General features: G+C 66.4%; 115 protein-coding genes, 1 other RNA gene and 3 pseudogenes (2 of these 119 cut by a window edge). 54 read left to right on the top strand and 65 right to left on the bottom strand.

Annotation, left to right across the window (positions count from 1 at the left end; all coding sequences use genetic code 11):
- On the top strand, positions 1 to 478 hold the 3' portion of the coding sequence (locus tag A5747_RS04150; protein WP_076122379.1) for a TIGR03619 family F420-dependent LLM class oxidoreductase. Its footprint begins 446 nt before the window's first position; the window shows 478 of its 924 coding nt (coding positions 447-924); its start codon lies beyond the left edge, outside the window; the stop codon is at positions 476 to 478.
- A 6-nt stretch (positions 479 to 484) separates the two neighbouring features.
- Here A5747_RS04150 and A5747_RS04145 read toward each other — a convergent pair whose 3' ends face one another.
- The 4 genes from A5747_RS04145 to A5747_RS04130 form a co-directional block, all read right to left on the bottom strand.
- Entirely contained in the window at positions 485 to 967 is a 483-nt protein-coding gene (locus tag A5747_RS04145; protein WP_076122443.1) for a hypothetical protein, read from the bottom strand.
- An 82-nt stretch (positions 968 to 1,049) separates the two neighbouring features.
- On the bottom strand, positions 1,050 to 2,975 hold the full coding sequence (locus A5747_RS04140) for an alpha/beta hydrolase (protein WP_076122378.1): 1,926 nt from the start codon (positions 2,973 to 2,975) through the stop codon (positions 1,050 to 1,052).
- Positions 2,957 to 3,082: a DUF2563 family protein gene (locus A5747_RS25730; RefSeq protein WP_369804994.1), complete on the bottom strand. Its 126-nt coding sequence runs from the start codon at positions 3,080 to 3,082 to the stop codon at positions 2,957 to 2,959. The genes A5747_RS04140 and A5747_RS25730 overlap by 19 nt, the downstream gene beginning before the upstream one ends.
- A 146-nt stretch (positions 3,083 to 3,228) precedes the next feature.
- Positions 3,229 to 3,810, bottom strand: a complete 582-nt coding sequence (locus A5747_RS04130) for a chitin-binding protein (RefSeq protein ID WP_076122377.1) — start codon at positions 3,808 to 3,810, stop codon at positions 3,229 to 3,231.
- A 271-nt stretch (positions 3,811 to 4,081) separates the two neighbouring features.
- On the opposite strand from A5747_RS04130, the gene htpG reads away from it, so the two are divergent.
- Together htpG and A5747_RS04120 are read left to right on the top strand one after the other, a co-directional pair.
- Positions 4,082 to 6,016 (top strand): molecular chaperone HtpG, encoded by a 1,935-nt coding sequence (gene htpG, locus A5747_RS04125; protein WP_076122441.1) that lies wholly within the window; start codon positions 4,082 to 4,084, stop codon positions 6,014 to 6,016.
- An 82-nt stretch (positions 6,017 to 6,098) separates the two neighbouring features.
- Positions 6,099 to 6,317, top strand: a complete 219-nt coding sequence (locus A5747_RS04120; RefSeq protein WP_076122376.1) for a hypothetical protein — start codon at positions 6,099 to 6,101, stop codon at positions 6,315 to 6,317.
- Positions 6,318 to 6,341: 24 nt separating this feature from the next.
- Here A5747_RS04120 and A5747_RS25355 read toward each other — a convergent pair whose 3' ends face one another.
- Positions 6,342 to 6,653, bottom strand: coding sequence for a hypothetical protein (locus A5747_RS25355; protein ID WP_233147944.1), 312 nt, complete (start codon positions 6,651 to 6,653; stop codon positions 6,342 to 6,344).
- A gap of 40 nt (positions 6,654 to 6,693) precedes the next feature.
- On the opposite strand from A5747_RS25355, the gene A5747_RS25350 reads away from it, so the two are divergent.
- Positions 6,694 to 6,864 (top strand): hypothetical protein, encoded by a 171-nt coding sequence (locus tag A5747_RS25350; RefSeq protein ID WP_233147943.1) that lies wholly within the window; start codon positions 6,694 to 6,696, stop codon positions 6,862 to 6,864.
- 3 nt (positions 6,865 to 6,867) lie between these two features.
- On the opposite strand, the gene A5747_RS04110 is transcribed toward A5747_RS25350, so the two are convergent.
- On the bottom strand, positions 6,868 to 8,466 hold the full coding sequence (locus A5747_RS04110) for an Nramp family divalent metal transporter (RefSeq protein WP_142245448.1): 1,599 nt from the start codon (positions 8,464 to 8,466) through the stop codon (positions 6,868 to 6,870).
- Between the two features lie 74 nt (positions 8,467 to 8,540).
- Complete coding sequence (locus tag A5747_RS04105; RefSeq protein ID WP_076122373.1) at positions 8,541 to 9,866, bottom strand: magnesium transporter MgtE N-terminal domain-containing protein; 1,326 nt, start codon at positions 9,864 to 9,866, stop codon at positions 8,541 to 8,543.
- A 192-nt stretch (positions 9,867 to 10,058) separates the two neighbouring features.
- Here A5747_RS04105 and A5747_RS04100 point away from each other — a divergent pair, with 192 nt between their 5' ends.
- The 3 genes from A5747_RS04100 (at position 10,059) to A5747_RS04090 (ending at position 12,852) form a co-directional block, all read left to right on the top strand.
- Positions 10,059 to 10,418: a VOC family protein gene (locus tag A5747_RS04100; RefSeq protein WP_076122440.1), complete on the top strand. Its 360-nt coding sequence runs from the start codon at positions 10,059 to 10,061 to the stop codon at positions 10,416 to 10,418.
- 116 nt (positions 10,419 to 10,534) lie between these two features.
- A complete protein-coding gene (locus tag A5747_RS04095) occupies positions 10,535 to 11,323 on the top strand; it encodes an acyl-CoA thioesterase domain-containing protein (protein WP_076122439.1) in 789 nt (262 codons plus the stop codon).
- Positions 11,320 to 12,852, top strand: coding sequence for a class I adenylate-forming enzyme family protein (locus A5747_RS04090; RefSeq protein WP_076122372.1), 1,533 nt, complete (start codon positions 11,320 to 11,322; stop codon positions 12,850 to 12,852). The genes A5747_RS04095 and A5747_RS04090 overlap by 4 nt, the downstream gene beginning before the upstream one ends.
- A gap of 5 nt (positions 12,853 to 12,857) precedes the next feature.
- On the opposite strand, the gene A5747_RS04085 is transcribed toward A5747_RS04090, so the two are convergent.
- Positions 12,858 to 13,718, bottom strand: coding sequence for a DMT family transporter (locus A5747_RS04085; RefSeq protein ID WP_076122438.1), 861 nt, complete (start codon positions 13,716 to 13,718; stop codon positions 12,858 to 12,860).
- A 205-nt stretch (positions 13,719 to 13,923) separates the two neighbouring features.
- Positions 13,924 to 14,316: a hypothetical protein gene (locus A5747_RS04080; RefSeq protein ID WP_076122371.1), complete on the bottom strand. Its 393-nt coding sequence runs from the start codon at positions 14,314 to 14,316 to the stop codon at positions 13,924 to 13,926.
- 100 nt (positions 14,317 to 14,416) lie between these two features.
- Here A5747_RS04080 and A5747_RS04075 point away from each other — a divergent pair, with 100 nt between their 5' ends.
- Positions 14,417 to 15,592 (top strand): thiolase family protein, encoded by a 1,176-nt coding sequence (locus A5747_RS04075; protein ID WP_076122370.1) that lies wholly within the window; start codon positions 14,417 to 14,419, stop codon positions 15,590 to 15,592.
- A 24-nt stretch (positions 15,593 to 15,616) separates the two neighbouring features.
- On the opposite strand, the gene A5747_RS04070 is transcribed toward A5747_RS04075, so the two are convergent.
- Positions 15,617 to 16,171: a hypothetical protein gene (locus A5747_RS04070; protein WP_076122437.1), complete on the bottom strand. Its 555-nt coding sequence runs from the start codon at positions 16,169 to 16,171 to the stop codon at positions 15,617 to 15,619.
- A gap of 182 nt (positions 16,172 to 16,353) precedes the next feature.
- On the opposite strand from A5747_RS04070, the gene A5747_RS04065 reads away from it, so the two are divergent.
- Together A5747_RS04065 and A5747_RS04060 are read left to right on the top strand one after the other, a co-directional pair.
- On the top strand, positions 16,354 to 17,082 hold the full coding sequence (locus tag A5747_RS04065) for a 3'(2'),5'-bisphosphate nucleotidase CysQ (RefSeq protein WP_076122369.1): 729 nt from the start codon (positions 16,354 to 16,356) through the stop codon (positions 17,080 to 17,082).
- A gap of 113 nt (positions 17,083 to 17,195) precedes the next feature.
- The gene (locus A5747_RS04060) at positions 17,196 to 18,227 is read left to right on the top strand and encodes an amidohydrolase family protein (protein WP_076122368.1); all 1,032 of its coding nucleotides are present in this window, start codon (positions 17,196 to 17,198) and stop codon (positions 18,225 to 18,227) included.
- A 4-nt stretch (positions 18,228 to 18,231) separates the two neighbouring features.
- Here A5747_RS04060 and A5747_RS04055 read toward each other — a convergent pair whose 3' ends face one another.
- Complete coding sequence (locus tag A5747_RS04055) at positions 18,232 to 19,137, bottom strand: haloalkane dehalogenase (RefSeq protein ID WP_076122367.1); 906 nt, start codon at positions 19,135 to 19,137, stop codon at positions 18,232 to 18,234.
- 114 nt (positions 19,138 to 19,251) lie between these two features.
- Here A5747_RS04055 and A5747_RS04050 point away from each other — a divergent pair, with 114 nt between their 5' ends.
- Complete coding sequence (locus tag A5747_RS04050; RefSeq protein WP_076122366.1) at positions 19,252 to 19,980, top strand: DUF2652 domain-containing protein; 729 nt, start codon at positions 19,252 to 19,254, stop codon at positions 19,978 to 19,980.
- 33 nt (positions 19,981 to 20,013) lie between these two features.
- On the opposite strand, the gene A5747_RS04045 is transcribed toward A5747_RS04050, so the two are convergent.
- Complete coding sequence (locus A5747_RS04045; RefSeq protein ID WP_076122365.1) at positions 20,014 to 21,210, bottom strand: MalY/PatB family protein; 1,197 nt, start codon at positions 21,208 to 21,210, stop codon at positions 20,014 to 20,016.
- A 9-nt stretch (positions 21,211 to 21,219) separates the two neighbouring features.
- Positions 21,220 to 22,314 carry a dihydrodipicolinate reductase gene (locus A5747_RS04040; RefSeq protein ID WP_076122364.1) on the bottom strand — a complete coding sequence of 365 codons (1,095 nt, stop codon included), beginning with the start codon at positions 22,312 to 22,314 and terminating at the stop codon, positions 21,220 to 21,222.
- Between the two features lie 228 nt (positions 22,315 to 22,542).
- Here A5747_RS04040 and A5747_RS04035 point away from each other — a divergent pair, with 228 nt between their 5' ends.
- The 3 genes from A5747_RS04035 (at position 22,543) to A5747_RS04025 (ending at position 25,858) form a co-directional block, all read left to right on the top strand.
- Complete coding sequence (locus A5747_RS04035) at positions 22,543 to 23,604, top strand: dihydrodipicolinate reductase (protein WP_076122436.1); 1,062 nt, start codon at positions 22,543 to 22,545, stop codon at positions 23,602 to 23,604.
- 68 nt (positions 23,605 to 23,672) lie between these two features.
- Positions 23,673 to 24,662, top strand: coding sequence for an LLM class flavin-dependent oxidoreductase (locus A5747_RS04030; protein WP_076122363.1), 990 nt, complete (start codon positions 23,673 to 23,675; stop codon positions 24,660 to 24,662).
- On the top strand, positions 24,662 to 25,858 hold the full coding sequence (locus tag A5747_RS04025) for a cytochrome P450 (RefSeq protein ID WP_076122435.1): 1,197 nt from the start codon (positions 24,662 to 24,664) through the stop codon (positions 25,856 to 25,858). Before A5747_RS04030 ends, A5747_RS04025 begins: the two co-directional genes overlap by 1 nt.
- A gap of 4 nt (positions 25,859 to 25,862) precedes the next feature.
- On the opposite strand, the gene A5747_RS04020 is transcribed toward A5747_RS04025, so the two are convergent.
- Positions 25,863 to 26,648, bottom strand: coding sequence for a spirocyclase AveC family protein (locus A5747_RS04020; RefSeq protein ID WP_076122362.1), 786 nt, complete (start codon positions 26,646 to 26,648; stop codon positions 25,863 to 25,865).
- 166 nt (positions 26,649 to 26,814) lie between these two features.
- On the opposite strand from A5747_RS04020, the gene A5747_RS04015 reads away from it, so the two are divergent.
- Together A5747_RS04015 and A5747_RS04010 are read left to right on the top strand one after the other, a co-directional pair.
- A complete protein-coding gene (locus A5747_RS04015; RefSeq protein ID WP_076122361.1) occupies positions 26,815 to 27,471 on the top strand; it encodes a TetR/AcrR family transcriptional regulator in 657 nt (218 codons plus the stop codon).
- Between the two features lie 81 nt (positions 27,472 to 27,552).
- On the top strand, positions 27,553 to 28,371 hold the full coding sequence (locus A5747_RS04010; RefSeq protein WP_076122360.1) for a hypothetical protein: 819 nt from the start codon (positions 27,553 to 27,555) through the stop codon (positions 28,369 to 28,371).
- Here the strand turns inward: A5747_RS04010 and A5747_RS04005 are convergent.
- From A5747_RS04005 to A5747_RS03975, 7 genes are read right to left on the bottom strand one after another with little or no spacing between them, the layout of a single operon-like run.
- Positions 28,368 to 29,615 carry an MFS transporter gene (locus tag A5747_RS04005; RefSeq protein ID WP_233147942.1) on the bottom strand — a complete coding sequence of 416 codons (1,248 nt, stop codon included), beginning with the start codon at positions 29,613 to 29,615 and terminating at the stop codon, positions 28,368 to 28,370. The genes A5747_RS04010 and A5747_RS04005 overlap by 4 nt on opposite strands.
- Positions 29,612 to 30,598, bottom strand: a complete 987-nt coding sequence (locus A5747_RS04000) for an alpha/beta fold hydrolase (RefSeq protein ID WP_076122359.1) — start codon at positions 30,596 to 30,598, stop codon at positions 29,612 to 29,614. The genes A5747_RS04005 and A5747_RS04000 overlap by 4 nt, the downstream gene beginning before the upstream one ends.
- Positions 30,599 to 30,657: 59 nt before the next feature.
- Positions 30,658 to 31,152 (bottom strand): lipoprotein LpqH, encoded by a 495-nt coding sequence (locus A5747_RS03995; RefSeq protein ID WP_076122358.1) that lies wholly within the window; start codon positions 31,150 to 31,152, stop codon positions 30,658 to 30,660.
- Positions 31,134 to 31,862, bottom strand: coding sequence for a hypothetical protein (locus A5747_RS03990; protein ID WP_076122357.1), 729 nt, complete (start codon positions 31,860 to 31,862; stop codon positions 31,134 to 31,136). Before A5747_RS03990 ends, A5747_RS03995 begins: the two co-directional genes overlap by 19 nt.
- Entirely contained in the window at positions 31,859 to 32,731 is an 873-nt protein-coding gene (locus A5747_RS03985) for an LLM class F420-dependent oxidoreductase (protein WP_076122356.1), read from the bottom strand. The genes A5747_RS03990 and A5747_RS03985 overlap by 4 nt, the downstream gene beginning before the upstream one ends.
- Complete coding sequence (locus A5747_RS03980; RefSeq protein ID WP_076122355.1) at positions 32,728 to 33,510, bottom strand: SDR family NAD(P)-dependent oxidoreductase; 783 nt, start codon at positions 33,508 to 33,510, stop codon at positions 32,728 to 32,730. The genes A5747_RS03985 and A5747_RS03980 overlap by 4 nt, the downstream gene beginning before the upstream one ends.
- Complete coding sequence (locus tag A5747_RS03975; RefSeq protein WP_076122354.1) at positions 33,507 to 34,289, bottom strand: alpha/beta hydrolase; 783 nt, start codon at positions 34,287 to 34,289, stop codon at positions 33,507 to 33,509. The genes A5747_RS03980 and A5747_RS03975 overlap by 4 nt, the downstream gene beginning before the upstream one ends.
- 83 nt (positions 34,290 to 34,372) lie before the next feature.
- On the opposite strand from A5747_RS03975, the gene A5747_RS03970 reads away from it, so the two are divergent.
- Entirely contained in the window at positions 34,373 to 35,221 is an 849-nt protein-coding gene (locus A5747_RS03970) for a hypothetical protein (RefSeq protein ID WP_076122353.1), read from the top strand.
- Between the two features lie 6 nt (positions 35,222 to 35,227).
- On the opposite strand, the gene A5747_RS03965 is transcribed toward A5747_RS03970, so the two are convergent.
- From A5747_RS03965 to A5747_RS03950, 4 genes are all read right to left on the bottom strand, one after another.
- On the bottom strand, positions 35,228 to 36,406 hold the full coding sequence (locus A5747_RS03965) for an FAD-binding domain (RefSeq protein WP_076122352.1): 1,179 nt from the start codon (positions 36,404 to 36,406) through the stop codon (positions 35,228 to 35,230).
- Between the two features lie 75 nt (positions 36,407 to 36,481).
- Positions 36,482 to 37,330: a sulfurtransferase gene (locus A5747_RS03960; protein ID WP_076122351.1), complete on the bottom strand. Its 849-nt coding sequence runs from the start codon at positions 37,328 to 37,330 to the stop codon at positions 36,482 to 36,484.
- Positions 37,331 to 37,343: 13 nt separating this feature from the next.
- Positions 37,344 to 38,450, bottom strand: a complete 1,107-nt coding sequence (locus tag A5747_RS03955; protein WP_076122350.1) for a glycosyltransferase — start codon at positions 38,448 to 38,450, stop codon at positions 37,344 to 37,346.
- A 96-nt stretch (positions 38,451 to 38,546) separates the two neighbouring features.
- Entirely contained in the window at positions 38,547 to 39,329 is a 783-nt protein-coding gene (locus A5747_RS03950) for a helix-turn-helix domain-containing protein (RefSeq protein ID WP_076122349.1), read from the bottom strand.
- Between the two features lie 84 nt (positions 39,330 to 39,413).
- Here A5747_RS03950 and A5747_RS03945 point away from each other — a divergent pair, with 84 nt between their 5' ends.
- Positions 39,414 to 40,364, top strand: coding sequence for an LLM class flavin-dependent oxidoreductase (locus A5747_RS03945; protein ID WP_076122348.1), 951 nt, complete (start codon positions 39,414 to 39,416; stop codon positions 40,362 to 40,364).
- Between the two features lie 35 nt (positions 40,365 to 40,399).
- Positions 40,400 to 41,020, top strand: coding sequence for a maleylpyruvate isomerase family mycothiol-dependent enzyme (locus A5747_RS03940; RefSeq protein WP_233147941.1), 621 nt, complete (start codon positions 40,400 to 40,402; stop codon positions 41,018 to 41,020).
- Positions 41,021 to 41,027: 7 nt separating this feature from the next.
- Here the strand turns inward: A5747_RS03940 and A5747_RS25345 are convergent.
- The 4 genes and pseudogenes from A5747_RS25345 to A5747_RS03920 all read right to left on the bottom strand — a co-directional run bounded on the left by A5747_RS25345 (position 41,028) and on the right by A5747_RS03920 (position 45,073).
- Positions 41,028 to 41,367, bottom strand: a pseudogene (locus tag A5747_RS25345) (hypothetical protein).
- Between the two features lie 114 nt (positions 41,368 to 41,481).
- Positions 41,482 to 43,074, bottom strand: coding sequence for a Na+/H+ antiporter (locus A5747_RS03930; protein WP_076122346.1), 1,593 nt, complete (start codon positions 43,072 to 43,074; stop codon positions 41,482 to 41,484).
- Positions 43,075 to 43,232: 158 nt separating this feature from the next.
- On the bottom strand, positions 43,233 to 44,015 hold the full coding sequence (locus tag A5747_RS03925) for an enoyl-CoA hydratase/isomerase family protein (RefSeq protein WP_076122345.1): 783 nt from the start codon (positions 44,013 to 44,015) through the stop codon (positions 43,233 to 43,235).
- 8 nt (positions 44,016 to 44,023) lie between these two features.
- Complete coding sequence (locus tag A5747_RS03920; protein ID WP_076122344.1) at positions 44,024 to 45,073, bottom strand: DUF5685 family protein; 1,050 nt, start codon at positions 45,071 to 45,073, stop codon at positions 44,024 to 44,026.
- Positions 45,074 to 45,122: 49 nt separating this feature from the next.
- Between A5747_RS03920 and A5747_RS03915 the strand changes: the two genes are divergently transcribed.
- The 5 genes from A5747_RS03915 to A5747_RS03895 are packed head-to-tail and all read left to right on the top strand — an operon-like array spanning position 45,123 to position 48,193.
- Positions 45,123 to 46,031: an RNA polymerase sigma-70 factor gene (locus tag A5747_RS03915; RefSeq protein ID WP_076122432.1), complete on the top strand. Its 909-nt coding sequence runs from the start codon at positions 45,123 to 45,125 to the stop codon at positions 46,029 to 46,031.
- A gap of 4 nt (positions 46,032 to 46,035) precedes the next feature.
- Complete coding sequence (locus A5747_RS03910; RefSeq protein ID WP_076122343.1) at positions 46,036 to 46,845, top strand: SDR family oxidoreductase; 810 nt, start codon at positions 46,036 to 46,038, stop codon at positions 46,843 to 46,845.
- Positions 46,842 to 47,372: a hypothetical protein gene (locus tag A5747_RS03905; RefSeq protein ID WP_233147939.1), complete on the top strand. Its 531-nt coding sequence runs from the start codon at positions 46,842 to 46,844 to the stop codon at positions 47,370 to 47,372. Before A5747_RS03910 ends, A5747_RS03905 begins: the two co-directional genes overlap by 4 nt.
- Positions 47,272 to 47,706 (top strand): protease inhibitor I42 family protein, encoded by a 435-nt coding sequence (locus A5747_RS03900; RefSeq protein WP_076061065.1) that lies wholly within the window; start codon positions 47,272 to 47,274, stop codon positions 47,704 to 47,706. Before A5747_RS03905 ends, A5747_RS03900 begins: the two co-directional genes overlap by 101 nt.
- A 10-nt stretch (positions 47,707 to 47,716) precedes the next feature.
- Positions 47,717 to 48,193 (top strand): hypothetical protein, encoded by a 477-nt coding sequence (locus A5747_RS03895; RefSeq protein ID WP_083700084.1) that lies wholly within the window; start codon positions 47,717 to 47,719, stop codon positions 48,191 to 48,193.
- Between the two features lie 20 nt (positions 48,194 to 48,213).
- Here A5747_RS03895 and A5747_RS03890 read toward each other — a convergent pair whose 3' ends face one another.
- Both A5747_RS03890 and A5747_RS03885 read right to left on the bottom strand, forming a co-directional pair.
- The gene (locus tag A5747_RS03890; protein WP_076122341.1) at positions 48,214 to 48,975 is read right to left on the bottom strand and encodes an SDR family oxidoreductase; all 762 of its coding nucleotides are present in this window, start codon (positions 48,973 to 48,975) and stop codon (positions 48,214 to 48,216) included.
- 2 nt (positions 48,976 to 48,977) lie between these two features.
- The gene (locus A5747_RS03885; protein ID WP_076122340.1) at positions 48,978 to 49,412 is read right to left on the bottom strand and encodes a DUF1707 domain-containing protein; all 435 of its coding nucleotides are present in this window, start codon (positions 49,410 to 49,412) and stop codon (positions 48,978 to 48,980) included.
- A gap of 62 nt (positions 49,413 to 49,474) precedes the next feature.
- On the opposite strand from A5747_RS03885, the gene A5747_RS03880 reads away from it, so the two are divergent.
- Both A5747_RS03880 and A5747_RS03875 read left to right on the top strand, forming a co-directional pair.
- Positions 49,475 to 50,071: a TetR/AcrR family transcriptional regulator gene (locus A5747_RS03880; RefSeq protein WP_076122339.1), complete on the top strand. Its 597-nt coding sequence runs from the start codon at positions 49,475 to 49,477 to the stop codon at positions 50,069 to 50,071.
- 21 nt (positions 50,072 to 50,092) lie between these two features.
- The gene (locus A5747_RS03875) at positions 50,093 to 50,503 is read left to right on the top strand and encodes a hypothetical protein (protein WP_076122338.1); all 411 of its coding nucleotides are present in this window, start codon (positions 50,093 to 50,095) and stop codon (positions 50,501 to 50,503) included.
- 12 nt (positions 50,504 to 50,515) lie between these two features.
- Here A5747_RS03875 and A5747_RS03870 read toward each other — a convergent pair whose 3' ends face one another.
- Positions 50,516 to 51,895 (bottom strand): FAD-binding oxidoreductase, encoded by a 1,380-nt coding sequence (locus A5747_RS03870; RefSeq protein ID WP_076122337.1) that lies wholly within the window; start codon positions 51,893 to 51,895, stop codon positions 50,516 to 50,518.
- A 44-nt stretch (positions 51,896 to 51,939) separates the two neighbouring features.
- Here A5747_RS03870 and A5747_RS03865 point away from each other — a divergent pair, with 44 nt between their 5' ends.
- On the top strand, positions 51,940 to 52,296 hold the full coding sequence (locus A5747_RS03865) for a hypothetical protein (protein ID WP_076122336.1): 357 nt from the start codon (positions 51,940 to 51,942) through the stop codon (positions 52,294 to 52,296).
- A gap of 78 nt (positions 52,297 to 52,374) precedes the next feature.
- Positions 52,375 to 53,817 carry a serine/threonine-protein kinase gene (locus tag A5747_RS03860; RefSeq protein ID WP_076122335.1) on the top strand — a complete coding sequence of 481 codons (1,443 nt, stop codon included), beginning with the start codon at positions 52,375 to 52,377 and terminating at the stop codon, positions 53,815 to 53,817.
- Positions 53,818 to 53,830: 13 nt separating this feature from the next.
- Here the strand turns inward: A5747_RS03860 and A5747_RS03855 are convergent, their stop codons facing one another.
- The gene (locus A5747_RS03855) at positions 53,831 to 54,949 is read right to left on the bottom strand and encodes an NmrA family NAD(P)-binding protein (protein ID WP_076122334.1); all 1,119 of its coding nucleotides are present in this window, start codon (positions 54,947 to 54,949) and stop codon (positions 53,831 to 53,833) included.
- Between the two features lie 123 nt (positions 54,950 to 55,072).
- On the opposite strand from A5747_RS03855, the gene A5747_RS03850 reads away from it, so the two are divergent.
- Complete coding sequence (locus tag A5747_RS03850) at positions 55,073 to 55,723, top strand: TetR/AcrR family transcriptional regulator (protein ID WP_076122333.1); 651 nt, start codon at positions 55,073 to 55,075, stop codon at positions 55,721 to 55,723.
- 14 nt (positions 55,724 to 55,737) lie between these two features.
- Here the strand turns inward: A5747_RS03850 and A5747_RS03845 are convergent, their stop codons facing one another.
- Entirely contained in the window at positions 55,738 to 57,006 is a 1,269-nt protein-coding gene (locus tag A5747_RS03845) for a cytochrome P450 (RefSeq protein ID WP_076122332.1), read from the bottom strand.
- Between the two features lie 87 nt (positions 57,007 to 57,093).
- On the opposite strand from A5747_RS03845, the gene A5747_RS03840 reads away from it, so the two are divergent.
- Positions 57,094 to 57,558, top strand: a complete 465-nt coding sequence (locus A5747_RS03840) for a VOC family protein (RefSeq protein ID WP_076122331.1) — start codon at positions 57,094 to 57,096, stop codon at positions 57,556 to 57,558.
- Positions 57,559 to 57,700: 142 nt separating this feature from the next.
- Here A5747_RS03840 and A5747_RS03835 read toward each other — a convergent pair whose 3' ends face one another.
- Positions 57,701 to 58,396: an HNH endonuclease gene (locus tag A5747_RS03835; RefSeq protein WP_233147937.1), complete on the bottom strand. Its 696-nt coding sequence runs from the start codon at positions 58,394 to 58,396 to the stop codon at positions 57,701 to 57,703.
- Positions 58,397 to 58,725: 329 nt separating this feature from the next.
- On the opposite strand from A5747_RS03835, the gene A5747_RS03830 reads away from it, so the two are divergent.
- Positions 58,726 to 58,789, top strand: an RNA gene (locus A5747_RS03830) — hammerhead ribozyme type II.
- A gap of 681 nt (positions 58,790 to 59,470) precedes the next feature.
- Here A5747_RS03830 and A5747_RS03820 read toward each other — a convergent pair.
- The 6 genes and pseudogenes from A5747_RS03820 to A5747_RS03795 form a co-directional block, all read right to left on the bottom strand.
- Complete coding sequence (locus A5747_RS03820) at positions 59,471 to 60,316, bottom strand: hypothetical protein (RefSeq protein WP_076122328.1); 846 nt, start codon at positions 60,314 to 60,316, stop codon at positions 59,471 to 59,473.
- A 34-nt stretch (positions 60,317 to 60,350) separates the two neighbouring features.
- Positions 60,351 to 61,505, bottom strand: a complete 1,155-nt coding sequence (locus A5747_RS25340) for a hypothetical protein (protein WP_233147936.1) — start codon at positions 61,503 to 61,505, stop codon at positions 60,351 to 60,353.
- A 174-nt stretch (positions 61,506 to 61,679) separates the two neighbouring features.
- Positions 61,680 to 62,843 carry an FIST N-terminal domain-containing protein gene (locus A5747_RS03810; protein ID WP_076122326.1) on the bottom strand — a complete coding sequence of 388 codons (1,164 nt, stop codon included), beginning with the start codon at positions 62,841 to 62,843 and terminating at the stop codon, positions 61,680 to 61,682.
- A gap of 29 nt (positions 62,844 to 62,872) precedes the next feature.
- A complete protein-coding gene (murQ, locus tag A5747_RS25725; RefSeq protein ID WP_369804993.1) occupies positions 62,873 to 63,748 on the bottom strand; it encodes an N-acetylmuramic acid 6-phosphate etherase in 876 nt (291 codons plus the stop codon).
- A 114-nt stretch (positions 63,749 to 63,862) separates the two neighbouring features.
- Positions 63,863 to 64,582 (bottom strand): annotated as a pseudogene (locus tag A5747_RS25720) (BadF/BadG/BcrA/BcrD ATPase family protein); the annotation flags it as partial.
- 50 nt (positions 64,583 to 64,632) lie between these two features.
- Positions 64,633 to 66,192, bottom strand: coding sequence for a serine/threonine-protein kinase (locus A5747_RS03795; RefSeq protein ID WP_076122325.1), 1,560 nt, complete (start codon positions 66,190 to 66,192; stop codon positions 64,633 to 64,635).
- Between the two features lie 290 nt (positions 66,193 to 66,482).
- On the opposite strand from A5747_RS03795, the gene A5747_RS03790 reads away from it, so the two are divergent.
- The 4 genes from A5747_RS03790 (at position 66,483) to A5747_RS03775 (ending at position 70,027) form a co-directional block, all read left to right on the top strand.
- On the top strand, positions 66,483 to 67,259 hold the full coding sequence (locus tag A5747_RS03790; RefSeq protein ID WP_158070248.1) for a DUF3060 domain-containing protein: 777 nt from the start codon (positions 66,483 to 66,485) through the stop codon (positions 67,257 to 67,259).
- 66 nt (positions 67,260 to 67,325) lie between these two features.
- Entirely contained in the window at positions 67,326 to 68,801 is a 1,476-nt protein-coding gene (locus tag A5747_RS03785) for an MFS transporter (protein ID WP_076122323.1), read from the top strand.
- 9 nt (positions 68,802 to 68,810) lie between these two features.
- The gene (locus A5747_RS03780; protein WP_076122322.1) at positions 68,811 to 69,395 is read left to right on the top strand and encodes a TetR/AcrR family transcriptional regulator; all 585 of its coding nucleotides are present in this window, start codon (positions 68,811 to 68,813) and stop codon (positions 69,393 to 69,395) included.
- A gap of 173 nt (positions 69,396 to 69,568) precedes the next feature.
- On the top strand, positions 69,569 to 70,027 hold the full coding sequence (locus tag A5747_RS03775) for a DUF5994 family protein (protein ID WP_076122321.1): 459 nt from the start codon (positions 69,569 to 69,571) through the stop codon (positions 70,025 to 70,027).
- 4 nt (positions 70,028 to 70,031) lie between these two features.
- On the opposite strand, the gene A5747_RS03770 is transcribed toward A5747_RS03775, so the two are convergent.
- Together A5747_RS03770 and A5747_RS03765 are read right to left on the bottom strand one after the other, a co-directional pair.
- A complete protein-coding gene (locus A5747_RS03770) occupies positions 70,032 to 71,201 on the bottom strand; it encodes an acyl-CoA dehydrogenase (protein WP_076122320.1) in 1,170 nt (389 codons plus the stop codon).
- 39 nt (positions 71,202 to 71,240) lie between these two features.
- Positions 71,241 to 71,996, bottom strand: coding sequence for a cutinase family protein (locus tag A5747_RS03765; protein WP_076122319.1), 756 nt, complete (start codon positions 71,994 to 71,996; stop codon positions 71,241 to 71,243).
- Positions 71,997 to 72,307: 311 nt separating this feature from the next.
- Between A5747_RS03765 and A5747_RS03760 the strand changes: the two genes are divergently transcribed.
- A complete protein-coding gene (locus A5747_RS03760; protein ID WP_076122318.1) occupies positions 72,308 to 73,042 on the top strand; it encodes an Rv3717 family N-acetylmuramoyl-L-alanine amidase in 735 nt (244 codons plus the stop codon).
- Here A5747_RS03760 and A5747_RS03755 read toward each other — a convergent pair.
- Complete coding sequence (locus tag A5747_RS03755) at positions 73,039 to 73,350, bottom strand: DUF202 domain-containing protein (RefSeq protein WP_076122317.1); 312 nt, start codon at positions 73,348 to 73,350, stop codon at positions 73,039 to 73,041. The genes A5747_RS03760 and A5747_RS03755 overlap by 4 nt on opposite strands.
- A complete protein-coding gene (locus A5747_RS03750) occupies positions 73,347 to 73,715 on the bottom strand; it encodes a YidH family protein (RefSeq protein WP_076122316.1) in 369 nt (122 codons plus the stop codon). Before A5747_RS03750 ends, A5747_RS03755 begins: the two co-directional genes overlap by 4 nt.
- A 6-nt stretch (positions 73,716 to 73,721) precedes the next feature.
- On the opposite strand from A5747_RS03750, the gene A5747_RS03745 reads away from it, so the two are divergent.
- The gene (locus A5747_RS03745; protein WP_083700078.1) at positions 73,722 to 74,429 is read left to right on the top strand and encodes a haloacid dehalogenase type II; all 708 of its coding nucleotides are present in this window, start codon (positions 73,722 to 73,724) and stop codon (positions 74,427 to 74,429) included.
- On the opposite strand, the gene A5747_RS03740 is transcribed toward A5747_RS03745, so the two are convergent.
- The 4 genes from A5747_RS03740 to A5747_RS03725 are packed head-to-tail and all read right to left on the bottom strand — an operon-like array spanning position 74,426 to position 77,188.
- Positions 74,426 to 74,920, bottom strand: a complete 495-nt coding sequence (locus A5747_RS03740) for a hypothetical protein (RefSeq protein WP_076122315.1) — start codon at positions 74,918 to 74,920, stop codon at positions 74,426 to 74,428. The two genes, A5747_RS03745 and A5747_RS03740, sit on opposite strands and share 4 nt — an antisense overlap.
- A gap of 10 nt (positions 74,921 to 74,930) precedes the next feature.
- The gene (locus A5747_RS03735; protein ID WP_076122314.1) at positions 74,931 to 75,470 is read right to left on the bottom strand and encodes an ester cyclase; all 540 of its coding nucleotides are present in this window, start codon (positions 75,468 to 75,470) and stop codon (positions 74,931 to 74,933) included.
- 7 nt (positions 75,471 to 75,477) lie between these two features.
- The gene (locus tag A5747_RS03730) at positions 75,478 to 76,788 is read right to left on the bottom strand and encodes a cytochrome P450 (RefSeq protein ID WP_076122313.1); all 1,311 of its coding nucleotides are present in this window, start codon (positions 76,786 to 76,788) and stop codon (positions 75,478 to 75,480) included.
- A 52-nt stretch (positions 76,789 to 76,840) separates the two neighbouring features.
- Positions 76,841 to 77,188 (bottom strand): MmpS family transport accessory protein, encoded by a 348-nt coding sequence (locus A5747_RS03725; protein WP_198938123.1) that lies wholly within the window; start codon positions 77,186 to 77,188, stop codon positions 76,841 to 76,843.
- Between the two features lie 73 nt (positions 77,189 to 77,261).
- On the opposite strand from A5747_RS03725, the gene A5747_RS03720 reads away from it, so the two are divergent.
- Positions 77,262 to 78,341, top strand: coding sequence for a dihydrodipicolinate reductase (locus A5747_RS03720; protein WP_076122311.1), 1,080 nt, complete (start codon positions 77,262 to 77,264; stop codon positions 78,339 to 78,341).
- Positions 78,338 to 79,357: pseudogene (locus tag A5747_RS03715) on the top strand (Hsp70 family protein); the annotation flags it as partial. The gene A5747_RS03720 and the pseudogene A5747_RS03715, both read left to right, overlap by 4 nt.
- Before the next feature lie 22 nt (positions 79,358 to 79,379).
- Here the strand turns inward: A5747_RS03715 and A5747_RS03710 are convergent.
- Both A5747_RS03710 and A5747_RS03705 read right to left on the bottom strand, forming a co-directional pair.
- The gene (locus tag A5747_RS03710; RefSeq protein WP_076122309.1) at positions 79,380 to 79,769 is read right to left on the bottom strand and encodes a hypothetical protein; all 390 of its coding nucleotides are present in this window, start codon (positions 79,767 to 79,769) and stop codon (positions 79,380 to 79,382) included.
- 160 nt (positions 79,770 to 79,929) lie between these two features.
- On the bottom strand, positions 79,930 to 80,886 hold the full coding sequence (locus tag A5747_RS03705) for an SDR family oxidoreductase (RefSeq protein ID WP_076122308.1): 957 nt from the start codon (positions 80,884 to 80,886) through the stop codon (positions 79,930 to 79,932).
- 38 nt (positions 80,887 to 80,924) lie between these two features.
- On the opposite strand from A5747_RS03705, the gene lnt reads away from it, so the two are divergent.
- Complete coding sequence (gene lnt, locus A5747_RS03700) at positions 80,925 to 82,421, top strand: apolipoprotein N-acyltransferase (protein ID WP_369804985.1); 1,497 nt, start codon at positions 80,925 to 80,927, stop codon at positions 82,419 to 82,421.
- Positions 82,418 to 83,122, top strand: a complete 705-nt coding sequence (locus tag A5747_RS03695; RefSeq protein ID WP_076122306.1) for an SHOCT domain-containing protein — start codon at positions 82,418 to 82,420, stop codon at positions 83,120 to 83,122. Before lnt ends, A5747_RS03695 begins: the two co-directional genes overlap by 4 nt.
- A 40-nt stretch (positions 83,123 to 83,162) precedes the next feature.
- Here A5747_RS03695 and A5747_RS03690 read toward each other — a convergent pair whose 3' ends face one another.
- A complete protein-coding gene (locus tag A5747_RS03690) occupies positions 83,163 to 83,930 on the bottom strand; it encodes a TetR/AcrR family transcriptional regulator (RefSeq protein ID WP_198938122.1) in 768 nt (255 codons plus the stop codon).
- A gap of 98 nt (positions 83,931 to 84,028) precedes the next feature.
- Between A5747_RS03690 and A5747_RS03685 the strand changes: the two genes are divergently transcribed.
- Positions 84,029 to 84,595: an isoprenylcysteine carboxylmethyltransferase family protein gene (locus A5747_RS03685; protein ID WP_076122304.1), complete on the top strand. Its 567-nt coding sequence runs from the start codon at positions 84,029 to 84,031 to the stop codon at positions 84,593 to 84,595.
- A 123-nt stretch (positions 84,596 to 84,718) separates the two neighbouring features.
- Here the strand turns inward: A5747_RS03685 and A5747_RS03680 are convergent, their stop codons facing one another.
- Together A5747_RS03680 and A5747_RS03675 are read right to left on the bottom strand one after the other, a co-directional pair.
- Complete coding sequence (locus A5747_RS03680) at positions 84,719 to 85,342, bottom strand: MBL fold metallo-hydrolase (RefSeq protein WP_076122303.1); 624 nt, start codon at positions 85,340 to 85,342, stop codon at positions 84,719 to 84,721.
- Positions 85,342 to 86,427, bottom strand: a complete 1,086-nt coding sequence (locus A5747_RS03675) for an S-(hydroxymethyl)mycothiol dehydrogenase (protein WP_076122302.1) — start codon at positions 86,425 to 86,427, stop codon at positions 85,342 to 85,344. The genes A5747_RS03680 and A5747_RS03675 overlap by 1 nt, the downstream gene beginning before the upstream one ends.
- A 32-nt stretch (positions 86,428 to 86,459) precedes the next feature.
- On the opposite strand from A5747_RS03675, the gene A5747_RS03670 reads away from it, so the two are divergent.
- The 3 genes from A5747_RS03670 to A5747_RS03660 all read left to right on the top strand — a co-directional run bounded on the left by A5747_RS03670 (position 86,460) and on the right by A5747_RS03660 (position 88,998).
- On the top strand, positions 86,460 to 87,518 hold the full coding sequence (locus A5747_RS03670; RefSeq protein ID WP_076122301.1) for a class I SAM-dependent methyltransferase: 1,059 nt from the start codon (positions 86,460 to 86,462) through the stop codon (positions 87,516 to 87,518).
- Complete coding sequence (locus A5747_RS03665; protein ID WP_076122300.1) at positions 87,518 to 88,348, top strand: serine hydrolase; 831 nt, start codon at positions 87,518 to 87,520, stop codon at positions 88,346 to 88,348. The genes A5747_RS03670 and A5747_RS03665 overlap by 1 nt, the downstream gene beginning before the upstream one ends.
- Before the next feature lie 137 nt (positions 88,349 to 88,485).
- Positions 88,486 to 88,998 carry a DUF3145 domain-containing protein gene (locus tag A5747_RS03660; RefSeq protein ID WP_076122429.1) on the top strand — a complete coding sequence of 171 codons (513 nt, stop codon included), beginning with the start codon at positions 88,486 to 88,488 and terminating at the stop codon, positions 88,996 to 88,998.
- Here A5747_RS03660 and A5747_RS03655 read toward each other — a convergent pair.
- Positions 88,995 to 89,513, bottom strand: a complete 519-nt coding sequence (locus A5747_RS03655) for a hypothetical protein (RefSeq protein ID WP_076122299.1) — start codon at positions 89,511 to 89,513, stop codon at positions 88,995 to 88,997. The genes A5747_RS03660 and A5747_RS03655 overlap by 4 nt on opposite strands.
- A 310-nt stretch (positions 89,514 to 89,823) precedes the next feature.
- Here A5747_RS03655 and A5747_RS03650 point away from each other — a divergent pair, with 310 nt between their 5' ends.
- Both A5747_RS03650 and A5747_RS03645 read left to right on the top strand, forming a co-directional pair.
- A complete protein-coding gene (locus A5747_RS03650; RefSeq protein ID WP_076122428.1) occupies positions 89,824 to 91,524 on the top strand; it encodes a molybdopterin-dependent oxidoreductase in 1,701 nt (566 codons plus the stop codon).
- A gap of 23 nt (positions 91,525 to 91,547) precedes the next feature.
- Complete coding sequence (locus A5747_RS03645) at positions 91,548 to 91,838, top strand: hypothetical protein (RefSeq protein ID WP_076122298.1); 291 nt, start codon at positions 91,548 to 91,550, stop codon at positions 91,836 to 91,838.
- Positions 91,839 to 91,868: 30 nt separating this feature from the next.
- Here A5747_RS03645 and A5747_RS03640 read toward each other — a convergent pair whose 3' ends face one another.
- Positions 91,869 to 92,780: a diacylglycerol kinase gene (locus A5747_RS03640; protein ID WP_076122297.1), complete on the bottom strand. Its 912-nt coding sequence runs from the start codon at positions 92,778 to 92,780 to the stop codon at positions 91,869 to 91,871.
- On the bottom strand, positions 92,777 to 94,354 hold the full coding sequence (locus A5747_RS03635; RefSeq protein WP_369804992.1) for an FAD-binding oxidoreductase: 1,578 nt from the start codon (positions 94,352 to 94,354) through the stop codon (positions 92,777 to 92,779). Before A5747_RS03635 ends, A5747_RS03640 begins: the two co-directional genes overlap by 4 nt.
- A 47-nt stretch (positions 94,355 to 94,401) precedes the next feature.
- Between A5747_RS03635 and A5747_RS03630 the strand changes: the two genes are divergently transcribed.
- The gene (locus A5747_RS03630) at positions 94,402 to 94,971 is read left to right on the top strand and encodes a TetR/AcrR family transcriptional regulator (protein ID WP_076122295.1); all 570 of its coding nucleotides are present in this window, start codon (positions 94,402 to 94,404) and stop codon (positions 94,969 to 94,971) included.
- On the top strand, positions 94,959 to 96,503 hold the full coding sequence (locus A5747_RS03625; protein WP_076122294.1) for a glycerol-3-phosphate dehydrogenase/oxidase: 1,545 nt from the start codon (positions 94,959 to 94,961) through the stop codon (positions 96,501 to 96,503). The genes A5747_RS03630 and A5747_RS03625 overlap by 13 nt, the downstream gene beginning before the upstream one ends.
- 10 nt (positions 96,504 to 96,513) lie before the next feature.
- On the opposite strand, the gene A5747_RS03620 is transcribed toward A5747_RS03625, so the two are convergent.
- Complete coding sequence (locus A5747_RS03620) at positions 96,514 to 96,849, bottom strand: hypothetical protein (RefSeq protein WP_076122427.1); 336 nt, start codon at positions 96,847 to 96,849, stop codon at positions 96,514 to 96,516.
- A gap of 177 nt (positions 96,850 to 97,026) precedes the next feature.
- Between A5747_RS03620 and A5747_RS03615 the strand changes: the two genes are divergently transcribed.
- From A5747_RS03615 to A5747_RS03605, 3 genes are all read left to right on the top strand, one after another.
- Positions 97,027 to 98,595, top strand: coding sequence for an FAD-dependent monooxygenase (locus A5747_RS03615; RefSeq protein WP_076122293.1), 1,569 nt, complete (start codon positions 97,027 to 97,029; stop codon positions 98,593 to 98,595).
- A 781-nt stretch (positions 98,596 to 99,376) separates the two neighbouring features.
- Positions 99,377 to 100,276, top strand: a complete 900-nt coding sequence (locus A5747_RS03610) for a PPE family protein (RefSeq protein ID WP_158070247.1) — start codon at positions 99,377 to 99,379, stop codon at positions 100,274 to 100,276.
- A gap of 96 nt (positions 100,277 to 100,372) precedes the next feature.
- Positions 100,373 to 101,659, top strand: a complete 1,287-nt coding sequence (locus A5747_RS03605; protein ID WP_076122292.1) for a PPE family protein — start codon at positions 100,373 to 100,375, stop codon at positions 101,657 to 101,659.
- Positions 101,660 to 101,688: 29 nt separating this feature from the next.
- Here the strand turns inward: A5747_RS03605 and A5747_RS03600 are convergent, their stop codons facing one another.
- The 7 genes from A5747_RS03600 to aceE form a co-directional block, all read right to left on the bottom strand.
- Positions 101,689 to 103,110 (bottom strand): acyl-CoA carboxylase subunit beta, encoded by a 1,422-nt coding sequence (locus A5747_RS03600; protein WP_076122291.1) that lies wholly within the window; start codon positions 103,108 to 103,110, stop codon positions 101,689 to 101,691.
- A gap of 48 nt (positions 103,111 to 103,158) precedes the next feature.
- Complete coding sequence (kasB, locus tag A5747_RS03595) at positions 103,159 to 104,412, bottom strand: 3-oxoacyl-ACP synthase KasB (protein WP_076061167.1); 1,254 nt, start codon at positions 104,410 to 104,412, stop codon at positions 103,159 to 103,161.
- A 27-nt stretch (positions 104,413 to 104,439) separates the two neighbouring features.
- The gene (gene kasA / locus A5747_RS03590; protein ID WP_076115173.1) at positions 104,440 to 105,690 is read right to left on the bottom strand and encodes a 3-oxoacyl-ACP synthase KasA; all 1,251 of its coding nucleotides are present in this window, start codon (positions 105,688 to 105,690) and stop codon (positions 104,440 to 104,442) included.
- Positions 105,687 to 106,034: a meromycolate extension acyl carrier protein AcpM gene (gene acpM / locus A5747_RS03585; protein WP_076061171.1), complete on the bottom strand. Its 348-nt coding sequence runs from the start codon at positions 106,032 to 106,034 to the stop codon at positions 105,687 to 105,689. Before acpM ends, kasA begins: the two co-directional genes overlap by 4 nt.
- A gap of 77 nt (positions 106,035 to 106,111) precedes the next feature.
- Positions 106,112 to 107,020, bottom strand: a complete 909-nt coding sequence (locus A5747_RS03580; RefSeq protein ID WP_076122290.1) for an ACP S-malonyltransferase — start codon at positions 107,018 to 107,020, stop codon at positions 106,112 to 106,114.
- A 140-nt stretch (positions 107,021 to 107,160) separates the two neighbouring features.
- Positions 107,161 to 108,486 carry a CdaR family transcriptional regulator gene (locus tag A5747_RS03575; RefSeq protein WP_076122289.1) on the bottom strand — a complete coding sequence of 442 codons (1,326 nt, stop codon included), beginning with the start codon at positions 108,484 to 108,486 and terminating at the stop codon, positions 107,161 to 107,163.
- A gap of 73 nt (positions 108,487 to 108,559) precedes the next feature.
- Positions 108,560 to 111,349 carry a pyruvate dehydrogenase (acetyl-transferring), homodimeric type gene (gene aceE, locus A5747_RS03570; RefSeq protein ID WP_076122288.1) on the bottom strand — a complete coding sequence of 930 codons (2,790 nt, stop codon included), beginning with the start codon at positions 111,347 to 111,349 and terminating at the stop codon, positions 108,560 to 108,562.
- A 127-nt stretch (positions 111,350 to 111,476) separates the two neighbouring features.
- On the opposite strand from aceE, the gene A5747_RS03565 reads away from it, so the two are divergent.
- Complete coding sequence (locus tag A5747_RS03565; RefSeq protein WP_076122287.1) at positions 111,477 to 112,058, top strand: hypothetical protein; 582 nt, start codon at positions 111,477 to 111,479, stop codon at positions 112,056 to 112,058.
- A 91-nt stretch (positions 112,059 to 112,149) separates the two neighbouring features.
- Positions 112,150 to 112,364 carry the 5' portion of a DUF3052 domain-containing protein gene (locus A5747_RS03560; protein WP_076061181.1) on the top strand. The gene runs 208 nt beyond the window's last position, so 215 of the gene's 423 nt are visible here — the first part of the coding sequence; its start codon is at positions 112,150 to 112,152; its stop codon lies off the right edge, out of view.

Here is a 112,364-nt window from a genome sequence, read left to right as displayed (position 1 = left end):
ACTGTGGACAAGCGAGTCGCCCAGTTTTGCCGGCAAGTATGTGTCTTTCGACGACATCGCGTTCGCGCCGAAGCCGGTGCAGCGCCCGCATCTGCCGATCTGGATCGCCGGTGACGCGGACGCGGCGCTGAAGCGGGCGGCGCGGTTCGCATCGGGGTGGTGGCCGTTTCTGTCGAAGGTCGAAGACGTTCCGGCCAAGATCGACTTCATCAAATCGCAGCCCACGTACGACGGCAGGCCGTTCGAAGTCATGTATCCGCTGGGAATGGGCAGAGTCGGGGAGGGCCACGTCGCTGCGGACGATCCGAATTATCGCCCTGGGATGGGCAAACAAGAGATCATCGACCAGCTTTGCCGATTCGCCGAACTCGGCGTGACGTTCAGCTCGGTCCCTCCGCCGCGGCTGAACGGACCGGAGGAATATCTGGACTACGCGCAGTGGGTGATCGAGGAAATCAAACCGCACGTTGGGGATTGAGCATCGTCAATGCAATTGGTCGGTGATCTTCACCCAGTTGGTCTTGCCATCGTTGTGGTGATCGGTCATGTTCCGGCATTCGCCGTAGAGCTGGATGCGGTTCCAGCCGGGGTTCGGCCCCGCGGACATGACCGCCATGACGCCGTTCTTGTTGATCACGCGTCCGTTCGGGCGCAATCCGGGCGGGGGTCCGTCGGTCCACCCGTGTGCGACCATCGTTGCGGCGATTTGATTGAAGAACGTGTCCGGGTCGACCTCGGCGGGATACCCCTTGCGGTCATCCGTCGGCAGTTTGAAGCTCATCTCGACGACCCCACGGTAGGGCGGCTCCCCCTGGTCGTTGCACGATTGAAACACGAAGCCCCCGTACACGTCTGGGAGGCTCACCTGCTGCGCGATTTGCTTGGCTGCGTCGACAACCTGAGCTTGGGTTTGGTCATCGGATAGCGGGTTGGCCGGATGGTCAATGTCGTGCCGGTCAGGAAACATCAGCGAACACCCTCCCGTGGCGATCGACAGGACGAGGACTAGCGCAGTGAAGATCACGGAACGCCATGGCATTTGGCGGCGATCAGCGGGGGGCGTACGTGGGGTAGGCATGGTTGTCGTTGATCGTATCGCGTGGGCGATCGTGTTCAGGGTCGATATATGCAGGTATACCGGGTATTCGGAACGGCCCGATGTGTGGTTGTCGCCGGCCGTCCGCGAGTAGCCCGTCGGTCGCCAGGTGGTTGGACTGGCCGCTGGCGATGTCGGTCATGCTGCGCAGCGCCTCGCTGCCCATGTCGTAGTAGTGCGAATGGTCGTGCCGGTCCATGTCCGTGGAGCCCGCCACTTCGGCGTGGAAGCGGATCGATCCGTATCCGTCGCCGGCCGGATCGCGGCCCAGCCCGGCGTCGTACGGAACGGGGAGTCCGTGGTCCCTGAGCTTGCCTTTGAGCCATTCTTCGGGCAGGCCGCTGCCCTGGCCGATCCAGCTGACCGGGTCGGTGGAGGCCGAGCCGACGTAGACATGCCCGCCATCGAGGTGGAAGTCTGCGGCGCTATGCGCCAGATCCGTTCCCGGACAACCAATCAGCACGGCGTCGTTGGCGTGCATGTTGCTGTGCGCAAACGCGTCGGCGACGGTGGTCGACCCGTAGGAGTGCCCGATGACCGTGATGTGCTCGGGCGTGAGGCTGTTGTGGGTTACCCACAGGCCGTTGACGTCGGCGGCGAGCAGATCGCCACCGGCCCGCGCCAGCCCGGGTTCGCTGACCCGGACATCGGAGAAGCCGTGCGGCGCTTCATAACCCATCCACGCGATCACGGACGTGTAGTGGTGTTCCGGGTCGGCAGCCAGGGACTGGTCGTAGAGGTTGGTCGCGTCTTGGTGCCCCGACATCCAGCCCTGCTGCACACTGCTGCCGGTGCCCGGGACGATGATCGCGGTGTTGCGCGCGTAGTCGGGATTGCCGATCGCGATCGCCGCTCTGCCCCAGCCGTTGAATGCCAACGGGTCGTAGGCCCAGAGCATGACGGGTCGTTGGTTGGGGCCTTCCGGCCCTCTGTCGTAGTTCAATCCGTCACGCGTCTTTACGGCGTTGCCATAGCGCGTGACCTCGGTGCCCGAAAGGCCATATAGTCCCGGGTTGGCGAGGACGTCCGCGACGGACACCCCGCGCTGTTTGGCGATGTTCTCGACGAGGTTGATGTCGTCATTCATCACCGCTTGGTTGACGGCGTCGCGGGCGATGGCGTTGATTCCGTTGAGGTTTCCCAGCTGCGGTGGGTGCTCAGCAATCAGCTGGTCCCGTTGTTGCTGGCTCAGCGAATCCCACCACTTCTTCACATCTTCGGGCTTCGTATTGGGTGGCGGAATCTGAGGTGCTACACCCAAGCCCTGGATGGCCGGCGGCTCGTATCCGTCGCCGCGCACCGTGGCCAGTGATTTCTGCAGACAGTCCGAGTAACCGTTGCGCAGCGAGACGAGTTGGCCCAGCGTTGATTTGGTGTCGTCGATCGCTTCTTGTTCAAGATGAGTGATCAGCGTGTCGAGCGCGGACTTATCGGCCGCGCTGAGGTGGATGTCTTTCTCCGCTTCGACCGCCTGGCCGATCTCGTTGTCGAGCTGTTGTAGTTGGCCCTCCAGGTTTGAGATCTGCACCGCGCCGGTTCGCTGCGCTTCGGCTAGGGCGGCGGCGATGTTTTCCAGCTCGACGCCGATTTTCGGCAGCTGTACGGACTGGGCGCCCAGCGCTTTGGACACGCGCTGCACTTCGGCGGAGTCGTTGATTGGATTCTCGCCGTTGTCCCGATTCCAGGACGCCTCGAAGCGGCGGCGGGCTTCATCGAAGGCGGCGCTGGACTCGGTGGTGGAGCGGCCCGCGGCGTGAAACGCCTCCGCCAGGTCGGAGATTTGAGCCGGGCGGCCGGCCTGCAGGCTGTGGTTGATCGCCCAGGGATCACCACCGGCTTCGGCGACGAGCGCCGCGACGCTTATGTAACGCAGCTGCATCGCACCGCGCGCAGTTTCGCGACGCTGCGCTCATCCATGCCGGCGAAATCCGTGGCAGCACAGTTTGCCTCGCGGCCCAGCGACTCGTTGGATCCCGAGTGCAGCATCTGCCTGCCGACGACCACCGCTTCCCCTTCTCGAGCTCGAGACAACGCTACTACCGCCGCCGTGGCCGTCAATTCACCTTGGCAGCTACGCCGACGCCGACGCCCGCCTCGCCGTGCGGCAAGGCGGGCGCCTTTGAGGTGGCTTTTTACAGCGGGATCCAGACCCCGAAGAACCAGAATCCCCACTGGTTGAAGCCGGGGTCCCAGACGGGAGTCTCCTGGTAGCCCCAGTAGTTGATCGGGCCGTAGCCCCACTGTCCGCCGGGCGGTGGGAGGGGGCGGTCCCACGCGGGCCGCGGCGGCTCACCCCATCCCCACGGTGCGGGTCCGTCACCCCAAGGGGCTGCATGGAAGTAGCCACGGTGCGGGTCGCCGCGCCACGGGCCGGGTCCGCCCGGCCCACCGGGCCCGCCGGGGCCACCGGGGCCGTTCGGGTGGTAGTCCCCGGGGCCGCCCGGGCCGCCAGGTCCGCCCGGGCCGCCCGGACCGTGGGCGCCGGGACCATTCTGGCCGTGGTCGCCGGGGCCGCCCGGGTTCCCGGGCCCACCGGGATTGCCCGGCCCGCCAGGACCGCCGGGCCCACCGGGTCCGGGCGGATCATGGGGAGCGCCTGGAGCCAGCGGCGGCGAGGCCGGAGCCGCATACGCCGTGCCCGCGCCGACACCCAACACCGCTGCACCGAGAGCGCCGGCGATGGTTGCCCCCGCGATCAGTTGCTTCAAATTCATGGTCCGTCACCCGTCTCTAGTTGCTTGATTCCCCCTACGCCCACCGACGCTAGGAAGCCCGGCTATGCGTGCGCTGTGATCCGGACGTGCAGACTCTTTGCGCGGCGACGCCGGCGCCGTCCAATTTTCGGAGCGCACGGGACGGCGTTTCGCCTGGTTGTCGGCGGTTATGTCGGCGCGGCGCTCGAGCTCGTCGCATGAGCGAATGTGTGAGGCCCCCCACCCTTCACAGATTCAGATCTCGGTAGATTTTGGTCTTATGTCGAATCGCATGAACGCCGGTGTAGAGCAGTTGGAGTTTCAGGCTGAGGCACGACAACTGCTCGACTTGATGGTCCACTCGGTCTACTCCAACAAAGACTCGTTTCTGCGGGAGTTGATCTCGAACGCATCCGACGCACTCGACAAGCTGCGCCTCGAAGCGTTCCGCAACAAAGACCTCGACGTCGACACCTCCGATCTGCACATCGACATCGAGGTCGACAAGGGCGCCCGCACGTTGACCGTCCGCGACAACGGCATCGGCATGACACGCGCCGAGGTCGTGGACCTGATCGGGACGCTGGCCAAGTCCGGTACCGCCGAGCTGCGCCAGCAGCTGCGCGAGGCCAAGAACGCGGCCGCTTCCGAGGAATTGATCGGGCAGTTCGGTATCGGCTTCTACTCGTCGTTCATGGTGGCCGACAAGGTCGAGCTGCTCACCCGCAAGGCCGGCGAGAGCGAGGCCACCCGGTGGGCGTCGAGCGGCGAGGGCACCTACACCATCGAATCCGTCGAGGATGCCCCGCAGGGAACGTCGGTCACGCTGCACCTCAAGCCCGAAGACAAAGAGGACGAGCTACACGACTACACCGCGGACTGGATGATCAGGAGCCTGGTCAAGAAGTACTCCGACTTCATCGCCTGGCCGATCCGGATGGAAGTCGAGCGGCGGACCCCGCCCAGCGAGGAGGGCGGCGAGGAGGTCGTCACCCTCGAAACCGAGACCCTCAACTCGATGAAGGCGCTGTGGGCCAGGCCCAAGGACGAAGTGTCCGACGAGGAGTACAAGGAGTTCTACAAGCACATCGCGCACGCGTGGGACGACCCGCTCGAGGTCATCGCGATGCGAGCCGAGGGCACCTTCGAATACCAGGCCCTGCTGTTCATCCCGACCCACGCCCCGTTCGACCTCTTCAACCGCGACGCCAGCGTCGGGATACAGCTTTACGTCAAGCGCGTGTTCATCATGGGCGACTGCGACCAGCTCATGCCCGCGTATCTGCGGTTCATCAAGGGCGTCGTCGACGCACAGGACATGTCGCTCAACGTTTCTCGCGAAATCCTGCAGCAGGATCGGCAAATCAACGCGATCCGTCGCCGCCTGACCAAGAAGGTTCTCTCCACGATCAAGGATCTGCAGTCCGAGCGCCCGGAGGACTACCGCACGTTTTGGACTCAGTTCGGCAGGGTCCTCAAAGAGGGCCTGCTGTCGGACTTCGACAATCAGGACACGCTGCTGCGCGTCTCCTCGTTCGCGTCGACGCACAGCGAGGAAGAAGCCACCACCCTGGCCGAGTACGTCGAGCGCATGAAGGAGGGGCAGGAGCAGATCTTCTATGCGACCGGTGAGTCACGTCAGCAGATCTTGAAGTCGCCGCACCTCGAGGCGTTCAAGGCCAAGGGCTACGAGGTGTTGCTGCTCACCGACCCGGTCGACGAGATCTGGGTGGGGACGGTGACCGAGTTCGACGGGAAACCGCTGCAGTCGGTGGCCAAGGGTGAGGTGGACCTGGCCGCCGAAGAGGAGCAAAGCGAGGCCGAGCGCGAGGAGCAGGAGAAAGAGTTCGCCGATCTGCTGGCCTGGCTGAAGGAAACCCTGAGTGAGCACGTGAAGGAAGTCCGGCTGTCAACCCGGCTGACCGAGTCGCCGGCCTGCCTGATCACCGATGCCTTCGGCATTACGCCGGCCCTCGCGCGGATGTACCGCGCCTCCGGGCAGGCGGTTCCGGTCGGGAAGCGGATTCTCGAACTCAACCCGAGCCACCCGCTGATCACCGGTTTGCGGCAGGCGCAGCAACAGGCGGACGATGATGCCGCGCGCGCCGAGGTAGCCGAAACTGCCGAACTGCTTTATGGCACGGCGCTTCTCGCCGAAGGCGGTGCCCTCGAGGATCCGGCGAGGTTCGCCGAGCTGCTCGCGGGCCGGCTGGCGCGCACGGTCTAGCTTGGTCGAGATTCCCTTCCCGGCACTTGTCGGCGGGCATTACTTGCGATTGAATGCCGATAAGAAGGGATAACCACACCGTATGGCCAGGTTTCGAGTTGTCGGCCCGCACGGCGAAATCATCGCGACCAGGGATTTCGCCAGCGCCGAGGCTGCGCACGCCTGGTTTACGAACTCCATTGCCCGCACCTCCGAGCTCGGTTGGCGCATGGAGGTCGACGACGAGGGGGAGTGGGCCTCCTTCGATGACACCGGGGGCTTTACCGCCCCGGCCAGCCGTCCGCCGCGCTCGCGCCGATAGAGGTCCGACTTCGTCGGGAGTGCTTCACGGCCCGACGACGAAGCACCGGCCGGTAGTCGTGTTGAGCAGTACCTCTTGAACCGAGGACTTGTCGATGGCCGGAAATTCGAAGCGGTGCACCTGTTGTCCGGCCCCGATGTCAGCGTCCTGCGACTCCTTGGTGCCGTCCTTTTTGCGGACGACCGCCGTGACTTTGTCGGGCTTGGACATGTTCTGAGGCTCGTGAAAGTACCAGACCTCGATGCCCGCGCCGGAGTCGTTGGCGCGCCAGCCGTCGGAGTAGTAACACGCCGGGTTGCCCTCGGCGTCCGGCGGCGGCGGGGCGCAGATCGACAATCCGACGCACTGCGGCGAGGTACTGGGTACGCCCGGCGAAATGGCTACGCTGCCAGGCGTGCTCGGCGAAACCGACGTGCTCGCGGGCTTCGTCGTGCTCGGGCCGGACGCGGCCGGCGGCGCCGGCTGGTGCGACCCGCACGCGACCACGCCGGCACAAGCCACCAGGCTCGTCGCTGTCAATCGGAAGTTGCTGATGATTAGCCAGTAAACACTATCCGCGGCTGACCTGGATTGCCTTGACCACCAGCAGCAGCGCTCCCAGGACCAGGTAGGCGCGCAAGGCGATCATGCCGAGCCGGGTGCCCGGTGACCAGGTGACCGGCTCCAAGAGGGTCAGCGGTGGCATCCGCCAATGGGTGCGGTCCACGCCGCGCGCCGGGAGCTTGGCGGCCGGTGGCGTGGGTTGCCGACGGGCCATCCAGCGCAGCGCCGGTGCGGCCGCGGCGGCGAGCAGCACCAACATCAGGGCCAGGTAGCCGGCGATGGCGACGACGTCGATGCCGGGAAACAGGGTAGTGGCCATCAGAATCCCCGACAGCAGCAACAGGGTGCCGACGATCGACCCCGCGACCCAGTTGAGCCAGGGCCGATTCACCCAGGGCCCCAACACTTCCCGGTCGTTGCACAACAGCAGGAGAAACACGCTGGCACTCGGCAACAGCAGACCGGCGAGGGCTTGCACCGCGGTGGTGATCAGCCCGAGCGGCGCGCCGGGGATCAGCACGATGGCCGCGGCCAGCACCACCATCGCGGTGTAGGACAGGTAGAACTGTTTGGCGTCGGCGAAACCGCGGTGCAGCGAATGCTTGAGGCCGAACACGTCGCCGAAGGCGTAACTGGTCGCCAGGGTGACCGCGGCCGCCCCGATGATCGACGCGTCCATCAGCACGATCGCAAAGAACGAGCCGAGCGTCGCGCTGTGCTGGCCGAGCAGGTGGGCGATGTCGCCGGCGTCGGTGAAACGGCCGACGGTGTTGGTGGAGCGTGCTGCCCAGTCGCCGGTCATGAGCAGTGCCGCGGCGCCGACGATCACGACGAAGGCCCCCAACACGGTGTCGGCACGCTCGTAGCCCATGAATCGGGGCGTGATGCGTTTGTCGACGACGTTGGACTGCTGGAAGAAGAGCTGCCACGGCGCCACGGTGGTGCCGACGATGGCGATGATCAGCAGCACCGCATCCGAGCTCACGCCGCCCGAGATGCTTGGCACCACAAACGACTTCGCCGCATGGGTCCACTGCGGATGCGACATGAGCAGCATCGGGATCTGCAGCAGGGTGACGGCGATGAAGACGAACATCGCTCGCTCCCAACGCCGGAAGCTGCCGCTCGCCATGATCGCAACCAATGCGACCGCCGAGATCGGCACCACAACGTATTTCGAGACGCCGATGTAGTCGGCGGCCAGGGTGATGCCGATGAACTCGGTGACGATCGTCAAGAAGTTGAGCAGGAACAGGTCGCCGACGGAGAACCAGCCCCACCCGCGGCCGAAACGTTCGTTGATCAACCGGGCGTGCCCGACGCCGGTGACCGCGCCCAGCCGGACCACCATCTCCTGGTTGACGATCAGCACCGGGATGAGCAGCAACAGCACCCACAGCAGGGAGTAGCCGTAGTTCTGGCCGGCTTGGGCATAGGTGGCCACCCCGCCGGCGTCGTTGTCGCCGACCATCACGATGATCCCCGGGCCGACGATTGCCAGCAGGGTCAGCAGCCTGCTCTTCAGGGTGCGGGCATGGTCGGTCTCGCCGACGCTGATGCGCCCGAACGCGCCCTCGATATCACCCAGGTGCTTGCTGTCGAGCACCGCGGTACGCCGCACCTCAGGCGGTTCAACGCCGGGACCCGACGCTCCCGCGACGGCGTTGTCGTCGCCGGAGCTCACGTAGTTTCCCCTCTCGGCACCGACGCGTTGTCCTCATCGCTGGTGATATCGCGGATCGGTCGTGGCGCGGGCTCGCGGCGTCGCCAGTCCTCTGGGATGGTGGCCTCCAGCACGTCGTCGACCGTGACCACCCCGAGCATGCGGTCCTGCTCATCGACGACCGGGATGGAGTAGAGGTTGAAGTCGGCCATCAGCAGCGCGATGTCCGTCAGGTCGGCTTCGGATGCGACCCGGATCGGGTCGGAATCCATCAGTGCCCCAACGCTTTCGGCGGCTTCGGCCTGCAGCAGTGCGATCACCGAAACCACACCGGCGAGGCGTTTGTCCTCGTCCAGGACATGCATTTTGACGAGCGCTTCGGGCTGGATGGCGCGGGCGTCGGCGATCAATGCGAGCGCGGTGCCGGCGGTTGCGGTAGCGGCGCAGGAGACGAAGTCGACGTTCATCAGCCCGCCGGCGCTGTCGGGGTTGAACCCCATCAGGGTGATCACCTTGGTGCGCTGCGGGGCCGGCATCAGGTCCAGTACGCGCCGGCGCCGCGATTGTCGAAGGTCTGCGATCGCGTCGGCGGCATCGTCGGCGCGCATCCGGCCCAGTAGCGCCGCGACCTCGTCGTCGGGCATGCGATCGAGTAGTTGGCTCGCCTTATCGGGGTCGAGCTCCTCGAAGACGTCGGCTTCCAGTTCCGGGTCGCTGCGGACCCGATCGAGGATCTCGCCGCCCTCGGCCTTGTCGGCGTCCTCGAGCAGATCGGCGATCTCGGCGGGTTTGAATCCACCGAACCGGCCCGACATGCGGCGGACCGCATCGGAGCGCGCGTGCCCGATCAGCGGTTCGAATGCCTTCCAATCGCGGGCCGCATGGCCGCCGGAGCGCTTGATCAGCCCGAACAATAACGGCGGACGCCGAGTGTCCAGCCGTGCGAGCACCCACCCGGCGCCGGTGTCTTCCAGCTCGACGTCGTAGGCGCGCACCAGCTCCACAGCGGCCACATCGATCAGCCGGTGCCCAAGCACGTCGGCGCGCAGCAGCACCTCGCCGTCGCGGCGCTCAAACCCGCGGAGGTCAATCTTGTTCTTGGCCAAGATAACTCGATCGGTAGCGTACTCGTGAATTGATTTGCTTCCGATGAACACTCGCCGGCCGCCGACCCCGGCGACGATCCCGGTCAGCAACGGGTACTCCTCGGCGCCGCGCAGTCGCACGATTACGTCTTCGACCCGGCCGACGGTCTCGCCGGAGCGGGCCAGCACCGGTGCGCGCAGCAGTTGCGAGAGATGGATGACCGGCAGCCCCCCGGCCGGCGTCTCTGATGTGCTCACTTGTCCTCCTCGACGCTGTGCGATGCCCCCGCGAGCGGGCCCGCACTGTGATGGCGCAAGTATCGTCGCTTGACCGGCTCGGCCGCCAGAGTGTACGCCCTGGTCGCGACGGCTTTCCACAGCCAACAGGTAAACGGTGTGAGGCCATTTGGGCGGCGTCCGGCGCCGCTGACACACTGTGGTGTGCCCGCGATTGATTTCACGTCGGTATCACCGATCGTCCCCGTCCGAGACCTTGACCGCGCGCTTGATCGTTACCGCCGGCTCGGATTTGATGCCCGCCCCTACGAAGGACCCGAGCGGTACGGTTTTGCCGATCGTGGATCGGTGTCGATTCACCTCACCGAGTGGGCCGAGCACGATCCCCTCCGCACGGCCGCGAGTGTGTACTGCTACGTCAGCGACGCTGACGCCGTCTACGCGGAATGGAAGGCGCTCGAGCACCTCGAAGGCCGCTTGATCGCTCCCCACGACACACCCTACGGCTTACGGGAATTCGTCTACGTCGATCCCGACGGCACCGCACATCGTGTCGGCTCGCCACGCGACTAGAAGGCAATACTGTAATATTCACGGTTCGTGGCTTTACGGGAGAGGGCAGGCATGCGGTGACCGAGACGAGAATCGTGCCCGACGACGTCGGCGCGGCGGCGGCGACACCGTACTTCGTGCGTGACGGAAGCCATTACGTACCAACCCAAATCGCGCGCGGAGGGTGGGGCCCGTCGCTCAGCGGCCACGTCGCCGGTGGCCTCTTGGGCTGGGCCGTCGAACAGGCCGTCGACGACCCCGAACTGCAACCTGCGCGGCTGACCGTCGACCTTCCCGCACCAACCGCGCTGGAACCGATCGAGGTGCGGACCCGGGTGCGACACGAACGACGGCGGCTGCGGCTCGTCGAGGCGGTCCTGATCCAGCACGACGCCCCGGTGGCGCGCGGGAGTGCGCTGTTTCTAAAGCGCGGCCCGCAACCCGACGGAGACGTGTGGTCACAGCCGGTGCAAATGCCGCGGCTGCCGATCGAGGAGGACGGCACCCACCCGTCGCTGTTCATGCGGACATATGGCTGGGGCGCCGGAGTCCAGAATCCCGATCCTGACTGGGTGAACGCGTCCGGGCAGAAATACACGTGGTTGCAGGAAACGCGCCCGTTGATCGACGGCGAGCCGTTCACGGCGTTTACGCGAGCGGCGATGGCCGCCGACGTCACGGCCGCAATCGCCAATTGGGGCACCCAGGCTCTGCAGTTCATCAACGTCGACTACACCCTGACCCTGAGCCGGCTGCCGGAAGGGCCGCACATCGGGCTGGCCGCGCTCACTCACTACAGCAACGAGGGGGTGGCCACCGGGTCGGCCGTCCTCGTCGACCACCAGGGTCCGGTTGGCAGCGCCGTGTCCGTCTCGCTCGCACACTCGGGATTCCGCCCACCGTCCGCCGATCAACTGAATAGATGACGTTCTGGGAGTTGATCGCCGGCGCGGCACAGCGCGACCCGAACCGCCGCCTGCTCGCCGATGAGCATGGCCGAAGCCTTACCGCGCGCGAGCTTTGTGATGCCGCGTGCGCGACGGCCGCGGCGTTCGCCGAACGGGGGATCGGCGCGGGAACGGTCGTGTCCTGGCAGCTGCCCACCACACTCGAAACCATGGTGGTCATGGCGGCACTCACCCGACTTGGCGCGGTGCAAAACCCGATAATTCCGATACTGCGGGAACGCGAAGTCGACTTCATTACCGGACAGCTGGCAACGGAATTCTTTGTAGCGCCTGAGTTTTGGCGCGGATTCGACCACGGCGGGCTTGCCCGGGCTTTGTCGGCGGACAAGGGCTTCGAGGTCATCACCCTCGACCTGGAGACACTGCCGGCCGTCGGCCAGCTGCGGCTGCCCCGCGGCACCGTCGATACCCTCACGGCGCCAACGGGATCCACCGGCGACGCCCGCTGGATCTACTACTCGTCGGGGACCACCGCGGCCCCCAAGGGGATCCGTCACACCGACGCGTCGGTGATCGCCGGCTCGACGGGCGTGGTGGGCATGGTGGGTGCGACGGGCCGCGACGTGGATCCGATTGCCTTCCCGATCGCGCACATTGGCGGCGCCGCGATGCTGGCCGCCGCGCTGCTGACTGGAATGCGGCTGGCGTTGTTCGAGGCGTTCGATCCGGCGACGACGCCGTTTTCCATTGCGGCGCATAACCCTACGTTCCTCGGCACGGCGACACCGTTTTTCGTGGCTTTCCTCGAGGCCCAACGCGCTCATGGCGATCGGCCCCTGTTCCCCGCCCTGCGGGGCTGCCTGGCCGGAGGCGCACCCATCACGCCCGAACTGGGACGTCAGGTTCGCGAAACCTTCGGAGTCGGCGGGATCGCCAATGCCTGGGGGCTCACCGAGTTTCCCTGCGCCACCTCACCGTCTTTCACCGCCCCGCCGGAGGTCCTCGACCACACCGTGGGCCCGCCGGTATCGGGGGTCAGCGTCCGCGTGGTCGACAGCCGAGAAGTCGAACTGCCCGCCGGGCGTGAAGGCGAGTTGCGGCTCAAGGGCCCGCAATGCTTCCTGGGCTACGCGGACGCGACGCTCGACGCCGACGCATTCGACGGGGAGGGCTGGTTGCGCACCGGCGATCTCGGGCTGATCGATGCCGACGGCAACGTTCGCGTCACCGGCCGTATCAAGGATGCGATTATCCGCAACGCGGAGAATGTTTCCGCGGCCGAGATCGAAAACGTGCTTGTCACCCATCCGGCGGTCGCCGACGTCGCCGTCATCGGAGTGCCCGACCGTAGCGCCGGCGAGCGGGTCTGCGCGGTGGTGGTACCAACGTCAGCCGACGGCGTGTCGCTGGAATCCCTTGTTCGGCACTGCCATTCGCACGGCCTCAGCCGCTACAAGCATCCCGAGCGTCTCGTGGTCGTCGATGCGCTGCCGCGAAACCAATTCGGAAAAGTGATCAAGAAAGAACTGCGCGAGACCTTGGGCTGAACGCGCTAGCCGGCCGATGCGGCGGCCTGCCCATGGGCCAGCGCCACCGTCGCGGCGATCATCACCGCGACCGACGCGCCTAGTGCCACCAGGCCGGCATCGTTGGTGCTCATGGTTTCGCCGAGCACCGTGACCCCTAGTACCGATCCGACGATCGGCTCGGCGACGGTCACGGCGGGCAGCGACGCGGTCAGCGGGCCGGCCCGAAACGCTGACTGCTCCCACGCCGTCGCGGCGATCGCCAGCACCGCCCAAATGTATAGCTCGGGCATGCGCAGCAAGGGCATGATTCCGTGGCCAAGCTGGTCGACGACGCCCTTGGTCAACACCGAAAACAGGCCCCAGAGCGAACCCGACATCAGGCCCAACAACAGTGCGCTGGTCCACCCCGAGAAAATCCGGGCACCGATCACGCACAGGATCAGCGCCGGTCCCATGACGAGGGCCACGACACTCCACGTCTTGAATGATCCTCGCGGATTCCCGGCCTGCGGATCGCCGACGACAACCACCACCGTCACCGCGACCGCGAGCAGTACGGCCCAGATCACTTGCCGGCGAGTGACTTTGCGGTGGCTTGTCTTCGTACTGATGACCAACGCGAACAGCAGCGAGGTGACCAGTAACGCCTGCACGAGTACCACCGAACCGAGTGCGAGTGCCGCGGCCTGTAGCCCGAACCCGGCCGCGGCCACGAGGCTGCCGGCCCACCACTGCCGATCGCGGAGCAGCCGGCGAAACAGGGCCCACGTGCCGACGGGCTTGTCGGTTACTTGCTGGGCGGATCGCTGCTCGATCACATCGCCGATGGCCATCGTCAACGCCGCCGCGACCGCGAGCAGGGCCGCGATGTCCGCCTTTGCCACCAAACCTCCCGGGCGTTCGGGTGTGTTTACGCCGCAATAATCTCAACTGCCACACCAGTTTCCGCGCCAGGCGGTGGACGGTTTGCCCGCCTCTTAGCGACAACTCGGGCGACCAGGCGGGACGCCGCCAACTACCGGTTGTCGCTCGGAGGCGGGCACAACGGACACCGCCGCGGCCAGCGACGCATGTGGCGCATGTGACACGCTAGCTGTTGCGCCGGATTTTCAGCACCGTGGTGATCATCGGAACCTGCAGCGGCAGCCGGGCGAGGGCGGCGAGTCGCATCGGCCAGGGCTTGCCCCACCACAAGCGGACCATGTTGACGTTGGCCGGGAACACTGCGACGAACAGCAGGGCGGCCGCGAGCGCCGCGGATCGCCGGGTGCGGCGCGGCAACAGCAGCGCACCGATCGATACCTCGGCAGCTCCCGACACGTAGGTGTACAGCCGCGGGTCTCCAGGCAGCTCCGCGGGAACGATCCCGTCGAACGGTTCAGGTGCCAGGAAGTGCAGGGTCCCGATGCCCATCAGCATCGCCGCGACGCGGTATGCCGCGGTCTGGGTCGTGTCGGGTTTTATGAGGGAGGTGGCGGTCATTGCGCGAGCGTAGCGCGACGTGTGACCCGACCGTGGCGTTACGCTTAAGGCGTTTAGTGTAAACTTGGCGGACCGCCCAACCAACAGTTCGAGGTAAACAATGGCCACACCAGTCATCGTCGGAGCAGTCAGGACCGCGATCGGGCGCTCCTTCAAGGGAACGCTCGTCAACACACCGCCCGAGGTTCTGGTCACCACGGTGCTCCCCGAGGTGGTGCGTCGCTCCGGCGTCGACCCATCGGCCGTCGACGACATCATCTTCGCCGAATCGCATTACGGCGGAGGGGATCTGGCGCGTTACGCGGCGGCCGCAACCGGCATGGAGGACATCCCCGGCCAGGCGGTGAACCGGCACTGCGCGGGCAGCCTCACCGCCATCGGCAACGCCGCGGCCCAGATCGGCTCCGGGATGGAGCGCGTGCTCGTCGCGGGCGGGGTGCAGTCGCTGTCGATGACACCGCTGATGAACCAGCGGATTCCCGGTCCCGAGCTGAAGTTCGAGGAGCGCTGGCTGCCACCGACCCATGTCGAGACGCCCGATGCGCCCACCAAGGACATGTCGATCACGGTGGGCTGGAACACCGCGCAGACGGTGGGCATCACCCGCGAGGAGATGGACGCCTGGGCTGCCCGGTCGCACCAGCGCGCCATCGCGGCCATCGATGCGGGCAAGTTCGTCGACGAGATCATCCCGCTGAAGATCACGCAGCTGGACGGTTCGGTAACCGACTTTTCGGTCGACGAGCATCCGCGCCGCGACACCACCGTCGAGAAGCTCGCCGCGCTCAAGGTGCTGCACCCGGAGATCGAAGGGTTCTCGATCACGGCGGGCAACAGCAGCGGCACCAACGACGCCGCCGCCGCGGTCGCTCTCGTCGACCGCGACTACGCGGAAGCCGAAAAGCTCAACGTGATGGGCACGGTCAAGGCGTGGGCCGCGGTGGGCGTGCCGCCCAAGGACTGCGGTCTGGGTGCGGTCAAGGTGATCGGGAAGGTGTTGCAGCGCGCCGGCCTATCGGTGGGCGACGTAGCGCTGTGGGAGATCAACGAGGCGTTCGCCTCGGTGCCGATCGCGGCGTGCCGCGAGTACGGCATCGACGACGAAAAGGTCAATTTCTCCGGAAGCGGCTGCAGCCTGGGCCATCCCATCGCGGCATCGGGCGCGCGCATGGTCACCACGTTGACCTACGAGCTGGCCCGCCGCGGCGGTGGCATCGGCGTCGCCGCCATGTGCGCCGGCGGCGGCCAGGGCGGGGCGGTCGTCATCGAGGTCTAGCGGCGATCGCAAGAGCGGCCGCGGCTAGTTGCAGAACGTGTAGCCGATGAATTGGGTGTCGCGACCGTTGCCGACGGCGTAGTTCACGTAGTGCACCGCCGGCATTCCGTTGTACTGGGTGGTCATTTTCTGCGCAGTCGGCGGCGGGACATCCTTAGGGAACGCCAGGATCAGGTCGGCGAAAATCCTGAGCCCGACCTGACAGATGGCATCCGGACGCGGCGGCTGCGGATTCCACGCGTGCACGACGACCGGATCGGTGAGTTGATAGCCGGCCGCGCAGTTCGGGTCGCACATTTTGAAAACGGCGGTGCCGGTCCCGTCGGCGCCCTGTGGTCCCCACGAGCTCCACGACATGTCTTGCAGCGCAACGGCTACGCTCGCGCAGCCCAGGACATTGAGCTTCTTTGGACGCTCGGCAGGTTGAACCGCTGGGTTGTAGCAGGCCGGGATGGCGAAGCTGGTCGGCGGCGCGGGTTGGGTGGTCGGCGGCGCCGCGCCGTTCTGGTGCTGGGTCAGCTTGATCCCGACGAAGCCGAGCCCACCGATCAGCAGAACGGCGAGGACGACACCGATCACGGTCTTGCGCCCCCGCGGAATCCGCCGCGGCCGGCTCGATGAAGAGACGTTGCCGCTCACGTTCACCAGGTTATGGCAGAAATGCCACCCCCGGGGTGGCGGGCGCCGCATGAATCGCGGCGCGGTAAGTTGGGTCAATCCGACCAACATATCGAGGATGGCGATGATCTCCGGAGTGACCGATGAATGACCACGGGCTGGCCGCGCGGCTGGCCACCGAGGCGGGCCGGCTGCTGCTCGGAGTGCGCGTCGAATTCGCCGACGCCGATGCCGGCGAGCGGAAAGCCGCTGGGGACAAGCGATCCCACGACTTTCTTATGAAAGCGCTCGCTACCGAGCGCCCCGACGACGCGGTGCTCTCCGAGGAGGGTGCCGACGATCCGGTGCGGCTGCGCTCGCAGCGGGTGTGGATCGTCGATCCGCTCGACGGCACGCGGGAATTCTCCGAACTCGGGCGCGACGACTGGGCGGTGCACGTCGCGCTCTGGGAGGCCGGCGAGCTTGTCGCCGGCGCGGTTGCGCTGCCGGCGCAAGGCATCACGTTGGCCACACCCGACGTTGCCGCGCCTCCCGCCGCACCGGACAAGCCGCGCATCGTGGTATCACGCACCCGGCCGCCCGCGATTGCGTTGGCCGTTCGCGACGCCCTGGGCGGCGTCTTGGTGGAAATGGGATCGGCCGGAGCCAAGGTGGCCTCGATCGTGCAAGGTCTGTCCGACGTCTACGTCCACGCCGGCGGTCAGTTCGAATGGGATTCGGCCGCCCCGGTGGCGGTCGCCCGGGCCGCGGGTTTGCACACCTCGCGCATCGACGGCTCGGCGCTGGCCTACAACCAGCCGGACCCGAAGCTGCCGGACCTGTTGGTGTGCCGTCCCGAACTCGCCGCGGCCGTCCTCGCTGTCACCGGCTGAGGGCGCCGAGCGTCGACTAGTTGTGGCAATTTCGTCGAGATCACGACAACAACTCGACGCTGGGCGCGGTGGGCTCGATCATTTAGCGCGAGGTGATTACCCGAGGAGCAACGATGCTACGAATCGACACCCACCACCACGCCGTCCCCACCGACTACCGAAACCTGCTGCGCAAGGCCGGAATTGACGAGGCCGGTGGCCGCGCCGTCCCGGAGTGGAGCCCTGAGGGGTCGCTGCAGACCATGTCCGAACTCGGCATCGGCACGGCGATCCTGTCGGTGTCCGCGCCGGCCACCACGTTCCTGCCGAACCCGGCCGACGCCGCCGCGTTGGCTCGGGACCTCAACGACCACCTGGCCACGGTCGTCGGAGCCCAACCCGACCGGTTCGGCTTCTTCGCCACCCTCCCGATGCCGCACGTCGGGGAATCCGTCGCCGAGGCCGTGAGATCCCTCGACGAGCTGCACGCCGACGGCGTCATCCTGCTGGCCAACGCGGCGGGCACCTACCTGGGCCAGGACGGACAGGACGAGCTGTTCGCCGCGCTGGATGCTCGGTCGGCGGTGGTGTTCATCCATCCCGCCGAACTGCCCGGCCCCGCCGTCGAGGGCGTCCTGCCATTCGCGGCCGACTTCCTGCTCGACACCACGCGGGCGGCGTATCTGCTTGTGCGCAACGAGATTCGGCGCAGGTATCCCAACATCAAGTTCATCCTCAGCCATGCCGGCGGATTCGTGCCCTACGCCTCGCACCGAATGGCGATCGGCATCATGAGCGACACGGGACGCAGCCTGACGGACACCCTGGACGACTTCGCAAGCTTCTACTTCGACACCGCGTTGTCCTCGACCGCCGCCGCGCTGCCGAGCCTGCTCGCCTTCGCCAAGCCCGGGCACATCACCTTCGGCTCTGACTTTCCCTTCGCGCCCGTCGCGGCGGCCAAGCTGTTCGCCGCCGGCCTGGAGACCTACCCCGGGCTCGACGTGGCCGCCTGCGCGGCGATCGAGCGCACCAATGCGTTGGCGTTGTTCCCGCGCCTCGGGACGGTGCCGCCGCCACAAGCCGGCTCAACACTTGATCAGGCGCGTCACGCGCTCAGCAGGGCGGTTATGCGCGGCGTCGTGCGCCTGATCAACACCCGCTAACCAGTTACCGCATCGCCTGTTGCCAGGCGACGATGCGGTCGGCCAGTTCAGGGCCGCTGTCTTCTTGGATGAAATGGCTGGCATTGATGCGGGCATGCGGCTGGCCGGCCGCCCCGGGGATGTGCTTGATCAGGGCACGGTCGGCGGCGCCGAGGATCGGGTCGCGATACCCAAAGATGGTCAGGCAGGGTTTATCCCATTGGCCCAGGGCTTTCCATGCGGCGCGGTTGGCCGGAATCGCGGGATCGTCGGGGGAGGTCGGCACCAACTGCGGGAATGCGCGGGCTCCGGCCTGATAGCTCTTGTCGGGGAAGGGCGCGTCGTAGCCCGCCCGCACCTTCGTCGGCACCCTGCGGACGGTGCCGACGGACACCAGGCGGCCGGCGGGCAGCACGGGGGAGTAGCGCGCGAAGGCCCGCCACGCATAGAAAGCGGGCGGGGTACGTTGCTGGGCCGTCGGGAGAAAACCGTTGGCGATTACCAGCCGCGATATCCGATCACTCTGCTCGGCGGCGATGCGCAAACCGATGAGCGATCCCCAGTCTTGGACGAACAGCGTGACGTCCTTGAGGTTGAGCCGCTCGATCCACGACGTCACCCACTCCACGTGCCGCAGATAGGTGTAATCCTCGATCCTGCTGGGCTTGTCGGAGCGGCCGAAGCCGATCAGGTCGGGCGCGAGCACCCGGTTTCCGGCATCGGCCAGCGGCGGAATCATCGTCCGGTACAGGTAGCTCCACGTGGGCTCGCCATGCAGCAGTACGATCGGCGGGCCATCCGCCGGACCCTCGTCGAGAAAGTGCATTCGCAGCGGCTGAGTATCGCTTGCTGCCACGTTGAGATAGTTCGCTACGAACGGATAGCCCTCCAGGTTTTCGAATCGGGAGTCCGGGGTTCGCAGCACATCCACATTCAGCTCCTCCGGTGAGCGGGCACCTCTGCAAGCCTCTCTCTCCGAACGCCTCTTCGTCCAGTACGAGATTTCATTGAGGCTGTCAGTGGGGGCCACTACACTCCCAAATTCATGGCCATCCGGCACGCGGTTCTGCTGATCGCCGACATCAGCGGATACACCGACTACATGAATTGGAACCGGACGCACCTGGCGCACGCGCAGCAGACGGTAGCCGGGCTGCTGGAGGCGGTTATCGATGCTGGTAAAGGGCTAAAGCTGGCGAAACTGGAGGGCGACGCCGCGTTCTTCTGGGAGCCCGACGGCAACGCCAAAGTGCTGGTGTGTGACCGGTTGTCGCGGATGCGCCGGTCGTTCCTCGCGAAGCGGGAGCGCTTCAAAGCCGACATCGCCTGCGAGTGTGCGAGCTGCGTACAGCTGGACAAGCTGTCGCTCAAATTCGTCGTTCACCAGGGAGAGGTGGCCGAGCAGCGGGTCAAACGCCACACCGAGCTCGCCGGCGTCGATGTCATCCTCGTCCACCGAATGCTGAAAAACTCGGTGCCCGTGGCCGAATACGTGCTGATGACCGACCCCGTGGCGGAGTGCCTCGACGAATCGACCCGCGGCCTGTGCAAGCCGCTGATCCACGACTTCGCCGGTATCGGGAACACGTCGACGCACTACATCGACCTCGCCACGTCCGAGGTGGTGCCGTCCGTGCCGGAGCGCGGCTTCTTCGGCCGGCTGGGAAAGACGACAAAGTTCGAATTGAGTACGCTTCCGTTCCTACTGCGACTCAAGAAGCCCGCCGAGGGCTTCCGGAACCTGGGCCGCGGCGCCGAGGAAATCCCCGCCTAACTGAAAATCGCTGTTTCAGAAGAACTTCGGCGCTCATCGCTGCGCAAGGGCGCGGCCCATCCGCGATACGGCCTCGGTGAGAATCGCTTGCGAGGTAGCGAAGTTCAGCCGCACGTGTCCGGCTCCGCCGGTACCGAAGACGTGGCCGGAACTGAGCGCGACGCGGGCGTGATCGAGGAACCAGCGGGCGGGCCCGGATAGATCGGCTACCACAGCGAGTCCCTCGGTTTCCTCTTCGTCGAACCCGAGCGCGCGGCAATCGAGCCAAGCGAGGTAAGTGCCTTGCGGCCGTAGACATTTCACTTCAGGCAGGTGCTCGGCGACCAGATCGCCCAGCAAGGCCCGGTTCGCATCCAGGCCCGCCAACAGCGCGTCGAGCCACTCGCCACCGGTCCTGAACGCTTCGGCGTGCGCGATGATGCCGAGGTGGCTGGGCCCATGCCCGACCTCCTCCGGCATGCGGCGCAGGTCCGCGGCCGACTCCGGACCGGCAATGGCTAGGGCCGCCTTCAGCCCGGATAAGTTCCACGCCTTCGAAGCCGACGTCAGGGCGAACCCATTCTCGGCACCGGGAACGGTCAGATACGGGACGAAGCGTGCACCGGGGAGGATGACCGGTGCGTGAATCTCGTCGGACACCACCCGGACTCCGAACCTCCGGGCCAGTTCGGCAACCCGGCGCAGTTCGTCGAACGTGTGCACCGCCCCCGTCGGGTTGTGCGGATTGCACAACAGGTATGCGGCCTTCCCGCCCGAAGCGCACGCACGCGCGAACGCTTCTTCCAAGGCGGCCAAATCAATTCGGCCACCGGCGTCCAGAGGAGATTCGATCACGCGGCGGCCGTCGTGCGAGACGAAAGCGTAGAACGGCGCGTACACCGGTGAGTTGACGACGACGGCGTCGCCGCGGTCGGTGACCAGGCGCAGCGTCTCGACGACGCCGAGCATGACGTCCGGAACGGTTGCGGTGCGGCCGACCGCCAGGTCGTGCCATTGCCAACGCCGCGAAGCGAATTCGGCGACCGACTCGGCGAACGCGTGGCCGGCGGGATAGCCGGTATCGCCAATGTCGATGGCTGCGCGGAGGGCGTCGGCGATAGTCGGCGCGAGCTGGACGTCCATCTCCGCGACCCACAGCGGCAGCACGTCGGCCGGGTGCGCGCGCCACTTCATGCTGGTCCGGAGCCGCAGTTGCTCCAGCGTGAGTTCCTCGAGCGGGTTAACCGTCACTCGGGCAGATTAAGTGGCAAACGCGTGCTTTGGAATCGTCAGCGGCAAGTCCACCGAACTCAGCAGGCCGGGTCCGGCGGCAACGACATACGGCACCGCGTTGACGACTCGCATTGCGGTGGCGACCATCGCGCCCGCCCCTGAGGTCATGCTGCCGACGCCGGCCTTGTGCGGATCCTTGAGTGTCGCCGCCATGCTGCAGTCGATGTCGGGGTCGCCGGTGATCATGACGCGGTAGGACAGATCGCCGATCCCGGTCGGCCAGTCGGGGGCGACGTCGTGCGCGAGCCGAGTGATGTGCTCGATGACGATGGCTTCGCGGCCGTCGACCACCCCGATCGCCTTCATTCGCAGGGCGCCGCATGTCCCGGCCTCGACGGTGCCCATCGCTACCTCAAGTGTCCGGTTCGTGACTGCGCGATCGAAACTCTCTCGGATTTCCTGGATTTCGACTCCAAGCGCCTCGGCGATCAACCGGAGTTGCCCCTGCCATTCGCCGGCGATGGCACCGGGATAGCCGATCCAGGGCTGGTAGTCGAGCGGACGTCCGAAGCCCAGAGCGTCGCTCATGATGTCGGGAACCCCGTAGTCGTCGTACAGGCCGATCTCAAACGAGTGGATTTTCTCGATGGACGACGACTGGGTGGACAGCACTAAGGGCAGATAGTCGGCGGCGAAGCCGGGCTCGATCCCGGACGCATACAACGACACCTGGCCCTGCTTGGCCGCGGCGAGCAGTTGGTCGCGCCACTCGGTGGGCTGGTAGGCCTGCGGATTGACCAACCGGGTCGTGCTGGTCGTGACAACGTTGATTCCGGCTTCGAGCAGCCGAACATAGTCCGGGATGGCCAGCGCGTCGCGCTCGGGGCCGCTGGCCGCGTAGATGACGCAATCGGGTTTGAGGGCGATCAGCGCGTCGGCATCGCTGGTGGCGGCGAGGCCGATCGGCTCGCCGTTGGCGAGTTCGCCGGCGTCCCTGCCGACCTTCTCCGCGGAGTGCACCCACACGCCGACCAGATCCAGATCGGGGCGTCGGTGGATGGTGCGGATCGCGATCGACCCGATGCCGCCCGTCGCCCAGACCACTACCCGCTGAGTCGTCATCCTGTTCCTCCTGTTAAGAGAGTAGGCACTATCCTAATGAACAAATCTTAGGTTATGGTGCTGTTGATGCTCACGCTGAGGTTCGACCTGCGTGCTGGGTCGGCGGCCGACTATGTGCGCGGCGGACGCCTTCTCCCGCCGCATCCGCTGTGCGGCGGCGTGCCGGCCGATGTGGCGTGGCAATACCTCGAGCGCGCCGCGGCCGCTCATAGTAGGGAGGTGAGCCCTATGCGTACCGTCGTGTGGTCGACGGGGGGAGTCGGGTCGATCGCCATCGATGCGATCCGCCGCCGGCCAGACCTGGAACTCGTTGGAGTATGGGTGCATTCGCCCGACAAAGTCGGCAAGGACGCCGGGGAATTGGCCGGCATCGAGCCGCTGGGTATCGCGGCTACCAACGATGCCGACGCGCTGATCGCCCTGGCGCCCGACGCGGTGGTGTATGCCGCGAGCGGTCCCGAGCGCGACGGCGCCGCCGTGCCCGACTACTTGCGGCTGCTGGAGGCGGGGATCAACGTCGTGTCGACGTCGTCGACGAGTCTGGTGTATCCGCCCTCGTATGTCGCGCCGGATTGGCGCGACCAACTCGAGGCGGCGGCCAGGTCCGGCGGCGCATCGTTCTACGTCTCGGGCATCTTTCCGGGTTTCGCTTCAGATCAGCTGGCGTTGGTCATGACTACGCAGTCGAAGCGAATCCGCAGTATTACGGCGAGCGAGATCGCCCTCAACGACCATTACCCGGTGGCCGACGTGATGATGGACGGGATGGGCTTCGGCCGTGCCCTCGATTTCGAGCCCATGCTCTCCACGCCAGGGTTCATCGAAATGGCCTGGAAGGCACCGATATACCTGGTCGCGACCGGGCTCGGAGTCGAGGTCGAGCGCATCAACAGTTCCCTCGACAGGGAGCTGACCGATCGCGACATCGACGTCGCGTTCGGCACCGTCAAGGCGGGCACCTGCGGCGCGGTGCGGACCCGGGCGGCGGGCGTCGTCAACGGCAGCGAGGCCATCGTGATCGAACACATCATCCGAATGGCCCGCGATGTCGCGCCCAACTGGCCGACATCGGAGTGCGACGCGACCTATCGGGTCGACATCGAAGGTGATCCGGACATTCACTGCGTGATGACGCTGGGCGCGGCCGAGGGACACGGTGCGGGGCGAGCCGCCATGGCGGCCACAGCCATGCGGGTGGTCAACGCGATCCCGTACGTGGTCGATGCCCCGCCCGGGCTGCTCAGCTCGCTGGATATCCCGACGACCCTGCCGCGGGACGTCTTTGATTGAACGTTGACGCAGCTCGAAGCAGGCACGTAGCGTACGTGGACAAATATTAGGTTAGCTAGGAGTTGGGTGTGTTCACACTGCGTTTCGATATGCGCGCCCCTTCGTGGGGAGCGCCGCCAGCAGCGCTGTACGCCGCTGTGCCCGAGATGTGCGCATGGGCCGAGGAGCACGGTGGCCTCGCCGCCGTGCTGTGTGAGCACCACGGGTCCGAGGACGGGTACCTGCCGTCGCCAATGATTCTGGCGCCGGCCATTGCGGCGCGCACCCAACGTTTGGCGATGAACCTGATCCTGATTCTGCCGTTCTACGACCCGGTGCGGCTGGCCGAGGACATGGCGGTCCTCGACATCATCAGCGAGGGGCGGGCGTCCTACACCCTGGCGCTCGGGTACCGGCCCGAGGAGTTCGAGCACTTCGGCCTGGAAATCACCAAGCGCGGCAGGCTCGCCGACGCAAAGCTCGGGCTGTTGCGCCGGTTGCTCGCCGGAGAAACCGTTAACGAGGATGGGCGTCGCATCACGGTGACGCCCACGCCGCTGACCGTGGGCGGCCCGTCGATGATGTGGGGCGGTGGAACATTGGCGGCAGCCCGCCGCGCCGGCAGGTACGGCCTGGGCATGCTGGGCAACGCCAACGAACCCGGCATGCAGGAGGCCTACGAGGAGGCATGCCGCCAGCACGGTCATACGCCCGGCCCGACGATGTTTCCCAGCCGTGGCACCCCCTCAGTCGTTTTCGTCGCCGACGACGTGGACCAGGCGTGGGAAGAGCTCGGCGAGCATCTGCTCCACGACGTGCGGATGTATGCCGCGTGGAATCCCGGGGACGAGACGACGGCCGGTTTCTCGCACGTGGCCACGGTGGACGAGCTGCGCGACGTGGGGAAGTCGCACGTGATCATCTCTGTGCCGGAAGCGATTTCGCGGGTGCGCTCCGGTCAGATGCTCAACTTGTCGCCGCTGTGCGGCGGCTTGCCGCCCGAAGTGGCGTGGCCCTACCTCAAGCGGGTGGGCGAGGTCGTGCTGCCCGAGGCGCTGACCGAGAGAAAGACAGGATGATGACCGGAGCGAGCGCGACCGAGGTTTATTACGACCCGTTCGATTTCGACATCGACGACGACCCGTATCCCATCTGGAAGCGGCTGCGCGACGAAGCCCCGCTGTATCACAACGACAAGTACAACTTCTACGCGTTGAGCCGGTACGAGGATGTCTCTCGCGAGCTGATGAACTTCGACACCTTCAGGTCCGGACGCGGCACCACCATGGACATCATCATGAGTGGTGTCGAGGTTCCGCCGGGAATCATCCTCTTCGAGGACCCACCGATTCACGATCTCCATCGTCGTTTGCTGTCAAGGGTTTTCACGCCGCGGCGGATGGAGGCGATCGAGCCGCTGACCCGTGCGTTCTGCGTTCGTGCGCTCGACCCGTTGGTGGGAACGGGAAAGTTCGATTTCGTCGAGAACCTGGGTTCGATGATCCCGATGCGCACGATCGGCTACTTGCTGGGCATCCCCGAAGACAGCCAGGAGTCGATCCGCGACCGCGGCGGCCGGCAACTCACCCTCAAAGAGGGCACGTTCAGGCCCGCCACGAAGGAGTTTTTCGAGCAGAGCTATCAGATGTTCGCCGACTACATCGACTGGCGAGTGGACCACCCCTCCGATGACCTGATGACCCAGTTGCTCAACGCCGAAGTCGAGGAGGACGGATCGACCCGGCGGCTGACGCGGGTCGAGGTGCTGCAGTACACCAGCATGATCGCCGGCGCGGGCAACGAGACCACCACGCGCCTGATCGGCTTCGCCGGCCAGCTGCTGGCCGAACACCCCGACCAGCGGCGGCAGATCGTCGAAAACCCGGCGTTGATCCCGATGGCCATCGAGGAGGTCTTGCGCTATGAGGCGCCCTCGCCGGTGCAGGCGCGGTACGTCGCCCGCGATGTCGAGTCTCATTGCACGAGGATTCCCGAGGGCTCGATTATGTTGTTGCTCAACGGATCCGCCAACCGCGACGAGCGCAGGTATCCCGAGGGCGAGAAGTTCGACATCCATCGCGGCGACACCCATCTCAGTTTCGGCCACGGGCTGCACTTCTGCCTTGGATCGGCGTTGGCGCGCATGCAGGCGCGGGTCGCGTTGGAGGAGGTCATCAAGCGCTGGCCGGACTGGGAAGTCGACTACGCCAATGCCACCAAGGCACACACGTCGAGCGTGCGCGGCTGGTCGAAGCTGCCGGTCTTCACCGGCTAGGCACCTACTTGGGTTGGTTCGGGACACCCGGGAACAACTGGCCCGTCGGCCCCGCGGTCACCCAGCCGCCCAGCTTCGTCACGAGATGCGGCGCGAAAACCGCGCCGTAGAGCACATTTCCGATGACGACGACGGCGACGATGGAAAGCACCGACGCTTGCAGACGACTCGTCGACCTCTTGTCGGCCCACGTCTCGATGACGTTTCGTCCCTCCGCGTCCGTCCGCCCGAGGAGGTAGGTGAAGACCATCATCTGGATGCCCATCGCAAGCGAGTCGTAGAGCGGGTACTGGTGTGTGGTCCCCTCGCGTATCGCGAGCCCGGGGATCACGCGGCCGTAATAGAAGACGCCGAGCTTCGCGCCCAGGAACCCGTTGAAGAGCAGCGCCCAACAGAAGCCGACGACGAGGCCGACGGTCAACAGCGTTGTGGGCCTGCGCCATTGGAATCTGGCGCTCAGCCATCGCCCGAGCGCCGCGCCCGTCACGGCGGGCAGCACGAAGTAGGAGATGTAGCCGATCGGAACGAACAAGGGCAGCCCACCCCACGTCATGTTCAGCGGCCACCACGACGGCATGCGGGGGATGGCGGGCGGGAACTGTGCGTACATAGCCCAGTCGTAGGGCGCCTCGATCCACGAGAACGAGATGGCCGAGATACACAGGAGCAGGAGCGGGTGCACACGGCCCTGGCGGACGCTCAGATACACACCTACCGCGGTAAATGCGATGCCCCCGACGATGGCGAAGCCACTGGCCGCCTGCATCAGCGGCGTCATCCCGGTGCTCATTGGTCGCGTCCTTGACCCCGGCGTGCTTGCGGGTCGTAGCGAAGCACCAAGCCGAATATCAGGACGATCAGTCCGAACAGCGTGCCGAGCATGATGACAGCGCCCACGTCCGCACCCTTTCGCAACGAGGTCGATACGGTAGATAGTGGATGCTATCTTAAAAGACGTGTCCCAGCGACCCTCCACGACCAAGACGCCGCCGGCTGCCACGCGCCGACCCCGTGGCGCCCCGCGCAAGCTCCTGCTCGACGCGGCGCGAGATCTGTTTGCGCGTCAGGACTACCGCAGCACCACGACGCGTGAAATCGCCCAGGCTGCCGGCGTCACCGAACACCTGCTGTTCCGCCATTTCGGTTCGAAGGCGGCGCTGTTCCGGGAGGCCCTCGTCCTGCCGTTCACCAGTTTCGTCGACGAATTCGGCCGGACGTGGCAGTCGGTTATCCCCGAGGAGACCAACGAAGAGGACTTGGCCGGGCATTTCGTCGGGCAGCTCTACGACGTGTTCGTCGAGCACCAAGGCCTCCTGTTGACGCTGATGGCATCGCAGACGCTCAGTGCGGAGGAAATGGCCGACGCCGGCATTGCCGACGTCAGGCGAGCGCTGAAGGTGCTCGGCCGGATCAGCGCCGAGGGCATGCATTTGCGTGGGATGCGCGCGGATCATCCTGACCTGCCTGCCCATTCAACGGTCGCGATGATCGCCGGCATGGCCGCATTGCAGTCGACGTACTTTGGGACCAAGCAGCCGTCGAGGAAGGTGATCGTCGAGGAACTCGTCCAGGCGATCCTGCACGGCTTCCTGCACCGGGGACCTCGAACGTGACTGCAGCGTCACGTTCGAGCCCCAACGTGACTGCAGCGTCACGTTCGGGATCGTGTCGGAGGTGGGTGGCACCCTGCCGCCATGGCGGAACCATTCATCGGCAGTGAGGCTGTGGCTGCCGGCATCGTGACCCACAGCCAGTTGCGGCGTCGTTACACGCGGTTGTACCGCGATGTCTATGTCGCCACGGACGCTGAGCTGAATCCGGCGGTGCGGGCCCGTGGCGCTTGGCTCTGGTCGCGCCGGCGCGGAGTTATTGCCGGGTTCTCGGCGGCCGCGCTGCACGGCAGCAAATGGGTGGACACCACCCGGCCGATCGACATCATCCACGACAACCGGCACCCGCAACCGGGTGTCCAGGTCTGGGGCGACAGGCTGGAGCGCGACGAGTTCGACCTGATGGACGGCGTGCCGGTGACCACCGCCGCTCGCACGGCACTTGATTTGGCCTGCTGGTATCCCACGACGACGGCAGTGGCCGCTATCGATGCACTGGTTCGCGCCACCGAGCTGAAGATCGCGGACGTGGAGTTGCTCGCGGCTCGATATGGGGGACGGCGTGGGCTTGAGCACGCTCGCGTGTCACTCGACCTCGTCGACCCCGGAGCGCAATCGCCGAAGGAAACGTGGCTGCGACTAGTTCTGGTGCAGGCGGGTCTGCCTCGACCACAAACACAGATTCCCGTTAACGACGAATTTGGGGCGGTAGTTGCGTACCTCGATATGGGTTGGGAGGACGTCAAAGTCGCCGTCGAGTACGACGGCGATCACCACCGCAGCGATCGCTCGCAATACAACTGGGATATCAGACGATTGGAAAGACTACAGGCTCGTGGATGGATCGTTGTCCGAGTGGTAGCGGCTGATCGGCCAGCGTCACGTTCGAGCCCCAGGCGTTAGGCCCGCGACGGCCGCAGCAGGCCCGAGGCAACGATCGCGACGGCCATCCACGCGGCCGCGTACCCGAAGGCGACCGCGGGCGAAACCACCGCGTAGAGCACGCCCGCGACGACCGTGGCCACCAGGTCACCCGTTGCCTGCACCGCCCCAAGCACACCGAATCCGCTGCCGCGCAATCGGTCCGGAAGCAACTGGGAAACGACGGCCGATTGGGTGGGTTCGGCCAGGCCGATGCCCGCTCCGGCGAGCGCGAAGCCTAGCGCGATGGCTAGTGCGCTGTGCGGGCCGACCGCAAACACCGCATAGCCGATGACGTAGACGGCCGCGCCGGTGGCGAATACCGTGCGTGGGCCGGTCCCGTCGTACCATCGCCCGGCGGCCAGCGAAGCCGCCGTGGCGACCGCGTTGTGGAGCGCGTAGATCAGGATCGCCAGCGACGTCGCCGCGGTCACCGTCCGGTGCGGCGAGGTGAGTAGCTGGGTGGAACGCAGGATCAGCAGAGTCGTTGCGACGTTGCCGAATTCGAACAGTGCGACCGGCAGCAGCGCGCGCAGCATACCGGCGTCGCGCAGGGCGCCGAACTCAAACCTTCGCCTGGCCGGTCGGCCGTCGGTGTGGTTGCGGCGACGGGCCTCTCGCGCGGCCACCAGGATCGCGGCCACCGCGAACAAGCCCGGAATTGCGGCGAGGTACAGCGTGGGGCGGATGCCAACCCAGGCCACCAGCCCGGCAGCGAGCAGCGGGCCCACCACCGCGCCCAGGTTGTCCCCGGCGCGTTCGAGCCCGAATGCCCTGCCGTGTGCGGACTCGGGTATCAGAGACGCCAGCAGCGCGTCGCGCGACGGCCCCCGCATGCCGCGAGACACCCAGGCGAGGGCACGCAGAATCCCGACCTGCCATATCGACACCGCCGCGCCGATCGCCCCGGTCGCCAATGCGGTGCCCAGGTAACCGGCCGACGAAACCCGTCCTCGCCGGTCGGGATCGTTGGCGATTGGTCCGCCGACGAGCTTCATTACGCCGATCAGGGCGTCGCTGATCCCGTCAATGACGCCGAGTGCGGCCGCCGAGGCGCCCAGTGTGCCGGTCAGAAAAGCGGGCAGCACCGACGTGGTGGCCTCGTGGCCCGCATCGGAGAAGAAGCTCGCCGCTCCCACCGCCCCTACGCCGGGGGTAAGCCAACGCCCGTCGTCGGCGTCGTCGATTACCGCGTCACGACGATCCTCGTCGGCGTAACCGGTCACGCGCTTTGATCCACCAGGACCGCGCCGTCGGGTCGATTCCCGAGCGTCTGCAGCGCAATCTCGTCACCCTGGGCCGTGAGGCGAACGATCTGGGCCAATTGCCCGGGGGCGTCGCACTGCAGATAGTGATCGGCGCTCGGAATCACCCAGTAGCGGTTTCGGCCGGGCTTGTCCTTCAGATACGCCTGCCAGACATGGTTGGGGACCCGCAGCGGCGAGACGTTGTCGTGCACGCCCCACACCACCGTGGTGTTGACTTCGCTCTTGGAAAGCGCTTCGAGCCAACTGGTTTCGTCGGCGGCGCGTTCGTTCAGGTACTGGATCGTATCGGGCAAGACACGGATCCCGTCATTATGGGCGAAACATTTCGCCAGCGCAGCGATCTCCGGGTCCTGCGCCGTCCGCCGCGGCATGAATGTGCTGGCGCCCAGGCCGGCCGCGAGCAGCTCCGGCGTCGTCGCCGCGGCGGTGGCGCGACCCGTGGCGGGGTCGAGCATCGCGGTTTGAAACGCGGTGAGGTTCGACAGGGGCAGATAAATGTTGGCGTTGGTCAAGATGAGGTCGACGGGCACGGCCGCTGGGCCTTGGGTTGCCAACATCTCCAGCGCGATCATGCCGACACTGCTGCCGCGATCGTGGGTGAGGATGCGGTATTGGCTCAGGTTCCACACCTGGGTGATCGCGTAGACGAGCAGGCGCGCGTCGTCGTACAACGAATAGACGTACGGCTCCGGGGGTTTGTCGGACAATCCGTAGCCCGGAAAGTCCAGCAGATAGATGTCGAACTCGGCGCTCAGCTCATTTGACAGGGCGAAGTAGTCGATGCTCGACGTCGGAAAGCCGTGCACCAGTACCAGTGCGGGTGCCCCGGGTGTGCCGCAGCGGCGGCTGAACACCGTGAGTTCCTGCCCGTCGTTGGCGGCGGTGGTCGACCGCCAACGAAGTTCGGTACTGCCCTTCTGCCACTCCGCGAAGATGTCCAAGCTGCCAGCATCCCAGAGGGAATCGCGGTTAGACAACACGTGTCACGGCCGAAATTCGCTCACGGGCACGTCACGTGAATCCCGAATGTCACCTGACGCGTGCTGCTTTGTCCGGGCGCTGACCCTTGGCCCGCCCCGGTCACCGTGTAGCTTTTGCCCTCCTTGCTCGCCTGGACCTGGGTCGGAGTCTGCACCGACTGGTAGGGCAACTGATATTGACCGTCGTCCACCTTGAGCGAGATGGCGAAGCCGTCGACGCTTGGCGGTTTCTCGTCCGACAGCGCCAGCGATATCGACGCGGCATCGTCATGCACGGTGATGCGGGTGGTCAGATCGCCCGACTCCGCCGGTGTCGCAGTGGGTTTCGCCGCCGAGGTACTGCAGTCGACTCTGCTGTAGATGGTGTGGGTGTGCTGGTCGAGCATGACCGTGGCGCCGGACACCGCCGCACTTGAGCTCGCCGGGGGCGCGCCACTCTTTGTGGAACACGCGGACAGGGCGGCCGCCAGAACAACGGCACCGACGACGATTTGTCTCACGGCCACGCTTCCCATCTGATCATGGTCCGCAGGGGGCCGGCGAACACGGGCCGTACGGCCGACGATCGCCACCGCTCTTCGATCAGCGGCGCCAGCGCACCGGTGACGGTGATTGGGTCGTCGTCGAGGTAAACGACGGTGATGTATTGGTGGTCCGTTCGCCAACCGCGCGGTAGCTGCCAGGCGCTAGTGGACCCGAATGTCCAGGCGCCCGCCGTGCCGGGCATGGCGAGCAGCGCCGGATAGTGCTCGGCGTGCAGCCATTGCAGCCAGTCGTCGGAGCGGCCGTCGGTGGGCTCCTCGACGATCAGCAGAACTCCGCGGTGCGGCCGGAACGGCACCACCTCCGCGGAAATGAGTGCGCGGGGCGCGGATTGCCACTGCAGCAGGCGCAGCCCGGCCACTTGCAACGACGGCCGGGTAGCGGGGAAGCGGCCGTTGTCGCGCAGCGTGCGCCCGAGTACGACGAAGTCGTCGAAGGTTTGTTCCACGGGGTCGCCGACCAGATAGTGCACGGCGTTGCCTACCTCGCCGAGCGGTCCGTGGGCCGCCAAGCGTTGCTCGGCGTAGTCGCCGTCGGCGATCCAGCGCAACCCGTGCACGATGCCCGGAAGTTGGTATTGCTCCGGCATGTGATCCAGCAGGTGCCAGCGCAGGTAGCTGCCGTCGTCGTCGGGTGGTGGCGCGGCGGTGAGGCTGAAAACGCCTGCCTTGACTCGGTTCATGTGGATCCTCCGGGAGCGTGCAACTCCGCGAGCGCGTGCAGATTCTCCAGGTAATGCTGCAGCGACGTGTGGGTGAACCAGGCGCTGATGATGGTCGCGCCGTGTGCGGCGGTGTCCGCGAGCACGTCGCGGGTGCGTTCCGGCTCGTTGATCGGGTCCAGCGGGCCCGCGGGTGGCAGGACGACGTCGAACCCGGGCTGAAGCTCAAAGCGGCCCAACCAGTCTCGGACCTGCTGTGGGCTCACGTTGAAGGGGGCCCAGCCGTCGGCGAGTGTCGCGGCCCGGCGCAGCGAGCGCAGCGTGCGTCCACCGATCCAGATTGGCACATGTTCCTGGACGGCGCAGGGGTCGACGACCATCCCGTCGAACGCATAGAACTCGCCGCGATAGGCCGGTTCGACGATCGACAGGGAGGCGCGCAGCGCCTGCAACGCATCGTCGCCGCGCGGTCCGCGATCGTCAAACGGCGCCCCGATGAGGTCGAACTCTTCTTTAAGGCTGCCCACGCCGACCCCGAGAATGAGTCGGCCGTTGCTGACTTTGTCCAGGGTGCCGTAGCGCTTGGCGATCTCGAGCGGGTGATGATAGGCGAGCACCAGCACGTGCGTGGCCAACCGTATTCGCTGGGTGCGTGCGGCCAGGTAGCCCAGCGTGGCCAGCGGATCCCAGTAACGCGTGCCGCGGCGAGCCCCTTCGGCAGCGGGCAGCGCGATGTGCTCGCTACAGGTCAGGTGGTGGTAGCCGAGTCGGTCTGCGGCTTCGGCAATCTGGGCCAGGTCGTCGATCGACGCGGTTTTCTCCCAATCGCCGCTGGAGCCGGGCAGCATCGTCACCACCGGCGTTGCTACCGCCAGCTTTGCGGCGCTCATCCCTGCATGTACCCTCCGGCGTCGACGGGAATCGATTGCCCTGTGATGGTTCGGCTTTCGTCGCTGGCCAGGAACAGCGCCAGGTTGGCGACGTCCTCGGGCGAGGAAATATCTTGCAGCGCAACTCCTTTGAGGGACTTTGCGCGCTGCGTCGCGAAGTCAACGCCTTGCTCATCGGCCATCCGTTGGACCCAGTCACGAAACAGTTCGGTGTCGATCGCGCCCGGCACTATGCAATTGCACCGGATGCCGTACGAACCCACTTCCAGCGCAACGGCCTTGGTGAACGCGCGAAGCGACGCCTTCGCGGCAACGTAGTGGGTTTTGCGGACCATGCCGGTGTAGCTTGCCGTCGAGGAGAAGTTCAGGATGACCCCGCGACGGCGCTGCAACATCGACCGGTTGAGCACCTCGCGGGTGCACAGCATCGCCGCCGTGACATCGATGGCGATCGTGGCGTTCCAGTTGTCCAGCGTCTGCTCCCAGATCCAGCGGTCCTGTCCGGGCGCGGCCGCGTTGTTGCAGAGGATATCGACCTGGCCGAACTCGTCGACCGCTCGCGTCACCATGGCGGCGACGTCACTCTCGTCGGTCACGTCAGCCCGCATCGCGATGGCACCGGGACCCGCCGCTTCGGCGGCGCTGTGGACCAGCTCTTCGCGTCGCGCGGTAAGCAGGACCCGGGCGCCCTCGCGGACGAACAGCGAGCCCATTACCGGCCCCAGTCCGGTGCTGGCCCCGGTGATGATCGCGACCTTGCCGGCCAGTCGACCCGTCATGTTTCGAGCCACTCGTGGATTCGCCGGGCGACGGCCTCCCAGCCGGGCTCGAGCATCATGTCGTGGCCCATTTTGGGAAAGAGCTCGGCTTCGACGCGATACGCACGCGCGGTGGCGCGGACTTCCCGCTGCGTGAAACAACCATCTCTCTCGGCGCCGATGACCAACAGCGGGGTGGTGATGCGACTTGGTCTGGGCAGGTTGAGGAACAGCATGTCGAGCACGTGCTTTCCGAGATTCTCCTCGCCGAGCTGTGCGGTGTAGCGCGCCAGGTCGGCATCGGGAGTGAGCTCGGAGAAGAAACTTTCGCGGGCCAATTCGGGTGTGGCACCGATGCTGCGCAGTGATTTGGTCTTCGCCAGTTCCGTTGCGGTCAACCACGGGTGGCGCCGGAACCTGCGCAGCAGGAATCCGGCGACCCCGCTCACGGGGACGGGAGCGAGCAGCACGGCGGCCGGGGCATCATGCGACTCCAGATACTTCTGCACGACGAAGCCGCCCATGGAGTGGCCGATGACGATGGGTGGTCTGGGCAGGCTCCTGGCGACCGAATCGACGTCGTCGACGAGATCCGCCATCGAACAAAATTGCATGCGCTTGGGTGCGGGGCTGTTGCCGTGCCCGCGAAGGCTCAGGGCCAGTGATCGGTAGCCCTTGTCCGCGAAGAAGTCGAGGAAATGCTCGTCCCAGCACCACGCGCCGTGCCAGGCACCGTGGACGAAGAGCACCGGCGCCTTGTCTGATTCATTTGATGGCCGCTTTTCGATCACTTCGAGCACGCCGCTGAGATTAGCTTTAGGCCACCCGGGGCGCGGCGGAAATTAGAATGTGACCGCTGCCGAGCCCGAGGAAGTGCTTCACCATGACGCCGGATTGTGAACAGCGCACGCTGGTCTTGTCCGCGTTTCCGGCCGAGGCCGACGCTGTGCTGTCGCACACCACGCTGGACCCCGACCCCGTGGTGGTCGCCGACCGGCGGCACTTTTACCTCGGCACGATCGCCGGCAAGAAGGTGGTCGTGGCGATGACCGGCGTCGGCATGGTGAACGCCACGGACACCACCGAGATCGCCCTGAACCGGTTCGCCGACCCGATTTCCATTGCCGCAGTGGTATTTTCGGGCGTCGCCGGTAGTGGCGGGCGCGCCAGCATCGCGGACGTTGCCGTACCGGCGCGGTGGACGCTGGACGAGGGCGCGACATTTCGTTCGGTCGACGCCCGCATGCTGGCCACGGCCGAGAAGCTGTCCGTCGCACTGGCCCACGTCAACCTGCCGCGGTACCCGCAGGTGCTCGTCGGCGGAGACGGGTGCAGCTGGGACAACAACAACGGCGCGGCGTTCCCCTGCATCCCGAACGGCGGCAACGTTTTCGGCTGCGAACCCGGCAGCGCGCCGGACCGGTCGCGCCTGCATACCGGCAATTTCTTCCAGGCGGCGCTGCCCTGGTTGAAAAAGGGTCTGCTCAGCAACCTGAAGATCAGGTCGGCGGCAGACCCGGCCTTCGACGCGACGGACATGGAGACCGCCGCCGCGCAGGCCGTCGCCGACGCACACGGCGTCCCATTCCTGGGGATCCGCGGGATCTCGGACGGCCCCGGAGACCCACTGCACCTGCCGGGATTTCCGTTCCAGTTCTTCCGCTACTACAAGCTCGCGGCCGGCAACGCCGCCCGGGTGACCGAGGCGTTCCTGCGGAGTTGGGGCGATTGAAAGGCCCTACGCGACATACGCGGGTAAAGCGATGTCGTCGCGGAATTCACGCCCGATGACCCAGTCGGCCAGCTGCGGGATGTTCAGCAGTTTGGACGCCCGATTGCGAGTCCACACGCCGAGCGACGTCTTTGGCGCGAACATGGAGGCGAATCCGCGCGCCGAGCGCTGCCTGGACTCGACGATCGGCCGCAGCTGGCGTTCGTAGCGGCGAAACGCTTCGGGGTGGTCGGCACGGCTGAGTTCGCCGGCCAGCACGTAGGCCTGCACCATCGCCAGTCCCGCTCCCTCGCCCGCCAGCAGGGAGACCGCGGCCGCGGCGTCACCGATGAGCGCTACCCGTCCCTTCGACCAGTGGTCCATGACGATTTGGCTCGTGCGGTCGAAGTACACCTCGGAGGCATCGTCGAGTTCGCGTAGGATTTCGGGGCATTCCCAGCCCGCGTCGCCGAAGACCCGATCGAGCGCGGCCTTGACCTCCGGCAAGCCTTGTGGGTCGGGACCGTTCATGTGCTCGGTGCTGAAAACGAAGAGAAACAAGGTCTTTTCGTCGCGCATCGTAAAGCGCGCGATCATGCGTCCGGGCGAGCTGAACGCGAGGTAGACGAGTTCGTCGCGCGGCCGATAGGCATCGGCTTCGAAGGCCGCCACTCGGTAGCCGAGGTCGGTCTCGAATCTGGATTGCGGGCCGAATACCAAACCGCGCACGGGCGAATGGATGCCGCCGGCGCCAACGACCAAGTCAAAACATCGTGACTGGCCATCGTCGAGTGTGACCTGGACGCCTGCGCCGTCTTGTGTGATGGCCGAAACGCTTGTGCCGAACAGGGTTTCGACATCGTCGCCGATCGCGCGATAGATCATGGCCGCCAGATCGCCGCGCGGCACACTGACGAACCGGCCATCGAGGTTCCGCCGGAAGAGATCCGCCGAAAAGCCGCCCACCCTCCGCGAGTGCCGGTCCACCAGCCGCACTTCCTCGACGGCGTACCCCGCCTCGTGCAATTCGGCGGTGAGTCCCATGCGTTCGGCGACGGAGTATCCGCCGCCCCAAAAGTCCACGACATAACCGCCGGTGCGGAGCCGCGGGGCCTTTTCGATCAGCGTCGGCTCGTGGCCATAGCGCCACAACCAGTAGGCGAGCGTTGGGCCGGCGATGCCTGCGCCGACGATGGCGACCTTCATGCGTACCCCTTCCAGCCAGCAGGGACGCTTACTACTATAGCACTATGCAATAGTTGCACTAGGAAATAAACGGGACTATTCGGAACCGCGGCTGACCGGGCGGCTTGGGACCGAACACCATTCGGACCATGACCCGGGGAACAGCGACGCCTCGCGGCCGGTTGCCGCGAGCGCGGCGATCACGACACTGGCGGTAACCCCCGAGCCGCAGTAGGCACCCAGCGGGCCGTCATCGGAGATGCCGCGGTCGGAAAGCGATTGCGCGAGCGCACGATCGCCGACAAACGTGCCGTCGGGGGCCAGCACCGCGGTGCTCGGCAGGTTCTTCGCGCCGGGGATGTGACCGGCGACGGGGTCGAGGGGTTCGACGTCGCCGCGGAAGCGTTCCGGCGCGCGGGCGTCGAGCAGTGTCACCGCTACAGACTGCTCGGCGGTCAACGTCGGCCGACCCCCGGCATACAAATCGTCGTGCGGCACAGTCACATTCCCCGGTCGTGGGTCGACGAGACCTGACTCAAGACCATGCCCGGCGGACCGCCATGCCGGCAGGCCGCCGTCCAGAATCCTTACGTTCGGCAGTCCCGCCGCGGTCAACACCCACCATGCCCGCGCGGAGCCGGCACGATTCCAGTCGTCATAGACCACGACCGTCGCGTCGGTCCGAATACCCCAGCGGCGCGCGGCGGCCTCCAGATCGCGTCCCGACGGGAGGGGATGTCGTCCGCGGCCGGCGACGCTGTGATCGCTGAGCTCGTCCTCGAGTGACACGTACACCGCGCCCGGGATGTGGCCCTCCAGGTAGGCCGTTCGCCCGTCGGGCTCGTCGAGCCGCCACCGCACATCCAGGACGGTGAGCGGATCGCCCGCGGCGATGATGTCGGCCAGCTCCGTGACCGTGATCAGGACCCGGTCGCGCGGTTGCACCGATCGAGCGTAACTAGGCGGTTCCCAGCGATGCCAGCATGCCCGCCGCCGCGCGCTGCCAGGTGAAGTTCTCCGCGCGGCGCCGCGCGGAACTGCGGCGGTGCCGCTCGGGTCGGCTGACGATGGCGCCGACGGCTGTCGCGATGGCGAAGGGGTCGTTGTCGGCCAGCGCGCCGCTGTCGGGCGTGACGATCTCGGTCAGCGCCGACGTGCGCGAGACGACGGCGGGCGTCCCGCACGCCAGCGATTCCAGCGCGGCGAGCCCGAAGGTTTCGTGCGGCCCGGGTGCCAGCGTCACGTCGGCCGTGGCGAGCAACCCCGCAACGGTGTGGCGGTCGTTGATGAAACCGGTGAAGTCGATCGGAAGACGGGCGGCCTGCCGCTGCAGCCTGGCCCGCAACGGGCCCTCGCCCACGACGACCAGCCGGGCATCGACGCCGGCATGGCACAGGGCGCCGAGCGCGTCGATGCTGCGGTCGACGCGTTTTTCCACCGACAGCCGGCCGCAGTGCACCAGCAGGATCTGTTCCGGTGTGGCCCATCGCCGCCGCACCAGGTACGAGTGCCGCCGCGGGTGGAAGGTGTGCAGGTCCACGCCCAGCGGGACGGTGACGGTGTTTGTCGCCCCGATGCGATCGAATTCCTCGCGAGCGAAACCCGTGGTGCACACCACGGTGTCGTAGTTGGCGGCGGTGCGCCTGTTGGCGAAGTCCGCGAACTTCTCCGCGGCCCGACGCGGAAGTATCTGTCCCACAAGGCGATCCAGGCGCTCGTGCGAGATCATCACCGTCTTGACGCCGAATTCGCGGCCCCACGGTCCCAGTGATCGCAGCGTCAGACGGTCGGAGACCTCCAGCGCGTCGGGTTTCAGCGACTCCACCAGCGCCTTGACCGGCCACGGCATCACCGCGCGGTAGCCGCCGGTAAACGGAATCAGCCTGGCGGGCAAGGTGATTCGTACAACTCCCGTCCGCAACTCGGTGTGCTCGGTGTGCGGACCGGGGACGATCAGAAACACCTCGTGTCCCGTGGCGCAGTATTCGGCGCCGAGCCGGTCCACCGCGGTGCGAAGGCCGCCGGAGCGTGGGCCATAAAAGTTGGCGACCTGTACAACACGCATACCGTGAGGACACCCGCCGCGCCTGTGCACTCAACGATGTGGAACCGACGGGTGCCTGAACAGTCGGTGAATTCGTCGACGGAAGGCCTGCTCGTCTCACTCGGCATGGCGACTGGCGAGAATCGCTGCGGTTTCGCGGTCGGCGGGCAGGAACGCCTCCAGCCGCAGCTCCGCGATGGTGACGTCGAGTGCCGTGACGAACGTCGAAATCGTTGCCACCAGCCGCACGTCGCCGTCGGGGGAGCGCAGGTGCAGCGGCACGGCGAAGCCCAGCGATTCGATCGGCTTGCCGCCCGGCGCCGGCAGCCCGTACGCCTCTAGTTCCTCGATGAGCGCATCGAGCCGTGGGTGCGGGCCACGCTCACGCAGACCATGCAGGATGTGTCGGCGCCAATCATCGAGATTCACGATGCGCGCCGCCATGCCCTCCGGATGCAACGCGACGCGCAACACATTGATCGGTGGTTCCAGCAGCGACTCCGACACCCCGTCGGTCAGTAGTCCAAAGGCGCTATTCGCGGCGACCAGTTCGCCGAAGCCGTCCATGACCATCGCCGGATACGGGAGGTGGCCGTCGAGGACGTGCTGCAGCGCCTCCCGCACGGGTTCCAGCAGCGGCGCGTCCGGCGGCGACTCGGGGTGCGCCGGCGCGAATCCCGCCGCCGAGAGCAGCGCGTTGCGCTGTCGCAGCGTCAGTTGCAGCGAGTCCGCCAACCTACTGACGATTTCGCGACCCGGCACTGATCGCCCCTGCTCCAGGAAGCTCAGGTGCCGCTGTGTGGTGCCGGCCTGGATGGCCAGGTCGATCTGGCTGAGCCGGCGCCGATTGCGCCATTCGCGCAGGACCGCGCCGAAGTCTTCCGGCGCCGAAACGGACATGCCAACAGTCAACTCATTTGCCGCGCTGGACGCTATTCCTTGCAGGGAATTGCCGTGCACCACTCCCGGCGACACGATCGCGATATGGATCAGCCAGTCTGCATTGGTGTCATGCCGCCGCTCGCCGCCGAGCCCTGGGCCGGTACCGATCTGCGTGGACTCCTCGACTTCGCCCGCGCCGTCGAAGAGCTGGGGTTCGACTCGCTATGGGCCAACGACTCGTTGGTGCGGCCCCGCATCGAGGCGCTGACGTTTCTCTCGGCAACGGCCGCCGTCACCGACCGGATCATTCTGGGCACCGCTGCGTTACAGCCGGTGCTGCGGCGGCCGGTGCAGACCGCGCAGGTGCTGGCTTCGATTGACCGGCTGTCGGGTGGGCGGTTGGCGGTGGCGGTGGGCGCGGGCTTCCCGGGACTGTCCGAGGTGGAATACGCCGCGTCGGAGGTGCCATGGGCCCGAAGGTTTGCGCGCCTCGACGACACCGTTGCGTTGTGGCGCCAGCTCTGGAACTCCAAGGAGCCCAGCTCTTTTCACGGCGCGGTGCTGCATCTCGACGACATCCCGGCCGGCATCACTCCCTTCAACGCGTCCGGTCCACCGGTGTGGCTGGCCGCGGACACCGCCGGCGCCCGGGCTCGAGCCGGCCGCTTGTACGACGGGTGGCTCCCGTATCCCCCGACGCCGCAGGGCTATCGGTCGGGTCTGCTGGAGGTGTGCGCCGCCGCCCAAGGTGCGGGCCGCGGCGCCGATGCCGTCACCCCGGCGTTGTTCGTCACCGTGCTGTTGACGGACGATGCCGACGGAGGGCGAGCTGCCTTGGATCACTTCGCAACCCAGACATATGGATTCGGCATCGACGTTGTCGAGCAGATCCAGACGTTCGCGGCCGGGACACCCGACGCCGTGACCGCCCGGCTGGCAAGCTTCGTCGACGCGGGCGCGCGGCATCTGGTCTGCCGGATAGGTGTACTCGGCCCCGATGGGTTCATCGAGCAGCTGCACCGGCTGCGCAGCGTAACGGTGGCGCTGCGATGATCATGCGGCCAGGGCCCGATCGCGACCAGACCATGATGGGCTTACTCGACGAATATCGTTCATTCGCCGAACTGATTGGCGCACTGGATGTTTCGGACTGGGCTCGGGTCACCCGCTGCGCGGGGTGGCAGGTGCGCGACGTCGCCGGCCACGTGGTGGGCCAGGCGCTCGACACGGTCGGCGGCACCATCGGCAGTCGCACGCCCGACGACCAAGCCGCGGCCCTGCGCGGCGAATCGCCTGAGGCGCTCGCGGGGCGACTGCGGAGCGCAATGGATTCACTTGCGCGCCTTGCGGAGGTGTTCGACGACGCGGCCTGGTCGGCGCCTATTCAGGTGCGCGGGCTCACGCTTGGGCAGGGCATGCACGCGCTGCTGAACGACGCCTATCTCCACGGCGACGACATTCGCGCCGCGCTGGGGCTGCCGTTCGATGCCGGGCCCGGGCTGCAGAGGAGCCTCGACTTCGTGCTCGGCGCACTGCAGCGCGATGACGGCGCGGTCGCGAACCCGGCCATCGAGCGGCTGTTGGGCATCTCGAGCGAGCGCTTCGAGCGGCAAACCGGCATGGGGCCACACGATTTTCTGCTCGCCGCCACCGGCCGAAGCGATCCAACGCGCCTACGGTTGCCCGCCTGCGTGAATATCTACCGCTGAGGCCTAGTCACATCCACCACTTTGGCCTCCCGCGGGAAGGGATGCCCGTTGTGCCCGCCTCACAGCGACAATTTCGCTGCCTCCCGCAGCGCCAGCACGCGTTGGTGGATTCTGTGTTCGGTCGAGCGCGGGATATACCCAGGCCCGTACCGGCCTCGTCCGATTCGGCGCGCTCTGTCGCGTGCGGTCTCCCAACGCAAGGCATCGGAAATGGCCTTTGATGCCCTGCCGCGGACGCGGAAGCCCTGCCGATTGAGCGCATCGATCATTTCGGCGATGGTCGTTCGTCCATTGTGGGCAAGGTGCCACGTGAGCACGTAACGCAATTCGATTCCGTGGAGCTCCATACCCGAACGATCGCGTGCCGGTATGACAAGTACTCAAGTTGTCGCTATGAGGCGGGCACAAAGGGTGCCACCTTTCCGGCGAGATTCGTGAGGCGCGTGTGACGTACACAGGACTCACTCGTCGTCGGCGGCGTTGAGCAGCTGCACTTCCTCTAGATCCATCTCGTTCTGCAACTCGCGCAGGACGATGTCGTCGATGACTTTTTGGTTGCGAAGCGCGGTGATTTCGCGGCGCTTGTGTTCGAGCACGCCGAGTCGCACCCGGCGGACCTTCTCCTTGCCCTTGAGCAGGCGGCTATTCGCCGAACCGTCCTCGGTGGCCTGGGCGAGCGCGGCCTTCTCCTCGTATTCCTTCTGCAGGCGCCGTCGTAGGTCGTCGCTGATGCCGACTTCGTCGGCGACCGTCGGCAGCGCGTCGAGGGCCGCTTGTACGCCGCGGGTGCGGGCCAGGTCCAATTCTTGGACGTAGGTGGCGTCGTCGGGGATCTTCGCCCAGCGGACCACGGCCGGCAGCGTGGTTCCCTGGACCAGGACGGTCACCAGGATGACGACGACCACGATGAAGATCAGCAGGCTGCGGTCCGGGAACGGCGCGCCGCTGAGCGTGGTCGCCGGGACGGCCACCGCCGCGGCCAGCGACACGGCCCCGCGGAATCCGGCCCACGCCGTGAGGAAGCGCTGGCGCCAGTTGACGCGACGGGTGCGTTGCAACTCGCGGCGGTCGATGAGGCGAATGAGAAGAGTGGTGACCTCGCCCCACACGATCCGGGACACGATGACCACCCCGGTGATGGCGAGAGCGAGATACAAGGCGTGGCGAAATCCGCCATCGACGCCCGCGATGCCGCGCAACGCGCCCGGGATCTGCACCCCAACGAACACCCATAACGAGCCGTTGAGCAGGAATGTCGCGATGTCCCAAAACCCATAGGCCGTCAGGCGGGAGCGGGCGCGGATCACCAGCGGCCCGGCGTACGCGAGCACCAGGGCGGACACCATGACCGCGACCACACCGCTGCAGTCGAAGGCTTGAGCCAACAGGAACGCCGCGAACGGTGTCAGCAGACTCAGGGCGCCCTCCTCCTGCGGCGCGTCGATTCGTTTGCGGATGAGGGTGGCCGCGCCGCCGACTAGCAGCCCGGCGGCGATGCCGCCGACGTAGGACAGGATGAACCGGCCGGTCACTTGCAGTGGGCTGATCGCCGATCCGCCGATCGCGACCTGGACGCTGACGGCGAACAGTACCAGCGCGGTGCCGTCGTTGATGAGGCTCTCGGCCTTCAGCACGGTCAGCTGGCGGCGCGGCAGCTTTTTGGCGAGGCCGGCCACCGCGGCGGCGTCGGTGGGGGACAGCACCGCACCCAGGACGCCGGCCGCATGCGGGTCCATGCCCAGCGAGCGCGCGGTCCACGACACGGCGGCCGCCGTCGCGATCACCAGGGCGACGCTGAGGATGACGATGATGCGCGCGTTCGCCCGGATCTCGCGAAAGCTGGTGTTGATGCCTTCCCAGTAGAGGATCCCGGGCAGGAACAGCAGCAGCACGACCTCGCCGTCGACATGCACATGACCGAAATGCGGGATCAGACCCATCAGTGCGCCGAGCAAGATGAGGAGCACCGGCGGGCCCACGCGATACCGCCGGCCGATGACCGTCCCCACGATGACGGTCGACACGAGCGCGACGACGAGTTCAAGGCCAAACACCAGCCCATCCTGCCGGACGCGCTCGGCCTGCGCCGCTTGGGGTTTGAGTCACACCCGCCCCACGGGCATCGTCAGGGAAGGGGCAGGTGAATTTCAAACGCGATAGCGCATGCGCTATCAGATTCGAGAGTCATGTGGGTGCCCGCAGACCGACTGACTCAGGCGAACTTCGGCGCCCGCTTGTTTACGAACGCGTCGATGCCCTCGCGGCCGTCGGGACCGTCGGCGCATGCCGCGATGATCCGGCCTTCGATCTCCATTTGCTCCTCGAGCCCATTACCGAAACTCGTGAGCAGTAGTTTCTTCACCGCCGAGCTGGAAGCTTTTGCGGCGCCGGCCATTTCAGCGACCAGCGAGTCGACGCGGGCGTCCAGACCGTCGTCGGGCACGACTTCGGTCACCAATCCCCACTGCGCCGCCTCCTGGGACGAGAGCCGCCGGTTGGTCAGCATCAGCTCCTGGGTGCGGCGGACGCCGATCAGCCGCGGCAGATAGTAGGACGAGCTGCCATCGGGGCTGAGCCCCGCCTTGGTGTAGGCCATGGTGAACGACGCGGACTCGGCGGCCAGCACCAGATCGCCGATCATCGCGAGGCTGAATCCCGCCCCTGCCGCGACGCCGTTGACCGCGATGATCAGGACCGCGCCCATCCGCGCGAACGTCGAGATCGCCCGGTGCAGGTCGTCGGCAAGGCGTTTGACGAATCGGCCGGGACCGAGCGGCGAGGCGGCCATCGCCTTCAAGTCGCCGCCGGCGCAGAAGAACCGTCCCGCGCCGCTAAGCACGACCACCTTCGTCTCGGGGACGTCGCATCGCGCTGCCGCGTCGACCAACTCACGCGCCAGCGTGTCGTCGATGCCGTTGGCTGCGTCCGGCCGGTTGAGCACAATTCGGGTGACGGGTCCGTCCTGCGCGAACGTGAGCGTGTCGTAGGTAGTCATGGCCCGGCTCAGCAGTCGCAGCAATCGCCGCAGTCGCAACAACAGTCGCAGCCATCGCAGCAGAAGATGCAACCGGTTCCGTCGCCGCCGCCGCGGCGCTTGGCCACTGCGCCGGGCTCTTCGCCCTCTGGGCCGGCGGGATTGCCGGGACCGAAGTTGATCGGTTCCTGCTGGCCGTGCGGCGTTCCGCTTTGCGCCCGGTAACCGGCGCCGGTGAAGGTGCGGGAGACCGCACGGCGCACCTCGCGCGTCAACAAGCGATGGGCCAGGCGCCCGTCGCTGAACTCCACGTCGGCAAGCGCCAATTCGATGCCGAGCACCGCGTCGTCGCATAGCGCGCGCGCCTCCGTCAGAGGAGTTTCGGTGGCGGCCAACGGATTCCACTTGCCGCGCGCCAGGTCGTCGCGGTAGTCCTCGACCGCGTCGAGCAGGTGCGCCACTCGCCCGAACAGCCGGCCGATCTCGCGCAGGGGCGCCTGGTTGGCCGGGCGGCCCGCCAGCACGGCGGTGTGCGCGAACGCTTCGGCGACCGCGGTCTCGGTGGGCTCGGTCACCGCGAGCAGCGAGCTGCCCGGCCCCGCCGTGGCCTCGAGCTCGGCCTGCCGGTCCATCGCGGCGACGAGCACGCCGGTATCGAAGCCCAGGTTGTGACCGGCCTCGGTGCCCTGACGCACCCACCGCTCGGCCACGCGACGCGCGGCCGGCCGCACCCCGACCGCGCCGACCACGCCGTCGCGGTCGTCGACATGATCGCGAACCCGAGCGGCGGCCAGCGCCAGCGACACCACCGCGGCCAGCCGCACACACTCACCCGTGGCAACGTCGGCGCGCCGCAGCCCGCGCAGCGGGCACCGCCCGGCTTTGCGGCGGGTCGGCTCGCCGGCGGACTGCGCCTCGACGAGCAGCGAGACCACCAGGCCGTCATAGTTGGTGGCGACCCGCGCGACCTGGCCGTAGTCGTCGCGCAGGGCCAGACACAATCCGCACAATTGGGCCGTCCACGCGGCCGCGAGCTCGTCGCCGAGCCGGTGACGGCAGGGCCGGATGATGCCAAACATGGACAGAAGCTACCTGACCTCGGGCTCGCAGGGTGGCAGGCTGGGCAGGGTGAGCGAGCTCGTGGCGGATTTCGAGGCTCAGCGCTCGCGCCTGTTCTGGTTGGCGTATCGACTGCTCGGGTCGGCGAGCGAAGCGGAAGACGCGGTGCAGGATGCATACCTGCGCCTCCACGCCGCCGACCCGGCCCACATCGAATCGCTGCCGGCGTGGCTGACCAAGGTCGTCACGAACCTGTGCCTCAACCGGCTCACGTCGGCGCGCGCTCGTCGCGAGGTGTATCCCGGCCCGTGGCTTCCGGAGCCGGTCCTCACCGACGACCGGGCACTCGGCCCGCAGGAAACCGCCGAGCAGCGCGAGTCGGTGTCGATCGCGCTGCTGAGCTTGATGGAACGCCTCAAACCCAACGAGCGCGCGGCGTTCGTGCTCCGAGAGGCGTTCGCGTACAGCCACTTCGAGATCGCCGAGATCCTGCAACTGTCGGAGATCAACGTCCGGCAGCTCTACCGGCGCGCGAGGGAACGGCTGGGTGAATCCCGGCAGCGATTCCAGCCGGACCGGGCGCAGTGGCGGTCGCTGGTCGATCGATTCTTCACCGCGGCCGGCGCCGGCGACGTGGGCGGACTCGTCGAAATCCTGACCGCCGATGCGACGTCCACCGCCGACGGAGGCGGCAAGGTGGGCGCCGCGCGGCGCACGATCCTGGGCCGCGACCGGGTGTCCCGCTACGTGGCGGGCGCGTTCGGCAGGAACATGCCTGAGCTCGGTCTGCGTCTGGATGTCGCCGACGTCAATGGCGAGCCGGCAGTGCTGGCATTCGACGGCGAGACGTTGGCCGCCGTCCTGTACTTCGAGATCAGCGGCCAGCGGATAGCGGCGCTGCGTGTGGTGGCCAATCCGGACAAGCTGAGATTTATTGCCGAGCAGTTGTCACGTCCGGCCGGGCTGCCCGGTTCATAAGGGTATGGCTAATCGAGTACTGGTAACCGGCGGCACGGGCACCGTCGGGCGCATCGTCGTCGAACAACTTGTGGCCGCGGGCAAGGACGTCCGCGTGCTGAGCCGGGGACGGCGCCCGCAGCAATCCACCGACGTTCAGCACGTCGTCGGCGACGTGCAAACCGGCGACGGCTTGGACGCGGCGCTGGACGGCATCGACACGATCGTGCATTGCGTCTTTCCCAGCGAGCGCCTGGTCGCGGCGGCGAAACGAGCCGGCTCACCGCATCTGGTGTTCGTCTCCATCGTCGGAATCGACCGCATTCCATTCGCCTTCTACCGCGCCGTGCTCGCCAATGAACGCACGATCGCCGAGTCGGGCCTGCCGTGGACGGTGATGCGGGCCACCCAGTTTCACGATCTGATCGCGTTCCTTTTGCGGATCCTCGCGAAGCCGCCGGTGATGGCGCTGCCGGCGGGCTTGAGGTTCCAACCGGTCGACGTGCGCGACGTGGGCGCGCGGTTGGCCCAACTGGCGCTCGGCGAGCCCGTCGGGCGTGCACCGGATTTCGGCGGGCCGCAGCCGCGTGCGCTGGACGATCTCGCCCGCAGCTACCTGACGATCGTCGGAAAGCGCCGGCCAATCGTCCCGATCCGGTTGCCCGGCAAGGTCTTTCGCGGGATCGGCGCCGGCGGGCTGATGACCCCGGAACACGCCGACGGCACGATCACCTTCGAGCAGTACCTTCGCGAACAGGTCGACGCGGGTCAACGGCCGTACCGCGGCGCCATCCGCGCCTACCTGCCGCGCCCTCGGCTCAAGGGGTCGAGGTGAATGCCCGGCAGGCCGTGCTTCGCGCCGGAGTGTGGTTTCTCACATTCGTGGCGCTCGCCGTCGGACTCGTCGCGACGCTGGCCCCCCGAGCGTTCTACGATCACGTGCCCTGGGTGACCCTCGTGCCACCGTTCTCCGAACACCTGATGCGCGACTACGGCGCGATGAATCTCTCACTGGCGCTCGTATTCGTCGTCGCCGCAATAACGATGGAGCGCCGCATGGTCCGGGTCGCGCTGGGTGCGTACGTGCTGTTCGCGGTCCCGCACCTGATCTTTCATGTCAGCCACCTGGAGCACTTCACGACGGCCGACGCGGTCGCGCAGACGATCGTGCTCACCGTGGCCGTACTGCTGCCGGTTGCCCTGCTGATCCTCACGGCGGGACGACCGAGGCGAGCCGCCATAATGGAAGCAAATGACTGTCGTGAAGATCAGGCTCTTGGTGACCGTCGCGATTCTCGTTATATCGACGTTGGTGGGCTGCACGTTCCAGTCGAGGAACCCCCCGACCAGCACGACCCTTGAGGTCTCCATGGATGACGTGCTCAAGCAGAGCGTCATCACGCAGAACGCCACCGTTGCCGTCGGCAACACACTGACACTGAAGTTGGGCTCGAACTACACCACGCCGTATCGGTGGACGGCCGAAACGAAGATCGGCGACACGACGATCCTGAAGCAAACCAGTCACGAGTTTGTCCAGCCGAGCAGCGACAGGCTGGGGGCGCCCGGAACCGAAGTTTGGACATTCGCGGTGCTGAAGCCCGGGATCACCACGATCACCACCTACTACACCAGCTTCGTGGGCCGCGACCCGACGCCGAAGAGCACTTACAACGCGACGGTGACGGTGCGGTAGAAATTTGGCTGTGTTTGGTTTCCTTCGCAACTGGCCGCGGTTGAGCAATGTGCCCGCGGACCTGCGTGAGCAGCTCGAAGCCGAGGGTCTGATTTTCCTTGCGGGGAATGTCGGCGTGAGTCGGCATTTCAGCGGCCATGTCCCGGGTGTCTTTTCGGCCTCCGGGGTGTCCCGGTATAAGGGCGCGTTCGCCTTCAGCGACTCGCGGGTGGTCGCGACCTTTCCGGCGCGGGGGGATACCAACCTGCGGTCCATCGATTGCGGTTGGGACGCCGATATGGGACCGGCGACCGCGACAATCACCGGCAAAGGGCTGGTGATCGACATCGGGTTGCACGGCGTGGATCGCGCGTGCAGCGGCATGATGAAGCTCAATTACAAGAGGAAGATCCCCGACGAGGTGCTGGAGAAGCTGCCGAGCACGACGTTGCGCTTTCCGGTCGAGCCGGCCTTCGTCTATCGCGCCGCCGGCGTGCGTCCGAAGTAGATTGTGGCGCAATAGGTTTGTTATTCGGCGGGCCGCAGCATCCGGCCGGTGACGCGCGCCGAGAGCCCGCCGGGCATCAGGTGGCTGAACGTGGACGTGAACCGATTGCGCCAGCCGGGTACGACGACGGGCCGGCCTCGGTCGAGGGCTTTCAGGCCGGCCGCCACGACGGGCTCCGGTGCGGCGAGGCGTCGATAGATCGCGGTGTGCGAAACGTCGGATCCGAGCGCGTCGACGAACCCGGTGCGGGTTGGGCCAGGGCACAACGCCGTCACGGTGACTCCGGATTTTCGGGTCTCCGCCCACAAGGCCTGGCTGAGCGACAGCACGAATGCCTTCGACGCGCCGTAGGTGGCTTGGTAGGGGCCGGGCTGAAACGCGATGGTGGAGGCGACATTCAGGACTCCGCCGCGACCGCGCTTGAGCATTTGGGGGAGCACCGCGTGCGTGAGGCGCACCAGTGCGTCGACGTTGACGGCGACCAATTCGTGCTCGCGCTCGGTGTCGATGTCGGCGAATGGGCCGTAGGTGCCGAAGCCGGCGTTGTTGACCAGTACATCGACGTCCCGGTCGCCGAGGTGGGCGATCAGGGCGTCGACGCCGGCTTTGGTGCCGAGGTCGCCGACGACCAGGTCGGCTTGTTGACCGACATGTTGCGCGACCGCGCTGAGCCTCTGCTCGTCCCTTCCGGCGAGCACCAGGCTATGGCCGCGTTTCGCGAGTTGGTCGGCGAAGATTGCGCCCAGTCCTGAGCTGGCCCCGGTGATTACGGCGGTTGACATTTCTAAACTCCTTGATATCCAGCGGTTTTCACGGCTGGCCGGATGGCCAGGGCGTGGCTGACGAGACCGATTGCCGCACCCAAGATGGGCCAGATCGGCCAGAAGTACGCGACGCCGGTCGCTGCCCAGATGGTGAGCACGATGGCGGCCATCGCGACGAAGGCGGCGAGGTGGATGCGCACCCCGAGGCGGGCTGCCGCCCGGCGGGCGGCGCGGCGGCGAGGGTCGGCACGGCGGATGCGATTGAGGGGAAGGTCCGTCAGCAGCTGCTTTAGGTCTTCGGTGGTGTGTGCTTGGTACGCCGTCTGCAGGCGCTGGTCGTATTCGTGCAGTTCCAGGTAGCCCTGCGCGAGTGCCTGGCCGAGGCGTGCGGCCGTCCGCTGCCGGTCACGGTCGCCCGCGCGGTTGGTCTCGATCGTCGCCAGTTGCTTGCTCATTTCTGCTCCTCTGCGGGGATGTGAATAGCATTAACATAGTAGACAATGTTAATGTCGTCAACATGTCACGGAAAATTGCTTCGCCGCGCCGGGATAGCTACCACCACGGCGACCTGAAACGGGCGCTGACCAGCGCCGCGCTATCGCTGGTGGCCGAGAAGGGGCCGAAAGGGTTCACCCTCACCGAAGCGGCGCGGCGCGCCGGCGTCAGCGCGGCGGCCCCGTATCGGCACTTCGCCGACAAGGCCTCGTTGCTGGCGACGGTCGCCGAACAGGGGTTCCTCGAACTGCACGCCGAGCTGGCCGCCGCCGCCGAGGCCGTGGCGGATCCAAAGGCGCGGGTTGTCGAACTGGGCCGCGCTTATGTGCGGTGGGCCGTGAGCCATCGGGATCGCTATCAGGTGATGTTTGGTGCCGAGATTTCGAAGGCGGACCACCCGAGCCTGGCGGTTGCGGCGGAGCGGGCGTTCGGCGACCTGCTCGACGCGATAACGCAATGTGAGGAGACCGATGGCCAGGACCCGCGTTCGATTGCCGGCCCGCTGTGGTCGCTGGTGCACGGAGTCGCCTCGCTTGCCATCGGCGGCGAATTGCGTGCGGTGGGCATTGGCCAAGACCCGTCGGACATGGTTGAAGGCGTTGTGGCCCAATTGCTTTGAGGACGCGTAGACTTCGCCGGCATGGCTGCGTTCCATCGGCCGCTGGCGATCAGCGTCGCGGGGCTCATGCTTGCCGGCGTGGGCCTGGCCGTCACCGCGTTGGTCCCCGCGGTAGCGCACCATGAGACGGGTCAAGTGCTGGTGTACGTCGCGGTTGCGGTCGTCTTGACCGCCGTCGCGGTGATGGTGTTGCGCGGCTGGCGTTGGGTGATCCGGGTCGTCATCGTCGTACTCGCCGGGCAGCTCGTCGCGATCGCGGGCATCATCTTGGAGCTCAGCCACGGTATCGATGCCCGCAAAGCGGGCCAGTTGCGCCGGCTCGGGTTCGATCCGACGGCGGGCGTGGTCGTCAACTTGATCTATTCCAGCGTCGGGTTCGCGCTGTTCTGCTGGTTCGCGACGCGCTGGCTCGCGGCGCGGCGACGCCAATAGGCGAGATCGGCGTCAGTCCGCTGGGAAGAGCGCGTCGGGGTTGAGGATGCCTGCCGGGTCGAAGCTCCGCTTGATGCGGCGCATGAGCTCGACCTTGACCGGGTCCTCCAGCTCGAGGAAGTACGGCGTTTTGGCGCGGCCAAGGCCATGTTCGCCGGAGATCGCACCGCCCAATTCCATTGCCAGCGCGAAGATGTCGGTCAAAAGCTTCTTCCGACTCGACGGGTCCTTGCAGATGATGGCCAGGTGCACGTTGCCGTCACCGGCGTGCCCGCAGCCCGCCGCGGCGCCGCCCGCGGCCACCGCCAGATCGCGTGCGGTAGAAAGGAATTTGGGCATCGCGGAGCGCGGCACGACGGTGTCGATGATGTCGTCGGCGCCGATCGCCTTGGCCGTCCAAAACGCCTTCTCGCGTGCCTCGATCAACCGGCGGGCCGCGCTTCCCTCGAGCACGTAGGCGTCGACGGCACCCAGCTCGGCGACCAGCTCGCCGGCACGCTCGACGTCCTCGCCCAGGCGGTCCGCAGTGCGGTTCTCAAGCGCCACAACGAGATACGCTTGACAGCTGTCGCGGACAGAGTCCGGAATGCCGAGCTCGAGGTTCTGGGTATGGACGAGGGCGGCCATCGTCATGTTGTCGATGTACTCGAGGATGTAGGGCACCAACCCGCTGGCCAGGATGCGAGGCACCGCCTGCATGACTTGGTCGAAGTCGGCGAACGGGGCGAGGACCGTGGCGCTGTGATCGAGGCGCGGATGAAGCTTGACGATCACCTCGGTGGCCAGGGCCAGGGTGCCTTCGGAGCCCACGATGAGCTGGGTCAGGTCGTAGCCGGTGGAGACCTTGGCGATCTTGCCGCCGGTCCGGATGAGCTCGCCGGTCGGCAGCGCGGCCTGCAGCCCGAGCACGTTGTGGCGGGCGATTCCGTACTTGACCGCGCGCATGCCGCCGGCGTTGGTTCCCACGTTTCCCCCGACGCTGGAGGACAGCTCGCCCGGGTGAACCATGTAGCTCAGCCCGGAGTCGACGGTCGCGTCGTCCAGATCGGTCAGCGTCACGCCCGGTTGGACCACGGCGACCTGGTTGGTCGTATCGACCTCGAGGACCGCGTTCATCCGCTCGAAGGAGATGACCAGCCCGCCCTCGCGTGGTATCGCGGCGCCCGACAGCCCGGTCCCGGATCCGCGCCCCGTCACCGGAACCTGGTGCTGCGTGGCGGTTTTGAGCAGTTGCGCGACCTCGTCGGCGGATGCCGGTTTCGCGACCCACCCCGGTTTCTGCGGCGCCGACGTCAACACCTCGTCGTGGAAGTAGTCGTCGGGGATGGCGTCGCCGGTCAGCAGGTTGTGGGTCCCGACGATTTCCGCGAAGCGCGCCGTCATGTCGCTCATCGTAATTGGGATCGGTAGTGGTCCGGCCGGTGTGTAGTTACCGCATGACTTTGAAGAGGCTCGTCGCCGGGGCACTGGTATCGGGCGCCATCGCCACCGCGGGGTTGGGGATGGCGGTGGGCGTTGCCCACGCAGATCCCTTTGGCCACGTCGGCGGAAACTGCCCGGCGGGCCATACGTGCGGTCACTGGTGTCCCGGCGAGCGGATTCCGGACAACTTCATCAACTGGAACATGGGCGTGTGCCACGAGTACTACTACGACTATCGTGGTGTCGTCGATACCGGCAATGGAGCCGTATATGGCTGGCCGAGCGGACCGATCAACGCTCCGCCGCGGCACACCGGCCCTCCCAACTTCAACTGCGGCCTGTTCTGGTGCCCAGTGCCGCCGCACGCGTGAGCTGGCGCACGTTATGTCGACGCCGGATTTGGGAATCCGCCGGGCTGGACCTGTTCGAGCTGACGGAAGGATTTTCGATTGTCCTCTACCCGGTTCGGGCGATACGAGCTGCAAGCACTGATCGGCAGCGGTGCGCTGGGCGAGGTCTATCGGGCCTACGACACGGTTAAGGATCGGCGCGTCGCGCTCAAGCTGTTACGTGCCGAGAGGGCCGCGGATCCTGGCTTCCAGCAACGCTTTTACCAAGCATGCCGGGCGACGGCGCGCTTGCAGGAACCCCACGTCATCCCGGTGCATGACTTCGGCGAGATCGACGGGGTGCACTACCTCGACATGCACCTGGTCGAGGGCGGTAGCCTGCGCGACCTGCTGTGCGAGCGGGGCCCGCTGGAATCCTCGCGCGCTGCCTCGATCACGGCGCAGGTGGCGCGTGCGCTGGACGCGGCGCACGCCGCTGGCCTGACGCACCTTGACGTCAAACCGGAAAACATCCTGCTCACGCGCGACCACTTCGCGTACGTCGTCGACTTCGGCATCGCGCATGCCGGCGGCGACGCGACGATGTCGCGCACCTACATGGCGCCCGAACGGTTCACCAGCGGGCGGATCGGGCCGCAGACCGACGTGTATTCGCTGGCGTGCGTGCTCTACGAATGCCTCACGGGACAGCCGGCGTTCGAGGGCTCGGATCCGCAAGAACTGAAGAGCGCACACCTGCTGTCCCCGGCGCCGCGCCCCAGCATCATGCGCCGCGGCGTCGGCCGGGCCTTCGACGACGTCGTCGCACGGGGCATGGCCAAGCAGCGCGCGGGGCGGTTCGCGTCCGCAGGTGAGCTGGCCCGGGCGGCCAGCGAGGCGGTGTCCTCGGCCGACGAGCGGATTCCCGTTGCGGCGGGGCAGAGCGTGCCGCCGCGCACGCGGCCGTTCGCGGCGTTCTATCCCAATCCCGATGACACCGGCTCGAGCCCCTACCCGCCCGCGGAGTCGACGCCGGAGCGGCGGGCCCGCCCGCTGACGATCGGCCGGGCGCCGCTTGTGCTGACGGTGGCCGCGGTGGTCGCGTTGGTTGTCGGGCTGGTCGTGGCGGTGGGATCCGTGGTCTTCACACCCCGCAACGGCGCCGTGCCGTCGCACACTCAGCGGGCTGCACCTCCGCCGAGCGCGCCGGTGCCGAAGACGCCGTCGCTATCGCGCCCGGTGAAGGGCGCTGACGGGTTGGGGTTCGTCGGCGAGACGGCGCGGTGCGATCCGGGCAACCCGCCGGCCGCCGTGGTGCGCACCGCTCAGTCACTCGCGGTGGTGTGTGAAAACCTCAGCGGCAGTTACTACTACCGCGGTGAGCGGATCCGCGACGGCGCCCACATCGAGCTGTCCAACGCCGAACGCGCGAGCGACGGGTTCGACGTCACGAATCCGCTCAACGGCGTCCGCTACGAGGTGCGCCCCGAACGGCTGAGGATCATCAGTGGTGAGCACGTCGATTCGTCGGAGCCGGTGCTGCAGTACGCCACAGCCAGCTAACGGGTGAGCCGGTTTACGCGACCTGCGATGGCGATGCGGGATGAGCCCGGCTTAGCCCAAACCGGCCATCGACTGCGGCGTGTTCTTGTCGCCAGATGGCGGATTGCGCCGAGAAAACCGGCTGGGCGGGCTGCGGATGCTGCTGGAGTCGGTCGAACCTATCCAGCCGATGCATGGGCGTAACCGTGATCCGCGTCATGTTCCAGAGTTCGCGAATGAAATTGCCTGGGGTGCGCCGTAATTCCGGTCCGCCGACATACCGGCGCGCGATGGTCAGGAAGTCCTCTGGTTCGACGCCGGCGACATCACGGACATGGGTCGTCGGGCCGCCGACTTCCCAGGTCCCCAGGCCATACTCCGGCCCGTAGTGGCGCATGCCGGACTGGAAGAACTCGTCGAAACCGAATCGTTTTCCGTTCGCGCGCAAGGCCTTCATGAACATCCGCGGCGGGATGTCGATGTGACGCACCCGCCGGCCCAACGCCTCACCTATCGCGTCGGCGATCTCCGCTCCGGTTAGCAGAGTCGGCCCGGTCGGGCGGTAGGCCCGCCCGTCGTGACGGTGCGGGTCAAGCAGGGCACCGACGGCGACGCGTGCGATGTCCTCGTTGGACGGCGGGGCATTGCGGCCTCCGCCGGTCGGCACCGGCAACACGCCGAGCTGCGCAGCGACCGAGAGCAGGTTCAGGTAGCCGTCGGCGAAGTAGCCGGGATCAACCGCGACGTGGGCGGTGTTCGGCAGCAGCTCAAACAACTTGTCGGTCAGCCAGGCATGCCTCGTCATCAACGAGGGGTGCTCGGGGCTGGCCAGCCATTGCCCAAGCGCCACCACGGCTTCCACTCCAGCCCGCTGTGCCGCGACCGCGAAGGCCACCGCGCTGTCGAGTACGTGAGGATGCCACGGGGGATTGAAGTAGAGGCGGTCGACACCGTCCGTCGCGGCCGTAACCTGGTGAATGTCGAACATATCGGCGACGACGACCTCGGCGCCCAGCTCCCGCAAGCGGGCGCTGCGTGCATCCTCGCGGTGCACCAAAGCCCTTGTCGGAACGCCCTTTTCCAATAGTTGAGTGGCTACCGCGCCGCCAATCTTGCCGGTGGCTCCTGTCACCAGCACGCGTGAGTCTGTCATCGGACTGTCCTTCCACTAATCGGTACTTCGAACCAGTAGCGCAATGTGACCACTGGTTACATTGCAGTATGCGACGGCATGTGACCGTTGTCAACATCGAGTCGGTGTGGGATTCTGGCGAGCATGACCCCAGCTGGCGGCGGCCCGGAGCGCCAAAAGCCCTACCACCACGGCGCGCTGAACTCGGCGTTGGTGGAGGCGAGCATCGAGCTGGCTCGTGAAGGCGGACCCGATCGGGTCATCCTGCGCGAGGCCGCCCGGGCGGCCGGGGTGTCGCACTCGGCCGCATACCGTCATTTCGCCGACCGTGAAGCACTGCTGGACGAGGTGTCGCGGCATGCGCGCAGCGAGCTTGCCGCCGAGATGCGCCGACGCGTTGCCCGCGCCAGAGCTCCCCGCCAGCGACTGCGCGCGGTTGGTACGGCCTACATTGACTTCGCGTTGACCGAGCCCGGACTGTTCCGAACCGCGTTTACCTCGCATCCCGCCACTGCGCCCGCCGGGGATCAGGCTCGCGCGAGCGCCGGATCACCACGTGATGGTGCCGATCCCTTCGAGATCCTCAGCGACGTGCTCGACCAATGCCAAGCCGCCGGACTGCTGGACCCACGCCGCAGGCCCGGAGCCGAGATTGCGGTCTGGTCGGCGGTGCACGGCCTCGCGAACCTCCTGCTGGACGGGCCATTACCCAAAACTGCGGCCGGCATCGAATTCGCGCAGCGGCAAGTGTGGGAGCTTATCGAGCGCGGACTGCTCGACAGCGGCTCGTCATGATTCCGCGCGAGCCATCACCAGGGGCGCGGTGTGCGCCTGCTCGCTCCCGGCGTGAAGGTGACCGGTAGCTGGCCCAGCCCGGTCATGCTCGGGTTGCTCATGTATTGGTGGGTATTTTCGACGTCGACCCGGTAGTCGGGGATGCGGTCGAGCACCGCCTTCACCATCACTTCGGACATCAGGCGCGCCAGGTGGGATCCGATGCAGCGATGCGGCCCGAGCCCAAAGGCGAGGTGGCGGTTGGGCATTCGATCGAGGATGACGTCGTCGGGTCGCTCGAATTCTTGTTCGTCGTGGTTGGCGGATAGCCAGCTGATGATCACCCGGTCGTTCTTGCGGAGGTGTTGGCCGTCGAGCTCGACGTCGCGGGTGACCGTGCGGCTCAGTGACTTGTTGACCGAGAAGTAGCGCAGGAATTCGTCGGTGGCCGTGCGGTAGAGCTCGGGGTGGTCGATGAGTTGTTGGCGTAGCTCGGGATGGGTGCCCAGGTGTTTGAGCGTGAGCGCGGTCTGGGAGGTGGTGGTGTCGACACCGCCGCCGATGAGGTTCCAGATGATGTTGAGCAGCTGTTCGTCGGTGAGGCGCTGGCCGTCGAATTCGAACTGGATGAGGAAGCTGGTCAGGTCTTCTCGGGCGTCGGCGCGTCGGGCCGCCGCGAACTCGAGGACCTCTTGCATCATGGCGGGGACTTTGGCGATGGCGTTGGCGTACTCGTCGCTGTCCTGGGGGACGGCCATGACGGAGTGGAAGAGGTTGGCGTAGAGGTGCCAGTTGTCGTAGGGCAGGCCCATCAGCTTCATCGTGAGGATGGCCGGGACCGGGCTGGCGTAGTCGAGGACGAGGTCCATCCGTCCATCGGTGATCTTCTGGTCGAGGAACCAGTGCGCGGACTGCTCCATGAAGGGCTTGAGTTTTTCGACGGCGCCCGGGGAGAAGAACGGCGCCAGCGCGTGGCGCAGGGCCAGGTGATAGTCGCCGTCGACCTCGCCGATGCCCAGGGCCGGTTGGCCGTCGGGGCGCGGCACGCCCATCTCGCCCTGGTAGTCGACGCCGTTGTCGGCGTTGGGGTCGTATCTATGCGAGAAGGTGTCGTCGTCGCGGGCGGTCTGGCTGACGGCGTCGTAGCTGCTGAGGTACCAGAATCCGTCGTAGTTCTGGTTCCAGGCGACGGGGCATTTCTGCCGCAGCTCGGCGTTGATCTGCTGCTGGTTGAGGTTGAACTCGTCGGAATGGTGGTCGAAGTCGACGATGGAGTCGGGTTCGACCTCCGGGCGGGTTGTCATCTGGGAGTCCTCCACCGCGACGGGACTTCTGCTTTTTGCACTATCTTTGCATTATTACGCGCGTGGGTTCTGCCGAGAAAGGCCACGATGAGTAGTCACCGGACGACCTTCAACCACGTCGGATTGTGTGTCTCCGATCGCGAGCGGTCGCGGCGGTTCTACGAGCAGGTGCTCGGGTTTCAGTTCTGGTGGGAGCTTGATCCGCCCGACGGCCCCACCGCCAAGCTTGTGCAGCTTCCCGAGCCGCTCGGGGTGCACGCGACCTACTTGGTGCGCGACGGCTTTGTGCTCGAGCTCATGGACTACTCGAAGCGTCAGGTTCACACCGGATCGGAACGCGTCATGGATCAGATTGGCCTGACACACATCTCGTTTTCAGTATCCGATCTTGGTGGCGCGTTGGAGAAGGCCGAGGAGTTCGGGGGAGCGGTGGTCGATGAGACCGTCACGGAGGCAATGGCGATGATCCGCGATCCGGATGGGCAGCTGCTGGAGCTGCTTTCGGACGAATGGCTTTCGGTTTTGCCCGCTCGGCCAGTGGGGTTTATTTAGCGCGGTCGAGGTGCGCCAGAACCCGAGACCGCGCTATCGGAGCGAACGCGGTGGGAGCGACTGTATGTCGATTTTTGCCCTCAAGCGACTCGAACAGGTCGGCCGGTTAACCAGAGCCTTTGCTTTGCAAACTGCACACGAGTCACTGAATGCTGTCGTGTTTCGCTAGGTTATGGCGCGCGCAGAGAAGCTGGATGTTCTCGGTTACGAGTGACGAGCCCCCGCGCGAGTATGGAATGATGTGGTCGAAGTGTAAGTTTTGGCTGCTGCCGCATTCCACACACTTGCCACGATCGCGCTTCCATACGGCCAGTTTCACCTCCCTTGGGATCAATCGATTCTGCTCGAGACGAGGCTCGCGAAGATCGACAACCGGCGTTGCTCCCGGATCTGTTTCCAAGCGAAACTTGAATACCTGCCGTCCTTTAGATTGCTCTCGCCACCCGTCCATCAGCAAGAAAGTGCCGTTGAATGTCCATATGCCTTCCCGCATCTTTTCGTACACTCGGACAAGCTCCGCGGGCTCGCCTGATTGTCGGTGTCGCAATGCAGCTTGTAGGAATAACCCATTCTCAGTCAGTGCACCGCTAGGCCTTCGCTCAGGCTGATCTAGTGTCTTCGGATCCGGGCCGTTGGCAGTCCTGGGCGTGTTGTGGCCTTCGTAGATAAGCACGTGACCATCCGCTTCGATTCGGTCGTCGTAAGGTGCGCCCGGCCGCCGGCTCATCAGAATCACGGACGGTCGGTGGCTGGTCCGATAGTTCATGCCGCGCTGGAGGTTTTCGCCTTCTTCGGAGCACATCTCGACATACGAAATTATTTCCCCTGGTGCAAACACAGGTGCATCGTAGCCGCGCGTGTCCCTCGCTGGGTGCATGCTCCCGACAAGGCGGTATTAGAGCACGAGTCGTACAAGAGGTTCGGCTTGTTGGGTGGCAGACCCGTGATGGCCGCATCGAATACTCGGTGTGGTTCGCCGTGACCGCGATATTGATGACGAACGAAGCAGACCTGGTCCGTGCAGGAATCGTGGGCGCGTTGGAAGCGGCCGAGCGGAACAACGCCGAGCAGAACCACACCGAGTAATGGCGGATTATCGGCATCGGCAGACCAAGCCTCTGGCACCGCCGTTGACACATTGTTAGGTAGAATTCAGCTACACCGACAAGCCGAAACACGACCGACGTGTCCGCTGCGACTGGCGTCACAGCGCTGATGATGGCAGCCATCGTTAACCAGTGGATTGACCCCGAGGGTTTCCTCGCGGTCTTCGTGATCACGGAGATGATTCATCTGCTGTCGGCATCGGCTAGGAAGGGAGGTGGGGTTATGGCAAGAGTCGCACGCACCCTGAAGAACCTCGCCATCTCAGCCTGGGACGCCACCGCACTGTCCAGGGTCACCCTGCTGATGGGCCCGTGAAATCGGGCGAAACAGCGTTGATCTCGGCGCATCTTGCCACCATGGCGCCGAGATCAACGGTCGAATTTGTCGACCCTTGGGTTGACATTGGTACCAATGGCTGGAGGAACTACGACGCCATCGTCGAGGATCGTGGTGAATTGCGACTTCGCTGGTTCTGCGACTAATAGTCGCAATTGCAGTCGGACACGGTAACGACAAAACGTCTGCTGGCAGTGTCAACGTTGAGGGTTCGGAGCGGGAAGCTTGATAACCCAGCACGGGGAGAACCGGCTCCGACCCCGTTGGGTGCGGGTTCAGAGATCTTGCCGGAGAGTCAGGCTGGTGGCGCGTCTATCACGAATTAGCGCTGCGACATGTGCAGCCATGCACTAGTGCTCAGCAACTCGACGAGCATGCCGACTCCAACGTGTGACCGCCGTCAGCAGATGTCAGCACTCGGCATTCCTACTTTGTGAGGAAACCTCGCAGCGAGTCGCGGCACATGACTTTACTTCTGACGTATCTGATCCGAATCCGCAGTGACATAGAGATTGTGAAACGCCTCTCTCATTGTGCCGCTTGCTTTCTCGTTCGAGTCGAGTATTCCCGTTACGGGTTCTAATGCATGCAGTTGTCTATGACGATTCATGATGATCATCGCGTAGAAGACTACGGCGCTGAGAGAATCTATTAATTGCTGCGTATCGACAGCAACGAGGTCCCCTTCGCTGAATCCAAGCCGTTTCGCCTTCTGAACAAACTGCGGATCAGCGACGCCAGCCCGATGCGCCCAGACATGTCTGATCATCTGACAGTGGTAAACCTGATCCTTGATCTCTTGAGGTACCGGGCCACTCAGATCGAGGTACTTGAGGATCGCCTCGCACCGGGAGACGCCTGCACCTTTCCCGACAGCATCCTTGATGCCGTCCAACACGACTTCCGCCTTGTCCTCACCGTCTGCGAAGAGCTGAGTTATCGGGACCTTTATTCTCGAAATATCCTTGTCTCTCAGAGTCTCTGGGCGCTCGACGATCAGTGCCTTTACGAAGTCATCAAACGAGGACTCGAATGCGCTCCATATGGCGACGATGATCAGACCATAGCGGCGGGGATCTTCGCGGTCGGGATCCAACTGTTGACGCAGCTTCTGCGTGAGCTTGTCATCCGGACCGGTATCTCCACGCTCCGCCTTTCCCTCATCCATGAGGTACGTAAGGAACGAGGTACCTACCTTCGTCAGAATCCCGCCGATCGCTCCGCCCATTCCGCTTGCGAGCGTGCCCATGAGAACCGCAAGGAGGTTGGTGATTGCATCAGCGGCAGGAGTTTCGAGCCACTCATCTTGTGTCATGTTTCGCACTCTTAGTCCCTGGTATTCGCGCGGATTACTGCGGGTTTTCGGCTGGCCGATACTGCGGAGCCAATGACGCTACGGCGTCTGCCAGACCTGCCGGATAGTTACGGACTCGCTTGGGGTCGGGTCGGGGTCCAATCGACTGTGCCTCGTACAGCGACACTGCGGACTCGGTCATGCGGATGGCGTTGCCAAAAGAGTCAAGAGTGATCGCCAATAGGGGTGAGTCGTCTAATTCTTTGTCGTCAAGCACGTAACCCATCAGCCACTTGAACCCGTGCACAAACCCTGAGCCCAGCGAGTAGAAGCTCTTCGCGCTGCGTGGGTGCATTACGGTGTCCAACTCGGGGTCGGCCTTGCGCGGTAAGTGCTTGTCCATCCACGATTCCGCATCTTCAACCAATTTGAGTGGTCCCCCGCTCGGCCCGGTGATCGCCTCTGCGGGCAGCGCGGCTACCTTGGCGTGCCGAGCGGCCACCCGTGCGCGACGCTTGTCAAAGTTGGCCCGATCTGCTTCGGCCAACGGATCTGTACGCGACGCCAGAGCCTCGGCCTCAAGTTTTTCGAATTCCTCTTGTCGGCCACGCTCCGCCTTCAGGAACCCGTAGCAGCGGCGAATCCGTTCGTCCGTGTCCGTCTCGCTGATTAGCCAGAGTGTCTTGGCCGACGATTCCATAGCGATTCGGCACAGCGCCGCTGTCGCTGAGGTTCGGATTTGTCCCTGCATCAGTGCGAGCGCGATCACCTCTGCCGCCGCCACCAGGTGCTCGCTTGCGTTCATAACTGGGTAGAGCGCGGTTGAACTAACCAGATTTGGCTCATCCTCAAGCGTGACTGAAGCGTTGTCGTGCGCGAGTCGGCTGTCGCTGTGAATCGGGTTCGGCCGCAAACCCCACGCCAGGAAGTTCTTGGCTTGCTTGGCGCGCTCACCAATAAGCGCAAGGAACATCGCCCGCATCAGCCCGTGCGCGCCGTCGGGGTACTTGGCCTTCAGCTTGTCCCAATCAATCTCCGAGAAATCAGGCCGTTGAGCGGGACCACCCGGTGCGCCCGGTGGCGGCATCTTGATGCCAAACGCCTCCGGACCCGGCTCTCGGTCGGCGCTCGCTTGACGGCGCCGCTTCTCCCGCTCTTGCCTTCGCTGCTTTGCGGCTTTGTTGTCTCCACGCTTGGCCATCATGCTCACCCTCCCACCATCTGCGTCGATACAACCGGCCCTTACCATCGGCGCACGCCCCGAGGATCCGCGCCGCCACGATGCCCAGATCAGCTTGCCGCAGATGTTGCCTCAATATGGTCGTCGCAATATTCGGTTTCCTGGTCTCAGCCCGGCCTCCGGACACACACGCCAGCTAGCGGCTCACCCCGTGTCGTCGACGAACAGCGCCATGGATGCGGTGAATCCGTGCAACGCGTTGCGGCCCGCGATTGGGCCGATCTCCCCGGCGGCGAAGAAGCCGGCGAGCGGAATCCCGCCAAGTAGATCCTCGATCGTTGACGCGTCATGGTCGGCGACCCCGAACATCCGCCGGCCACGGCCGTTGCAAGTGAACAACAGCGCGCCCATCGGACGGCCGGGCAGCGCGGCGGCTGCCCGCTCCACGGTCAGTCGCAGGTCCTTGTCGGCCCCTGCCGCGTCACGGACCTGGAACTGCACGGTCGCGCCGACATCGACAACCTCGCCGATCTCGATCGCCCCGGTCGATTGGTCGGCGCCGAGCAGGCCGCGGATCAGGAAGTCGCCTTGACCCGGAGCAGCCAGGTGCTCGTCGACGACGATCCCGATCGACAGGCCTCGGCTGACCAGTTCCTGCTCGTCGCGCGATAGTCCCTCGACGATCTCACGCAGCCGATGCAACGGTGGCTGACCGCCCAATTCGGTGATTACTGTGCCGTCCTCAGCGCCGGTGACGATGTATGGCTCGCCGATCGGACGGCAGCCCTGCGACACGATCGGGACAACGTGCACGCCGGCCACGCGCACTCCCACGAGGCCGGAGGTCAGCACGCCGTGGTCGCGGAACAGCCGGGTCTCGCCGAGCCCCCGCCCACCGCTCACCACGCCGCCCACCACGGTCGTCCCCGGAAGGTCGGTGTTGAGGTGTTCAACGAGCACGCTCGACGGGAACGTGTAGGGGTCGGGCAGCAGCAGGTGCAGATCGTGCGCGGCCCGGTCGAACTGGTAACCCGTGATCAGGCCACCCGAGCCAGTGCGGACGAAGTCCAGCGCGAACGTCTCGGCAGCCAGGCCGGATGCGACCCACACCGCCACCGCGGGCCCGTCCTCGATCTCGCGGCGGCCGGCGACGATTCCTTGGGCGATGCAACCGATCAGCGCGGGCGCCTCGCCAATCCTTTGCACCGCGTCGAGGACGTCGACGGCCTCGTCGGTGTGTGATCGCGATGCGAAGAGCACGGCCAGCGACGGCGCCTCACCCGCGAGCTCGTCGCGCGCGTGCGCTGCAGCCTCCACCGCGGCCTTCCGTGCGTCGGGCGCGGTGGAGACTCCGACTCCGATCCGCACCCTTCAATGATGCGCCGCCCCGGCCACTCTCATGCCCGATCGAGCGCGTCTCGGAGGCGTCCACGCGTCCGGTCGAGCCGGACGGCGGCCTCGTCCGCGTCGACGCCCGCAAGCAGCGCGACGATCGCGGTCTTGGCGTGACCTCCCGCGGCGGCGAGCGCGGCGGTCGCGGCCTCCTCGTCGACGCCGGCCGCGTCGCGGACGATCCGCACCGCGCGGCGACGCAGCTTCGCGCTGGTCGCGCGCACGTCGACCATCCGCGGCCCGTAGGCTTTGCCGAGCGCGATCATCACGCTCGTGGAGAGCGTGTTGAGCACAATCTTCTGCGCCGTTCCCGCGGTCAGCCGCGTGGACCCGGCGAGAACCTCAGGGCCGGTAAGCAATTCGATCACGACGTCGGCAGACGCCTCACTTCCCGGGTTGTTGACGATCGCGACGGTCAGCGCGCCGGCCGCGCGCGCATGCGCGAGCGCCCCGAGCACATACGGCGTGCGGCCCGACGCCGTGATCCCGACGAGGGCGTCGGCGGCGGTCAAGTCGGCGAGATCGGCGGGGTCGAACGCGTCCTCGGCGCCCTCGATCGCCGCGGTCAGCGCCGCCGGCCCGCCGGCGATCACTCCGCGCACGAGGTCGGTGCCGAAAGTGGGCCCGCACTCGGCCGCGTCGAGCACGCCGAGCCGCCCGGGTGTTCCGGCGCCGGCGTAGATCAGCCGGGCGCCGCGCTCGAGCCGTGCGGCGATCGCCTCGGCCGCCGCCGCGATCCCCGGGACCGCCGCCGCCACCGCGGCGTGCGTCTCGCCCTCGGCGGCCACGAGCAGCGCGACGATCTCGCCGATCGGCCGGGCGTCGAGGTCGTCCAGGTCTGGGCGCACGGCCTCGGTGGCAAGCGCGTCCAGCCCTTGCACGGCAAGGGTTTTGGGGGCGGCCTGCACGCGGATGACGTGCGGCTCGTGGATCGCCCCTAGTCGCAGCGCGCCGTCGAGCGCGTCGCCGGCGGCCGGGACGAGGTCGAGCTGCTCGCGCAGCGCCTCGACCCCCGCCAAGCCGCCGACCATCGCCACCGGGCCATCCCCGGCCGCGTGGGCCGTCGCGCCGAGCGCCTCGGCAGCGGCGTGGACGATCGCCGACGCCACGGAATCGTCCTGCTCGGCAAGGACTTCGGGCGCGAAGGAGGCGAGGGCGGCGGCTCCGGTGAGCTGGGCGGGCCAGGTCTTCGGCGCACCGAAGCGGGCGCGGGCGGCGTCGAGCAGCGTGGTGGTCGGGCCGCGGCCGTCGTGGGCGCGCAGTGCCGCGCGCAGCCCGGCGGCGCCGATCCACGCGCCGCCACCCTCGTCACCCAGCCACGGGCCCCAGCCGTCGGCGGTCCGCAGCGTGCAGTCGGCGCCGATCGCGAGCGCCACGACACCGCTTCCCACGATCAGGACCACACCCGGCTTCCCGTCCAGCGCCCCCGCGTGTGCGATCACGGCGTCGCTGGTCACCGCGACGCGCTCCGCCTGCAGTGAGGCGAGCAGTGCATCGCCCAGCGCACGCGCCGCGTCCGGCGCCGCCAGCGCCCCGGCCGCGCCGACGATCGCCTCGTCGACAGGGCCGAGGTCGCGCGCGAGGGCTAGGATCGCAGCCTCGGCCGCCCGCACGCCGCCGGGCACAGCGAGCCCCGGCGCGCCCGCCCCCTCGGCCCTCCGGCCGCCTGCCGCGGCCCGGCAGGACGTCTTGCCGAGGTCTACGGCCAGGATCACCCCAGCAATCCTGTCATGAGAGGCGGCGAGTCCTAACCCAGCAGGTGTTTTCAGTTGTAGGCCGTGCTTCCCTCGGGGGGACGCGTGGTGCTGACGATCTTGGCGATGCAATGGTCGCGATCAAATCCTTGGCTCCTGCACCACGCGAGCGCGCCAGCAGAGTCCCGAGAAGTGATGCCGACAACGGTGACCCAGAAGTCTTTTCCAGAGAACGTCGACCAGTCGCCCGACCAAAGCAGCCTCACGCCTGGGTACCGCTGCCTGAGCTGGAGGTGCTCTCGTAGCGCCATCGCGTTGTCCCACACGACGCCGTTGTCGACAACGCCGGGACGCTTGGCGCTGAGTTGTGGGATCCACTTGTCCGTGAGTTGGGCGCTTACGACGGGCCGGTCATCATTCGCGATCTGTCGCAACTGCTGCACGGGATCTTGGGGTGCGGGTGACATAGTGGGGGGTGCTTGGGCCGACCGCGTCGCTGAGGAGGATTCCGTTGGATACGTGGTTTCCGGGCTGGGGTAGGGGACGAGGGACGATGTAGGGGGCTCCGAGTTGTCGGAGGAGTTTCGGTTAGCGAGAAGGGCGATGACAACGCCCCCCAGCAACAGCGCCACGGTGATCCCTATGGCGGCCACGACTACCAACCGTTTTGAAGTTCCTTGTCGGGCACCCACCATAGGCATCGGACCCGATGCCGGATAGACATATTGGGCATTGAACGGCGGATAACTTGGTGGGCCACTTGGGTGTTGGGGAGCCAGCACTGTATCCGCGAGCGGCGGAGCAGACCGCTCGGTTGAAAGTGCGCGCTTCGCAGCGCGTCCCAGCGCTCCAGCGCTGCCGTAGCGGTCGTCGGGATGTTTCGCCATACCGCGAGCGATGACATCGTCAAATGACGGTGGAACGCGGGGATTCACGGCACTGGGTCGCGGAGGTGGCGACGATATGTGAGCGCCGATGACTTGCTCCGCGCTGTGAGCAGGGAAAGGTTTTGCGCCCGTCAGCGCCTCATAGAGCACGCAGGCAAGCGAGTACACGTCGACAGCTGGCGTCGCTTCCTCATCACCGAAGCGCTCCGGGGCCATGTAATCGAAGCTGCCCACTTGATAACCCGCCATCGTCAGATGCGTGTCGCCCTTCGCCTCGGCGATACCAAAGTCCACCAAGTACGCGAAATCATCTGGCGTGACAATGATGTTCTGCGGCTTCACGTCGCGATGAATCAGCCCTTGGGCGTGGGCGGCGTCCAGCGCCGCCGCAATCTGCCGGATGACGTCTACAGCGCGCTGCGGGTCAAGCGGCCCTTTTTTGAGCATGTCATGCAACGTCTCGCCGTGGACCAGTCGCATGTCGATGTAGAGAACGTTGTCAATTTCGCCCCAGTCGTGGATCGGGATGACGTGCGGTTCTTGAAGAATCGCGGCGGCTCGCGACTCTCGCAAAAATCGCGCACGAAACGTTTCATCTTGCGCGTATTGATCGGTAAGTAGCTTCAAAGCGACAGTTCTGCCTTTGTCGGTGTCATAGGCCTCGTACACCTGACCCATCCCGCCCTTGCCGAGAAGCCGCCTAATCTCGTACTTGCCAAACGTTCCGCCGACGAGCGACTTCACCGCACCCTCCCTTCTTTGCTGCGGTCAGTATCCGTCGGTTGGCTCGCGCCACGCAGACGTTTGCCCAAGAAGCTTTGTATTTAACTCGTGTGTAGGAGTTGCGGTTGCAGTCCGCCATGCCACAGCTTGAATCGATAAATCTGCTGTGCGGCAAGGTCTGCCAACATCACCGACACTGAGTGAAACAGCTAACCGTCTGCGAACGTCGGCTACGCCAGTTGGAAAGCCTCGCTCCGCCGATGGCGAACCGGGGCTGGCCCCACTACCACCGCGTGTGGCACATTTGGCAAATGAAAGACGACGATCCCGAAAAGCGGATCCGCGAGTTAGAGCGTGGGCTTGCCGACGCGACGCCAACCGCCGACAGCACGCCATATACCGGGAGCGACCCGTATGCGCCTCAGGCGCCGTATACCGGCGCTCCGACGTACTCGACAACGCCGACGTATGGCTACGGCACGCTGCAGCCGCGACGCACCGGGTCATTGTCGTGGTTGCTCATCCTCGTCGTGTTGGGGGTTCTCATCCCGGTCGTCGTGGGCCTGGTGCTGATGTTCGTGAGGTCTAATCCGAGTGGGTCGATCATCGGAAGCATTGGCCCGAACTCGAAGCCCAGCAACGGCCCCACCGCAGTACCGCAAGGCGGCGACCTCCGAGTGGGCGGCAGCATGGAGACCAAGACGGTCGCTTGCAACGACGGCAACCTGACGCTCTACGGCACTGGCGGCACGTACACCGTCACCGGGCACTGCGCCAGCCTCAAGGTGGGCGGCTACAACAACAACGTCACCGTCGACAACGCCGACACCCTGGAATCCAGCGGCTACAGCAACACGGTCACCGCCCACGCGTGCAACAACTGCAAGCTGACGCTGTCGGCCTACAGCATCGAATTCGACGTCACCGGCCACGCGGCCAGTCTGACGATCTCGAGCTACGACAACAAAGTCACCGTCGACGCCGTCGACCGCATCAACGTCTCCGGCTACGACAACGTCGTCACCTACCACTCGGGCAAGCCAAAGATCACCGATTCCGGCTACTCCAATACCATCCATCAGGGCTGAGCCAGCTGGGCGTAAGCCCGCACGCGGAGGCTTGCGAACACGACGCGGTGGGTAATGGGGGTATCGATGAGTGACAGCGTGCAAACCGGAACCATCACCACCCAGGTGCCGGCGCGGCTGGACCGGTTGCCCTGGTCGCGGTTTCACTGGCGCGTCGTCGTCGGCCTGGGCGGCGTGTGGATCCTCGACGGGCTCGAGGTCACGATGGTCGGCAACGTGTCGGCCCGCCTCACCGAAAAGGGCAGCGGCATCGAGCTCACCCCCGCCGACATCGGCGTGGCAGCGGCGATCTACATCACCGGGGCCTGCCTGGGCGCGCTGTTCTTCGGCCACCTGACCGACCGCTTCGGACGTCGCAACCTCTTCGTGCTGACCCTCGTCGTGTATCTGAGCGCCACCGTCGCGACCGCATTCGCCTTCGCGCCGTGGTTTTTCTACCTGGCCCGCTTCTTCACCGGCTCCGGCATCGGCGGCGAATACGCCGCCATCAACTCCGCCATCGACGAGCTGATCCCCGCGCGCGTTCGCGGCCGCGTCGACCTGATCATCAACGGCACCTACTGGATGGGCTCGGCGGCGGGCGCCGCCGGCGCGCTGGTCCTGCTCAACACGTCGAACTTCCCGGCCAATCTCGGCTGGCGGCTCGCGTTCGGCATCGGGGCCATCTTCGGCATCTTCGTCCTCGTCGTCCGGCGCAACGTCCCGGAAAGCCCACGCTGGCTGTTCATCCACGGGCGCGACGAGGAAGCCGAGCGAGTCGTCGGCGACATCGAAGCGGAAGTCCAACAGCACACCGGCGAAGCGCTGCCCGAGCCACAAGGCCGGCCACTAAGAATCAGACAACGCGAGACCATCTCGTTCGTCGAGATCGCCCGGGTGGCGTTCAAGCTCTACCCGCGGCGCGCGGTCCTGGGCCTGGCGCTCTTCATCGGGCAGGCCTTCCTCTACAACGGCGTGACCTTCAACCTCGGCACGCTGCTCAGCGGGTTCTACGGCGTCGCCTCCGGGGCGGTGCCGGTGTTCTTCATCCTGTGGGCGCTCAGCAATTTCTTCGGCCCGCTGCTGCTCGGGCACCTGTTCGACACCGTCGGCCGCAAACCGATGATCACCCTGACCTACATCGGCTCGGCCGTCGCGGTCGTCGTCCTCGCGGTCCTGTTCGTGACGAAGACCGGCGGAGCCTGGACGTTCATCGCGGTGCTCGCGGTCGCGTTCTTCCTGGCCTCGGCGGGTGCGAGCGCGGCCTACCTGACCGTCAGCGAGATCTTCCCGATGGAGACCCGGGCCCTGGCCATCGCGTTCTTCTACGCGGTGGGGACGGCGATCGGCGGGATCACCGGGCCGCTGCTCTTCGGCCAGCTGATCAACTCCGGAGATCGCAGCCAGGTGGTCTGGTCGTTTTTGATCGGCGCGGTGGTGATGGCCGCCGCCGGACTGGTCGAGCTGTGGCTCGGTGTCGCGGCCGAGCGCCGACCGCTGGAAGAACTGGCCCTGCCGCTGACCGTGGCCGACGCCGACGAGCCGGACGAGAAAAGCCCGTAACCTGGCACGGTGGCTGCGCGCAAGGCCCCGTCGACCCGCCTGTCGGTCCAGGACTGGCTGCAGGCCGGGTACGCCGTGCTTGCCGAGGAGGGCGTGCGCGCGCTGAAGGTCGAACGGCTCTGCCAGCAGCTGGGTGTGACCCGGGGCAGCTTCTACTGGCACTTCGAGGACATGGACGACTACCGGGCCGCGCTCGTCGAATCCTGGAACACCTTCCTAGAACGCGACCGCCAATCCCTGGCCGAACTCGACGCGCTACCACCGCGGGAACGGCTGTCCGCCATGATGATTGACTTGGTCAGCCCGCAGCATTGGATGCTGGAGCGCGCGATGCGCGAATGGGCGCGCACGGACCGGGTGGCGGCCGCGAACGTCCGCGCCGCCGACCGACGCCTCCTGCAAACCGTCGCAAAGGCCTACGCCGACTACGGTTTTGGTCCCGACGACGCCAAGCTGCGAGCGGAGTTGACCTTCGCGGCGGGGATCGGGCTGCTGCACCTCGCCGCTTCCGCCGAGCAGGCGCAGTCCGTCGCGCAGCGAGAACGATTCCTCGACCTCATGCTGGCCGATCCCGTGGACGGTGCCCAACGCTAGTGGCGTAGCGTCGACGGTGAGCCGTTTCGTTGTCGGCGGTCGTCCACCGCTCTCCGCGGCATGACACCCACGGGCAATGTGATTCCTCCGGCGCCCCGCACCTGCGGGGCGGTGACGCCGTCCGTGAAGGAACATCCCGTGGATCGTCCAGACCTACCAGTTGCGGCACGCCGATGAATTATCCGATCAGGGCCCGACGCCGGGCCGATCCAGTACGGGTTTCCGTGGCCTGCGAATTAGGCCACGACATCGACGGTGCCTGGTGGCCACGGGTAGACCGCATCACGAATGAATTGCCGAATCTTGTCGAGACCCTGACCCCGTTACTCGGAGCGATCGCGTCGATCAATGTCAACTGGCCACCGCTGCAACGACCACCCGATTTCAACTGTCCGGGATGGGAGGGCAGACAGCAGCACGTGATGACAATCAGCGGGTGCGATGCGCGTGCAAACCTATTGATCATTCCGTATGCGACCTACAGTGCGCTCGCCCTGATGGTGATGCGCCGAGCCGCCAACCTGTCGATCGAACTCGCCGACCAAAAGAAACCCGCATTCCTGATGGCAGGCTCGATTCTGCACGCCGCTCAACTGCAGCAATCGCGGACCAAGCTCGCCGGCCCGTCGTAAGCGCTCAGATCATCGCGATCGGCGAGGTCTTCGCGCCAATTGCCAACGCCCCGGCCAACTCTCGGCCGACGTCGTAGTCGAACACGACATGACCGGCCGCGATGTCCACGTCGCGCTTGGCGCGCTGCAACGGGTTCGCCAAGAAGTGCGCGCTGGCGCCCGCGGCTTCCAGCAGATCGGCGATGACCGACCGGCACTCGTGCACCGTGTGGGCCGCGGCCATGCGCGCGCTGGCGCGTGTCGATCGTCGGACGCGCTCGCCGCTGACCACGATGCGTTCGATCTCGTCGGCGGTCTCGCTGACCAGTGCCCGCAGCGCGCGCAGCCGGACGTGGGCATCCGCGAGCCTGATCTGGGCGGCGGGCTGATCCTTCTGCGCCACACCGCTATACGCCAGCACCCGGCTGGCCAGCCGTTCGGCGAACAACTCGGCCACCCGTTCGGCGGCCCCGAGGACCGGCATCGCCGCGGTCAGCGCGAGCGCCGGAACCAGCGGCCACCGGTACGTCGCGACGCCGTGAAACTCCGCTCCCGGCGCGGTTCCACCGTAGATGTCCGACACCGCGGCGATGCGGTGCTCGGGCACGAAGATATCGTCGGCGACGAGGTCGTGCGAGCCCGTGCCCCGCATGCCCGCGGTGTGCCACACATCGGCGACCTCGACCTCGCCGGCCGGCACGGCCACCAGCGACGCGCTAACCCCGTCGGGTCGCTCGATCAGCGCTCCGACGATCACCCAATCCGCATCCATCGCGCCGGTCGCCCAGGACCACCGGCCCGTCAGGCGCACGCCGCCATCCGCCGCGCTGCCGCGGCCGGTCGGGGCCAGGGGAGCGGGCGCCAGGACCGGTCCCGAGGCGAACACTTCCTCCTGCAGCCGCGGATCGAACAGCGAAAGCATCCAGTTGTGCAGTGCATAAAAACCCAGGGTCCACGCGCTCGATGCGCAGCCGTGCGCCATCCGCCGGATCGGCCCCAGCAGCTCGGGGAACGACGCCTCGATGCCGCCGAACCGCGCCGGGAGCAATAGCCGAATCAGGTCGGTCTGCCTGAACTCGCTGACCGTCTCCGCGGGCAGGCGCCTTAGCCGCTCGGCCTCGTCGGCGCGTTCGGCCAGCCGCGCGACGAACTCATCGGTGATCCCGTGCAGCGGGCGGACATCGACGGCGGACATGCCGTCGACCGTAACATACTTTTTTGTATGGTCAGCAGGTCAGCTGCCGAAGCCCCCGCGTGGCGAGTTCACCACCGTCGCGGGCCCCGAGGAGGACCCGTTGATGCGAGCGGCGGCGAATTCCGCGCCCTTGGCAACGATGTCGCCGTCGCCCGCGTACGTGTCGTGCGCGGCGAAATTCATGCCGTCGGAGCAGACCGGGTCCTCGGGCGCGCAGACCTTGATGGTCTTAGCCGCGTAGGTCGGCCCGATGACGACCGGGGGCTGGCCGAGGAAGTCCATGGCCCGGACGTTCGGCATCCCGAACAGGACGACGGCGGCGACGTGGTTGGCGACGTCGGGCGACAGCGGTTTCGGCACCGTCGCGGGGTCGACCCCGTCGGGAACCGCGGCGGAGGTGACGAAGCCCATCACGGCCGCGCCCTGGGAGTAGCCGCTGAGCACCATCTTGGTCTGCGGGCAGCTCGCCGCCGTGGACTGGACGTGCGCGCCGGCGTCCCGGATCCCGTCGACGCCCGTCTGCCACTCCTGGCTTGCGGGGTAGTTGACCGGATAGACATCCATCGACTTCGGGGCGATGCGCCCACGCAAGTTGTCGACGAACGCCTGTCCCGTCGGACCGACCCCGGGATCCTCACCGGTGCCGCGGGCGAACAACACCTCGACGTCCGGACATCCCTGGGCGGATGAGATGGGGGCAGACACGACCGAACCGCTGAGTCCAGCGGCCGCGAGTACTGCAGGAGCAAGAAAACGAATGACATTACCGGCGGTCATGCCGCAATATTTGCCCATTCCAGCACCTCCCAAACCTAAGAATTTCCAGAGGACTTCATAATTATTCCCTCACACCGCGGGGGACGTCCGCAAGTCACTCGCCGAAATGAACCGTGCCCATTGCATCGGGCCTCGCGAAGCCAAGTTTGCTGCGGTTCGCGCGGGCGTTAGCGGTGCTTGGACTGCCGGGCTTGGCCAATCACCGGATTGTGGACCACATTTGGCGGCCACGGCCGCGTCTTGGTGGGAGTTTCGCGGGGCGGCGTCGCCAAACATGTTGCTGGCCAGCCCAATACTCGTTGCCGCGCGCCAATTGCTAGCATCGCGCGATGGGCGCTGTCTCCAGGCGTGACCTCCTGAAGTACGCCGGCGTCGCGCCGGCGGTGCTGGGTGCCGCGACGCTGGGCGCCCCACCCGCGGCCGCGGCGGGCACGGCCGTCTTCCTCGACCCGGGCCACAACGCGGTGAACGACGCGTCGATAAACCAACAAGTCCCCAACGGGCGCGGCGGCACCAAGGCGTGCCAGGCGTCCGGCGCCGCCACCAACGACGGCTATCCGGAGCACGCGTTTACGTGGGACGTCGTCCAGCGGATCAGCGCGTCGCTCAACCAGATAGGCGTGCGAACCCAGCTGTCGCGGGATAACGACAACTCCGTCGGCCCCTGCGTCGACCAGCGCGCCGCCCAGGCCAACGCGATGCGCCCCGATGCGATCGTCAGCATCCATGCCGACGGCGGTCCGCCGTCGGGCCGCGGATTCCACGTCAACTACTCCAGCCCGCCGTTGAACGCCGCGCAATCCGGACCCGCGATTCAGCTGGCCCACACCATGCGCGATGCCTTGGTCCAGGCGGGCCTGCAGCCGTCCAACTACATCGGCTCCGACGGTCTCTACGGCCGCGACGACCTAGCCGGCCTGAACCTGGCCGAGTACCCGGCGATCCTCGTCGAACTCGGCAACATGAAAAATGCCGACGAGGCCGCGCGGATGGAAAGCCCGGACGGCCGGGCGAGGTATGCCGCGGCCGTCGTCCAGGGGATCGCCGCGTACCTGAAGCTCTAGACGAGCTGCGTCACCGCCGTCACGACGACGAGCACCAGCACGGAAATCCCGACGACGTACACCGGGGACCGGGCGGTGATCCGCGCCGGCATCGGCCGCCGTCCCAGCGTTCGCTGGCGTTGCAGGGCGATCACGAAGCTGCACAGCGCCGCGGCCCCGGCTAACGCGGCTGGGATGAGCGCCGCCGGCTGGGTGGCGCCGTGCCAGTCCTTGATCGTCAGGAGCACCCCGTTGACCAGAAACGCGAACGACGTCCGCGTCCAGGCCAGGATCGTGCGTTCCGCCGCCAGGCTGGCCGGCCGGGTCAACCCGCGACCGCCTTGAGGATGACCAGGCCGAGCGCGATGATGCCGACCACGCTGAGGCCGATCGCCAGGAACACTGGCGAGGGATGACGGGGCAGCGGATCGCCGCGGCGCATCGCGCGATCGGCCTGCTGCCAGCGCACCAGGCCCATCACGCTGGTGAGGGTCGCCAGCAGCGCGAGACCAACCCCGAGCAGTCGGCGCGAGCCGGGAATCGCCAGCTCCGGGACGAGCTGGACGAGGGCGACGGCCGCCGCGAGCAGGCCCAGCGCGGTGCGCTGCCAGGCCAAGAACGTCCGCTCGTTGGCGAAGGTGAACCGGTAGTCGAGTTCTTCGGGCTCTTCTGCGCTGTCGGCCACGAGGCACATCGTTGCATGATGGGGCCCGTGGTCAAGGCGTTGTTGTTCGACGTGCAGGGCACGGCGACCGATTTCCATTCCACCGTGTGCGGGGAGGCCCAGCGTCTCAGCGCCGGCCGGCACCCGGGCGTCGATTGGGGCGACGTGGTACGGCGTTGGCGCGCAGCCTATTTCGCCGCGTTGGAGACCGCGCCGGGCGCGCGCTGGGTTTCGGTGCACTCGGTGTATCGCTCGTCGTTGGACACCGTCCTGGAGGAGTGCGGCATCGCGGGCTTTTCGGATGCCGAGCGCGACGAGCTGACCCTGGCCTGGCAGCGGTTGGCACCGTGGCCGGATGTGGTGCCGGGGCTGACGCGGCTGAAGGGTGTGTTCACGGTGGCCACGCTCTCGAACGCCGATGTCTCGGCGGTGATCAACATTTCCAAGCGGGCGGGATTGCCCTGGGATGCCGTCTTTGCCGCCGAGATGGCCGGGGTGTTCAAGCCCGATCCGGCGATCTATCGCATGGCCGCGACCTATCTGGGCCTTGATCCCGCGGACGTCATGATGGTGGCAAGCCACAAGTACGACATCCGAGCGGCGGCCCGGCTCGGGTTCCGTACGGCATTCGTCGCGCGTCCTTTGGAATTCGGGGCCGACGGCGAAGCCGATGTTGCCTACTCCGACGAGTTCGACGTCAACGCGGCCGACTTCGTCGACCTCGCCGCACAGTTGGGCTGCTAGGGCCGGTGCGCCGAACGGGTCAGCGGCTGACCGTTGGCGCCTTGCAGCAAGCAGATGACGGTGCTCGGGGTCGGATTGGCACCGGTTCGGTCCTGGTTCGAGTCGATGAGATAGGTGATCGAAAAGGGGCTGCCGTCAACGGTTTGTCCGGTGTAGGGAGCGAAACCGGCCGCGCAGTCGCGGCTGGCCACGTTGGCGACCGCTTTGTCGACGGCCATCGGGGCGCGCAGGTAGACCTCGGCCAAATGCGCTGTCGCGCAATCGACCACGGTGACCGTCACCCGGCTCAGATCGGCCGGCGGAAGGTCCGCGACACACTCGCCGACCTGTAGGTCGATCCACTTCTCGGTGTGTGAGCTCAGCTTTGTGGCCGCCGTCGCGGATGGCGTCGCCGTCGCGTGCGGCGTGATGGTGTTTCTGGCTGGGTCGGAACCGCAGGCGGCCAGCAATGCGCTGGCGGCTAGGCCGCATATCGCGTAAAGGGCCCGCATGCAGCGCAGTTTACGCGGAAGTCAGTGCCGGGTCCGGCTTTTCGGACGACATCGACAGGAAGCCGCGCACACACCGCGCGGCCAGCAGCCAGTTCGACGGCTTCCTCATGTTCAGCCCGCCCAGCAGCTGCTTGATCATGGTCAGCGTGTCGAAGTAAATACGTTCGCACACAAGCGTTTCCGTGTCGTCGAACACGAAGTAGGCATTCATGCGGACCCGGAACCGGCTGCCGGTGGGCGGAACCTTGCCGAGATAACCGCGGTGGGTACCCATCAGCCAGAACTCGACGATCACCGCGTCGGCGCTGTGCCGCAGCGCGATGATCTCGTGGTCCTGGTCGGGAAACGCAGTGCGGGTATAGACGTAGTAGCCACGCACGGCCTCGTCGCCGTCGTGGACGACCATCTGCGGGATCAGCTCGTAGCGCGGATGCGGGAACGTCGACAGCACGTCGTCCCAGGCCTGGCGGACCTCATCGTGGAAGTGGTCGAGCACGAGTTTCTCGCGGGCGGCCAGCACCTCGGGAGGGGGAAACGCGGGAATGGTCACGCTGCAGCTAACCGCGCGGGGGAGTCCAGGCGACCGGCAAGGTCTTGATGCCGTGAATGAATTGCGACAGCAGCCGCGCGGGTTCCTCCGTCGCGACGATGTCGGGGATTTCGCGGCGCAATTCGTCGAACGCAACCCGGATCTCACGCCGGGCCAGGTTGGCGCCGAGGCAGAAGTGAGCGCCTCCGCCGCCGAAGCCGAGATGCGGATTCGGGTTACGGGTGATGTCGAAAGCCCACGGATTGGCGAACTTTGACTCGTCGCGGTTCGCCGAGTTGTACCACAGCGCGACCTTGTCGCCGGCGGCCATCTTGGTGCCGCTCAGCTCGAAGTCTCGGGTCAGCGTGCGCCGCATGTAGACAACGGGGGAGGCCCACCGCACGATCTCCTCGACCGCCGTGGGTGCCAGGTTCTCGTAGTCCGACCACCACTTTTCGCGTTGCTCGGGATACCGCGACAGGGCCAGCACGCCGTGGCTGATCGCATTGCGCGTTGTCTCGTTGCCGGCCACCACCAACAGGATGAAGAAGGACGCGATCTCCGACGACGAAAGCCGGTCGCCGTCGACCTCGGCCTCCACCAGACTCGTGGTCAGATCGTCGTGATGGTTGACACGCCGGTCCTCCGCCAGCGCGGTGGCGTAGGCGCCGATCTCCATCGAAATCTGAATGAACTCTTCGAAATTCGTTGTCAGGTCCGGGTCGCCGAACCCGAGAATCACGTTGGTCCAATGGAATATCGTCTCGTGGTCCTCCTCGGGGATGCCCATCATGTCGCAGATGATCTGCAACGGCAGCGGTCCGGCGAGCTCGGTGACCAGATCGGCTTCTCCGTCAGGATGATTGGCGATCAGCGAGGCGACCAACCGGTGCGCCCGCTCGCGCACCGACGTCTCGATGCGGGCGACCACTTTCGGCGTGAACGCCCGGCTGACGATCGAGCGCAGCCGCTGGTGTCGCGGATCGTCGAGCACGATCATCGAGCCGAAATACTCGGCGATCTCGGGCGCATTCTCGTTGATCGTGATGTTGGGGCTGGAGCTGAAGATGTCCGGATGGCGGCTGGCGAAGTGAACGTCGTCGAGCTTGGTCAGCGCCCAGTACCCACTGCCCGACTCGAAACCCTCCATCTCGATGGCCGGCCAGAACGAGATCGGGGCCTCCCGGCGCAAGGTGGCGAAGGCGCCGTCGCGAACGTCGTCGTCGAGGGCCCAGAAGTCGAGCGACTCGAGATGAATGTCGGCAAGCGGGATGTCCGGCGGTGGCGTCCCGTTTTGTCGCGTCGCTACGCCCTTTTTGGGACCCGTCGTAAGGCTCACCTAGGCCCTCCTTCGCCGTTGAAGAGGTGACACTGGCGAGCCTAGACCGTCGTCAGTGTGTGCAGAGCGTTCTGGTGGGCGAGCCCACCGTCGCCGTCGCCTTGCTCACTTCGTTGCCGTCGAGCAGAATCCTGCAGGTCAGCGGGCCGGGCCCCTGGGCGCTGATGACGAATACCTGGCCCCCGAACGCAGTGAACTGCGTCGACCACGGCAGTGGCGCGTTCACCTGGCGCTGCTGACCGGCATCGGTTTGGTAGGAGATGTATTGCGCCACGCCGGGGCCGCTCACCTCGTACTGGACCTTGGGGTTCTGGGGTATGGCGTTGGCCACGCCGCACGCGTTGGTGATCCCGATCCCGATGGCGAACACGAGCGTCGGTCCGCGCAGATGCTTCGTCATGGATGTCATCGTGTCATCACGGGCATCGCCTGGTCTATAGGGTGAACGCGGGGCTGACGATCGGAAGGTGCGCATGACGGATTCCAAGCGTGTGGTGGTTTGGGGCACTGGCTTCGTCGGCAGGATGGTGATCGCGGAGATCGTCAAGCATCCGCTGTTCGATTTGGTGGGCGTCGGCGTCAGCAACCCGGACAAGGTCGGCCGCGACGTCGGCGACATCTGCGGGTTGCCCGAGCCGGTGGGCATCCTCGCCACCGACGACGTCGACGCCCTGATCGCGTTGAAGCCCGACGCGTTGGTCCACTACGGCCCGACGGCGATGCACGCCAAGGACAACATCTCGCTGATCACCCGCTTCCTGCGAGCCGGTATCGACGTGTGCTCGACGGCGATGACGCCGTGGGTCTGGCCGACGATGCACCTCAACCCGCCCAACTGGATCGCGCCGATCACCGAAGCCTGCGAGCTGGGCGAGTCGTCCTGCTTCACCACCGGCATCGATCCGGGATTCGCCAACGACCTGTTCCCTATGACGCTGATGGGCCTGTGCTCGGAGGTGCGGCGAGTGCGGGCGTCGGAATTGCTGGACTACACCAACTACGAGGGCGACTACGAAGTCGAGATGGGCATCGGCCGCGAGCCGGAATACAGCCCGATGCTGGAGAACAGCGACGTGTTGATCTTCGCGTGGGGGGCCACGGTCCCGATGATCGCCCACGCCGCGGGCATCATGCTCGACGAGATCACCACTACCTGGGACAAATGGGTGACCCCGACCGAACGGCACTCTGCGCGGGGCGTCATCAAGGCCGGCCACGTCGCCGCAGTCCGGTTCACGATCAACGGCGTCTACCAGGGCGAGACGCGCATCCAGCTCGAACACGTCAACCGCATCGGCCTCGACGCGGCGCCCGACTGGCCGACGGGCCACGACAACGACGTCTACCGGGTCGATATCGAGGGGACGCCGAGCATCTTCCAGGAGACCGCGTTCCGGTTCACCGACGGCTCGGGCCGCGACGCGGCGACGGCCGGATGCCTGGCGACGGGAATGCGGGCGTTGAACGCTGTTCCCGCGGTCAACGACCTGCGGCCGGGCTGGGTCACGCCGCTCGACCTGCCGCTGATCGCGGGCGCCGGAAACATCCGGTGACCGCAGCAAGCCCCGCACTGGGATTGTCGGTCGGCGCCACCAACCTGGCGGCCGTCACCGCCGACCACGCCCTTACCCGCAAGCCCGTCCTGACCCTGTATCGGCAACGCTCACCGGAGGTCGGCGTCCCGTCGGAAAACCCTCAGCTGGGCGAGCCGGGCCTGGTGATCCCCGATTTCGTGGGTCGGGTCGGGGACCCGGACGGAATCGTCGCGGCCGACGGCACAACCCATCGCAGCGAGGCATTGCTCGCCGACGGGCTGCGCGCGCTGGCCCATGCCGCCACCAGCGGACACATCACCTTGCCGGAGAAAGTCGCGGTGACGTATCCGGCCCATTGGGAAGCCCCCGCGGTGGATGCGTTGGGGTCGGCGCTGAGCCGGCTGGCCGAATGGTCGAACCGGCCGCCAACCTTGATCCCCGATGCCGCGGCGGCCTTGTTCGCCGTGCGGGCCAACCCGGGCATACCGGCCCGCGGGACGGTGGCCGTCTGCGATTTCGGTGGCAGCGGGACCAGCGTCACGGTGCTGGACGCCGGCGACGATCACCCGGTGGCCGCGACCGTGCGGCACCCCGACTTCTCCGGCGACCTGATCGATCAGGCGGTGCTGACCGCCGTCATGGCGAACCTGCCGGAAGCGGGTTTCTTCGACCCGCCCGGAACGTCGGCGGTCGGCTCGCTCAACCGGCTGCGCGCCGCCTGCCGACGCGCCAAGGAGGGGCTCTCGTCGCACACGGTGGTCGCGTTGGGATTGCCAGGGGTGAGTGACGAGGTCCGGTTCACCAGGACTGAACTCGACGGCGCGATCCGCGACTCGCTCAACAAGTTCATTTCAGTCTTGGATGAAACGTTGGCGCGCAACGGAATTCGCGAGTTGGCCGCGGTGATCTCAGTTGGGGGTGGCGCGCACATCCCGGCCGTCACCACCACGCTGTCGGGCCATCTCGGGGTGCCGGTTGTCACCACGCCGCGCCCGCACCTCACGGCGGCCGTCGGCGCTGCGCTGCGCGCGGCTGGAGCGGGCGCTTTGACCTAGCTCAGCGCTTTTCGCCCTTGTTCTCCTGTTTTGCGGCTTCGCGAAGTTCCTCGTTGAAGGCTTTGTCCTTGTCGATCTGCTCTTGCTTGCCGAGGTTGTCGTCGCCTTCGTCCTCGCCCTGATTCTCGGCTCGGTCCTCGCCCTGATTCTCGGCTCGGGCTTCGGTGTCGCCTTCCGCGTCGCCTTTCGGGTTGCCCTCGTCGTCGAGCCAGTCGTTGACCGCCGTGCCAGAGACCATTCCACTGGTGCCGGGCAGCACCAGGGTGGGCCGGTCTTCGTAGGCCGTCATCATTTCGGCGGCCTTTTCCTTTTGCTCCTCGTCGGGCTCCGGTTTCTCAGTCATCTGCTGGCCTTCTTCTTGACCAGCGTCTTTGTCGTCCTGCACGCTCATGGCGGCTACCCCCTTCCGAGTTGCAGTCTCGACGGTTCTGATGGGGGTTCCCCTCGCAGCGCTGCGTCGAAACTCTCAGCGATGCGATTGTTTAGCGCCTGACCAGCGCCAGGTGCGGTCTGGTGCCGCCGGGCGCTGGCGAAAAGCGTTGTGCCGGTTGTTAGTTCGGCTTCGGAAAGCTCACGCCGGTGAGTTGTTCGGAAATCTCCCACAGCCGCGCGCTGTCGTCGTCGTTCTTGGCGTTTGCGGGGACCTTCGCCAGCGCCACACCGCCCCCAGCGGCCTCATAGAAACCGCTGGGCCCGTAGAACGCACCGCCCTCGGCATGCGGCGCGGCGGCCGCGTATAGGGCCGGCAGGATGCCCTCGTCGATCTCTTGCCACAGGAACGGCGTGAAACGCCAGGACAGCTTGTACAGCCGCTCCATCAGGGCCGGCTTTTCGCGGCCATGCGACGGGCCGGCGATCTGCAGATTGGTCTTGGTCAGGCCGGGATGCGCGGCATTGGACACGATGCCCCAGCCGCCCGCGCGGCTGCGCTTGTCCAGCTCGCGAGCGAACATCAACACCGCCAGCTTGGACTGCCCGTAGGCCGACATCGCCGCGTACGACTTTTCGAACTGCAGGTCGTCGAAGTGGATCTTGCCGCTCTGCCGAGCCGCGAGGCTGCTCAGCGAGACGACGCGGGCTTTCGGGGCGGCGCGCAGCAGCGGCAGCAAGCGCGCGGTGAGCGCGAAGTGCCCGAGATGGTTACTACCGAACTGCAATTCGAAGCCGTCGACGGTGGTGTCGCGTTCCGGCGGCGTCATCACCCCGGCGTTGTTGATCAGGATGTCGATCGGGCGGCCCTCGGCGTTGAGTTGTTCGGCCAAGGTGGCGACGGAGGCCAGCGACGACAGGTCGAGAGGCTTGATGGTCAATTTGGCGTCGGGAACCGTGGCGCGGATTTCTTCGATCGCCTTTTCCCCTTTGGCGCGGTTGCGGATCGCCATGACGACGTCGGCGCCGGCCGCGGACAGCCGCCTGGCCAGCCCGAATCCCAGCCCGCTGTTGGCCCCGGTGATGATCGCCAGCTTCCCCGTCAGGTCTGGCACGGTGGCGACGAGATCCTTGGCCATGCGTATCACTCCTTACTCGGTATGAGCCCCGTCTTAGTGTGCTCTTTGTGTCGGCTTGTCGACAGCGCGTTCGCGGCTGGGCCGCCGCATTGGCCGCCGGCGCGCTGCCCGCGCTGGCTTTTCCGGCGCCGTCCTGGTGGTGGTTGGCCTGGTTCGGCATGGTCCCGCTGCTGTTGCTGATGCGGGCGGCGCCTTCGGGGTGGCAGGCGTCCGCGCGGGCGGGGTGGGGTCTCGGCGGGTTCGTGCTGGTTAACCAGTACTGGTTGGTGACCAGCATCGGTCCGCTGGTGGTTCCGCTGGCCGTCGGGTTCGGCGCGCTCTGGCTGCCGTGGGGGTGGTTCGTGCATCGGTTATTGGCGCCGCCCGCCACCGTCGGCCGCACGGCCGCCGCCCTGGTCGTGTTGCCCAGCGCGTGGGTGGCGGCCGAGGCGGTGCGGTCGCTGCCATGGCTGGGCGGTCCGTGGGCATCGCTGGGCGCGTCACAATCCGGCCAGCCGGTCACGCTGGCGTCGGTGTCGTTGGGCGGGGTGTGGCTGACGAGTTTTGTTGTGGCTGCTTGTAATACCGCTATCGCCGGCGTGATCGTGCACCGGGAGGTACCGGGTCGGCTCGTCGCGGTGGCGGCCGCGCTGGCGTGTGCGGCGGTGGGTCCCGTGTGGTATCTGCTGGGGCCCGCGCCGGTCGGCGGTTCAACGCTGCGGGTCGCGTTGGTGCAGCCCGGCGACATTGCCGATTCCGATGCCCGGCTGGCGGCCAGCGAGGCGCTCACCGCGGCTGTCGCTGGCCAGCGACCCGACTTGGTGGTCTGGGGCGAAAGCAGCGTGGGGCATGACCTCGCCAGCCATCCCGAGCTGCTGGCTCGGCTCGCCGAGCTGTCGCGCCGGGTGGGCGCGGACCTGTTGGTCAACGTCGATGCGCCCGCTCCGGGCGGCGGGATCTACAAGTCGGCGGTGCTCATCGGCGAGCACGGATCGTTGGGCAGCTACCGGAAGACCCGGCTGGTGCCGTTCGGCGAATATGTGCCGCTGCGACCTCTTTTCGGCTGGGCCACCCGCCACAGCAAGGCCGCCGGCGAGGACCGGCAGCGCGGCACCGGGCCGGTCGTACTGCCCGTCGGCGCCGTGTCCATCGGACCGTTAATCAGCTACGAGGCAACGTTCTCCGACCTCGCGCGGCGCGAGGCTGCACTGGGTGCGGGGCTGCTGGTGTATCAAAGCTCGACCTCGTCGTTCCAGGGCAGTTGGGCGCAGCCGCAGCTGGCCGCGCAGCCGGCGGTCCGCGCCGTCGAGGCGGGCCGCCCCGCCGTGCACGTTGGATTGTCCGGGGACAGTTCGGCGTTCGACGCGCGCGGTCGCCGACTGGCGTGGCTTTCATCGGACTTTCGGGGTGTGACCGTCGTCGGCGTGCCGTTGGGATCGAATGCGACGGCGTACCAACGGCTGGGCGACTGGGTGCCGGTGGCGGCGTTCGTGGTTGTCGGGGCCGCGGTGTTTCGCTGGCACCGCATGCCCCGCGGTGACACACTGCCTGAATGAGCAGCAGGCGGCTCGCAAAAATCTCGCTCGCCGGGGCCATCGTGACGATGGTCGTCGCGGTGGCCGGCTTCATCGTCTCGCTGGTGCTCAACGCGTTCTTCCTGGACAAATACGACGCCTACGGCGAAGTGGCGATCCCGGGGTCGGGCAGCCTGAGCCTGCCCGCCGGGGAAGTCACCGTCAGCTTCCACACCGTGGTGATCGGCGGGCCCAATGGTGGTCTGCCCGTGCCGCCGCTCGGCGTCACGATCTCGCCGCCCGAGGGGGTAGCACAGCCCGTGGTGACGGAAAACATCGGCAGCACAACGACGGTCAACAACGACGCACATGTGCGGGTGTGGGTTGCTCAGATTCCCGCCGCCGGGACCTACAACGTCACGACGGATGGCAAGGTCAACGGTTTCATCGAGCCGCGACTTGCCTTCGGGCACAAGAGCTCCTACGGCTACCTGGTGTGGGTGTTCGTGGCCGTATTCGTTGTGGGGCTGGTCGATTCGATCGTGTCGGGCCTGTGGTTGTCGCGCACCCGGCGCAAGGCCGCGGCGGCTTTCGTGGCGGTGCATGAGCCTAGACCGTATGAGCCCAGCGATCAGGGCGTTCGGTTAGAGCGGATGAAAACGCTAGCGGCACTGCGGGATTCCGGGGCATTGACGGAAAGCGAGTTCGAATCCGAGAAGCGACGGATCCTCGAGGGACACTGAGCCCTTGTCGGTGTATGGAGAAAGCTGCATTTGACGCGTGTCATTGCGTGCTGCCTTCTGCCCCAACGGCATTAAGGAACATGGCCGTGAATGCTTCGCACACTTGCTCGGGTTGAGGCATCTCCCAACCCGGCTGGCCCGCAGCGGGAAGCATCAATACGTGGGCTAACAGGGGTCCGGTCAGTTGCTCTATCAACAGGGGGATCGGAATGTCGCGGATCGTGCCCGCGGCCACCTGCCGATGCAGCCATCCTCCGACGGTGGCGAAGTCACGAGGAAAGTAGTCGGCGAAGACCGTGGTCACGGGCCCATGCGGGTTCGCCAGCAGGTCAGCCAGCATTGCGGGAGCCACCCGCGGTTCGCGGGCCAGACCAGCCGCCATCACCGCGTAAAAGCTCGCCACCGTGTCCTCGACGCGCGCGGTTTCGTCGGCAAACAGAAGGGCCAGATCGCTCAGCGGACTGTAACGCTGGTAAATCGCTCCGAACAGTCGGTCGCGAGTGCCGAATATGGCCTGCAAGCTCGCCACCGAGCAACTCGCCGACTCGGCAACGGATTCCAGCGTCACCGACGCGAGCCCGCGATCGCTGATCAACCAGGCCCCGGCTTCAATGGCGCGTTCGCGCACCGGCCGCCCGCCGGGATCGACGCCGGCTTCGCGAACCGCCTCGTCCAACGCCCGCCGCGATCCCCCGATCCTGCGCAGCAGCGTGCTGCGCGACATCCCGGCCGTCTCGGCGAGCGTGCCCAGTGACACTTCGGCCACCGGCCGACCGCACTGCTCCGCGGCCCGGATCGCCGCGTCCACCAGGTCGGGCGGCACCTGGAATTCATCGACTGTTGACATCTTACTAGGCATAACACCTAGGATGGTATCAAACCACTCAGAGAGGAGATGCGATCACGATGCCGGGATATTTCGCCGCGTCGGCCCTGGTGGCGTTGCTTGCCATCGTGCTGACGAGAGTCTTCCTGCTGCGCCGAACCGGAACGCAGGCAATGCATTTCGGGAACATCGATAAGACGGACTTTCTGATTCCGCCCGTCGCGCTGTTTTACTTCTACACGGTCTTTGCCGCGGCCTTCGGCTGGCCGATCGTGAGCGGGCAGCGGTTCTTTCATTCGAATGCCGCGGCGTGGGCGGGGGTCACGCTATGCCTTGGCGGATTGTCGGTCCTGGTGGCCAGCCTGGTCTCGTTCGGCCGCAGCTTCCGCGTCGGCATCGACGTTGATCACCCCGACGAATTGGTCACCACGGGCATCTTTTCGGTCAGCCGCAACCCGATCTATGTCGGCGGCGCGCTGATCTTGATCGGTGAGTTCCTCGCCTTCCCCAACTGGATACCGTTGGCGTTCCTCGCCGGCGGGCTCGCGCTGTTCCACCGCCAGATACTGCGTGAGGAAGAGTTCATGCGCGACCATTATGGCCAGGAATACCTTCAGTACTGCGAGCGCGTGAGGCGATACGTATAAATCGTGGCTGGAGAAGGGGACAAGCTTTGTGGTTGTCGCTATGAGGTGGGCACAGAGAGCCTCGCCTGGCGGAGGGACTCCTGCGGCAGATGTGACGACCGGATTCGATCCGACGCCAAACACCTAGTGCCCGCGCGCCACCCATTCCTCGTAGTGGACGATCTCGTCGCCGATTGTGGTGCTGTCGCCATGGCCGGTGTGCACGACGGTCTCGCCGGGCAGCTTGCCGAGCCGCTCGGAGATTGACTGCAGGATCGTCGGGAAGTCGGAGTACGAGCGCCCGGTCGCGCCGGGGCCGCCGGAGAACAGGGTGTCGCCACTGAACACCACGCCCAGGTCGTGCGCATACCAACACACCGATCCCGGTGAGTGGCCCGGCGTGTGCATGGCCCGCAATTCCGTGCCACCCACGGCCAAGGTCTCGCCGTCGGATATCGAACGGAAGTCCTTGTCCGGGTGGGTCATTCGCCACAGCACTTCGTCGGCGGGATGCAGCAGCACCGGCGCATCGAGTCTGTCGCCGAGTTCGGGAGCGACCGTCACGTGGTCGTTGTGGCCATGCGTGCACACCACCGCCACGACATGGCGACCGGCTACGGCATCGACGATCGGCGCCGCGTCGTGAGCGGCGTCGAACACCACGACATTGGAGTTGTCGCCAACGAGCCAGATGTTGTTGTCGACTTCCCAACTGCCGCCGTCGAGTTCGAACACACCCGACGTCACCACGTGGTCGATGCCCACCATCAGAGCATCACCACTGAACGCAGCACCTTGCCTTCGTGCATCTTGTGGAAGGCTTCCTCGATGTCGCCGAGCCCGATGCGCTCGGAGACGAACTGCTCCAAGGGAAGTCGGCCCTGCAGGTAGAGGTCGATCAGGGTGGGGAAGTCGCGCTCGGGCAGGCAATCGCCGTACCACGACGACTTCAGTGACCCGCCGTGGGAGAAGAAGTCCACCAGCGGCATCTCCAAAAGCATGTCTGGAGTCGGAACACCCACCAGCACCACGGTGCCCGCAAGATCGCGGGCGTAGAACGCCTGCTTCCACGTCTCGGGACGACCGACCGCGTCGATCACCACGTTGGCGCCGAAGCCGTCGGTGAGGTCCTGGATGGTCTTGACGACGTCGAATTCGCGGGCGTTGACGGTGTGGGTGGCGCCGAACTTGCGCGCCAACTCCAACTTAGCGTTGTCGGTGTCGACGGCGATGATCCGCCGGGCGCCGACCAGCGCGGCACCGGCAACCGCGGCGTCGCCCACGCCGCCGCAGCCGATCACCGCGACGGTGTCGTTACGCTCGACCGCGCCCGTATTGATCGCCGCGCCAATGCCGGCCATCACCCCGCAACCCAGCAGGCCTGCGACCGCCGGATCGGCCGCAGGATCGACCTTCGTGCATTGACCGGCCGCCACCAGTGTCTTGTCGGCGAACGCCCCGATGCCCAGCGCCGGGGTGAGTTCGGTGCCGTCGGTCAGCGTCATCTTCTGCTCGGCGTTGAAGGTGTCGAAGCAGAGGCGCGGCCGGCCACGCTTGCAGGCCCGGCACTGCCCGCACACCGCACGCCAGTTCAGGATCACGAAGTCGCCCGGCTCGACGGCGGTCACGCCCGGCCCGACCGCCTCGACCGTGCCCGCGGCTTCATGGCCGAGCAGGAACGGGTACTCGTCGTTGATGCCGCCTTCGCGGTAGGTCAGGTCGGTGTGGCACACCCCGCAGGCGATGACGTCGACCACGGCCTCACCGGGCCCGGGGTCCGGGACGACGATGTCCACCAGCTCGACGGGTTCGCCCTTTTTTCGTGAAATCACGCCGCGCACTGTCTGACTCATGGCGTCCAACCTACGGTGTAGCGTCGCTGACCATGACGGCACCCGAGACCGCCGAAGACTTCGCCGAGCGAATGGTTGCGGCCATCGACGGCGCCAGTCTCACCATCCTGCTGAGCATCGGGCATCAGACCGGACTGCTGGACGCGATGGCCGGGCTGCCGCCCGCCAGCAGCACGCAAATCGCCGAGGCCGCGGGCCTCAACGAGCGCTACGTCCGGGAGTGGCTGGCGGGCATGACCACCGGGCACGTCGTCGACTACGACGCCGCCGACGCCACCTATTCGTTGCCCGCCCACCGCGCGGCAACCCTCACCCGCGCCGCCGGACCGCACAACCTCGCCCTGGTTGCGCTGTTCGTTCCCCAACTTGGCGAGATCGAGCAGAAAATCGTCGGCTGCTTTCGCGAGGGCGGCGGGCTGCCGTATAGCGAATTCCCGCGCTTCCACGCGCTGATGGCAGAGCAGAGCGCCGCCGTGTTCGACATCGCGCTCGTCGACGTCGTGCTGCCGTTGGTCGACGGCCTGCCGGAACGCCTGCGCGCCGGGGCCGACGTGGCCGATTTCGGCTGCGGCAGCGGGCACGCGATAAACGTGATGGCACAGGCGTTTCCGGCGAGCCGGTTCACCGGCATCGACTTCTCCGGCGAGGCCATCGCAACCGGTGTCGCCGAGGCGGCTCGCCTCGGCCTGACGAACGCGACCTTCGAAAGCCACGATCTGGCGCGGCTGGACAAGCACGAGGCCTACGACGTCATCACCGTGTTCGACGCCATCCACGACCAGGCGCAGCCGGCGCGGGTGCTGGAGAACATCTACCAAGCGCTGCGGCCTGGCGGTGTCTTCTTGATGGCCGACGTCAAGGCATCGAGCCGGCTCGAGGAGAACGTCGACGTCCCGATGAGCACCTATCTCTACACGGTCTCGCTGATGCATTGCATGACGGTGTCGCTGGCGCTGGATGGCGCCGGGCTGGGCACGGCGTGGGGAACGCAGCTGGCCACCTCGATGCTCGCCGACGCCGGTTTCGGCGACGTGCGGGTGACCGAGATCGAGGGCGACCCGCTGAACAACTACTACATCGCCAGGAAGTGATGGCGGCCCGCGACGCTCTCGGCCTGCTCGCCGATTGGCCGGTGGCCAATGCCGCCGCCGCGGTGGTCGGGCCCGACGGGGTGCTGGACACCCACGGGGACACCAAGCAGGTTTTCGTGCTGGCGTCGGTCACCAAACCGTTGGTCGCGCGGGCCGTGCACGTCGCGATCGAGGAGGGCGTCGTCGACCTGGAGACCCCGGCCGGGCCGCCCGGTTCCACGGTTCGCCATCTGCTGGCGCACGCGTCCGGACTGGCGATGCATACCGACCGCGCGCTGGCCAAGCCCGGCGCCCGGCGCATCTACTCCAACTACGGCTTCACCGTGTTGGCCGAGACCGTGGAGCGAGAGTCGGGGATCGAGTTCGGCCGCTACCTGACCGAGGCGGTGTGCGAGCCGCTGGCGATGGCGACGACCCGGCTGGACGGCGGGGCGTTGGAGGCCGGGTTCGGGGCGACGTCCACGGTGGCGGACCTGGCCGCCTTCGCCGGTGACCTGCTGCGCCCGGCGACGGTGTCGGCGCAGCTGCACGACGAGGCCACGACGGTGCAATTTCCCGGCCTGGACGGCGTGCTGCCCGGGTACGGGGTGCAGCGGCCCAACGATTGGGGGCTGGGCTTCGAGATCCGGGATTCGAAATCGCCGCACTGGACGGGCGGCCGGAATTCGGCGCGAACGTACGGGCATTTCGGCCAGGCGGGCGGCTTTATCTGGGCGGATCCCGACGCGGAGCTCGCGCTGGTGGCACTCACGGACCGCGATTTCGGCGAGTGGGCGCTGGACGTGTGGCCCGCGATTTCCGACGCGGTGATATCCGAATACACCAAATAGGCATCGAAGACTAGCGCAACACGGGTATCACAGGGCACAATAGACACGCACGACACAAAAACATCAGCATTTCCGCTGCTCGCGGATCCACCAGGTCGTTGGGGAAGACGTCCCTCGTGGAACCGAAGGAGCAGGAGATGCGTGCGTCGAACCAATTCGCCGACGTGACGGCTGGCGTGGTCTATGTCCATGCCTCGCCCGCGGCGGTCTGCCCGCATGTCGAGTGGGCGCTGTCGTCGACCCTGCAATCCAAGGCCAACTTGGTGTGGACCCCGCAGCCGGCGATGCCCGGACAGCTGCGCGCGGTCACCAATTGGGTCGGGCCGGTGGGCACCGGCGCCCGGCTGGCCAACGCGTTGCGCTCCTGGTCCGTGCTGCGATTCGAGGTCACCGAGGATCCCAGCCCCGGAGTCGACGGCCACCGATTCAGCCACACCCCCCAGCTCGGCCTGTGGAGCGGCGCGATGAGCGCCAACGGCGACATCATGGTCGGCGAGATGCGGCTGCGGGCGATGATGGCGCAGGGCGCCGACACGCTAGCCGCGGAACTGGATTCGGTGCTGGGGACGGCCTGGGACGAGGCGCTCGAGGTGTACCGCGACGGTGGCGACGCCGGTGAGGTGACCTGGCTGAGCCGGGGCGTCGGCTAGATAACGGGTGGGCTCACCGGGGTAGCGGTGACCGGCATCTCCATGCTGCCGGCGCACGCCCCGCTGACGATGTCGATGTGAAACACGCCGGTCAGGGTGCCGTCGGCGGCGGGCGTCAAGGCCGTGATGGACCGCGCGGGGTCGCGTTCCACGCGGCCGCCGAGCAGTGGGCAATCCCATGTCCGGTTGATCTGCTGGACCCACTGAGACCCGTTCCAGGCGAACTGAACCGATCGCTGCTCGTACGGGCTTTTCGGTGCCGGGGGGTTATTGACCGTGGCGACGCAGACGCCCGTCGAGCAGTTCGACGTGAACGAGTAGCTGGCCCGCTGGGAGGTTTCGGGCTGGCGGGCCGCCATGCTGGTACCGGTCTTCTGGTTCGCGGCGAAAGTCAGCAGGTAGGGCCCGTTCCAGGCCGACGGTTGAATCGCGGAGGCCGCCGGCGAAAGCCAGACTGAAAAGCCCAGCGCCGCGGCAGCCAACAGGCCCAGTGCAATCTTGCGGTGTCCCGACATTTTTCCCCCCGGTGCAGAGCCGACGCCAAGATATCGGACGGGGTGGCCGATTCGTTACACCGCCGTGATCCCGATTTGGCGAGGCGCAGAATCCGCAGCGCGGCGGGATCCGCAGCGCGGTAGCGCGCGGTGAGGCGAGTCACTCGCAGCGACCCTTCCTGATCAGGCACTTCACGCGCTAGAGTTTATCCATAACAAATTGTAAAAATTGCGTTAGGTGCGATACGGCGTGACCGACAACGAACTCCGCGTCCGCCAGGCCCGCAGGGGCGATGCCGGCGGGTATCAGGGCACGGGGTACCGCGCAGAGCTGCGCCTTGCCGAGAACATCGTCAACCCCGAAACATGGGCTGGCGGCATAGAAGACAAGCGGGCCATCGTGCCGCGACTACGGGTGGGTCGCGACAAGTGGATAAACGTGCTCTGGCTGCTTCCCGTCGGGTTCGCCGCACTCGCCGTGGCCGTTGCCGTGGCCAAAGGCCTGCATAACGTCTCGGCGGTGCAGTCATTCATCCAGCGTTATCCCGGAACCCATGTACCTTCCGGCGTCAGCCCCGGCATCCCGGCGTGGGTCGGGTGGAGCCACTTCTTCAACCTGTTCTTGATGACGTTCATCATCCGTTCCGGGATTCAAATTCTGTGCGATCATCCGCGGCTGTACTTCAGTCGCAACGCCACCCCGGGCAAAGACGAGTGGCTGCGAGTTGCCAAGCCGGTACCGGATGACCCGCTGTGGACGGCCAAGGACGACTCCGTTGGCCTGCCCGGTCAGTTGGGATTGCCCGGGATTCGCCACTCCATTGGGCTGGCGCGATGGTGGCACCTCGGCGTTGACGTTCTGTGGCTCCTCAACGGCGCGGTCTTCTACGTGCTGTTGTTCACTACCGGTCAATGGCGACACATCGTGCCGACCAGCTGGGACGTCTTCCCCAATGCCGTATCGGTTGCGTTCCAATACCTCTCGCTGGACTGGCCGACCGACAACACCTGGGTGGCCTACAACGCGCTGCAGTTGTTGACGTACTTCACGACGGTCTTCATCGCCGCACCGCTCGCGGTCATCACCGCGCTTGGGATGTCGCCGGCACTTTCGATGCGCCTCACCGTGATCAGCAAACGGCTGAACATTCAGCACGCACGCTCACTGCACTTCCTGGTCTTGATGTATTTCATTGCGTTCATCGGTATGCACGTCACGATGGTCTTTGCCACCGATGCTGTGCGCAACCTCAACCACATGTTCGGCGCCCGCGACGACAACAGCTGGGTAGGTTTTTGGGTCTTTGCCGCGGCCATGGTCGTGGTAACCATCGGCTGGGTGGTCGCCACCCCGTTCACCTATCGCCACCCCAGGATTGTGCAGCGGGTCGGCTACGCGCTTGTCGGCCCGCTGCAGCGGTTGTTCGAGTACGCCAACCCGAAGCCCGGTGCGTTCACCGAAAAAGACATCTCGCCGTACTTCTGGCACAACGGCACCTATCCGGAAACCGTTGAGTACAAGGAGTTGGAAAAGAACAACTTCGTGGATTGGCGGCTGCGGGTCTACGGCCTCGTCGAGCACCCCACCGAGTTCTCGCTAGCCGACTTGCATGACTTGCCGTACCACGAACAGATCACCCAACACTTCTGCATCCAGGGCTGGTCGGGTGTTGCCAAATGGGGTGGTGTGCAAATGAAGACGATCATGGACGTCGTCAAACCGCTGCCCGCTGCGAAATGGGTGGTGTTCTACTCGCTGGGCCCCGGGGCGGACGGGGGAATCTACTATGTCGCGCACCCGATCGACCAGATGAGCAACCATCTGACGATGCTGGCCTACGACATGAATGGCGAACCGGTGAGCTACGGTCACGGGGCGCCACTACGGCTGCGCAATGAATTGCAGCACGGCTTCCGGCATGTGAAGTGGCTCAAGGGCATTGAGTTCATCGCACACTACTCCGAGGTGGGTAGCGGATACGGCGGTTACAACGAAGACCACGAATACTTCGGGCGACACCAGACCATCTAGTGGCGTGGAGGTGTGTCATGACAATGAAAAACATTGAAACTCCCCGAATCGAAGCGCTCGGCGATCACGATTACCTCGTGCGTGTCGCCCAGGGCGAGGAGCTCGTCACCATCCGGATGCGGGCCACGCCAGAGATCGTCGTGCGCATCGCCGGACCCGACGCCGACGAAACCCGTGTTGTCGCTGCCACCATCGCCTATCTGATTGCGCGGCAGTCGCCCGACGAGCTGCCCGAGCAGCTCGACCTCGACGACATCACCGCCGCCTACGACGATTACCTCGACGAGCTCCACGACCAGATCTGCAGTCTGTGAGGAACGGCCACCACCACACGGCGCTCATGCTTATCGCGCGGGGCGCAGAATCCGCAGTGCGGCGGGGACCGCGGAGATCTCGGCAGGCAGCGCGCAGGCGAAGTCGCCGTCGGCGTACACGTTGATGCCCGGGCACTCGACGTGGATTGATTTGGCGCGTGCGGTGGTCACCTCGTCCAGGTCGACGTGGGTGCCCTTCATGACGGTGGGGAACAGGCGGACCAGCTTGGTCCGGGACGCCGAATGCGCCATGGTGATGTCGAGCAGACCATCGGTGGGGTCGGCGTTCGGACAGATCAGCAGCCCACCGCCATAGCTGCGGGTGTTGCCGAAGGCCGCCAGCGTGATGTCGGCGTCGATCTCTTTCGTCCCGTCGAGCACCAGCCGGAACGGCAGTAACCGCAGCCTCGAAAGCTCGGCGAGCATCGCGATGTAGTAGCGTGCCCGGCCGTGCGGCCAGGTCATCCGGTTGGCGCGATCGGTCACCAAGGAATCGAATCCCGTCGCGGCGACGGTGCCGAACCACTTGTCTGTGCCGTCGCTGTCGCGAATCTGGCCCAGGTCAATGGTTTCCGTCCAGCCGTCGACCACGATGTCGGCGGCCGCCTCGGGATCCTTTGTGGGAATGCCGAATTCGCGGGCGTGATCGTTGCCGGTGCCCGCCGGGATGATTCCCAGCGGAATGTCGGTGCCCGCCAACACCTGTAGGGCATTGGAGACGACGCCGTCGCCGCCGGTGACCATGACCGCGTCGGTTCCTCGCTCGAGCTCGGCGCCGACGAGGTGGCGCGCGTCTTCGGCGTCGTCGCCGATGATCTCGGTGACCTGCACGCCCCGATCGTGCAGCCTTGCGATCGCTCTTTGCGCCGCGCGGATCGCGGCGCCATGCCCCGACACGGGATTGGTCAGCGCGGTGACTTTGGCGATTTCACGCGTACTCACGGAATCAGCTTGCCGGGGTTGAGGATTCCGGCCGGGTCCAGTGTCGCCTTCACCGCGCGCAGTACCTGCACTCCGAGATCACCCACCTCGTCGCGCATCCAGGGTCGGTGGTCGGCGCCGACGGCGTGGTGGTGGGTGATCGTCGCGCCGTTGGCCATCATCGCGTCGGACGCCGCCTTTTTGGCCTTCTGCCACTGCTCGATCGCATTGCCGCGTTGCCCCGCGACGACGGTGAAGTACAGCGAGGCGCCGGTGGGGTAGACGTGCGAAATGTGGCACATCACCAGCGCCGACGTGCCGGTCTCGGCCAGCGCACCGGTGAGCGCTTCGGTGACCGCGGCCTTGAGGGCAGCAATGTTGGACCAATCGGTGGCGGTCTCGAGCGTCTCGCACAGCGCGCCCGCGGACAACAGGGAGTCGCGCAGGTACGGCGCCGCGAACCGGCCGCGTTCCCAGGCTTGGGCCGGCGCTTCGCCGAGCGACGTGCCGCCCTGCGCCTCCAGCAGTGCGTGGGTCTCGGCGTGCCGGCTTTCGACGTGTTCCGTGGTGCCCTCGAAGACAGTGATTCCCAAGCAGCCTCCGGTGATTTGGTTTTCGCCGATCGCCTCGGTGGTGGCGAGGTTGACCCCGGTCTCCGCTTCGTCGGAGAGCCGAATGACGGTGGGGCCCGTGGCATTTTGGGTGACCGCGCGCAGGGCCGCGGCCCCGGTCGCGAAATCCGGGAAAGACCACGCCTCGTAGCGGACGGCTTCCGGCGCGCGGTGCACGCGCAGCCGCACCTGGGTGATGACACCGAAGGTGCCCTCCGAGCCGATCAGTAGCTGACGAAGGTCGGGACCGGCGGCCGACTCCGGCGCGCGGCCCAGATCCAGGGTGCCGACCGGAGTGATCACCCGGAGGCCGCGAACCATGTCGTTGAACCGGCCGTAGCCGGCCGAATCCTGGCCCGACGACCGGGTGGCCGCGAAGCCGCCGATGGTGGCGTACTCGAAGCTCTGCGGGAAATGCCCGAGCGAAAAGCCTTGGGCGCCAAGCATGCGTTCGGCGTCCGGCCCGGTCACGCCGGCACCGAAGACCGCCTGCCCGGACACCTCGTCGAGGTCGATCAGCCGGTCGAAGCGGCGCAAATCGAGGGAGACCACCGCGTCGAATTGGCCGCGGGTGGGATTCAGGCCGCCGGTGACGCTGGTGCCGCCCCCGAAGGGGATGACGGCGATGCCGCGCTCCGAGCAGTAACGCAGGATCGCGGCCACGGCGTCTTCGTCGCCGGGCAGCAGGATGGCGTCGGGCGCGTCCTGGACTTTCTCCTTGCGCCGCAACATGTCGATGGTGGACTTGCCTCCCGCGTGCAACAACCGATCGCGATCGGTGACGCGGCAGTAGCCGTCGCCGACGATCGCGGTCAGCGCGTCTCGATCCTCTGGTGTGAGTGCGGACGGGCGCAGCTCGACATCATCGGCGTCAAGTTCGGCCTTCGGCTCGTCGTCGAGGCCCACGGCTTGCTTCAGCAGCGCCCGGATTCCCTCGGACAGGGGCTTGGCGGCGGCGGGATCTCCCCACGCGTTCCACTTCATCGGCGGGAGGAGTTCCTCGAGGTGCGTCATGCGTTACAGTATTACACATGCTGTCAATCAGTAACGCGCCAGTTGATACCCGAGAACGGATCCTTGCGGCGGCCGCCACCTGCGTGGTCGATTTCGGGGTGGACCGGGTGACCCTGGCGGAGATCGCCCGGCGCGCGGGCGTGAGCCGGCCGACGGTCTACCGCCGCTGGCCGGATACCCGCTCGATCGTGGCGGCGCTGCTGACCCAACGCATCGTTGGGGTGATGCGCAACGCGCCATTGCTCGGCGAAGACCGGGAATCCCTTGTGCGACAGATCGTTACGGTGGCCAATCTGCTGCGTCGCGATGACTTGGTCATGTCGGTGATGCATTCGGAGCTGGCGCCGATCTACATCACCGAGCGTCTGGGGTCCAGCCAGCAGATGTTGATCGACGCCCTAGCCGATCGGTTGCGCGCGGCCCAACGCCACGGCAGCGTCCGCGCCGGCGACCCGCTGCAGATGGCCACCATGGTGTTGCTGATCGCCCAGTCCACGATCCAGTCGGAGCGGATCGTCCGGCCGATTCTCGATTCCGATGCGCTGGCCACCGAGCTCACCTACTCGCTGAATGGATACCTGTCGTGAACTCCACAGCCCTGAACGCCGCGCGTCGCGCGGCCGACCTGAATGCCCTCGCCGACGGCGAGCCGTTGGACGTCCTGGTGATCGGTGGCGGCATCACCGGCGTCGGGATCGCTTTGGACGCCGCATCACGAGGCCTGCGGGTGGCGCTGGTGGAAAAGCACGATCTGGCGTTTGGCACCAGCCGGTGGAGTTCGAAATTGGTCCATGGTGGTCTGCGGTACCTGGCGACGGGCAACGTGGGGATCGCCCGGCGCAGCGCCATCGAACGCGGAATCCTGATGACGCGCAACGCCCCTCACCTCGCGCGCGCGATGCCGCAGCTGGTTCCGTTGCTGCCGTCGATGAGTCGTGGCAAGCGTGCCTTGGTGCGCGCGGGATTCCTCGCCGGTGATGCGCTGCGCGCGCTGGCGGGGACGCCGTCGTCGGTGCTGCCCCGATCGGGCAGGGTTTCGGCCGCTCGCGTGGTGGAGATGGCCCCGACGGTTCGACGCGACGGCCTGGACGGTGGCCTGCTGGCCTACGACGGGCAATTGATCGACGACGCCCGCCTGGTCACCGCCGTGGCGCGCACCGCCGCGCAGTACGGCGCCCGGATCCTCACCTACGTCGCGGCATCCGAGGCCACCGGCGGCTCGGTGCGTCTGACCGACCAACGCACGGGCGGGTCGTTCGACGTAACCGCCGGCGCCGTCGTCAACGCGGCCGGGGTGTGGGCGGGGGAGATCGACGGATCGCTGCGGTTGCGGCCCAGCCGCGGAACCCACCTGGTGTTCGATGCTGCTGTGTTTGGGAATCCTGTTGCCGCGCTGACGATTCCGATCCCCGGCGAGCTCAACCGCTTCGTTTTCGCCATGCCCGAGCAACTGGGCCGCGTGTACCTCGGGTTGACCGACGAAGACGCCCCCGGCCCGATTCCCGATGTGCCACAGCCGTCGTCGGAGGAGATCACGTTCCTGTTGGACACGGTGAACACCGCGTTGGGGACCGCGCTGCAGGCCGGCGATGTGATCGGCGCCTACGCCGGTTTGCGCCCGCTGATCGACACCGGCGGAGGTCGCACGGCGGACGTTTCGCGCGAGCACGCCGTCGTCGAATCCCCCTCCGGCCTCATCAGCGTGATCGGGGGGAAGCTGACCGAATACCGTTACATGGCAGAGGATGTCGTGGATCGCGCCGTCGAACTGCGGCAGCTGCATGCCGGCAGTTGCCGGACGCGCAATCTGCCGCTCGTCGGCGCGCCGGCCAACCCGGGTTCGACGGTCCCGCCGATGGCTGGCCTGCCCGAGTCGCTGATCCTGCGATACGGGGCGGAGGCTGCCCACGTCGTCGCCGCAGCCACCTGCGAGCGGCCTGGCGAGCGGGTGGCTGACGGGATCGACGTGACTCGCGCGGAGTTCGAATTCGCGGTCACCCACGAGGGCGCCCTGGGTGTCGACGACATCGTGGACCGGCGGACCCGGATCGGCCTGGTGGCACGCGATCGCGGGCGGGTGGTGTCGGTCGCTGAGGAATTCCTGGCCTGCCTTGGCTAGCGGGCAGCCTTTACGAGTCTTTGGAGTCCTTATCGTCGGAGTCCTCGGAGTCCTCGGTGTCCTCGGAATCGTCAGAGTCGGAGTCCTTGGAGTCCTTGGAATTGTCAGAATCGGACTTGTCGGACTTGTCGGACTCGTCGGACTCGTCGGATTGTCCACCCTTGTCGGAGTCGTCAGCCTTCTCGGCCTTGGCTGCGAACTTCGTCAAGAGCCCAGCGAGATCGCGGGCTTCGTCAGGTGCCAACAAATCGTCGAATAGCCGCTCGTCGCTCCCATCGATGCGCTCAAGGTAAACCGCGTTGTCCTGGGTGCCGACGTCCCATCGGCCTCCCTCCTGACGAACCATCCGATGCCGCCTTCTGCCTAGAACCTGATTCCACCTGACTACCCACTCCTGCTGTACCGGAACGGCCATCGCGTGGAATTTCTGGCGAGCTTGCGGGGCCGACATTCTGACATCTACTATTGAATGGTAGTGACTGTCATAATTTGCATCAAGAGCGGTACTTGGGGGTGAGGCCTGATGAATGTCCGTGTTCCCGTGCTGATCGTCGGCGCCGGTGTCGGCGGACTGGCCACTTCTGCGTTGCTCGCCCGCGACGGAGTTCATTCGCTGCTGGTCGAAAGGCGACGCGAGGTCTTCATCTATCCGAAGGCCCGCAATCTGAGCTTCCGCAGCCTGGAGATCCTGCGGGGTCTCGGCTTGAGCGACGAGGTCCACGCGGTCGCCGGTGGCGTTTCCGACATGGTCACCAAACCGACGCTGAACAGTGCGCACAAAGAGCGTGCCATCGACATGGACGCCATCTTCGGGCCCTTCAGTGGCCTGAGCCCCGAGCCGCCCGCGCAGTATTGCCCGCAAAGCAAGCTGGAGCCGATGCTGCTCGCAGAAACGCGCCGACGGGGTAGCGAGGTCCGCTACGCGACGGAGCTGTCGTCGTTTGAACAGGACGACGCCGGCGTGACGGCGGTTGTGCGCGACCGGGATTCCGGAGAGACCCAGACCGTGCGCGCCGACTATCTCGTTGCCGCCGACGGTGTGCACAGCCCAATCCGCGACTCGCTGGGTGTGACCACCTCCGGATACGGCGCCGTACCAATTTTCGTCATCTTCGTCTACTTCAAGGCGCCCTGGCGGAAGTTCGTCCCCGAGTTGGCAGACGGGGACGGCGTGCAGGTCAAGAACGACGATGTCGACGGGATCTTTCTAGTGGTCGACGGCGACCTCGGCATGTTCATCACCACGTACCTACCGGGCGAGGGCGAATCGGCGGAGCAATTCACCGAGGAGCGTTGCGCCGAGCTACTTACGCAGGCCATCGGCGAGCCGACCGATCTTGAGGTCATCGAGGTGGCAGCCTGGCAACCCTACGAGCGGGTGGCCGACCAATTCCAATGCGGCCGAGTCTTTCTCGTGGGCGATGCCGCCCACACCATGCCGCCGTTCAAGGCCGGCGGCGCCAACACCGCGATCCAGAGCGCGGAAAATCTGGCCTGGAAGCTCGCCGCGGTGTTGAACGGCCAGGCGCAACCCGCACTGCTGAGTACCTACCACGCCGAGCGGCACCCGGTCGGCCGGTTCAACGCGCGCCAGTCGCTCAGCGGCCCCACGCTTGCGCTCCTCAGGCTGGACGACAACCGGCCGCAGCTCCCGCCGGACGAAGAGGCGCCGATGTTCGCGTTGTTGATCGGCTACCAATACCACTCGGCGGCAGTCGTTTCCGGCGAGACCCCGCCCGCGGATCCGGAGGCCGTGTCATTCGTGGACGAGTTGCGCGGCCAGCCCGGAACCCGAGTTCCGCACGTGTGGGTGCGGGACGGGGTTTCGACCCTTGATCTCCTCGGCCCGGGATTCACCGTGCTCACCGGCGACGAGCGATGGTGTGCCGCTGCGGCTTCCGCGACTGCCGCGCTTGATATTCCGGTCACTGTCCGTTGCATCGACAACGAAGAATGGGCGTCGACCACCGGACTCGCGCCCGACGGGGCACTTTTGGTCCGCCCTGACGATTTCGTCGGCTGGCGTGTCGACGAACTCCCCGCGGATCCTGAAAGAGAACTGGTCCAGGTGCTTTCGGCGATTCTGTGTTAGCTGGGATGCGCAATTCTTGCGCGCTGACGCGGTATGCAATCCACGCTGCTACAGTTGTACCACTGTGAGTTTCCGGGGTGCAGATAAACCTTCACGATGGTCACGACGACAGTCGGTTATCGCCATCGTTGCTGTGTTGTCTCTACTCAGTGCTGGCCTGGGGTTCCGGGCTTTGCAGATCGACATCGCAACCGACTCAACGCAGTCGGCTGCGCCGACGTTCGCGGTCATCCCGGCTGCCGGTCCGGCGCATCTCCAGGACGCCTCCACATCGGTGCGGCAACTCGACCTGGGCTCTCCGTCGGCAGACAAGGCGGTCAAAGGCGCAGGATTAAGGCGCGATCGGGCAACGACGTTGTCGGTGTGCGAATCCCGCTGGTCTTGGTCGCCGTCGCCGGTAGCGCGGGTGGTCGACACCGAGCCTCGCGCCAATGTTCGCTCGCGCGCGCCTGCGGTTGTCCTTACCGGCCAAGATCTTTTGACTCAGCTCTGCGTCGCCCGCCGCTGATCGGCTCGCGCCAAGTTATTCTCCTTCGCCATGCCCTTTAGAGGCGGCGAACAGTAGCCCGTAGTAGTGGGCGCCTCGGTCGTACTGCGCTACGGAAAACGGTCACACCGTGGTATCAATCGCCGCTGCGGAATCATTCGCTTGCGCAGTGAAGCTAGGGCCGACATTGGTCCATTTCGCATACACCTAGCCCTTTGAGGAACGATTCATGTCTTCTATTGGCTCAACCGAATTCGAAGCCGCCTGCCGCGCGGGTAGCGAAAAGGAATAGCGGTGGATTTTGGGAAATTACCGCCGGAAATCAACTCCGCCCGGTTGTATTCCGGTCCCGGGGCAAGCTCGATGCTGGCCGCCGCCACGGCCTGGGACAAGCTGGCCGCCGAGCTGTACGACGCGGCGACGAACTACCACGCAGCGATCTCGCCGCTGGCTGACGGGCGACAAGGCGCAGCGGCAACGGAAATCAGCCGAACCGCAGCATCGTACGTCGGGTGGCTGAAGTCCACCGCCGCGGCGGCCGAGCACACTGCCACCCAGGCCCGGGCTGCCGCCGACGCGTATGAATCGGCGTTCGCGGCGACGGTTCCCCCGCAGCTGGTCATCGCTAACCGAGCATCGCGAATGTCGTTGGCCGCAAAGAACTTCCTGGGTCAGGCCACCCCGGCGATTGCAGCGGCCGAGGCCGACTACGAAAGGATGTGGGTCCAGGCCGCTGCCGCAATGTATGCCTACGCCGATGACTCAGCAGCTGCCTCGATCATGAGGCCGTTCAGCTCGCCGACCGTCGAGGGACCTGCCCCGAGCGAGGCGTCGGCGGACCAGGCCTTGATTGACCATGAGGTCATATCGACTGGTGCTGAACTGATTTCGACGCTGCCCCAAGCGCTGAAATTCCTGTCCACTGCATTGTCCACGCGATTCGACAGGGCTCTGTTGTCCATCGCTCCGTCGCTGTCGAAGCTCAGTTCTCTGAGATTGGGGTTCGCCAGGGGCGCTAGCGTACCCATCGCTGTGGCCATGGTGGGTGCAACGAAGGCGGTCTATGGAAACCGTCGGGCCGCCACTATCGGCGTCGGCCGCGGGACGTCGGTCGGGACATTGTCGGTCCCGCAGGCTTGGCCAGCGGGTCGACCACAAGCCCGGTCGGCCCCGACTTCCAGGGCACTGCGCTAGCGATTTGGCCGATGGCAAGCGGCCGCGCCGACACGGTGTCGCGTAGGCCGGCGTCATCTGCCAGGGAAGCAAAGTCGACCAGGTGAAGGAGACGTGATGGATTTTGGGGCATTGCCACCGGAGGTCAACTCCAGTCGGATCTATACGGGTCCGGGGGCGGCGTCGATGCTGATCGCCTCGGCAGGATGGCAGGAGCTTGCCGCCGAATTGCACAGCGCCGCAAGCGGATATCAGTCGGTGATCGCGGGCTTGACGGGCGAATCGTGGGCGGGCCCGTCATCGATGTCGATGGTGGTCGCGATCACGCCCTACCTGATGTGGATGAGGGCCGCGGCTGCGCGATGTGAGGAAGCGGCACGCCAGGCCACCGTCGCGGCGGCGGCATACGAAACCGCCTTTGTGATGACGGTGCCGCCACCGATGGTCGTGGCCAACCGGATTCAGCTGGCGACCTTGAGCGCAACCAACGTTCTGGGCCAGAACACGCCAGCGATCATGGCCACCGAGGCGGAGTACGCCGAGATGTGGGCTCAGGATGCTTTGGTGATGTACAACTATGCGGCCAGTTCGGCTGCGGCGTCAGCGCTTACCACCTTCACGCCGCCGCCGCCGACGACCAATCCCGGCGGATTCGGCGCGCAAGCCGGCGCGGTCACGCAAACCGCAGGGGGTCAGGCACAGGCGACATCGCTGCAACTGATGTCGGCGGTCCCCCAGGCTTTGCAGGGGCTGGCGACCCCGGGCCCGTCTGCCGTGGGGGCCGTTGCCACGTCGGGAGTCACCTCGGCGGCCTCGGCCCCAATTACTGCGCTTTCCGGACTCACTGGCGTATCAGGAAAGGGGGCGTTGAAGGGCATCGGTAAAAGTGCCAGTGCTCTTGAAGGCGCTGCGACGGCCTTGACCGGTCTGAGCGGCGGCCAACTGGGTCTGGTTGAGGATACTGCGGGTCTGGGCATGGACGCGGTCGGTCTGGTCGGTTTGGACGGCGGTGGTGTGGGTCTGGACTTGCTTGGCGTGGGTCTCGACTTCACGGGTGCCGACGAGCTGAGCCAGGCGGGGGGCTTGGGCGGCTTGGGCGGCATAGGGAGCGCAGTGCCGCTGGGTCCCGTCAGCGGGGCGACAGCGTCTGCGAGCCTGGGTCAAGCGACGTCGCTGGGGACCCTGTCGGTGCCGGCGAGTTGGACCGACGCACTGTCGTCGCCGACGCCCGTACTCAACGCCGACGGTCTGCCGGTAGGGTCAGCCGCGATCCCGACGACGGCTAGCGGTACGACGATCTCCAAGCTTCCGTTGGGCGGAATGATCGGACGCGAGTTCGATGGGGCGGTTCACCGAGTTGGGTTCCGCGCCTCCATGATTCCGCGTTCACCGTCGGCCGGATAGACCCGGGTCTGCTCGCGGTTAGAAGGTGATTACAGCGGGATGTTCTTGTGGCGGCCGCGGCGTGCCGGCGCCTGGGCCAGCGCCTCGGTGAGCTTGCTGCGGGTGTGCGACGGGTCGATCTTCTCGTCGACCACGCCGATCTCGATGGCGCTGTCCACACCGCCGGCGATGCGCTCGTGCTCGGCGGCCAGCTCGTCGTGCAGCGCTTCGCGCTCGTGGTCGGCCGCGGCGGCCAGCTTCTTCTTGTGCAAGATGCCGACGGCGGCCTTGGCGCCCATCACGGCGACCTCGGCGTCAGGCCAGGCGTACACCTTGGTGGCGTTCAGCGACCGAGAGTTCATCGCAATGTAGGCCCCGCCGTAGGTCTTTCGGGTGACCAGCGTGACCCGCGGAACCGTGCACTCACCGAACGCGTGCAGCAACTTGGCGCCGCGGCGAACCACGCCGCCCCACTCCTGGTCGACGCCGGGCAGATAACCGGGGACGTCGACGACCACGATCAGCGGAATGCCGAAGGCGTCGCACAGGCGCACGAAACGTGCCGCCTTCTCGGCGCTTTCGGAGTTCAGGCAGCCGCCCAGACGCAGCGGGTTGTTGGCCAGCACGCCGACCGTGCGGCCGGACAAACGGCCCAACCCGATCACCATGGACGGTGCCCAGTTGGCCTGGAACTCGTCGAACGGTGTCTCGTCGTCGAGGATCGCGGTCACGATCGGGCGCACATCGTAGGCACGCCGGGACGACTCGGGCAGCAGCGCGTGAATGTCAGTGTCGCCGGCCTCGGCCTTGGTGCGGTCGAAATGCCCTTGCTGGCAGAACAATCCGACCAACCGGCGACCGCGCTCGTAGGCGTCGAGCTCGTCGTCGGCGACAATGTGGCACACCCCGGACTTCTTGTGGTGGGTCTCCGGGCCACCCAGCGCGGCCATGTCGACATCCTCGCCGGTGACACTGCGCACCACGTCGGGCCCGGTAACGAAGACCCGGCTCTCCGGCGCCATCACCACGACGTCGGTCAAGGCCGGCCCGTAGGCGGCGCCGCCGGCGGCGAAGCCGACGACCACCGAGATCTGCGGGACATAGCCGGACGCCCGGATCATGGCCTCGAACACCAGGCCAACCGCGTGCAGCGCCTTGACGCCTTCCGCCAGCCGGGCACCGCCGGAATGCCAGATACCCACGATCGGGCTCTGCTCCTCGATGGCGGTGTCGTAGGCGTTGACGATGTGCGTGCAACCCTCGATGCCCATAGCCCCGCCCATCACGGTTCCGTCCGTGCAGAACGCGATGGTGCGCACACCGTTCACGGTGCCCGCGGCGGAAAGCACGCCCGAGCGGTCACGCACGTGCAGCAGTTGGATGCTGCCGTCGTCGAAGAAATTGCTCAGACGCAACAACGGATCTCGGGGGTCGAGCGATTCGCCGACCGCCTCGGGGGCCATGAGTGTCATTGCAGGTCTCCTGTTTCCGGTGTTGCTCGGGCTTGATGGCGTCAGGGTTTAGTACCGCCCAAAGGCGATCGCCACGTTGTGACCGCCGAATCCGAACGAGTTGTTGATCGCGTACCGGTAATCACCGTGCCGCGGCTTACCCGCCACCACGTCCAAATCGATCTCTGGATCGAGGTTTTCGAGATTCAGTGTCGGTGGGACCAGCTGATCCCGCAACGCGAGCACGGTCAAGATCGACTCCACGGCGCCGACCGCACCGACCGAGTGGCCGAGGGCGGACTTGGGGGCGTATACCGCCGGCTTGTTGCTGCCCAGGGCGTTGTTGATGGCCTTGCTTTCGGCCAGGTCGCCGACCTGGGTGCCGGTGGCGTGGGCGTTGACGTGGTCGATGTCGCCGGGAGTGAGGCCCGCGAGCTGGATCGCCCGCGTCATCGCATGGCCGGCACGTTCACCGTTGGGGTCCGGCGCGACCATGTGGAAGCCGTCCGAGGTGACGCTGGCACCCATGATCCGGGCCAGGATGTTGGCGCCGCGGGCTTTCGCGTGCTCCTCGGTCTCGATCACCATCAGAGCGCCGGCTTCGCCGAACACGAAACCGTCGCGGTCCCGGTCGAACGGGCGACATGCACCGGCGGGGTCGTCGTTCTTGGTCGACATCACGATGCGCATCGCCGCGAACGCCGCGATCGGCACCGCCTCGATCCGCGTCTCCACGCCACCGCAGATCGCGATGTCCGCCTCACCAAGCACGATCTGCTGCCACGCCCGCGCGATGCCCTCGCAACCGGACGCACACGCCGAAACCGGTGTCATCACACCGGCTTTGGCGTGCCGTTCCAGCCCGACCGCCGCGGCCGCCCCGTTGGGCATGTACTTCTGCACGCCTAACGGAGAGACCGCCTTCATTCCGCGGGCCCGCATGTCGTCGTAACTGAAGACCATTTCCTCCGACGAGCCGAGGCCCGTGCCGATGGAAACGGCCAACCGGTTGGTGTCGACTTCGGGTGAACCGGCGTTCTCCCACACCCTGCGGCCCAAGACCGTGGACATCCTTTGCAGGTAGCCCGTCCGGCGCAGCTCGATGCGAGTCAGCTGGCTGTCGAACTCCTCCACGAGATGCCCGCCGATACGGACCGGCAGGTCGAACTCCTCGACGAAGGGGTCCTCGAGGAGACGGATCCCACTTTGGCTGTCCAGGAGCAACTTCCAGGTGGTTTCCGCGTCGGGTGCCAAGGCAGTCGTCATGGCAATGCCGGTGACGACCACATTGGGGAAAGCTTTCCCCGTAACCAGCTCTGTCATGGGTGTGGCGAACGTTCCTTCCGTGCTTTAGTAACGCCCGAACGCGAGCGCGACGTTGTGCCCTCCGAACCCGAACGAGTTGTTGATCGCGTACTGGTACTCGCCGTAGCGCGGTTCGCCCGCGACGATGTCCAGATCGATTTCGGGATCGGGGGTTTCGTAGTTGAGGGTGGGTGGGATGACCCCGTCCCTCAGGGTCAGCACCGTGAGCACCGACTCGAGCGCCCCGACTGCGCCGATTGAGTGCCCCAGCGCCGATTTCGGCGCATACACCGCGGCCTTTTCGCAGCCGGCGACCCGAAGCGCGTTGGCCTCGGCCGTGTCGCCGATCGGCGTTGCGGTCCCGTGGGCGTTGACGTGGTCGACGTCCTTGGGGGACAAGCCCGCCAGCTCCATCGCCCGCGTCATCGCCCGGCCGGCGCGCACGCCGTCCGCCGCGGGCGCCACCATGTGGAAGGCGTCCGAGGTGATGCCGGCACCGAGCAACCGGGCCAACGGCTTGGCGCCGCGGGCCTTGGCGTGCTCCTCGGTCTCGATGATCATCAGCGCCCCGGCCTCGCCGAACACGAAGCCGTCGCGGTCCTTGTCGAACGGCCGCGACGCACGCTCGGGCTCGTCGTTGCGGGTCGACATGGCCCGCATCATCGAGAACGCCGCGATGGGCAGCGCCTCGATGGGACCTTCGACTCCGCCGCACACGGCGATATCCGCGTCACCCATGACGATCTGACGCCACGCGTGGGCGATTGCCTCCGAGCCCGACGAGCAGGCCGACACCGGAGTTATCACCCCGGCACGGGCGCCGAGCTGCAGACCAACCACGGCCGCGGCGCCGTTGGGCATGATCATCTGAACGGCGAGCGGCGACACCTTGCGGGGGCCGCCCTCGTTCATCAGGTCATAGCTCTCGACGATCCGCTCGGCGCCACCCAGACCGGTGCCGACCACGACCGAGAACCGGTCGGGATCGACCTCGGGGGTGCCCGCGGTCTCCCACAACTGACCGCTCAGCAGTTTCGCCAAGCGCTGGACGTAGGACATGCGCCGCAGGTCCAGCCTGCCCATGTGGTTGTCGACGGGCTCCTTGAGGTGCCCGCCGATCTTGACGGGCAGGTCCCACTTGGTGACGAACTCGTCTTCGAGTACGTGGATGCCGCTTTCGCCGGCCAACAAACCCTTCCACGTGCTCTCGATGTCCGGCGCGATTGCTGTCGTCGCCGTGACGGCGGTTACCACAACGCTGGGGTAACCGCCATTAGCAGTGGAAGGCTTGGTCACTTGGTGTCCGCTTCCATCCTCGCCTTGACGTTGGCCACGGCGTCGGGGTTTTCGGACTCGATCTTGGCGCGCAGCGCGGCGGCGGCCTCGGGGTCCTCTTCCTCGAGCTTCTGGATGTACGCAACGACGTCACCGACGGTGCGCAGACCGGCGAGGTCCTCGTCGGGGATCTTCACGCCGTACTTGTCCTCGGTCTGGACGGCGATCTCGACCATCGACAGCGAGTCGATGTCCAGGTCGTCGACGAACGACTTCTCCGGGGTGACCTCGGAGGGCTCGATACCGGTGACCTCTTCGATGATCTCCGCAATACCGGCGATAATTTCTTCCTGAGTGACGGCCACAGCCTTGCTTCCCTTCGTAATGTGTTGTGTGTAAATCGAACTGACGTGCTTTTTGGTTGTACTGGACAAATTTGCCGTTAGAGGTCGGTCAACCCGTCCAGGTCTGCGGGCGACTTGACGGCGCGTGCCGGAACCCCCCGAAGTTCGCGTTTGGCGATGCCGGTGAGGGTGCCCGCGGGCGGGAACTCCACGATCGCCGTGACATTGTGCTCACGCAGCGTCTCGGTGCACAGGTCCCAGCGCACCGGTTGGGTCAGCTGGGCGACCAGCGCGTCCATCGCCGCGGCCGCCGAGGTGACCGGCTTCCCGTCGCGGTTGGACAACAGTGTGGCGGTGGGCTCGGCGGTCGCGATGGCGGCCGCCGCGGCGGCGTACGCGTCGAGGGCCGAAGCCATGTACTTGGTGTGGAACGCTCCGGCCACGCCGAGGGCGCGCACCCGGGCCTTGGCCGGCGGGTCTTCGGCGAGCTTCTCCAGCGCGGCCAGCGGGCCGGCGGCGACGATCTGGCCGGCGGCGTTGCGGTTCGCGGGGGTCAGGTCGAGTTGCTCGAGGCGGGCCAGCACCTCCGCCTCGTCGCCGCCGAGCACCGCGGACATGCCGGTCGGCTCGAGGGCGCAGGCCTTGGCCATCTCGGCACCCCGGGTGGCGGCCAGCGCGACGGCGTCGTCGGCCCCCATCACGCCGGCGATCGCGTAGGCGGCGATTTCGCCGACGGAGTGACCGGCCGCGATGAATTCCTCGCCCGCGAGCAGACCGCGCTTTGTCAGTTCCTGATGAGCCAGCAGCGTGGCCGCGACGACCAATGGCTGGGTGACCGCGGTGTCGGTGATCTCTTCGGTCGAGGCGGTGGTGCCCAGCCGCACGAGATCCAGGCCGCTGGCCTTCGACCATAGGGTCAGCTGGTCCGCCGCGCCGGACAACTCCAGCCACGGCGACAGCATCCCCTCGGTCTGCGAACCCTGTCCGGGCGCGAGAAACGCAATCACGTGTCTAAGAGAACACTGTGGAAACGGTTTTGGCGGGTGTAACAGATTATGAACCTCGTCTTAGGTTTTTGTATACACCTTACAAAACAGCCCCGTAAGCAACATGTTTGATATCGTGCCGCGATCTGTTGCCTGGATCACTATCTGGCGAACGGCGCCGCGGCACCCCCTCTGACCGGGAGAGGAACCTGCGTCAGGGCGGTGCTGCCGACACTAGATGGGCTCGTGGGGTAGTTGAGCTGACCAACGGTCGCCGCCACACGCAGCACATACGCATCACGCGGCTGAGTGGGATCGCGGCCCGTGAAGTCCGTGATGCGCTTCAGGCGGTACCGCACGGTGTTTGGATGAACGAACAACTTGCGGGCGCAAGCCTCAATCGCGCCGCCCGAATCTAAGAAAGCTTCAAGGGTCTCCACGAGGGTCGGCCCGGCCTCGGCCAGCGGCCCCATCACGTCGGTGTGCAACGCGACGATCGCCGACGCGTCCCCCATCAGGGCGCGTTCGGGCAGCAGCTCTCGGGCCAGCACGGGCCGGGGTGCCCCGCTCCAGCCCGCGACGGCGTTCATCCCCGATATCGCCTCACTGGCGCTGTGATAAGCCGCGGTCAGCATCGGCGCGGTGGGTCCGATGACCACCGGGTCGTCCGAGAACGCGACCAACAGGTCACCGAGGAACTTCTCCGTCGGCGACAACGGACCTGACACGATCGCCACCAGCCAGGTGCCGTGCACGTCGGTGAGCGCCGCGCGGCCGTGGATGGCGGCGACGTCGCGGACGTGTTGGCTGGCCCGCTCGCTGTCGCCCTGTCCGTTCGCATCCTCGCGGCCCGGTGCCGGGGTCCCGACGACCACGGTCGCCGGCGCGGTGGTGTCCCAGTTCAATGCCGCCGCACGGGATAACAGCTCCGGGCCCGTGTCGCCGCGCACCACCGCGTCGACAACGCTGGCCTCCATGCGGCTGTCCCAGTTTCCCCGCGCCTCGGCCGCGTCGGCGTACTCGCCGGCGAAGGTGAAGGCCAGGTCGCGGCTGTACTTCAAAATCCCCACCGTCAGTGCCGTCAGCTGCTCGTCGGAGCGGGCCAGCAGCGGCACGACTTCCTCGAAGAACTCCATCGTGACCCGAACCATGTCCACGCTGTGGCGCAGCGCGATCCGTCGGGTCAGGTCCTTGGGCACCAGTTCGAAGGCCTTGGCGGTGTAGCTGACGTTGCTGTGCGGGTCGTGCATCCATTCGACGAAGTTCACGACGGCCGTCTGCACCACCAGCGCGACACTGGCCCGCTGGGAGGCTTCCAGGTCGGCGAAGAACGGCAACCGATCCTGCATGGCGTTGACCGCTTCGGTGGACAGCCGGCCCGAATACTGCTTCAGCCGACGCAGCAACGAATCGGGGACGGTGTCCAGCAGTTCCAGCGGCGAACGGGGATGCTTGGCAAAAGGACCGGCGAACGGGTTGTCATTCACCCCTAAAACCTACGCCAGATTTTGGAACTTTCCGCCAAAGCCGCGCGGGCCCGCGGGGATGGCCAACCCGGGCTTAGGCCACGCCGGGGTCGGACGTCTGCTCCGGGGCGGCCTGCACGTCGTCGATCCGGTACTGGCGGGCGGCCGCGACCGGCACCGACGGGTCGATCTCCCCGTCGCGGGCCAACGCCTCCAGCACGGCTACCACCTGGGATTCCGCATCGGTGTTGAAGTAGCGCCGCGCCGCGGGCCGGGTGTCGGAGAAGCCGAACCCGTCGGTGCCCAGCGTGACGTAGGTGCCGGGCACCCACGGGCGGATCTGCTCGGGGACCGCGCGCATCCAGTCCGATACGGCGATCACCGGTCCGACGGCCCCGTTGAGGGCCTTGGTCAGATAGGGGACACCGGCGGGCTGGTCGGGGTGGCGCAGCCGCGCCGTCTCGACGGCCACGCCGTCGCGGTTCAATTCGCCCCAGCTGGTCACCGACCACACGTCGGCGGCAACGTCCCACTCGGCGGCCAGCATCTCGGCGGCTTGCAGCGCTGATGGCATCGCCACGCCCGACGCGAGGATCTGCGCCTTGTTCGTGCGTTGCTCGGTGGCCGCGCGGTAGCGGTAGATGCCGCGCAGCACGCCTTCGGGGTCGAAGTTCTCCGGCTCCGGCGGCTGCACGTAGGGCTCGTTGTAGACGGTGATGTAGAAGAACACGTTCTCCGGGTTCTGGCCGAACATCCGGGCCAGCCCGCTTTCCACGATGTAGGCGATTTCGTAGGCGAACGCCGGGTCGTAGGCCACGACCGCCGGATTGGTGGCCGCCAGCAGCAGCGAGTGGCCGTCGGCATGCTGCAGGCCCTCGCCGGTCAGCGTCGTCCGGCCGGCGGTGGCCCCGAGCAGGAAGCCGCGCGCCATCTGGTCGGCCGCGGCCCACAGGCCGTCGCCGGTGCGCTGAAACCCGAACATCGAATAGAAGATGTAGATCGGGATCATCGGCTCGTTGTGCGTTGCATACGAGGTACCGGCCGCGGTGAACGACGCGGCCGAGCCTGCCTCGTTGATGCCCTCGTGCAGGATCTGGCCGACTTCACTTTCCTTGTACGCCAACATCAATTCGGCGTCGACGGCGGTGTAGAGCTGACCGAGGCGGTTGTAGATCTTCAACGACGGGAACCACGAGTCCATGCCGAACGTGCGCGCCTCGTCGGGGATGATCGGTACGATGCGGGGCCCAATCTCCTTGTCGCGCAACACTTCCTTGAAGGTGCGCACCGTGGCCATGGTGGTGGCCACCTCCTGCTGGCCGGAACCCTTCTTCAGGGCCTTGTAGGTGTCGCGGCCCGGTAGGGCCAGCGCCTTGGCCTTGGTGCGCCGCTCGGGCACGAAGCCACCCAGCGCGCGGCGCCGGTCGAGCAGGTAGCGGATCTCGGGGGCCTCGGGACCCGGGTGATAGTACGGGGGCAGATAGGGGTCCGCCTCCAGCTGGGCGTCGCCGATCGGGATCCGGATGGCGTCGCGGAAGTCCTTGAGATCTTGCAGCGCAAGCTTTTTCATCTGGTGTGTCGCGTTGCGGCCCTGGAAGTGCGCGCCCAGTGAATAGCCCTTGATGGTCTTGGCCAGGATCACCGTCGGCTGGCCTTTGTGGTCGACGGCGGCCCGGTAAGCCGCGTAGACCTTGCGGTAGTCGTGACCACCGCGCTTGAGGTTCCAGATCTCGGAATCGGTCATGTGCTCGACGAGCGCCTTGGTGCGCGGATCACGACCGAAGAAGTGGTCTCGTACGTAGGCCCCGTCGTTGGCCTTGTAGGTCTGGTAGTCGCCGTCGGGTGTGGTGTTCATCAGGTTGACCAGTGCGCCGTCCTTGTCGGCGTGCAGCAGTGCGTCCCACTCGCGGCCCCATACCACCTTGATGACGTTCCAGCCCGCGCCCCGGAAGAACGACTCCAGTTCCTGGATGATCTTGCCGTTGCCGCGCACCGGGCCGTCGAGGCGCTGCAGGTTGCAGTTGATGACGAAGGTCAGGTTGTCCAGTGCCTCCAGCGCCGCGACGTGGGCCAGCCCACGGCTCTCCGGCTCGTCCATCTCGCCGTCGCCGAGGAACGCCCACACGTGTTGGTCGGAGGTGTCCTTGATGCCCCGGTCGTGCAGGTAGTGGTTGAACCGGGCCTGATAGATCGCGTTCATCGGGCCCAGCCCCATCGACACCGTCGGGAACTCCCAGAAGTCGGGCATCAGCCGCGGGTGCGGGTAGGACGGCAGGCCGCCGCCGGGATGGCTGTGCTCCTGGCGGAAGCCGTCGAGCTGGTCGGCGGTCAGCCGGCCCTCCAGGAAGGCGCGGGCGTAGATGCCCGGCGACGCGTGGCCCTGGATGAACACGTGGTCCCCGCCGCCGGGGTGGGCCTTGCCGCGGAAGAAGTGGTTGAACCCGACCTCGTAGAGCGCCGCCGACGAGGCGTACGTCGAGATGTGGCCGCCCACGCCGACGCCCGGTCGCTGCGCGCGGTGCACCATGATCGCCGCGTTCCACCTGATCCAGGCCCGATAGCGGCGCTCGACGTCCTCGTCGCCGGGGAACCACGGCTCCAGTTCGGTGGGGATCGTGTTGACGTAGTCGGTGGAGGTCAGCGCCGGGATCGCGACCCGCTGCTCACCGGCGCGTTCCAGCAGGCGCAGCATCAGATACCGGGCGCGGGCCGGCCCGGAGCGTTCGAGCATTTCGTCGAACGATTCGAGCCATTCGCTGGTCTCCTCGGCGTCGATGTCGGGCAGATACGACGCGACGCCCTCGCGGATCACCCGCACCCGATCGGATTCGTTTGGGTTGCTTGAGTTTTGGGCCAGATCGTGGCGCGCGAACTCGGTGGTCAACTTCCGCTCCTTGGTTGGCGGGTCGTCTGCCCGCGGTTTCGCCTTCTATCGTGCCGCACCGGCCTCCCGGGCGGGTAGCCGCGGTGCGCCGCAGGCGGCGGGAACGGCCACCCGGTAACGTCTAGCTGTGCTCATCGGATGGCGTGCCGTCCTTACGGGGGAAGCCGTAAAGCGAGGCGCTCTGGCGCTCGGCTGTGTCGCGGTGGTCGTGATGGGCATCGTGGGCTGTACCACCGTCACCAACGGCACGGCAACGCCCGACACGAAGGTGGCCCCCGCTTACCGGCAGTCGGTGTCCGCCTCGGTGTCCGCGTCGGCGGCGACGTCCAGCATCCGGGAAACCCAGCGGCAGCAATCCCTGACGACGCGGGCGGTTCGCACCTCGTGCGACTCGCTGGCCACCACCAGCAGCGCCGCGATCGACAAGGTGAATGCCTTTGTCGGGGCGTTCAATGCGGGTCGCAACACCGGTCCGACCGAAGGCCCGGCCATCGACGCGCTCAACGACAGCGCCTCGACGGTGGCCAACAGCTTCAGCGATGCGCTGTCGACGCAGATGAAGGACGCGTTCAACGCGTACATCGACGCCGCCCGCGGGGTCGCGAACGCCATTGGCACGCACGCGCCGACGGGCGAGTTCAACAAGCGGGTCAATCAGCTCAACGACACGAAGACCAAGGCACTCAAGCTTTGCCTGGCGTCGTTCTGACACGCGTTACGAGGCACGGGTATGGACCGCGTTCCGGCTGTGCGACGATAATCCCCATCGCACGGCGCACATGGCAAAAGGAGGCTCCACGGTGGTCGCGGCGGATGACGCCCCGAGCTACGCTCGCAAGCTGGGCATCCAACGGGACCAAGTCGTCCAGGAGTGGGGCTGGGACGAAGACACCGACGACGACATTCGTGCCGCGGTCGAGGAAGCCTGTGGCAGTGACCTGCTCGACGAAGACACCGACGAGGTGGTCGACGTCGTCCTGCTGTGGTGGCGAGATGGGGACGGCGATCTGGTGGA

Source organism: Mycobacterium sp. IS-836 (genome assembly GCF_001954275.1).
Classification (GTDB): domain Bacteria; phylum Actinomycetota; class Actinomycetes; order Mycobacteriales; family Mycobacteriaceae; genus Mycobacterium.
This window is presented reverse-complemented; position numbering and strand designations above follow the sequence as displayed.

Bases quoted from the DNA above. Each gene is read 5' to 3' on its own strand.
- A5747_RS03740 (WP_076122315.1), bottom strand. From the start codon at position 74,920: ATGCGGGCCCTTTACGCGATATGCGGCCTAGCCGCCAGCGCATTGCTG.
- A5747_RS03760 (WP_076122318.1), top strand. From the start codon at position 72,308: ATGGGCGCTGTCTCCAGGCGTGACCTCCTGAAGTACGCCGGCGTCGCG.
- A5747_RS03965 (WP_076122352.1), bottom strand. From the start codon at position 36,406: ATGAAGGTCGCCATCGTCGGCGCAGGCATCGCCGGCCCAACGCTCGCC.
- A5747_RS04130 (WP_076122377.1), bottom strand. From the start codon at position 3,810: ATGAATTTGAAGCAACTGATCGCGGGGGCAACCATCGCCGGCGCTCTC.
- A5747_RS03840 (WP_076122331.1), top strand. From the start codon at position 57,094: ATGAGTAGTCACCGGACGACCTTCAACCACGTCGGATTGTGTGTCTCC.
- A5747_RS03605 (WP_076122292.1), top strand. From the start codon at position 100,373: ATGGATTTTGGGGCATTGCCACCGGAGGTCAACTCCAGTCGGATCTAT.
- A5747_RS03945 (WP_076122348.1), top strand. From the start codon at position 39,414: ATGGATCAGCCAGTCTGCATTGGTGTCATGCCGCCGCTCGCCGCCGAG.
- A5747_RS03665 (WP_076122300.1), top strand. From the start codon at position 87,518: ATGGCGGCCCGCGACGCTCTCGGCCTGCTCGCCGATTGGCCGGTGGCC.
- A5747_RS03720 (WP_076122311.1), top strand. From the start codon at position 77,262: ATGACGGATTCCAAGCGTGTGGTGGTTTGGGGCACTGGCTTCGTCGGC.
- A5747_RS03710 (WP_076122309.1), bottom strand. From the start codon at position 79,769: ATGAGCGTGCAGGACGACAAAGACGCTGGTCAAGAAGAAGGCCAGCAG.
- A5747_RS03675 (WP_076122302.1), bottom strand. From the start codon at position 86,427: ATGAGTCAGACAGTGCGCGGCGTGATTTCACGAAAAAAGGGCGAACCC.
- A5747_RS03630 (WP_076122295.1), top strand. From the start codon at position 94,402: ATGCTGTCAATCAGTAACGCGCCAGTTGATACCCGAGAACGGATCCTT.
- A5747_RS03765 (WP_076122319.1), bottom strand. From the start codon at position 71,996: ATGGGCAAATATTGCGGCATGACCGCCGGTAATGTCATTCGTTTTCTT.
- A5747_RS03920 (WP_076122344.1), bottom strand. From the start codon at position 45,073: ATGTTTGGCATCATCCGGCCCTGCCGTCACCGGCTCGGCGACGAGCTC.
- A5747_RS04090 (WP_076122372.1), top strand. From the start codon at position 11,320: ATGACGTTCTGGGAGTTGATCGCCGGCGCGGCACAGCGCGACCCGAAC.
- A5747_RS03940 (WP_233147941.1), top strand. From the start codon at position 40,400: ATGGGCTTACTCGACGAATATCGTTCATTCGCCGAACTGATTGGCGCA.
- A5747_RS03635 (WP_369804992.1), bottom strand. From the start codon at position 94,354: ATGAAGTGGAACGCGTGGGGAGATCCCGCCGCCGCCAAGCCCCTGTCC.
- htpG (WP_076122441.1), top strand. From the start codon at position 4,082: ATGAACGCCGGTGTAGAGCAGTTGGAGTTTCAGGCTGAGGCACGACAA.
- A5747_RS03600 (WP_076122291.1), bottom strand. From the start codon at position 103,110: ATGACACTCATGGCCCCCGAGGCGGTCGGCGAATCGCTCGACCCCCGA.
- A5747_RS03875 (WP_076122338.1), top strand. From the start codon at position 50,093: ATGGCTGCGTTCCATCGGCCGCTGGCGATCAGCGTCGCGGGGCTCATG.
- A5747_RS03985 (WP_076122356.1), bottom strand. From the start codon at position 32,731: ATGAGCGCCGCAAAGCTGGCGGTAGCAACGCCGGTGGTGACGATGCTG.
- A5747_RS03680 (WP_076122303.1), bottom strand. From the start codon at position 85,342: ATGGTGGGCATCGACCACGTGGTGACGTCGGGTGTGTTCGAACTCGAC.
- A5747_RS04020 (WP_076122362.1), bottom strand. From the start codon at position 26,648: ATGAGCACCGGGATGACGCCGCTGATGCAGGCGGCCAGTGGCTTCGCC.
- A5747_RS03790 (WP_158070248.1), top strand. From the start codon at position 66,483: ATGAAAGACGACGATCCCGAAAAGCGGATCCGCGAGTTAGAGCGTGGG.
- A5747_RS03670 (WP_076122301.1), top strand. From the start codon at position 86,460: ATGACGGCACCCGAGACCGCCGAAGACTTCGCCGAGCGAATGGTTGCG.
- A5747_RS03820 (WP_076122328.1), bottom strand. From the start codon at position 60,316: ATGACACAAGATGAGTGGCTCGAAACTCCTGCCGCTGATGCAATCACC.
- A5747_RS03655 (WP_076122299.1), bottom strand. From the start codon at position 89,513: ATGTCGGGACACCGCAAGATTGCACTGGGCCTGTTGGCTGCCGCGGCG.
- A5747_RS04060 (WP_076122368.1), top strand. From the start codon at position 17,196: ATGCTACGAATCGACACCCACCACCACGCCGTCCCCACCGACTACCGA.
- A5747_RS25730 (WP_369804994.1), bottom strand. From the start codon at position 3,082: ATGCTGCACTCGGGATCCAACGAGTCGCTGGGCCGCGAGGCAAACTGT.
- A5747_RS03615 (WP_076122293.1), top strand. From the start codon at position 97,027: ATGAATGTCCGTGTTCCCGTGCTGATCGTCGGCGCCGGTGTCGGCGGA.
- A5747_RS03880 (WP_076122339.1), top strand. From the start codon at position 49,475: ATGTCACGGAAAATTGCTTCGCCGCGCCGGGATAGCTACCACCACGGC.
- A5747_RS03885 (WP_076122340.1), bottom strand. From the start codon at position 49,412: ATGAGCAAGCAACTGGCGACGATCGAGACCAACCGCGCGGGCGACCGT.
- A5747_RS03870 (WP_076122337.1), bottom strand. From the start codon at position 51,895: ATGAGCGACATGACGGCGCGCTTCGCGGAAATCGTCGGGACCCACAAC.
- A5747_RS03725 (WP_198938123.1), bottom strand. From the start codon at position 77,188: ATGACGAAGCATCTGCGCGGACCGACGCTCGTGTTCGCCATCGGGATC.
- A5747_RS03785 (WP_076122323.1), top strand. From the start codon at position 67,326: ATGAGTGACAGCGTGCAAACCGGAACCATCACCACCCAGGTGCCGGCG.
- A5747_RS25350 (WP_233147943.1), top strand. From the start codon at position 6,694: ATGGCTACGCTGCCAGGCGTGCTCGGCGAAACCGACGTGCTCGCGGGC.
- A5747_RS04025 (WP_076122435.1), top strand. From the start codon at position 24,662: ATGACCGGAGCGAGCGCGACCGAGGTTTATTACGACCCGTTCGATTTC.
- A5747_RS03955 (WP_076122350.1), bottom strand. From the start codon at position 38,450: ATGCGTGTTGTACAGGTCGCCAACTTTTATGGCCCACGCTCCGGCGGC.
- A5747_RS03910 (WP_076122343.1), top strand. From the start codon at position 46,036: ATGGCTAATCGAGTACTGGTAACCGGCGGCACGGGCACCGTCGGGCGC.
- A5747_RS03775 (WP_076122321.1), top strand. From the start codon at position 69,569: ATGAATTATCCGATCAGGGCCCGACGCCGGGCCGATCCAGTACGGGTT.
- A5747_RS04065 (WP_076122369.1), top strand. From the start codon at position 16,354: ATGAATGACCACGGGCTGGCCGCGCGGCTGGCCACCGAGGCGGGCCGG.
- A5747_RS04145 (WP_076122443.1), bottom strand. From the start codon at position 967: ATGTTTCCTGACCGGCACGACATTGACCATCCGGCCAACCCGCTATCC.
- A5747_RS04075 (WP_076122370.1), top strand. From the start codon at position 14,417: ATGGCCACACCAGTCATCGTCGGAGCAGTCAGGACCGCGATCGGGCGC.
- A5747_RS03845 (WP_076122332.1), bottom strand. From the start codon at position 57,006: ATGACAACCCGCCCGGAGGTCGAACCCGACTCCATCGTCGACTTCGAC.
- A5747_RS03750 (WP_076122316.1), bottom strand. From the start codon at position 73,715: ATGTGCCTCGTGGCCGACAGCGCAGAAGAGCCCGAAGAACTCGACTAC.
- A5747_RS03770 (WP_076122320.1), bottom strand. From the start codon at position 71,201: ATGTCCGCCGTCGATGTCCGCCCGCTGCACGGGATCACCGATGAGTTC.
- A5747_RS03950 (WP_076122349.1), bottom strand. From the start codon at position 39,329: ATGTCCGTTTCGGCGCCGGAAGACTTCGGCGCGGTCCTGCGCGAATGG.
- A5747_RS03745 (WP_083700078.1), top strand. From the start codon at position 73,722: ATGATGGGGCCCGTGGTCAAGGCGTTGTTGTTCGACGTGCAGGGCACG.
- A5747_RS04010 (WP_076122360.1), top strand. From the start codon at position 27,553: ATGGCGGAACCATTCATCGGCAGTGAGGCTGTGGCTGCCGGCATCGTG.
- A5747_RS03980 (WP_076122355.1), bottom strand. From the start codon at position 33,510: ATGACGGGTCGACTGGCCGGCAAGGTCGCGATCATCACCGGGGCCAGC.
- A5747_RS03890 (WP_076122341.1), bottom strand. From the start codon at position 48,975: ATGTCAACCGCCGTAATCACCGGGGCCAGCTCAGGACTGGGCGCAATC.
- A5747_RS03970 (WP_076122353.1), top strand. From the start codon at position 34,373: ATGACGCCGGATTGTGAACAGCGCACGCTGGTCTTGTCCGCGTTTCCG.
- A5747_RS03695 (WP_076122306.1), top strand. From the start codon at position 82,418: ATGAGCAGCAGGCGGCTCGCAAAAATCTCGCTCGCCGGGGCCATCGTG.
- A5747_RS03645 (WP_076122298.1), top strand. From the start codon at position 91,548: ATGAAAAACATTGAAACTCCCCGAATCGAAGCGCTCGGCGATCACGAT.
- A5747_RS03660 (WP_076122429.1), top strand. From the start codon at position 88,486: ATGCGTGCGTCGAACCAATTCGCCGACGTGACGGCTGGCGTGGTCTAT.
- A5747_RS03865 (WP_076122336.1), top strand. From the start codon at position 51,940: ATGACTTTGAAGAGGCTCGTCGCCGGGGCACTGGTATCGGGCGCCATC.
- A5747_RS04040 (WP_076122364.1), bottom strand. From the start codon at position 22,314: ATGACGACTCAGCGGGTAGTGGTCTGGGCGACGGGCGGCATCGGGTCG.
- A5747_RS04035 (WP_076122436.1), top strand. From the start codon at position 22,543: ATGCGTACCGTCGTGTGGTCGACGGGGGGAGTCGGGTCGATCGCCATC.
- A5747_RS04120 (WP_076122376.1), top strand. From the start codon at position 6,099: ATGGCCAGGTTTCGAGTTGTCGGCCCGCACGGCGAAATCATCGCGACC.
- A5747_RS03620 (WP_076122427.1), bottom strand. From the start codon at position 96,849: ATGGTTCGTCAGGAGGGAGGCCGATGGGACGTCGGCACCCAGGACAAC.
- A5747_RS03855 (WP_076122334.1), bottom strand. From the start codon at position 54,949: ATGACAGACTCACGCGTGCTGGTGACAGGAGCCACCGGCAAGATTGGC.
- A5747_RS03685 (WP_076122304.1), top strand. From the start codon at position 84,029: ATGCCGGGATATTTCGCCGCGTCGGCCCTGGTGGCGTTGCTTGCCATC.
- A5747_RS03990 (WP_076122357.1), bottom strand. From the start codon at position 31,862: ATGAACCGAGTCAAGGCAGGCGTTTTCAGCCTCACCGCCGCGCCACCA.
- A5747_RS03850 (WP_076122333.1), top strand. From the start codon at position 55,073: ATGACCCCAGCTGGCGGCGGCCCGGAGCGCCAAAAGCCCTACCACCAC.
- A5747_RS04080 (WP_076122371.1), bottom strand. From the start codon at position 14,316: ATGACCGCCACCTCCCTCATAAAACCCGACACGACCCAGACCGCGGCA.
- A5747_RS04140 (WP_076122378.1), bottom strand. From the start codon at position 2,975: ATGCAGCTGCGTTACATAAGCGTCGCGGCGCTCGTCGCCGAAGCCGGT.
- A5747_RS03995 (WP_076122358.1), bottom strand. From the start codon at position 31,152: ATGGGAAGCGTGGCCGTGAGACAAATCGTCGTCGGTGCCGTTGTTCTG.
- A5747_RS04050 (WP_076122366.1), top strand. From the start codon at position 19,252: ATGGCCATCCGGCACGCGGTTCTGCTGATCGCCGACATCAGCGGATAC.
- A5747_RS03925 (WP_076122345.1), bottom strand. From the start codon at position 44,015: ATGACTACCTACGACACGCTCACGTTCGCGCAGGACGGACCCGTCACC.
- A5747_RS03705 (WP_076122308.1), bottom strand. From the start codon at position 80,886: ATGGCCAAGGATCTCGTCGCCACCGTGCCAGACCTGACGGGGAAGCTG.
- kasB (WP_076061167.1), bottom strand. From the start codon at position 104,412: ATGACAGAGCTGGTTACGGGGAAAGCTTTCCCCAATGTGGTCGTCACC.